76 protein-coding genes and 1 pseudogene are annotated in these 83464 nt (G+C 60.2%); 39 read left to right on the top strand and 38 right to left on the bottom strand.

What is annotated here, in order from left to right; all coding sequences use genetic code 11:
- Nucleotides 1-200: 200 nt before the first annotated feature.
- Both ACM6IK_RS13185 and ACM6IK_RS13180 read left to right on the top strand, forming a co-directional pair.
- Complete coding sequence (locus tag ACM6IK_RS13185) at nt 201-1127, top strand: LysR substrate-binding domain-containing protein (protein WP_218432135.1); 927 nt, start codon at nt 201-203, stop codon at nt 1125-1127.
- Nucleotides 1128-1184: 57 nt separating this feature from the next.
- The gene (locus ACM6IK_RS13180) at nt 1185-1550 is read left to right on the top strand and encodes a 5-carboxymethyl-2-hydroxymuconate Delta-isomerase (protein WP_414874685.1); all 366 of its coding nucleotides are present in this window, start codon (nt 1185-1187) and stop codon (nt 1548-1550) included.
- Between the two features lie 3 nt (nt 1551-1553).
- Here ACM6IK_RS13180 and ACM6IK_RS13175 read toward each other — a convergent pair whose 3' ends face one another.
- From ACM6IK_RS13175 to ACM6IK_RS13165, 3 genes are all read right to left on the bottom strand, one after another.
- A complete protein-coding gene (locus ACM6IK_RS13175; protein WP_414874684.1) occupies nt 1554-2492 on the bottom strand; it encodes a LysR substrate-binding domain-containing protein in 939 nt (312 codons plus the stop codon).
- 114 nt (nt 2493-2606) lie between these two features.
- Complete coding sequence (locus ACM6IK_RS13170; protein WP_414874683.1) at nt 2607-3524, bottom strand: DMT family transporter; 918 nt, start codon at nt 3522-3524, stop codon at nt 2607-2609.
- A gap of 13 nt (nt 3525-3537) precedes the next feature.
- On the bottom strand, nt 3538-4722 hold the full coding sequence (locus ACM6IK_RS13165; RefSeq protein ID WP_414874682.1) for a cyanate transporter: 1185 nt from the start codon (nt 4720-4722) through the stop codon (nt 3538-3540).
- A gap of 497 nt (nt 4723-5219) precedes the next feature.
- Here ACM6IK_RS13165 and ACM6IK_RS13160 point away from each other — a divergent pair, with 497 nt between their 5' ends.
- From ACM6IK_RS13160 to ACM6IK_RS13135, 6 genes are all read left to right on the top strand, one after another.
- Nucleotides 5220-6602, top strand: a complete 1383-nt coding sequence (locus ACM6IK_RS13160) for a glutamine synthetase family protein (protein ID WP_414874681.1) — start codon at nt 5220-5222, stop codon at nt 6600-6602.
- 190 nt (nt 6603-6792) lie between these two features.
- A complete protein-coding gene (locus ACM6IK_RS13155; protein ID WP_414874680.1) occupies nt 6793-8442 on the top strand; it encodes a phosphoethanolamine transferase in 1650 nt (549 codons plus the stop codon).
- A gap of 73 nt (nt 8443-8515) precedes the next feature.
- The gene (locus ACM6IK_RS13150) at nt 8516-9166 is read left to right on the top strand and encodes a class I SAM-dependent methyltransferase (RefSeq protein ID WP_414874679.1); all 651 of its coding nucleotides are present in this window, start codon (nt 8516-8518) and stop codon (nt 9164-9166) included.
- Between the two features lie 123 nt (nt 9167-9289).
- A complete protein-coding gene (gene rnd / locus ACM6IK_RS13145) occupies nt 9290-10423 on the top strand; it encodes a ribonuclease D (RefSeq protein WP_414874678.1) in 1134 nt (377 codons plus the stop codon).
- Nucleotides 10420-10713 (top strand): YcgL domain-containing protein, encoded by a 294-nt coding sequence (locus ACM6IK_RS13140; protein WP_108218515.1) that lies wholly within the window; start codon nt 10420-10422, stop codon nt 10711-10713. The genes rnd and ACM6IK_RS13140 overlap by 4 nt, the downstream gene beginning before the upstream one ends.
- Before the next feature lie 119 nt (nt 10714-10832).
- Nucleotides 10833-11765: a D-2-hydroxyacid dehydrogenase gene (locus tag ACM6IK_RS13135; protein ID WP_414874677.1), complete on the top strand. Its 933-nt coding sequence runs from the start codon at nt 10833-10835 to the stop codon at nt 11763-11765.
- Nucleotides 11766-11888: 123 nt separating this feature from the next.
- Here the strand turns inward: ACM6IK_RS13135 and ACM6IK_RS13130 are convergent, their stop codons facing one another.
- Nucleotides 11889-12482 (bottom strand): nitroreductase family protein, encoded by a 594-nt coding sequence (locus ACM6IK_RS13130; RefSeq protein WP_007984791.1) that lies wholly within the window; start codon nt 12480-12482, stop codon nt 11889-11891.
- 164 nt (nt 12483-12646) lie between these two features.
- Between ACM6IK_RS13130 and ACM6IK_RS13125 the strand changes: the two genes are divergently transcribed.
- Together ACM6IK_RS13125 and ACM6IK_RS13120 are read left to right on the top strand one after the other, a co-directional pair.
- The gene (locus tag ACM6IK_RS13125) at nt 12647-13096 is read left to right on the top strand and encodes a YcgN family cysteine cluster protein (RefSeq protein ID WP_008015986.1); all 450 of its coding nucleotides are present in this window, start codon (nt 12647-12649) and stop codon (nt 13094-13096) included.
- A 35-nt stretch (nt 13097-13131) separates the two neighbouring features.
- Nucleotides 13132-14361 (top strand): hypothetical protein, encoded by a 1230-nt coding sequence (locus tag ACM6IK_RS13120; RefSeq protein WP_414874676.1) that lies wholly within the window; start codon nt 13132-13134, stop codon nt 14359-14361.
- Between the two features lie 112 nt (nt 14362-14473).
- Here the strand turns inward: ACM6IK_RS13120 and ACM6IK_RS13115 are convergent, their stop codons facing one another.
- From ACM6IK_RS13115 to ACM6IK_RS13100, 4 genes are all read right to left on the bottom strand, one after another.
- Nucleotides 14474-14851, bottom strand: coding sequence for a DUF2892 domain-containing protein (locus tag ACM6IK_RS13115; protein ID WP_414874675.1), 378 nt, complete (start codon nt 14849-14851; stop codon nt 14474-14476).
- Nucleotides 14852-14931: 80 nt separating this feature from the next.
- Nucleotides 14932-15402, bottom strand: coding sequence for an RNA methyltransferase (locus ACM6IK_RS13110; RefSeq protein ID WP_007993783.1), 471 nt, complete (start codon nt 15400-15402; stop codon nt 14932-14934).
- A 197-nt stretch (nt 15403-15599) separates the two neighbouring features.
- The gene (locus tag ACM6IK_RS13105; protein WP_007898702.1) at nt 15600-15971 is read right to left on the bottom strand and encodes a YajD family HNH nuclease; all 372 of its coding nucleotides are present in this window, start codon (nt 15969-15971) and stop codon (nt 15600-15602) included.
- 49 nt (nt 15972-16020) lie between these two features.
- Complete coding sequence (locus ACM6IK_RS13100; protein WP_414874674.1) at nt 16021-16707, bottom strand: spermidine synthase; 687 nt, start codon at nt 16705-16707, stop codon at nt 16021-16023.
- A 95-nt stretch (nt 16708-16802) separates the two neighbouring features.
- Between ACM6IK_RS13100 and ACM6IK_RS13095 the strand changes: the two genes are divergently transcribed.
- Entirely contained in the window at nt 16803-17093 is a 291-nt protein-coding gene (locus ACM6IK_RS13095; protein ID WP_115948110.1) for a hypothetical protein, read from the top strand.
- On the opposite strand, the gene ACM6IK_RS13090 is transcribed toward ACM6IK_RS13095, so the two are convergent.
- Together ACM6IK_RS13090 and ACM6IK_RS13085 are read right to left on the bottom strand one after the other, a co-directional pair.
- Nucleotides 17090-17563 carry a cyclic nucleotide-binding domain-containing protein gene (locus tag ACM6IK_RS13090; protein ID WP_414874673.1) on the bottom strand — a complete coding sequence of 158 codons (474 nt, stop codon included), beginning with the start codon at nt 17561-17563 and terminating at the stop codon, nt 17090-17092. The genes ACM6IK_RS13095 and ACM6IK_RS13090 overlap by 4 nt on opposite strands.
- A gap of 212 nt (nt 17564-17775) precedes the next feature.
- On the bottom strand, nt 17776-19830 hold the full coding sequence (locus ACM6IK_RS13085; protein WP_414874672.1) for a S9 family peptidase: 2055 nt from the start codon (nt 19828-19830) through the stop codon (nt 17776-17778).
- 213 nt (nt 19831-20043) lie between these two features.
- Between ACM6IK_RS13085 and ACM6IK_RS13080 the strand changes: the two genes are divergently transcribed.
- The 3 genes from ACM6IK_RS13080 to ACM6IK_RS13070 are packed head-to-tail and all read left to right on the top strand — an operon-like array spanning nt 20044 to nt 21906.
- A complete protein-coding gene (locus ACM6IK_RS13080; RefSeq protein WP_108218525.1) occupies nt 20044-20541 on the top strand; it encodes an MFS transporter in 498 nt (165 codons plus the stop codon).
- A gap of 32 nt (nt 20542-20573) precedes the next feature.
- Nucleotides 20574-21350, top strand: a complete 777-nt coding sequence (locus ACM6IK_RS13075; protein WP_414874671.1) for a class II glutamine amidotransferase — start codon at nt 20574-20576, stop codon at nt 21348-21350.
- 13 nt (nt 21351-21363) lie between these two features.
- Complete coding sequence (locus ACM6IK_RS13070; RefSeq protein ID WP_414874670.1) at nt 21364-21906, top strand: DUF2937 family protein; 543 nt, start codon at nt 21364-21366, stop codon at nt 21904-21906.
- Between the two features lie 44 nt (nt 21907-21950).
- Here the strand turns inward: ACM6IK_RS13070 and ACM6IK_RS13065 are convergent, their stop codons facing one another.
- The 4 genes from ACM6IK_RS13065 to ACM6IK_RS13050 form a co-directional block, all read right to left on the bottom strand.
- Nucleotides 21951-24062, bottom strand: a complete 2112-nt coding sequence (locus ACM6IK_RS13065) for a TonB-dependent receptor (RefSeq protein WP_414874669.1) — start codon at nt 24060-24062, stop codon at nt 21951-21953.
- Nucleotides 24063-24077: 15 nt separating this feature from the next.
- Nucleotides 24078-25289 carry an MFS transporter gene (locus ACM6IK_RS13060; protein WP_414874668.1) on the bottom strand — a complete coding sequence of 404 codons (1212 nt, stop codon included), beginning with the start codon at nt 25287-25289 and terminating at the stop codon, nt 24078-24080.
- Nucleotides 25279-27201: an IucA/IucC family protein gene (locus ACM6IK_RS13055; RefSeq protein ID WP_414874667.1), complete on the bottom strand. Its 1923-nt coding sequence runs from the start codon at nt 27199-27201 to the stop codon at nt 25279-25281. Before ACM6IK_RS13055 ends, ACM6IK_RS13060 begins: the two co-directional genes overlap by 11 nt.
- A gap of 112 nt (nt 27202-27313) precedes the next feature.
- Nucleotides 27314-28243, bottom strand: coding sequence for a LysR family transcriptional regulator (locus ACM6IK_RS13050; protein WP_414874666.1), 930 nt, complete (start codon nt 28241-28243; stop codon nt 27314-27316).
- Nucleotides 28244-28390: 147 nt separating this feature from the next.
- On the opposite strand from ACM6IK_RS13050, the gene ACM6IK_RS13045 reads away from it, so the two are divergent.
- The 4 genes from ACM6IK_RS13045 to ACM6IK_RS13030 all read left to right on the top strand — a co-directional run bounded on the left by ACM6IK_RS13045 (nt 28391) and on the right by ACM6IK_RS13030 (nt 32127).
- Complete coding sequence (locus tag ACM6IK_RS13045; RefSeq protein WP_414874665.1) at nt 28391-29677, top strand: MFS transporter; 1287 nt, start codon at nt 28391-28393, stop codon at nt 29675-29677.
- Nucleotides 29678-29750: 73 nt separating this feature from the next.
- Nucleotides 29751-30503 carry a 5-oxoprolinase subunit PxpA gene (locus ACM6IK_RS13040; RefSeq protein ID WP_414874664.1) on the top strand — a complete coding sequence of 251 codons (753 nt, stop codon included), beginning with the start codon at nt 29751-29753 and terminating at the stop codon, nt 30501-30503.
- On the top strand, nt 30500-31204 hold the full coding sequence (locus ACM6IK_RS13035; RefSeq protein WP_414874663.1) for a 5-oxoprolinase subunit B family protein: 705 nt from the start codon (nt 30500-30502) through the stop codon (nt 31202-31204). Before ACM6IK_RS13040 ends, ACM6IK_RS13035 begins: the two co-directional genes overlap by 4 nt.
- Nucleotides 31201-32127 (top strand): biotin-dependent carboxyltransferase family protein, encoded by a 927-nt coding sequence (locus ACM6IK_RS13030; RefSeq protein WP_414874662.1) that lies wholly within the window; start codon nt 31201-31203, stop codon nt 32125-32127. The genes ACM6IK_RS13035 and ACM6IK_RS13030 overlap by 4 nt, the downstream gene beginning before the upstream one ends.
- A gap of 119 nt (nt 32128-32246) precedes the next feature.
- Here ACM6IK_RS13030 and ACM6IK_RS13025 read toward each other — a convergent pair whose 3' ends face one another.
- Nucleotides 32247-33425 (bottom strand): vWA domain-containing protein, encoded by a 1179-nt coding sequence (locus ACM6IK_RS13025; protein ID WP_223547502.1) that lies wholly within the window; start codon nt 33423-33425, stop codon nt 32247-32249.
- 12 nt (nt 33426-33437) lie between these two features.
- Nucleotides 33438-34283: an AAA family ATPase gene (locus ACM6IK_RS13020; RefSeq protein WP_007984829.1), complete on the bottom strand. Its 846-nt coding sequence runs from the start codon at nt 34281-34283 to the stop codon at nt 33438-33440.
- A gap of 204 nt (nt 34284-34487) precedes the next feature.
- Here ACM6IK_RS13020 and ACM6IK_RS13015 point away from each other — a divergent pair, with 204 nt between their 5' ends.
- The 5 genes and pseudogenes from ACM6IK_RS13015 to ACM6IK_RS12995 all read left to right on the top strand — a co-directional run.
- Nucleotides 34488-34718, top strand: coding sequence for a DUF4160 domain-containing protein (locus ACM6IK_RS13015; RefSeq protein ID WP_414874686.1), 231 nt, complete (start codon nt 34488-34490; stop codon nt 34716-34718).
- Nucleotides 34706-35206 carry a helix-turn-helix domain-containing protein gene (locus ACM6IK_RS13010; protein ID WP_414874661.1) on the top strand — a complete coding sequence of 167 codons (501 nt, stop codon included), beginning with the start codon at nt 34706-34708 and terminating at the stop codon, nt 35204-35206. Before ACM6IK_RS13015 ends, ACM6IK_RS13010 begins: the two co-directional genes overlap by 13 nt.
- 272 nt (nt 35207-35478) lie before the next feature.
- Nucleotides 35479-36453, top strand: a complete 975-nt coding sequence (cysK, locus tag ACM6IK_RS13005) for a cysteine synthase A (RefSeq protein ID WP_414874660.1) — start codon at nt 35479-35481, stop codon at nt 36451-36453.
- 265 nt (nt 36454-36718) lie between these two features.
- Complete coding sequence (locus ACM6IK_RS13000; RefSeq protein ID WP_414874659.1) at nt 36719-37657, top strand: aspartyl/asparaginyl beta-hydroxylase domain-containing protein; 939 nt, start codon at nt 36719-36721, stop codon at nt 37655-37657.
- Between the two features lie 83 nt (nt 37658-37740).
- A pseudogene (locus ACM6IK_RS12995) lies at nt 37741-38089 on the top strand (EamA family transporter); the annotation flags it as partial.
- Between the two features lie 197 nt (nt 38090-38286).
- Here ACM6IK_RS12995 and ACM6IK_RS12990 read toward each other — a convergent pair.
- Nucleotides 38287-39195: a DMT family transporter gene (locus ACM6IK_RS12990; RefSeq protein WP_414874658.1), complete on the bottom strand. Its 909-nt coding sequence runs from the start codon at nt 39193-39195 to the stop codon at nt 38287-38289.
- A 159-nt stretch (nt 39196-39354) separates the two neighbouring features.
- Between ACM6IK_RS12990 and aceK the strand changes: the two genes are divergently transcribed.
- From aceK to ACM6IK_RS12975, 3 genes are all read left to right on the top strand, one after another.
- Entirely contained in the window at nt 39355-41073 is a 1719-nt protein-coding gene (gene aceK / locus ACM6IK_RS12985) for a bifunctional isocitrate dehydrogenase kinase/phosphatase (protein ID WP_414874657.1), read from the top strand.
- Between the two features lie 178 nt (nt 41074-41251).
- Nucleotides 41252-45163, top strand: a complete 3912-nt coding sequence (gene hrpA / locus ACM6IK_RS12980) for an ATP-dependent RNA helicase HrpA (RefSeq protein WP_414874656.1) — start codon at nt 41252-41254, stop codon at nt 45161-45163.
- A 344-nt stretch (nt 45164-45507) separates the two neighbouring features.
- Nucleotides 45508-46629: a beta-ketoacyl-ACP synthase III gene (locus ACM6IK_RS12975; protein ID WP_414874655.1), complete on the top strand. Its 1122-nt coding sequence runs from the start codon at nt 45508-45510 to the stop codon at nt 46627-46629.
- A 151-nt stretch (nt 46630-46780) separates the two neighbouring features.
- Here the strand turns inward: ACM6IK_RS12975 and ACM6IK_RS12970 are convergent, their stop codons facing one another.
- Nucleotides 46781-48112: a putative porin gene (locus ACM6IK_RS12970; protein WP_108218547.1), complete on the bottom strand. Its 1332-nt coding sequence runs from the start codon at nt 48110-48112 to the stop codon at nt 46781-46783.
- Nucleotides 48113-48392: 280 nt separating this feature from the next.
- On the opposite strand from ACM6IK_RS12970, the gene ACM6IK_RS12965 reads away from it, so the two are divergent.
- The gene (locus ACM6IK_RS12965) at nt 48393-49517 is read left to right on the top strand and encodes a GNAT family N-acetyltransferase (RefSeq protein ID WP_414874654.1); all 1125 of its coding nucleotides are present in this window, start codon (nt 48393-48395) and stop codon (nt 49515-49517) included.
- 11 nt (nt 49518-49528) lie between these two features.
- Here the strand turns inward: ACM6IK_RS12965 and aqpZ are convergent, their stop codons facing one another.
- The 5 genes from aqpZ to ACM6IK_RS12940 all read right to left on the bottom strand — a co-directional run bounded on the left by aqpZ (nt 49529) and on the right by ACM6IK_RS12940 (nt 54671).
- Nucleotides 49529-50227 (bottom strand): aquaporin Z, encoded by a 699-nt coding sequence (gene aqpZ, locus ACM6IK_RS12960; RefSeq protein ID WP_414874653.1) that lies wholly within the window; start codon nt 50225-50227, stop codon nt 49529-49531.
- Nucleotides 50228-50442: 215 nt separating this feature from the next.
- Nucleotides 50443-52275 (bottom strand): ABC transporter ATP-binding protein, encoded by a 1833-nt coding sequence (locus tag ACM6IK_RS12955; RefSeq protein WP_414874652.1) that lies wholly within the window; start codon nt 52273-52275, stop codon nt 50443-50445.
- A 93-nt stretch (nt 52276-52368) separates the two neighbouring features.
- The gene (locus ACM6IK_RS12950; RefSeq protein WP_414874651.1) at nt 52369-52926 is read right to left on the bottom strand and encodes a peptidylprolyl isomerase; all 558 of its coding nucleotides are present in this window, start codon (nt 52924-52926) and stop codon (nt 52369-52371) included.
- Between the two features lie 3 nt (nt 52927-52929).
- Complete coding sequence (locus tag ACM6IK_RS12945) at nt 52930-53733, bottom strand: alpha/beta fold hydrolase (RefSeq protein ID WP_414874650.1); 804 nt, start codon at nt 53731-53733, stop codon at nt 52930-52932.
- A gap of 14 nt (nt 53734-53747) precedes the next feature.
- Nucleotides 53748-54671 (bottom strand): LysR family transcriptional regulator, encoded by a 924-nt coding sequence (locus ACM6IK_RS12940; RefSeq protein WP_414874649.1) that lies wholly within the window; start codon nt 54669-54671, stop codon nt 53748-53750.
- 49 nt (nt 54672-54720) lie between these two features.
- Between ACM6IK_RS12940 and ACM6IK_RS12935 the strand changes: the two genes are divergently transcribed.
- The 3 genes from ACM6IK_RS12935 (at nt 54721) to ACM6IK_RS12925 (ending at nt 57115) form a co-directional block, all read left to right on the top strand.
- On the top strand, nt 54721-55035 hold the full coding sequence (locus ACM6IK_RS12935; RefSeq protein ID WP_414874648.1) for a 3-phosphoglycerate kinase: 315 nt from the start codon (nt 54721-54723) through the stop codon (nt 55033-55035).
- Nucleotides 55036-55306: 271 nt separating this feature from the next.
- The gene (locus tag ACM6IK_RS12930; RefSeq protein WP_046043697.1) at nt 55307-55906 is read left to right on the top strand and encodes an FMN-dependent NADH-azoreductase; all 600 of its coding nucleotides are present in this window, start codon (nt 55307-55309) and stop codon (nt 55904-55906) included.
- Nucleotides 55907-56248: 342 nt separating this feature from the next.
- Nucleotides 56249-57115, top strand: coding sequence for a carboxylate/amino acid/amine transporter (locus ACM6IK_RS12925; RefSeq protein WP_414874647.1), 867 nt, complete (start codon nt 56249-56251; stop codon nt 57113-57115).
- Between the two features lie 135 nt (nt 57116-57250).
- On the opposite strand, the gene ACM6IK_RS12920 is transcribed toward ACM6IK_RS12925, so the two are convergent.
- Complete coding sequence (locus tag ACM6IK_RS12920) at nt 57251-58138, bottom strand: LysR substrate-binding domain-containing protein (RefSeq protein ID WP_414874646.1); 888 nt, start codon at nt 58136-58138, stop codon at nt 57251-57253.
- Between the two features lie 158 nt (nt 58139-58296).
- Here ACM6IK_RS12920 and ACM6IK_RS12915 point away from each other — a divergent pair, with 158 nt between their 5' ends.
- On the top strand, nt 58297-58941 hold the full coding sequence (locus ACM6IK_RS12915) for a hydrolase (protein WP_108218556.1): 645 nt from the start codon (nt 58297-58299) through the stop codon (nt 58939-58941).
- A gap of 146 nt (nt 58942-59087) precedes the next feature.
- Here the strand turns inward: ACM6IK_RS12915 and ACM6IK_RS12910 are convergent, their stop codons facing one another.
- On the bottom strand, nt 59088-60386 hold the full coding sequence (locus ACM6IK_RS12910; protein WP_414874645.1) for a mechanosensitive ion channel family protein: 1299 nt from the start codon (nt 60384-60386) through the stop codon (nt 59088-59090).
- A gap of 192 nt (nt 60387-60578) precedes the next feature.
- On the opposite strand from ACM6IK_RS12910, the gene ACM6IK_RS12905 reads away from it, so the two are divergent.
- Nucleotides 60579-61919 carry a DEAD/DEAH box helicase gene (locus tag ACM6IK_RS12905; RefSeq protein WP_108218558.1) on the top strand — a complete coding sequence of 447 codons (1341 nt, stop codon included), beginning with the start codon at nt 60579-60581 and terminating at the stop codon, nt 61917-61919.
- A 160-nt stretch (nt 61920-62079) separates the two neighbouring features.
- Here ACM6IK_RS12905 and ACM6IK_RS12900 read toward each other — a convergent pair whose 3' ends face one another.
- The 3 genes from ACM6IK_RS12900 to ACM6IK_RS12890 form a co-directional block, all read right to left on the bottom strand.
- Nucleotides 62080-62814 (bottom strand): DUF899 domain-containing protein, encoded by a 735-nt coding sequence (locus tag ACM6IK_RS12900; RefSeq protein WP_414874644.1) that lies wholly within the window; start codon nt 62812-62814, stop codon nt 62080-62082.
- Between the two features lie 155 nt (nt 62815-62969).
- Nucleotides 62970-63839: a DUF6279 family lipoprotein gene (locus tag ACM6IK_RS12895; protein WP_414874643.1), complete on the bottom strand. Its 870-nt coding sequence runs from the start codon at nt 63837-63839 to the stop codon at nt 62970-62972.
- A gap of 233 nt (nt 63840-64072) precedes the next feature.
- On the bottom strand, nt 64073-64261 hold the full coding sequence (locus tag ACM6IK_RS12890) for a hypothetical protein (RefSeq protein WP_015096330.1): 189 nt from the start codon (nt 64259-64261) through the stop codon (nt 64073-64075).
- 351 nt (nt 64262-64612) lie between these two features.
- Between ACM6IK_RS12890 and ACM6IK_RS12885 the strand changes: the two genes are divergently transcribed.
- Both ACM6IK_RS12885 and ACM6IK_RS12880 read left to right on the top strand, forming a co-directional pair.
- The gene (locus tag ACM6IK_RS12885) at nt 64613-65449 is read left to right on the top strand and encodes a S1 RNA-binding domain-containing protein (RefSeq protein ID WP_218432361.1); all 837 of its coding nucleotides are present in this window, start codon (nt 64613-64615) and stop codon (nt 65447-65449) included.
- A 37-nt stretch (nt 65450-65486) separates the two neighbouring features.
- The gene (locus ACM6IK_RS12880; protein ID WP_414874642.1) at nt 65487-66419 is read left to right on the top strand and encodes a DMT family transporter; all 933 of its coding nucleotides are present in this window, start codon (nt 65487-65489) and stop codon (nt 66417-66419) included.
- Here the strand turns inward: ACM6IK_RS12880 and ACM6IK_RS12875 are convergent.
- Complete coding sequence (locus ACM6IK_RS12875; protein WP_414874641.1) at nt 66364-67545, bottom strand: MFS transporter; 1182 nt, start codon at nt 67543-67545, stop codon at nt 66364-66366. The two genes, ACM6IK_RS12880 and ACM6IK_RS12875, sit on opposite strands and share 56 nt — an antisense overlap.
- Before the next feature lie 104 nt (nt 67546-67649).
- Here ACM6IK_RS12875 and ptrR point away from each other — a divergent pair, with 104 nt between their 5' ends.
- Both ptrR and ACM6IK_RS12865 read left to right on the top strand, forming a co-directional pair.
- Complete coding sequence (gene ptrR, locus ACM6IK_RS12870) at nt 67650-68543, top strand: putrescine utilization regulator PtrR (RefSeq protein WP_218432364.1); 894 nt, start codon at nt 67650-67652, stop codon at nt 68541-68543.
- Nucleotides 68544-68678: 135 nt separating this feature from the next.
- The gene (locus ACM6IK_RS12865; protein WP_007972508.1) at nt 68679-68807 is read left to right on the top strand and encodes a PA1414 family protein; all 129 of its coding nucleotides are present in this window, start codon (nt 68679-68681) and stop codon (nt 68805-68807) included.
- Nucleotides 68808-68909: 102 nt separating this feature from the next.
- On the opposite strand, the gene ACM6IK_RS12860 is transcribed toward ACM6IK_RS12865, so the two are convergent.
- From ACM6IK_RS12860 to speB, 6 genes are all read right to left on the bottom strand, one after another.
- A complete protein-coding gene (locus tag ACM6IK_RS12860; RefSeq protein WP_108218566.1) occupies nt 68910-69161 on the bottom strand; it encodes a phosphopantetheine-containing protein in 252 nt (83 codons plus the stop codon).
- A gap of 72 nt (nt 69162-69233) precedes the next feature.
- Nucleotides 69234-69959, bottom strand: a complete 726-nt coding sequence (locus ACM6IK_RS12855) for an MBL fold metallo-hydrolase (RefSeq protein WP_414874640.1) — start codon at nt 69957-69959, stop codon at nt 69234-69236.
- A gap of 85 nt (nt 69960-70044) precedes the next feature.
- A complete protein-coding gene (locus tag ACM6IK_RS12850) occupies nt 70045-71424 on the bottom strand; it encodes a sodium:solute symporter (RefSeq protein WP_414874639.1) in 1380 nt (459 codons plus the stop codon).
- Nucleotides 71425-71600: 176 nt separating this feature from the next.
- The gene (locus ACM6IK_RS12845; protein WP_414874638.1) at nt 71601-73112 is read right to left on the bottom strand and encodes a purine-cytosine permease family protein; all 1512 of its coding nucleotides are present in this window, start codon (nt 73110-73112) and stop codon (nt 71601-71603) included.
- Between the two features lie 55 nt (nt 73113-73167).
- Complete coding sequence (locus ACM6IK_RS12840) at nt 73168-73590, bottom strand: YybH family protein (protein WP_414874637.1); 423 nt, start codon at nt 73588-73590, stop codon at nt 73168-73170.
- A gap of 9 nt (nt 73591-73599) precedes the next feature.
- Complete coding sequence (gene speB, locus ACM6IK_RS12835; protein WP_414874636.1) at nt 73600-74550, bottom strand: agmatinase; 951 nt, start codon at nt 74548-74550, stop codon at nt 73600-73602.
- Between the two features lie 350 nt (nt 74551-74900).
- Here speB and ACM6IK_RS12830 point away from each other — a divergent pair, with 350 nt between their 5' ends.
- Nucleotides 74901-75794: a LysR family transcriptional regulator gene (locus tag ACM6IK_RS12830; RefSeq protein WP_007972518.1), complete on the top strand. Its 894-nt coding sequence runs from the start codon at nt 74901-74903 to the stop codon at nt 75792-75794.
- 4 nt (nt 75795-75798) lie between these two features.
- A complete protein-coding gene (locus ACM6IK_RS12825) occupies nt 75799-76395 on the top strand; it encodes a tRNA-uridine aminocarboxypropyltransferase (RefSeq protein ID WP_414874635.1) in 597 nt (198 codons plus the stop codon).
- Nucleotides 76396-76544: 149 nt separating this feature from the next.
- Here ACM6IK_RS12825 and ACM6IK_RS12820 read toward each other — a convergent pair whose 3' ends face one another.
- The 3 genes from ACM6IK_RS12820 to ACM6IK_RS12810 form a co-directional block, all read right to left on the bottom strand.
- Nucleotides 76545-77900, bottom strand: coding sequence for an HlyD family type I secretion periplasmic adaptor subunit (locus ACM6IK_RS12820; RefSeq protein ID WP_414874634.1), 1356 nt, complete (start codon nt 77898-77900; stop codon nt 76545-76547).
- Nucleotides 77901-77909: 9 nt separating this feature from the next.
- Entirely contained in the window at nt 77910-80069 is a 2160-nt protein-coding gene (locus tag ACM6IK_RS12815) for a type I secretion system permease/ATPase (protein ID WP_414874633.1), read from the bottom strand.
- A 137-nt stretch (nt 80070-80206) separates the two neighbouring features.
- Nucleotides 80207-81571: a TolC family outer membrane protein gene (locus ACM6IK_RS12810; RefSeq protein ID WP_414874632.1), complete on the bottom strand. Its 1365-nt coding sequence runs from the start codon at nt 81569-81571 to the stop codon at nt 80207-80209.
- A 588-nt stretch (nt 81572-82159) separates the two neighbouring features.
- Between ACM6IK_RS12810 and ACM6IK_RS12805 the strand changes: the two genes are divergently transcribed.
- The coding region (locus ACM6IK_RS12805; protein ID WP_414874631.1) for a retention module-containing protein at nt 82160-83464 on the top strand (1305 nt) is incomplete at its 3' end.

Below are 83464 nucleotides of genomic sequence, written 5' to 3'. Positions count from 1 at the left end.
TGGCCGCCGTACACCTCAAACGCTGTTCCCTGTGGGTGCGAGCTCGCTCCTACTGCCCCAACCGCTCCAGCGTGTGCGTCAACGGCTCCAGCGACACACAGATAAACCCATCCGCGTCAGGCTGTTGGACCTGAGTCGGATAGACGGCAGTCGCACCAGCTACCTAAACTGTCAGCAGACTTGGGGATCAGGGGTAGTGGATGAATCGCAATGAACTACGCAAGGCGGATATCAACCTGATGGTGGTATTCGAAACGCTGATGCTCGAGCGCAATGTCACTCGGGTGGCGGAGAAGCTGTTTCTCGGTCAGCCGACCATCAGTTCGGCGCTCAACCGCTTGCGTGCAATGTTCAATGATCCGCTGTTCATACGCGTCGGCCATCGCATGGAACCGACAGCGCGGGCAGAGGAGATCATCAAGCATCTGTCGCCGGCGCTGGACTCCTTGTCCGTGGCCTTGAGCCTGACCCATGATTTCGATCCGGCCAGCAGTACGATGACGTTCCGCATCGGTCTGTCCGACGATGTCGAGTTTGGTCTGTTGCCGCCATTGCTGCGAGTCTTGCGCCAGGAAGCGCCCAACGTGGTGTTTGTGGTGCAGCATGTCGATTACTGGCGGATCCCCGACTTGCTGGCGTCTGGTGATATCACGGTAGGTATCAGCCAGACCCGTGGCTTGCCGGCCAATGCCAAGCGCAAGTTGCTGCGGCACATCCAGCCCAGCATATTGCGCGCCGATGCCTCCGACACACCGCTGACCCTCGATGAATATTGCGCGCGACCACACGTGCTGGTGTCCCATACCGCCAACGTCAGTGGCTATGCCGACGAGTGGCTGGCAGATATCGGTCGCACTCGCCAGGTAGTGCTCTCGGTACCGCAATACAGTGCGTTGCCAGCCTTGCTCGCCGGGACGGACCTGATTGCCAGCCTGCCGGACTACACCGCCGAGGCGATGGCTGCATCGGGAATGCTGTTCAAGGAACCCTTTCCGTTCAAGACACCGACCCTGGACCTGTCCATGGTCTGGCTCAGTCATGTCGACACCGACCCCGCCGAGCGTTGGTTACGTTCGCGCCTGGAGGCGTTCATGAGTGAGCGTGCAGTTTTGCCGCTGCCCGAATGAACAGGGCGACGCTGTGTTATATGTACGACCTGCCCCCCTACCTACAGGATCTGACTCATGCCTCACCTGCACATGGAATACACCGCCAACCTGACTGACTTGAATGCCGATGTGGCATTGATGCGGTTGAACAATACGTTGGTGGGTTCCGGTCAATTTTCTGCCGAATTTGACATCAAGAGCCGCGCGGTCATGGTCGAGACATTCAAGGTTGGCACGGCATTGGCTGAGCGGGCATTCGTGCATGTGAAGCTGGCGCTGTTGAGTGGTCGTTCCGCACAGATCAAGAAACAGCTCTCCGAAAGCCTGCTGGAGGTGGTTCAGGGCCTGTGTGAGTGGCCGAGTGGCGTTGAGGTCCAGTTGTGCGTGGAGATTCTCGACATCGATCGCGATTCCTACAGCAAGACCGCCATCAGCAACTGAGTATCAGGCCGTTTCCTGCTCGACGCAGGCCTGGATCACTTGCTCTCGCAGCCAGGTGTTGGCGCTGTCCTGATCAACACCCTGGTTCCACTGCATGTCGAGGGTGAAACCCGGCAAGCCTTCGGGCGCTTCACAGTGATTGAAAGTGTCTGCACCGGCCAGCAGTCGCTGGATGCGCCGGGGCAGGGTCAGGGCATAGTCGGTGCCGGTAATCAGCTTCAGCGCTGCACTGTAGCTGTTGGCGCGTGCGACGATCTGGCGTTGTTGCCCCTGCTGCGCAAGCCAGCCGTCGACCATGTTGGTGGCGGACGTCCAGGGTGTCGGGAACACGTGTCGACGTTCGACATAGGTTTGCAGACTCAGGCGTGGTTCCGCCGGCGTGGCGCGTTTGTCGAAAACACACACCAGATCGTCTTCGAGCAGCGTCCGGGATTTGAAGTCGATGTGACTGCGATGAAAGTGCGGGCCGAAGCACACCGCCAGGTCGAGGCTGCCGTCGCGCAACGCTTCGGCAGGGACATCGGCCTCGAGTTTGAACACATTGACCATCACTGGAAGCTCGGCGAGGTCGAAGCGTTTCAGCAGGCGCGGCAGGATCAACTGTTCGAAATATTCCGGTGCGCAGATGTTGAAGGTCACGGGTTTCAGGCCGGGGTCGAACGTGGGTGGGCCGGCGTGACACAGGTTGATGCTTTCGAGGATTTTCAGCGCGTAAGGGTACATCGCACCGGCCTTGCAGGTGGGCTGCATGCCGCCGGTACGGGTATTGATGAATAGCTCGTCCTCGAAACTGCGGCGCAGTTTTTTCAGGCAGTAACTCACCGTGGACTGGCTGATGCAAAGCGTCTCGGATACGCCGGTGACGCTGTTTTGCTCATACACGGCGACGAACACCATGAGGTCCTGCATGTCGAGTTTTCTGAGCGAATTACTGTTCAGCATCCATTGCGTCTCGCTGCGTCCCTTGCGCTGACCGTGCGCGAAGGTGAGCGAATGATCCTAGCGGAATGAGCGAGCAGGGAGAATGCCTTGCAGGACGTTTCGCCCAAGCCCGTGTCAGCCCTGGGCCATCGCCGACACGGCGCGGCGGCTGGACATCAACAGCGCGAACATGCCGATGCCCACCAGCACCGCGCCGGCCAATTCCAGCGGCAGAGGCATCCGGCGCCCCCATAGCCAGTGATACAGGGTGATGAACAGCGTACTCAGGTAGATGTAGGAAATCACCGAGGACGGCGCGATCACGCCGATGGCCCGATGCAGCAGCCAAAACGTCGCCAGGGTGGCGAATACCGCCAGGTACATCAGCCAATAGAAATCGTTGAGCGTCAGCAATGATGCCGAGCGCCAACCGCCACTGAATCCACAGAACACCAGCAGAAACAGCGCCCCGAACAGCATGTTCCAGAACGTCATGGGCACCGGCCCGCGCCCTTTGAGGCTGTTGGCTTTCAGGCGCTGGCTGAGGGGCGCGTAGAGCGCCATCGCCAGGCAACCGACGCCGTACACGGTCAACGCATACGGCGATGGCAACTCGCCGGGGCCGGTGCCTTTCATGATCAGCAACACTGCCCCGGCGGCGGCGAGCAGCATCGGCACAATCCGTTGTTTCAGGCTGCCGTCAGGTGTCAGCACGGCCTCGAAAACCAGGGTCATCAGCGGCACCAGCGTGAACATCGTCCCGGTGTTGACGGCCGAGGTGTAGCGCAATGCTTCGAACAGCGAACCGAAGTACAGCGCCAGCAGAAGGCCGAGCACCGCGTGAGCGAGCAGCCCGCGAGCGGTCATGGCAGCATCGCCTTTAAACAGCAACAGCGGCAGAAACACCAGGGCGCAAAACAGCAGGCGCAGTCCGGTCAGCAGGATCGGGTCGATGGCCTGGCTGACTTGCGCCGCCGCGGAAAACGACGCGGCGATCAACAAGGCCCAAAGCAGCATGCTGGCGTGAGCAGCGGCGAAACCGATGGTTTTCATGGCAGGCTCCGGATCAATGGATGTGGCGGGTGTAGTGCCTTGGGTTGAAGCGCAAAACCATCAACATCATCAGTGCCATGACCACTGTCAGCGACCACCAGGCCCATTCAAAGCTGCCGAGCCGGTCGCGGATTATCCCCGCCAGCAGCGGCGACAGGCCGGCGATCAAGTAGCCAATGCCTTGAACAAAGGCGGTCAGGCCACCAGCGCGCAAGGGGCTGTCCAGGTGATCCAGCGATACGATCAGGCTCATCGGGAACAGGCCGCCAATGCCCAGCCCCAGCAGGCATGGCCACATCAGGCTCAAATGTTGTGGGCTCAGAATCAATCCGCAGAAACCGGCGATGATCAGTGCAAGCAATACCATCAGCACGACACGGCGGTCGCGGCTGCGATTGGCGATGACGGGCGTCAGCAGGCCCGACAGCACTTCCATGGCGGTCAGAAATCCGAGCAGCAATCCGGCGTGCTGCTCGCTCCAGCCCTTTTCCACGTAGTACGGCGCCAGCCAGGCCAGGACACAGGTGTAGGACGCAGTGCCCAGGCCAAAGAAAATCGCGAGTAACCACGCGCGGGAATTGGCGAAGAACGAACCATTACTGGAGGCCTTTGAATCCCGTGTCGGCATCTCCGCCCGTTGGGTTCCCCAGAGCAGCAATGCCAGCACGGCGAGAACCGCCCAGATCGCCAGGCCCATACGCCAGCTGCCGGTACGTTCCATCACCAGTGGCGCAAAGGAAGCACCCATGGCGGCACCGCCCATGATCGACGTGACGTAGAGGCCCATGCACAGGGCGACATGGTCGCTGAAGCGGGATTTGATCAGCGCTGGCATCAGGGCCTGGATCAGGGCGATCCCGATACCTGCCAGTACCGCGCTGAGAAGCAGCTCCGCGGCCGAATCAAGGAACAACCGCGAAAGCGTGGCCGCACCGATGATCAGCAACGAGAACACCACCGTGCGCTGGTCGCCGAGTCGCTGACTGACGCGCAGGCCGACAAACATCGCCAGCCCCATGGCCATCACCGGCAACATGGTCAGCAGTGAAGCCAGGGTGAAGCTCAATGGGATGTCGTCGCGAATCGCCGAGAGCAGGGGCCCGACAGCGGCCATTGAAGGGCGCAGGTTCGCGGCAATCAGGATAATACTGAACATCAGCCAGACGGCAGGGCGGGAAGTGACTCGGGTGTTTTCCATGAGCGGACCTTGAAGAATATGCAGGCGATTAACGCGCGCTCGACCCGAAGGGCGCAAATCAGAAAGTCCGGGGTGGTATTTAGAAATCAAATACAAGTCGCTCCCACAGGAGGACACCCCTGAACAGTCAAATGTTTAGTCAGGCCTTATCCAAGGTTCTTCAAATCCCGATTTAACGACTCAACCCATCGTGTGACGCTGCGGGTCACCTGTTTTCTGCGGTTCTCTCTATGGACGGTTGGCCAGTCGCAATCCACTTCAAGGCATCCATCGACGCGCGAGCGTCGAGCCTTGGTCGTCGATTCTCGCCCGCCGCCGCGCCAAACCTCTCTGCACTTCCATCTGAACTGGCCTTCTGGGCGCTATGGCATTGCCGCCATGCGCGCCCGCCAGACTCCTGCTTTTTCCGCTGATTGTTCCTGCCTGTTCCGGTTGATACCGGGATTGAAGTTCGGGTGCTTTTGCGTACCCGTCTCACACGGAAAAAGAGAATTCCCATGAGTTGTGCTACGACCTCGTTTGCCACCCGGCTTGAAGCCCTGACCTTTCTGGAGCAGAACCCGGACATTGATATGTTCGAGCTGTTCATCCTCGACAATAACGGTGTGCCGCGCGGCAAACTGCTGCATCGTGACGAGTTGCTGGCGGTGTATGAAAGCGGGCGGCCATTGCCGAGCACCATCCTCGGCCTGACCATCAATGGCGATGACGTGGAGAACTCCGGGCTGGTCTGGGATGTCGGGGATATCGACTGCCGGGCCTACCCGATCAGCGGCAGCCTCACGCGTATGCCGTGGCGTCTGATACCGACCGCGGCCGTGCAGGTCAGCATGCACCCGACGCAAGGCGCGCCCGCCACCACTGCCGATCCCCGTCATTTGCTGGCGAAAGTCATCGAAGGTTTGCAGGCTGACGGTTATTACCCGGTCATGGCGGCGGAACTGGAGTTCTACCTGCTGGATCAGCAACGCGACAGCAATGGCCGGCCGCAACCGGCACGGGATGTCGATGGCGGGCGTCCGCGCGGCACTCAGGTCTATGGTTTGCGCGAGCTTGAGCAGATCGAACCGTTCCTGGCCGATCTCTATAACGCCTGCAAGCTCCAGGGTATTCCGGCGCGCACGGCCATTTCCGAATATGCGCCGGGGCAAGTGGAAATCACCCTCGAACACCGCACCGACGCATTACAGGCAATGGACGAAGCGGTGCGTTACAAGCGTCTGGTCAAGGGGGTGGCGCACAAGCACGGCATGACCGCCTGCTTCATGGCCAAGCCTTTCGATGACCTGGCCGGCACCGGGATGCACATGCACGTGAGCCTGGCCGACAAGGACGGCAACAATCTTTTCGCCAGCCAAGCCCCGGATGGAACGCCACTGCTCAAGCAGGCTGTCGCAGGTATGCTCGATACCTTGCTCGATTCACTGTTGCTGTTCTGCCCCAACGCCAACTCCTACCGTCGATTCCAGGCCAACAGCTATGCGCCTCTGGCGGCCACCTGGGGTGTGGACAATCGCACCGTGAGTTTGCGCGTACCGGGCGGGCCGGCGTATTCCCGGCACATCGAGCATCGAATTTGTGGCGCCGACGCCAACCCCTATCTGGCGGCTGCGGCGATCCTGGCCGGTATTCATCGCGGTATCCGCGAACGACTCGACCCTGGTGCGCCGGTGGAGGGCAATGGCTACGCCCAGGCTGCGAAGCTGTTGCCGACAGACTGGCTGACCACCTTGCGATCGCTGGAAGGTTCGAACTGGGCCAGGGAAGCGTTCGGCGAGGAATTCCTCGGTGTCTACCTGGCGGTGAAACGCGCCGAATATCGCCAATTCATGGGGGAGGTCGGTGAGCAGGACTGGCGCTGGTATTTGCATCAGGCTTGAGTCGATGCTGAACTGGAGCTGAATCCTTCTCAAATAGTCTGAAAGTCTCAGGCTGGTTTTATAAGCCAACTAATTGTTGGCTTCTTTTTCACAAAAAATTGATGGTTCGCTACCTAAAATTATAGCTGTCTCGGTCAATGAAATTTTCACATTTACCGAAGGCACTTATTTACAGGACCCGCCGAACCTCATGCTGAAGATTAAAGCCGTGCGCCCCGAATGGGTGACACTGATTGCCAGTGCATTTTTGTTAGTTGGCTTCAATTTTGTACTCTGGCAACACCTGTTCGAAATCACCGCATCCGATGGCAAAGGCATCGTCATGCGTGTGGCCTTTGGGATGATGATCTTCGCGGCCTTCAACATTGTGCTGACCCTGCTGGCGTTCCGGCCGGTGCTCAAGCCGGTCCTGACCCTGCTGTTCATGATCAGCGCAGGCGTGGCGTATTTCATGAGCCAGTATGGCGTTCTGATCGACACCGGCATGTTGCGTAACTTCGCTGAAACCAATGCCACGGAAGTGCGCGATTTACTGTCGCTCAAGTTGTTTGTTTATATTGTGCTGCTCGGCGTTTTACCGACTTGGCTGTTGTGGAAAACGCCGATTGATTATCGTCGTTGGCACCGTGAGCTACTGAGTAAAGTCCTGGTGGTTTTTTCCTCGGCAGCGGTCATTGGTGGTGTTGCACTGGTTAACTATCAAGGCCTGTCCTCGCTGTTTCGCAATCACCACGAGTTGCGCCTGATGGTGGTGCCAAGCAACTACATTGGTGCCTCGGCTGGTTTCTTGCGCGAGAAAGTAGCGACCGCACGGCAACCCTTTGTCAAAATCGGTGAAGATGCCCAGCGCAATCCGGCCTGGCAAACTCACGGACGCAAATCCCTGACGGTTCTTGTCGTGGGTGAAAGTGCCCGGGCAGAGAACTTCGGCATCCTTGGCTACAGCCGCGACACCACGCCGAAACTGAGTAAGGAAGATGGCCTGATCGCCTTCACCGATGTGCATTCCTGCGGGACTGAAACCGCCGTATCGGTGCCTTGCATGTTTTCCAATATGGGGCGCAAGGACTACAACGCCAGCAAGGCAAAGAACGAAGAAGGCCTGCTGGATGTGCTCAAGCATGCGGGTATCGACGTGATCTGGCGTGACAACCAGTCAGGCTGCAAAGGTACGTGCGATCGCGTCACTGTTGAAGACGTCAGCAATCTGAAAGATCCGGCGCTGTGCGCCAACAGTGAATGCCGTGACGAAATCCTGCTGCGGGGACTGCAACATTTCATCGATACCCTGGACAAGGACACGGTATTGGTATTGCACCAGATGGGCAGCCACGGTCCGGAGTACTTCAAGCGTTATCCGAAAGAGTTCGAGCGCTTCACCCCGGTTTGCGAGAGTAATGCCCTGAACAATTGCAGTCGCGAAAGTATCGTCAACGGCTACGACAACACCTTGGTATATACCGACCATGTACTGTCGACCTTGATCGATCTTTTGCGCAGTAACCAGGACAAAGTGGATACCGCAATGCTGTATCTGTCGGACCACGGCGAGTCCCTGGGTGAATACAACTTGTTCCTCCACGGCACGCCTTACATGCTGGCACCGGAGGAGCAAAAGCATGTAGCCATGTTTGCGTGGTTCTCCGACAGCTATGAAAAGTCGTTTGCGCTAGATACCCGTTGCCTGCAACAGAGTCGTGAAAAGCCCCTGAGCCAGGACAACCTGTTCCATTCGATGCTTGGCCTGCTGGAAGTCAACAGCAAGGTCTACAACCAGGATCTGGACATGTTTGCCGGATGTCGTGGTCCAGTGGTCGACGGTGTGTTGGCCAAAGATTGAGTGCTCCGGTTTTTGTTTCACGCGGCGGCCGCCGACTTGCGGCCTGTAGAACTTTCATCAAGAGCCATTGCACATGTCCGCTCAGCCTCCATCCGCCATCGAGCTTGAGATTGCCCGGCGCTATAACCAGGAGCACGCGCGCGTCTGCCTTCAGCCGCAAGCGTCGGGCCTGGCAGGGCGTCTGGCGCTCTGGCGTGAGGAGCGACTGGTGCGCAATGCGCTCAAGGTCGCCGGCGAGCCGGGCCTGATCCTTGATGTGGCCTGCGGTGTGGGGCGTTTTTGGTCGGTGCTGGCCGAGCATGCGAATCGGGTGATTCTCGCGACGGATCCGTCTCAAGACATCCTTGATCACGCCCGCACCCATCACCCTCAGAGTCTATTGAAGCGGGTCAAGACCTTTCAAAGTTCCGCGTTCTCGATTGGCTTGTCCGAGAACGCGGTTGACTGCATTTTTTGCATGCAACTGTTTCAGTACCTTACTAACCCGGAACATCGCTTGGCGATGCTCGGCGAGTTTTACCGGGTCAGTCGCGATACGGTGATTGTCGCGGTGCGCCTCGACGGTCGTTTCAGGGGCGCGCGTTCAGGCGTGGAAGGGTTGTTGCCGAGCAAAACCGAGGTGGAAAGCGAGTTCAGGCAGGCGGGATTCCGCTTGCTCAGCCATCAGGACTTCTTGCCGGGTTGCGCGCGGATGCGGATCTACGTGCTGGGTAAGACCAGCTAGCCCGATGTTGTAGGACTATTCTGTATGTCACGCAGTAATTTTCGCTAACGCTCTTGTTCAGTGGATGCGCGGAAATCGCCGGGGGCGATATATACTGCGCGCCATTCTTCAAGGGAGAGCCGTGTGGCCATCGATATTCACTGGATTCGCGACAACGATAGCCTCGCACGATTGTGTGCCGAGTGGCAGCAGTTGCCCTTCGTTGCCCTCGACACCGAATTCATGCGGGTCGATACCTTCTACCCAATCGCCGGCCTGCTGCAGATCGGTGATGGCGTTCGCGCCTATCTGATCGACCCGCTGACCATCGACAACTGGCAACCATTGGCCGCGTTGCTGGAAAACCCGGCGGTGGTCAAAGTTGTCCACGCGTGCAGCGAAGACCTCGAAGTCCTGCTGCGCCTGACCGGCAGCCTGCCGACTCCACTGTTCGATACCCAACTGGCTGCCGCTTACCTGAACCTCGGTTTTTCCATGGGCTATTCGCGGCTGGTGCAGGAAGTGCTCGGCATTGACCTGCCCAAGGGTGAAACCCGTTCCGACTGGCTGCAACGTCCGCTTTCCGAAACCCAGATCAGCTATGCCGCCGAAGATGCCGTGCATTTGGCTGAAGTCTTCGTAAAGCTGCGTCCAAAGCTGTCAGACGACAAATACGCCTGGGTCCTGGAAGACGGCGCCGAACTGGTGGCCAACCTGCGCCGCGAGATCGATCCGTACGAGGTCTATCGCGATGCCAAGCTGGCCTGGAAGCTGTCTCGCGCCCAACTCGCTGTTTTGCGTGAGCTCTGCGCCTGGCGCGAAAAGGAAGCCCGTGCCCGTGACCTGCCGCGCAACCGGATTATCCGCGAGCATTCGTTGTGGCCGCTGGCGCGCACGCAACCGGACAACCTCGGTGCCCTGGCGAAAATCGAAGACATGCACCCGCGTACCGTGCGTCAGGACGGTGAGTTTCTGCTTGATCTGATCAAGCGCTCTGGCAGTGTGTCGCCTGATCAATGGCCGCCAGCCGTGCCGGAGCCATTGCCGGTGGACGCTGCCGTGCTACTCAAACAGATGAAAGCCATCGGCCAGGCCGAAGCCGAGCGCCTGAACATTGCGCCGGAACTGATGCTGCGCAAGAAAACCCTGGAAGCGCTGCTCAAGAGCGGCTTTCCCAATGGTCCCTACCAATTGCCTGATTCGCTGCGTGGCTGGCGCCGCGAGTTGATGGGCCAGGCACTGCTCGACAGCCTGGCCACCGCCGGAGAACAGCCTTGAAACGTATTTGCTCCATCTACCGCAGCTCGAAGAGAAACGAAATGTACCTGTATGTGCTCAAGAGCGATGCTCTGGAGCGCGTGCCGGATCCCCTGATGGCCGCTTTCGGCAAGGCCATCCACGCGTTCGACCTGGTGCTGAGTCCCGAACGCAAGCTGTCGCGCGAGGACATCACGGTCGTGCTGGAAAACCTCGATAAACAGGGTTATCACCTGCAAATGCCGCCAGCCGAAGACGAGTACATCGAGCACCTGCCGGAAGAATTGTTGCGTCGCAACGATCCGATGTGAACGGCAGACAGGCTCTGTTCAGAGTGGTTATGAAACACTGATTGATTTTTGCGATGGCAGCATCGACGGAGCACGGCTCTGTCGGCGGCCGTCTGCACCGTTTTTGAAAGGTTTGAAGCATGCGCGTCCTGATTGCTGAACACGACCACCCCGTGTACGCCCAACTGTTGCGCGAGGCGGCACCGGACCTGGAGGTGCTGACCAGCGGCGATTCCGCCGAACTGGCCAGCCAGGCCGCCGATTGCCCGGTGTGGCTCGGCCAGCCAGATTTGCTGGCGACCCTGTTACGCCAGGGTCATCAGCCGCAATGGCTGCAATCGACCTGGGCCGGCATCACGCCGCTGCTGGCCGATGGCTTGCCGCGTCACTATCGGCTGACGCGTGCCGTCGGCATTTTCGGCCAGGTCATGGCCGAGTACGTGCTCACGTATATGCTCGGTCACGAACGTGAAGTGCTGGCGCGACTGGTCAGCCAGGTCGAGCGCAAATGGGACAGTCGCCATGGCCAGAGCCTGGCGGGGCGTAAGGTGCTGATCGTCGGCACGGGCGATATCGGTCAAAGTGTCGCGCAGTTCCTCGTGCCGTTCGGCGTCGAGTTGTATGGCGTTGCCAGCAGCGCACGGGAACAGGCCCCGTTTATCGAAGTCGGTTCACTGGCGGATTTGCCGCGGCTGGTCGGTGAAGTCGATTACGTGGTCAATCTGCTGCCGAACACGCCGGACACCCACGATATCTACGACGCGGTGCTGTTCAAGCAGTTCAAGCCGACCGGGTTGTTCATCAACGCCGGGCGCGGTGTGGCAGTGGTCGATGCGGATCTGGTGGCTGCCTTGAAGGAAGGGCATCTGGCGGGTGCGGTGATCGACGTGTGCCGTCAGGAGCCGTTACCCCAGCGTCATCCATTCTGGACAGCCTGGGGCCTGCTGCTGACCGGCCACAGCTCGGCACCGACTTCGCCGTCGATGATGGTGAAGCTGTTTGTCGAAAACCTGCGGGCGTATCAGGCGGGAGAGGCGTTGCGCGGGGAAGTGGATTTCAATCGCGGGTATTGAAAACACCCTCAAAAACTGTGGGAGCGAGCTTGCTCGCGATGAGGCCGGCATATTCAACATCAATGTTGACTGTCCTACCGCTATCGCGAGCAAGCTCGCTCCCACAGGGATTTTCAGTATGGATTAGAGGGTGAAGTCACCTTCAGCCGCCAACTCGCTCAATGGGCGACGCGGGCTGGGCTCTTCACGGGCTTGCAGGTAGTCCGCCAGGCTTGCCTTGTCCCCCAGCTTGCCCACCGCGACGGCGGCGTGCAGGGCGTAGCCTTCAGGAATGTTCAGTTCCTTGCGGGTCAGTTCCTGGTCGAAACCGGCCATGCCATGGGTGTGCCAGCCGCTCAGGCTCGCTTGCAAGGCCAGGTGACCCCAGGCGGAACCGGTGTCGAAGGTGTGCCACAGGGCCGGGGTTTCTTCGGTGGCGCCAGGCACGGCGAAGGTGGTTTTCGAGATCACGATCACCAGGGCCGAAGCATGTTGAGCCCAGCTGCGGTTGAATTCGTTCAGCAGGCCCAGGTAGCGCTCCCAGTTCGGCGTGTCGCGACGTGCGTATAGAAAGCGCCAGGGTTGCGAGTTGTAGGCCGAAGGTGCCCAGCGGGCGGCTTCGAAGAAGCTCAGCAGGGTTTCCTCTGGAATCGTTTCGCCAGTGAACGCGCGGGGCGACCAGCGATCGGTGAACTGAGGGTGAATGGCGTAATCGGCAACGCGTGGGTTGGCACTCATCGAGAGATTCCTTGCTACGTTTGAAAGTGGGAGCGACGCAAAACCCTACTTGGCAGCGCAAAAACTGACAAGCCCGATCTACCGACAGTCGCCAATGCTTGGCCCGCGGGCTTTCGGGCACTAGACTGGCGGCCTTTTCATCACCTGATGTCGATGCTCGAACCATGGCCGCCAAAGTAGAACCGTTCTGGATACGCAAAACTCTCGATCAACTCGATCAGGAGGAATGGGAGTCGCTGTGCGACGGCTGTGGATTGTGCTGCCTGCAAAAGCTTGAAGATGAAGACGACAACAGCGTCTATTACACGCGCATCGCCTGCAAATTGCTGGACCTGAAAACCTGCCAGTGCACGGACTATCCCAACCGTCGTGACTCCGTGCCGGACTGTATCCAGCTCACGCCGGGCAAGGCCGACGAATTCAAATGGCTGCCGCCGACCTGCGGCTATCGCCTGGTCAGCGAAGGCAAGGACCTGCCGTTGTGGCATCACCTGGTGTGCGGTGATCGCGATGCTGTGCATCACGAGCGGATTTCCCAGTCCGGGCGCATGCTCGCCGAAGGCAGCGTGCCGGAAGATGATTGGGAAGATCACCTGATTTTCCGCGCAGGCTGATTGCCCAAGGTTCAACGTTTCACGAAGGAGTGTGTATGGCTGTGGGATGGCGGCAGGCGTGGGTCGTTGGGCTACTGGTCGTGAATTCGCCCGCATGGGCAGCGAACAAGGTCAATCTGGATTATCACGTGCGCCTGTTACCCCAGAGCGATCAGGCCGAAGTACGCTTGACGCTCGCCCAGGGTTCGGCGGTACGCAGCCTGGATTTCGACCTCGGCGACGGCAGCCACTACAGCGATTTCAAGGCCGACGGCCAATGGCAACTGACCCCTGGCAAAGCGGCGCGCGGCATCTGGCGTCCGACTGCCGACAAGGCCAGCCTGACTTACCGTGTGAATATCAACCACGGGCGCAAGAGCGGCAGCTTCGACACACGCATGACACCAGAATGGGCGTTGATGCGCGGCGACGATCTGGTGCCGGCTGCCAGACTCGATCAACAGGACGGCATCGAACTGGTTTCGCGCCTTGAATTCGAGCTGCCCGGTGGCTGGAAAAGCGTTGAAACCGCTTGGCCACGAATCGGCCCGAATAAATTCCGTATCGACAACCCTTCCCGATTGTTCGACCGACCCACGGGCTGGATGCTCGCCGGCCAGCTCGGTAGCCGCCGTACTCGTCTGGGCGAGACTGAAGTGACCGTCGCCTCGCCGCTGGGGCAGGGTATGCACCGCATGGATGTGCTGACCCTGCTGACCTTCGTCTGGCCACAAGTGCAGGCGCTGTATCCGCGACACCCTGGCAAACTGCTGATCGTCGGGGCCAATGATCCCATGTGGCGCGGCAGCCGGTCGGCGCACGAGTCGATCTATCTCAACAGTCACCTGCCGTTGGTCAGCGAAAGCGGCACCAGTGCCCTGGTTCGTGAGTTGGCCCAGGTGTTCGGGCGGATCAACGGTACCCAGCGCAGTGACTGGATTCGCGAAGGTTTTGCCGAGTATTACGCCATCGAACTGGTGCGCCGGGCCGGCGGCATGAGCGATGAACGCTACGAGAGCCTGCACGGCAGGCTGGTCAAGAGCAGCCAGAAAGTCACCACGCTGCGCGGTGAAAAGATCACAGCGGTTCAGGTGGCCAGGGCGGTGGTGTTGCTGCAGGAACTGGATCGCGAGATTCGCCTGAAAACCCACAACAAGCGTTCGCTGGACGACGTGTTGCGCGGGGCGATGCGGCTGGGGGATATCGATACCCAGGCGTTTGTTCAGCTCAGTGAGAGCGTGATCGGTGGTTCTTCAAAGGTACTGAGTACCGAGTTGATTCAGTGAGTCCGTCATCGCGAGCAAGCTCGCTCCCACAGGGGATTTGTGTACGACACAGATCAAATGTGGGAGCGAGCTTGCTCGCGATAGGGCCATCAGCCACGCCGGATGATCCTGATCAACCCCCGGCTTTCGGCGACTTCAACGAATCATTGCCGGTAACGGTCGCAGTTTTGGTCGCCGCTTCGGCATTGGCCTTCAGCGTCTTCAACTCTTCACCCGCGCGCTGGATTTTCGCCCGCACGTTGTTCATGTCCTGACGGCCTTTCTCCAGCAGGCTTTTCGCCGAGCTGTGGCCGGTGATACCGCGCGCCAGGGCCACGCCGCCGATGGCCACCTGGATCAGGCCAAAGATCCCGCCACGACGCAGGCCCTTGCCCACCATCACCACGCCGCCGGCCAGGGAGCCGATGCGTTCCCAGCCCTGCACGTTGTGCTCGGAGGGGCTCTGGAACGGGGTGGATTCGATACGCTCGACGCGTTTGGGTTCGCTCATGGTCTGTCTCCAGGCTTGGGTGATCGATAGTCAAGCTGACCGCCAGGGCAGGCAGCTCGTTCAATCGGATGTGCGGCGATTCAGCGGAATTTTGGCCCGGAGCGGGTATTGAGCCCCTTGGACATGCGGTCGTAGAGCACGACGTTGACCGTGGCGGCCAGGTTCATGCAACCGGTGGTCGGAATATAGACCACGTCTTCGCACCAGTCGCGAATCTCTTTATCCAGCGATCCGTCTTCTGGGCCAAAGATATAGAGCGCGCGATCCGGGTGGGTGTATTCCGGCAGCGGACGGGCGCCCTCGACCAGTTCCACGGCGACGGGCACACAGTTGAGCGGCAGGATCTTCTTCAGGTCGTCGATGCCGATCAGCGGGATGTCGTAGTGCACGCGCTTGGTATCGGTGACGAAGTCGGCGGCGCGCTCATAGCGCTTGCCGGTGTAGAACACCGACGCCACGCCATAACAGCCAGCGGCGCGCATCACCGAACCGACGTTCTCCGGTGATTTGGGGTTATACAAACCAATGCAGCTGTACCGTTTGTCTGCCACGAGCGGGGTGCCTTTCGGAAAAAAGCACGATTATACGGGGATTGGGCGGCAGCGGGCAGTTTGGAGATTGGCGGTGGCAGGGCTATTGCTATCGCGAGCAAGCTCGCTCCCACAGTTGACTGAGGTGTCCTGACGGACGCAGAACAATGTGGGAGCGAGCTTGCTCGCGATGAGGCCAGATCAGGCGCTGAAAATCTTCAGTCTTCTTTCTTCATCAACCCCGCCAACGCCGCAAATGGATTATGCGTGGCCTTGGCGATTTTTGGCGTGCTCAGCGAGCCTTCGTCGAAATACTGCTGGTCGGTATAACGCGAGTGTTCGTTATCGTGGCAGTACAGGCACAACAACTCCCAGTTCGAGCCGTCCTGCGGGTTGTTGTCGTGGTTGTGGTCGCGGTGGTGCACGGTCAGTTCGCTCAGGCGCTTGCCGGAGAACTCACGGGCGCAGCGGCCGCAGACGTGTGGATACATCTTCAGGGCCTTGTCGCGGTAGCCCATTTCCTTGTCGCGCTGGTTGTCGGCGAGGATGCGATCCAGCTTCGAAGTGTTGGTTGGGGTGGACGAACTCATGGGTTCACCTTTGTAAAATGACTAATGACGGTATTAAGCGAAGTTTAGCCTAGCCCTTGAGCTTCTCGGCAATCCAGATGGTGTGGCGGGTGCCCTTGTTGCCGTGGGCGAAGACCTGCACTTCCTCGGCCTTGAAACCGGCTTTCTTCAGTTTGTCGGAAAATTGCCGGTCAGCGCTGGCCGACCAGACCGCCAGTATACCTTTGGGTCTCAGGGCCTTGGCGCAGGCGCTCAGGCCGCCGGCAGAGTACAACCAGCTGTTGGCTTTCTGAGTCAGGCCTTCGGGGCCGTTGTCGACGTCGAGCATAATGGCATCGAAGCCCTGGGGCTCGGCCTGCAGGACTTTGGCCACGTCTTCCATGCGAATCACGGTCCGCGGGTCTTGAAGCGGGTTTCCGGCTTTCTCGCCGAGTGGCCCGCGATTCCATTCCACAACACCAGGCACCAATTCAGCGACCACCACTTCGGCGGTCTTGCCCAGGTGCTTGAGCGCCGAAGCGAGGGTGAAACCCATGCCCAGGCCGCCGATGAGCACCCGTGAATTCGGTCGACCGGCGACCTTGCGACACGGGATTTCGGCCAGGGCATCTTCGGAGCCGTGCATGCGCGTATTCATCAATTGCCCGCCATCGCCCCCCTGGATCTTGATGACGAAATCCTCGCCGTATTCGAACAGGCACAGGGCGCCGCCGTTTTCAGGAATGGCGGTGGTGTCCAGCAGAACGAAACGTTTCATGGGGCTCACTTGAAGAAAATTGGCAGAACACGGGAGGGCAAACAGACGCAGTTGGGAGTAGCCTGTTTATGACGACAAGGTCAACGGAGCCATTGATGAAGCGCACCATTCTAACGGTCATTGCCCTGGCCGCGCTCTCGATAACTGCAGTGCAGGCTCAACAGCTGCAATCGATTCCCGTCAGCCCCGCGCCCATACCCGGTTCGCCCGGCACCGCGACGCCCACGCCGTACCCGCAAATCAGCCCGGCGCCTTTGCCTAGAGTCGGCCCCGGCAGTAGTGGTCCGCCGTTGGTGCCGATTGAAATGCCGAGCCCGCCGACCAAAGACCAGCCGATACCGGGCCTTGCGCCCAATCCACCGAAACCCAAGTCGCCGGGTGGCTAGACCTGCTGCGAAAGCAGTTGACCGTCGGCCATGCGCAGGCGTCTGGACAGGGATACGGCGAGGGCACGGATGATCTTGGCGGCGATTTTCGGTGCGTCGTTGAGCATTTTTTCCAGCGAGTCCTTGCCCAGGTTGAGCAACTGGCAGTTGCTTGCGGCCACACAACTGGCCGAGCGCCGTTCGCCGTCGAGCACGGCCATTTCGCCGAACGAGCGGCCGCTGCGCAACGTGGCGATGGTGACGCGTTGCCCGTCGGCGGTGGTTTTCTGCACTGCCACCTGACCGGTGTGGATGATGCACATGAAGCTGCCGGCATCACCCTCCTGGAAGATTTCCTCGCCCTGGGCAATGGTGCTGATACTGAAGTAGCCCGAAGCCGCGACGAAGTCCGCCGGCAGCAGTTGATTGAACAGGCCGCAATCCATCAGCCAGTCGCGAATTTCGTTGTTCAGAAAGGTTGGTTCAGACATGTCGTCACGGTCTTTTTTGTGTGTTGCTGACTCGAGTTTGAATTCACCGAAAATCCCTTGTGGGAGCGAGCTTGCTCGCGATGGCGGTGGCACATTCAACATCAATATCGAATGTGCCGGCCTCATCGCGAGCAAGCTCGCTCCCACAGGGGATACGGGTTGTATCGGCCTGCGGTGTCCGGAATCAAGACCGGTTCATCGGCCCAGGTTCCTCAGGCAATGCCCAGAACCTTGAACAAAAATGCATATTCGAGTGCTACGTCACGCAATCCCTGATATCGACCGCTCATCCCGCCATGCCCGGCACCCAGTTCCGTCTTGAGCAGCAGGGGATTGCTGTCGGTCTTGGTCGCGCGCAATTTCGCCACCCACTTGGCGGCTTCCCAATACTGCACACGGCTGTCGTTGTAACCGGCGATCACCAGGGTCGCCGGATAAGCTTGCGCGGTGACGTTTTCGTACGGGGCGTAGGCTTTGATCCGGTCATGGACGTCCGGTTCTTCAGGGTTGCCCCACTCGTCGTATTCCGTGACGGTCAATGGCAGGTCAGGGTCGAGCATGGTGTTGAGTACGTCGACGAACGGTACCTCGGCGATGGCGGCGCCAAACAGCTCCGGCCGTTGATTGAGCACCGCGCCGATCAGCAGGCCACCGGCGCTGCCACCACTGATCGCCAACTGCGGTGCAGTGGTGAAGCCCTGGGCGATCAGGTGTTCGGCGCAGGCGATAAAGTCGCTGAAGGTGTTGTGCTTGTGCTCCTGTTTGCCGGCGCGATACCAGGCTTCCCCCAGTTCGCCACCGCCACGCACGTGGGCAATGGCAAAGGCCATGCCGCGATCCAGCAGGCTCAGGCGCGCATGGGAAAACCACGGGTCGAGGCTTTCGCCGTAGGCACCATAGCCGTAGAGGTACAGCGGCACGGGTTTGCCCAGGTCTGCGCGCTTGATCACCAGGCTGATAGGCACTTGCGTACCGTCCGGTGCAGTGGCCCACAGGCGTTGGCTGATATAAGTGTCGGCATCGAACGGGCCGAGTACCGGGGTTTCCTTGAGGACTTTTTGCTCGCCGGTCGCCAGGTCCAGTTGGCGGATTTGTGCCGGACGGTTCAACGCTTCGTAGCGCAGGCGAATCCGCTCGCTTTCGAATTCCAGGCTGTTCTGCACGTGCAGGCTATAGGCCGCATCCGGCAGTTGCACTCGATAAGGCGCCAGGCCCTGTGGGTGAACCTCGATGACCGGCAAGCCGCCGACCCGCAGGCTGAGGGTCATGGCCCCGGTGTTCAGGCTGATGCCGTCGATCATCACCGTGTCGCTGTGGGGGATCAGGTTTTGCCAGTCGGCTTCGGTCGGCGCGGCGCCGGTATCGGTGGCTGTGTACAGGGCGAAATTGATGCCGTCACGGTTGCTGCGAATGAACCAGGTCCATTGCCCGTCGAGTACGCCGTGGTCGACGTCGTACTCATGATCTTCGACCCGTGGCGCGATGCAGGTGAAGGATTGCTGCGGCTGGTTGGCATCGAGGGCCCAGACTTCGCTGGTGGTCTTGCTGCCCACCGACAGCAGCAATTGCTGCTCGGAGCTTGAACGGTAGCAATGCATGAAGAAGCGACCGTCCGGCTCATGGAACACCTCTTGCGCCGCCGTGCCGTCCAGGCGATAGCGATACAGCTTGTGCGGGCGATGGGTGTCGTCCAGCTCACCAAAAAACAGCGTCAGGCTGTCGTTGGCCCAGGTCATGCTGCCGTCGCAGTCCTGGAATTCCAGTTCACTGACACGGCCGTCGGACAGTTCCTTCACGAACAGCGTGTAAATCTCGTCGCCGCTGGAGTCGATGCTGTAGGCCAGACGCTGATGGTCCGGGCTGATGCTGAATGCACCCAGGGAAAAGAAGCCGCCATTGGCCAGCTCGTTGGGGTCCAGCAGCAGTTGTTCGCGGCTTTCGTCGAGGGTCAGGCTGTCGTCGGCCGGACGCGGGCAGCGGTAGTGCCGGGCATACTCGTCGCCCGCCATGGTGCGGGTGTAGTACAGATAGGGTCCCCACGGCGAGGGCAGGGACAAATCGGTCTCGAGAATCCGCCCTTTGATCTCCTCGAACAGGGTTTCACGCAGCCCGGCCTGGTCGGCGGTTTGCGCTTGCTGGTAGCTGTTTTCGGCTTTCAGGTAGTCGAGCACTGCGTCGGTGTCGCGCTCCTGCAGCCAGGCATACGGGTCGGAGCCTTCAGCCTTGTGGGCAATTGGAGCGTCGTGAATGTTGGCGGATAGGGGCATGGGAAACTCTCAAACTCGTTACGAAATAGGCTTGGAACCTGTGGGAGCGAGCTTGCTCGCGATGAGGCCGGTACACCCAACATCAATGTTGACAGGCAGTCCGCCATCGCGAGCAAGCTCGCTCCCACAGGTCCTGTGTCTTGACCTACTGCCATTGGGCAAGCCTGACGGGCGAAAAGCCGTTATCATAAGCGCCTCTTTGCCTGCCTTGCCATGGACACCATGACCGAGAACGACTATCTGATCGCTTGGGGCCTCTACGCCTTTGCCGCTTTGGGCTGCCTGTTGGTGTGGATGCGCTTGACCCGCTGGATGTGGCGCTGGCTGCGTGAGCCGCTGCGGCTGGCGATGGCCGTGCTGCTGTTCAGCCCGACCATCATCGACCCGGTCAAGGACAAAGTCGCGCCGGCCGTCGCCATTACCGCCCTCGACCTGCTGTTCAAGGTCGGCAACAACGCTTGGCGGGCGATTTCCGATCTGTTCATGTACGGCATGATCGCGTTCGGCCTCTATCTGGTGCTGGTGGCGATCCGTTTCCCTATCGAGCGCGCCTCGAACGCCCGCAAGGAGCGTGAGGCTGCCACCAAAGCTGCCGTCCGCGCTGACGAGCCTGAGGACGATCAACCGTTTGGCGGTGCTGGCGATGATCGTTACGGTCGTCCTCCCGTGCCGAGCAGTCCTCAGCGGATGCGAGTCGAACCCCGTCTGTAACCTTGCCCCTGCGATTGAGTGAGAGTCCGAGCATGTGTGAGTTATTGGGCATGAGCGCCAATGTCCCGACCGATATCGTGTTCAGCTTTACCGGGCTGATGCAGCGCGGCGGTCGCACCGGCCCACACCGCGATGGCTGGGGCATTGCCTTCTATGAAGGCCGTGGGCTGCGACTGTTCCAGGACCCGGCGGCAAGCTGCGAGTCGGAAGTCGCGAACCTGGTGCAGCGCTATCCGATCAAGAGCGAAGTGGTGATCGGGCACATCCGCCAGGCCAACGTCGGCAAAGTCTGCCTGTCCAACACGCATCCGTTCGTCCGTGAGCTGTGGGGGCGCAACTGGTGTTTCGCCCATAACGGCCAGTTGGCGGATTTCCAGCCTGCGGCCAGTTTCTATCGCCCCGTGGGTGATACCGATAGCGAAGCGGCCTTCTGCGATTTGCTCAACCGTGTGCGTGCGGCGTTCCCCGAACCGGTCGCGGTCGAAGCGTTGTTGCCGGACCTGGTGGCCGCGTGCGCCGAATACCGCAGCAAAGGCGTATTCAACTGCCTGCTCAGCGACGGCGACTGGTTGTTCTGCTATTGCTCGACCAAACTGGCGCAAATCACCCGGCGCGCACCGTTTGGCCCGGCACGCTTGAAAGATGTCGACGTGATCGTCGACTTTCAGGCCGAAACCACGCCAAACGATGTGGTCACCGTCATCGCCACCGAACCCCTGACCGAAAACGAAACCTGGACCCGTTACGAACCGGGTCAATGGAGTCTGTGGCGGCGCGGCGAATGCGTCAGCCAGGGCAAGACCGAATAAGGATTCAATCCCCATGTTGCTCAGTTATCTACGGCTGGTGTTGTTTGCGGCCGGCTTGTTGATCGGTGTCCAGGTGCCGGGGTTCATCAGCGATTACGCCAAGCGGGTCGAAGCCCATCTGATCGAGGCGCAAGCCGGGTTGAGCGGGTTCCAGAACACTGCCAATCAGTTTTTCAAGGGTGACATGCAGGCTCTGGTCGCGCATTACCGCGCCAGCGAAGATCCGATCTTCCGCAGCGATGCCGACAGCCTGAGCAACCTGCTGACCCGCCAACTGGCGCTGGACAAGCAGTTCCAGGCGATGCAGGGGCCGTGGTACATCCGCTTCCTGCAAGTGGCGCTGGCTGCCGATCCGGACATCCGCAAGGAAACCTGGAATGGCTACAGCTACCAGATCCTGTTGACGCCCGAAGCGATGAGCTGGGGCATGAGCGGCGCATTGTTGCTGTCGTTCGGGATCGAGTGCCTGTTCCGGTTGATCGATTGGGTGGTGTTGGGCGGCAAGCGTCTGCGCCAGAGCCGGCCGATCGAAGAGCGGGATTTGCGCGGCTTGTAACACTGTCGAACATCAAGGAGCCGGCTAGCCGGCTCCTTGCTTGATTACCAATCTATCGAATAGGTCATGCTCAGGGTACGGCCTTCGGCGTTGGGGAATGGCGCTCTGGCGTTGGCCTGGGCGAACAGGTTGACGTACGTGCGGTTGGTCAGGTTGTACACCCCGCCTTCCAGTCGACCGACCGGCAAGTATACGGAGCCAAGCAGGTCCACCAGCGTATAGCCATCGATGTCGCGCCCGTTGTTGTCTTTGGCGGCAGCGTCGTAACTGGACAGGTGCATGCCTTGCAGGCGCAGGGTGTAGTCGTCTTCGGCATAGCCGACGAACAGCGTGGTTTTGGCCGGTGAAATGCGTGTCGCCGGCAGATCGATCCATTTCCCGTTCTGCTGGGTCTCGCCTTTGGCCCAGGCATAGGTGCCACCCACCGACCAGTGATCGGTCGCGAGGTAGGTCAGGCTGTTTTCGATGCCGCGAACCCGCTCCTTCTGGTTGATCAGACGCAAGACACGCTCATTGGCATCGTAGAACTGAGTCACGTCCGAGGTGTTTTCATAGACGGTGACGTCGGCCTGCCACCGGTCCCAGTTACCGCGCCAGCCCAGCTCGTAGCTGTCGACCTTGATGGCCTGGGCGTTGAGGCTCTGGATGTCGAAGGTGCTGTTCACGTCACGCAAGAAGCGCTGGATGTCCGGCAGCGAAAACCCCTGGCTGTAATTGGCGAAGACGTCCTGATGTTCACTCAGGTGATAGACCGCGCCCAGGTTATAGAGCGTCGCGTCGTATTTGAGGGTGTCACCGGGCAGGATGGCGCGTACGCCGGTCTGGACGATCTGACCGTAAGCGATGCTGTCGGAGACCTCGCTTTCGATCCATTCGCGGCGCACACCGCCACGCAAGGTCCAGTCTCCGATGTCCCAGGACATCTGCCCGAACAGCGCCTTGGTGGTGGTTTCGATATCCGGGCCCAACTCGTAAGTGGTGCCGGTCTTGGTGTAGGTCAGCCCATTGAGGGTGTATTGGTCACCGCGCTGACGGGAGCGTTCGTGATCATAGTCGGCGCCCCAGACCAGGTTGCCAGTGGCGCTGCCAATGGCCGGCAACGGCGTGTCGATGGCCGCACGCAGGCCGTAGACATCCTGCACGCTGTTGTTGTCGGAGATCCCGGCCTTGCCCCGCGACAGGTCCGGGAAGAACAGCGCGTCGGCCCGGCGCCAGTAGCTTTCCAGTTGCAGGCCCTGGCCGTAGAAGTCGTTGTCGGTGTAGTTGAGGTTGGCCGCCTGGTTATGGGTGTAGGGCTGGTCGTCGAGTTTCAGTCCTTTGACCGCCACGGCCTCTTGCTGGTTTTTCGGGTCTTTTGTGTAGCCAGTGTCCTGCTGGTCCTTGTAGTCCTGCAGTGACAGGCTGAGTTTTTTATCGGCATCCAGTTCGTAACCGAACCGACCTTGCAGGTCATAGGTGTCGGTGTCCATGTTGCTGCCCTGGGATGTGTCCTGAGGGATGCGATTGCCGTTGCCGTCGTACTGATCGTTGCGCTGGGTCAGGTCGGCGGACACGTACCAGTCCAGGGCATCCTTGCGCCCGGTCGCACTCTGAAAGGCCTCGTAGGCGAAACCCTTGCTGTTGAGGTTGTTGCCGGTGGTCAGGCCCAGTTTGCTGCTGTAGGCAAGGTCCTGACCCTGGTTGCGCTTGGTGATGATATTGATGATGCCGCCCGAAGCACCGGCACCATAAATGCTGCTGGCGCCGGAAACCACCTCAATGCGTTCGATACTGGCCGGCGCGATGCTGTTGAGCTGGCGGAAGTTGTCACGCGTGGCGTTCTGCGACACGCCGTCGATCAACACCAGCATGTTGCGCCCGCGCAGGGTCTGGCCGAAGTTGCTCATCCCGCCACTGGACGGCGCCAGGCCGGGAACCAGTTGCCCCAGGATGTCGGAGACTCGGCGCCCGGCGCCACTCTGTTGGCTGATCTGTTGTTCGTCGATCACCTGGACCGAGCCTGGAATCGAGGCAATGGTCGCTTCGCTGCGCGTCGCGGAAACGACGGTGGCTTGCATGTTCAATGTGCCGGGTTGCTGGTCGGTGTCCTCCGCCCAGGTTTGGGCGCTGAAGGAGCCGAGCAGCGGAATCATCAAGGAAAGTTTGGTTCGGGTCATGAGTTGGTCTTTTTTTTAGTCGTGATAAGTGTGGGTAGACAAGATTGCGGGGGCCGGTGTGGAGGTGAATGAGCGCACCCAGCGGATCCCGATGGCGGCCAGTGCGTAGGTCAACGCCACCAGCCAGAAACTGTGGGCCAGCCCGACCAGCCCCATGCCGATCCCGCCGAGGACGGCACCGAGCAGAGCGCCAGCCTTGGCCGCGCTGTTGCCCAGGCCGAGGGCAAAACCCTGTTGGCTTGACGACACGGTGTTGGCGATCAGTGCATAGGCGACGGGGAGCAGCGCGCCTTGCCAGATGCCCCAGACCAACCGGCTGACGAGAAAACCCAGCCATTCGCTGGCCAGTGCCGTGGCCGCGAGCGTCAGGGCGCAGAGCCAGGCAACGCCTTCGATGACGCGCAGGGTGTAAGCCGGCTGCCAGCGGTCGAACAGACGCCCCCACAGGGGAGCGGAGATGGCCAGGGTCGCGGCGCTCGCCGCGTAAGTCGCACCGATCAGCCAGCCCGGCGCATGCAGAATGTCGGCGACATACAGCGCGTAGAAGGGTTGCGGCATCATCTTCGCGGCTTGAATCAACACGATCACCAACAGGATTCCACCGAGCCAGCCTTTAGGCAGGGCCACCGGTGCAACCGGTTTTTTCGTCGAGGCTCGCGCCTTGTCGGCCGGCAGGAAAAAACTCCCCAGTGCACACAGCAGGCAAATCGCCGTCGCGCCCTGACAGAGCAGGGCAAACCCCGAGATGTCCATCAGCCAGCCGCCCAGTACCGGGCCGATCAACGAGCCGACGGCGGTCGCCGATTGCAGACGGGCCAGGGTGTGACCGCGACGGGAGCTGTCGCAGCAGGCCAGGGCATAGGCTTGCGCGGCGGCGATAAACCCGGCCAATGCGCCCTGCATCACGCGAATGCCCACCAGCAGCCACGGATCGAGGGTAATCGCCGCCAGTCCCTGGCACAGCGCTAGTGCCAGTAACGCCCGAACGATCATCGGCTTGTGCCCGGTGCGATCACCCAGCCGTCCCCACGCCGGCGTCAGCAGCATGGCCGCCAGCATCGGGCCGGCATAGACCAGCGCCGATAGCAGCGCGGTGTAGCCGGCGCCCTCTGGCCCAAGCAGATGCTGGATCTGCAAGGGCCAGAACGGGCCGCTCATTTCCATGGCACCCATGGAGACAAGCTGGATGACGATCAGCAGTCGCAACGCACGACCATCAGCGAGCATCGGCGTTGGTTCGCAGCGGATTACTCAGGCGTCCGACGATGTCGGCGTGGCTGTCGTGCAAGCGCATGCGCATGAACGATTTGGCCGGCCAATCCTGCTCCAGCAGGGCCTGACGCTCGCTTTCCCAACGTGCCGGTTCGACGTGCTCGCGCACGCTCTCGAAGCACTGTTCAACGTGCGTGGCCAAGCGCTCCCAAAGGCTGTTTTCCGGCACATTCCAGTGGCGGGCGCAGAGCAACGTCAACTCACCGAGGTGGCACATGAACGTGGTGTGCAGGAGCTTGTCGCGAACAAAACCGGCGTCGTCGTACAGGGTCATTTTCGGATCGTGCAGCTGGATATCCAGCCCCTTGGCGTGCAGGGTTTTGCGATCGATGCGAATGTCGCCGAAGTCACGCAGCAGCAACCGATTCAACTGCCCGTCAGCGCCCATCACCATGAAGCTGTTTTGCTGGTGCGCTTCGAACGCCACGCCATACATCAGGTAGATGCCCAGCAGGCTCGGGACGGCAATCGACAGGTAGTCATCGAAAAACGCCAGCATGGCCTCGCTGTCGTCACGGTCCTGAGCCAGTTGCACCCAGTCACGCAGCAACGGTTGTTCGAATTCATTGACGGCGAACAGGCTGCCGACCGGCACGGCCAGTTCGCCTTCTTGCAGCAGGGTCAGCGGGTTGTCGCGGTACAGCACGGCGGCATGCCGGGACCGTTCGTCATTGGCCGGTTGTGGCGCGTAGTGCACGCCGATGCGTTCCGGCACGATGTTCAGCAGGCGCTGAATCTGCGGTTCATGATCGAGAATCTGCAGTATCAATTGGCTGATGCGCGGTCCCATCCGGGCCGAGCGCGGCGACACGGTGCGCTGCACGCTGGTCAGGCGCAGGGCCACCGGCAACTTGACCATCGGCGCAACGCGGCTGGCCTCTGGTACGACCGTGCGGAAGGACATGGTCGGGTGACCGGTGAAGGCAACGATGTCGGTGATGATCAGCAGGTTGTCGGCGATCTCGTTGGCGAACGAATTGGGCAGCTCTTCATTGACTTGCCATGGGTGCGACGGCAGCGGGAGGTAGTCCGTTGCCTCCAGGCCCCGTTGCTGCAAATGCTGCTGCAATTGTTCGGCGGCCTGCGGGAAGTGGCCCTGCCACCAGTCCCAGTAATCGGCAGTGCCGGCCAGTGATTCGACGTGGGCGTACTGACGGTGCAGGGCGCACAACACAATCGGAAAACTCGCTTCGAATTCCGGCGAGAAAGCGATGACCTGCGCAGCGCTCAAGCCCAGTTTGGTCTTGTAGTTCGGATGCCAGGGGTGGCCGAGCGTACCCCACTGTTCGAGCAATGACGTCGGGTTCTGGTGGTCGGGGCTGGCTTTGAGCCAGGCGAACAGATTGTCATTGTGCTCGGTGTCGATCTGCTCTCTCAGGCGCTCGGTCCATCCATGGTGGAACGCCAGGCACAGGGTGTCGTTGCTGTAGCTATCGTCCAGCTCGCGGGCCAGACGTTCCAGTACCTGCGGGGAGGCGGGCGGGTTGAGCTGAGTGCTGAGGTGGGCGAGCAGTTCGCTGGGCAACTGGATTTTGTGCGGCAGGCTGTCGGGGGTGTGCAGGACGATGCTGCCACGCACGTCCCAGCTGTTCATTCTTCCGCCCGTCAGGTGGTCGAAGCAAAGCTGCGCACCGTCGCCAAGCGGCAGCCAGCAACGGCCGTTGTCGTCGTACTTGCAGGCGTCGGGGTTGATCAGACCTTCACGAAACAGCGCCTGGATCAGGCGTTGGAAGCAGCGCTGGGCGGCGGGCTCCAGGGCATTGCTCAAATGGTCGAGGGTGATGCGGTGGGACTGGAAGGCCGGAGTGCCGAGGGCTTCGCTCCAGTTTGAGAGCAATTGCTGCTGTTTTTGCGTGTAGGCGCGCATCGAGTCCGACTCCTTCTGGACAGTGGTTTAGCTGAATGCGCGCAGAGAATACATTTTTCAAATATTAATGCAAATGATAGTGATTGCTACTTGTAGTATGAAAAACTCCTTTTCATAGGCCGGCCAGGGGTTTGCTCAAGACCATGTAGCGCTCTCCCACCTTCCGCGCATACTCCTCCAACACCTGCTGACACAACGCCACAATCTCCTCGACCCACTCAACGCCCACCCGCCACGACACCACCACCTGCAAGTCGGGTGGTCGCTGATCGATGTCCAGCAAGGTCAATTCACCACGCGCCAGTTCCTCGGCCACCAGCACCGGCGGCAACGCGCCAACGCCAAAACCGTCGCGCAGCAGCCGGGTAATCGCCGACACCGAGTTCACGCAGTTCAACCGTGGCGTCATCACGCCATTGGCCTGCATCAGGGCGAGCACTTCCTGATGCGGGTGGGAGTTTTTCGAGTAGGTGATGATCCGCTCATTCGCCAGATCGGCGACGCCTGAATACTCCCGGTTGTACAGGGAATTGCTGGCCACAATCCAGCCCATGGGGTGGCTGGCCAGTTCCAGGCTGCGCACGCTTTCCTGGCGCAGCAGGTCGGTTTGCAGGATCACATCGAGAAAGCCTTTTTGCAGCTGATCGCAGAGGTTGAGCGAGGTATCGGCCACCAGCTCGATTTCCACCAGCGGGTAGTGATCGGTCATCTGCGCCACCAACGGGCTGAGCCAGGTATGGATCACCGTGTCCATCACGCCGATGCGTACCCGTCCGGCCTTGCTCGAACGGGTCTCGATCGACTGCTTGAGTGCCTGCATGGTGTCCAGCATCTGCTCGGCGTAATCGAGCACTTTGAGGCCTTCCGGGGTCAGGCTCACGCCGCGCGAATCCCGTAGAAACAGCTTTACCCCGAGCTCGCCTTCAAGCACCGCAATTCGGCTGGAGATCGAGGCCTGGGTGGTGAAGAGCTTGTCGGCGGTCAGGCGAAAACTCTTGAGTCGGGCGACCCAGACGAAGGTCTCGAGAAACTTCAGGTTCATGGGATAAAGATTTCTTATGGCTAAGGCGGGTTTTTATTAGTTGGACGCAGCAGGGGCGCGCGTCCAAGAATCGACGCATCCGGTTCCCCACGATAGGCGTCGTCGGGGCTCAGAACAATACCAATAAAATCAGCGCGGAGATTTGCCATGAGTGCGCCCGACACCCCCTTCATCCCGAAAGCCTCGGCCCGCCCGGGACCTTTCGACTGGTATCGCAACATCAATCAGCAGGAACGCCGCACCTTCTGGAGCTGCAAGATCGGTTATGGCCTGGACGGCATGGACACCCAGATGCTCAGCTTCGTGGTGCCGACCCTGATTGCGATGTGGGGCATCACCACCGGCCAGGCCGGGCTGATTCATACCAGCACCCTGATCGCTTCGGCCATCGGTGGCTGGGTGGCTGGGATTCTCTCCGATCGCATTGGTCGTGTGCGCACCCTGCAACTGACCGTACTGTGGTTTGCCTTCTTTACCTTCCTCTGCGGCTTTGCCCAGAGCTATGAGCAACTGCTGATTGCACGGACCCTGATGGGCTTCGGTTTCGGCGGTGAGTGGACGGCCGGCGCGGTGCTGATCGGCGAAGTGATCCGTGCTCAGGACCGCGGCAAGGCAGTGGGCATGGTGCAGTCCGGCTGGGCGCTGGGTTGGGGGCTGACGGCGATTCTGTATGCGCTGCTGTTCTCGGTGTTGCCTCCGGAAGACGCCTGGCGTGCGCTGTTCATTCTCGGGATCGTGCCGGCGATCTTCGTGATTTTCGTCCGCCGTCTGGTCAAGGACCCGGAAATCTATCGTGAAGCCAAAGCGAAACAGGAGCCGGGCACCCCGTCGAAGTTCTACGAGATCTTCGCCCCCGGCATGCTCTTCACCACGATTCGCGCTTCGTTGCTGACCACCGGTGCGCTGGGCGGTTATTACGCGATCACGTCCTGGCTACCGACTTTTCTGAAGAACGAACGCGGTTTGAGCGTACTCAATACCAGCGGTTATCTGGCGATGGTGATCATCGGTTCCTACGTGGGTTATGTCATCAGCGCCTATTTGACCGACATCCTCGGCCGCAAAAAGAACTTCATCCTGTTCGCCGTGGGCTCGTTCACCATTGTGTTGCTGTACACCCAACTGCCGGTCAGCAACGGCGTGATGCTGTGGCTGGGCTTTCCGCTGGGCTTCTTCGCCTCGGGGATCTTCAGCGGCATGGGCGCATTCCTGACCGAGTTGTTCCCTACACGCATTCGCGGTTCGGGCCAGGGGTTTTGCTACAACATCGGCCGGGCGCTGGCGGCGTTGTTCCCGCTGCTGATCGGCCTGCTCAGCCAGACTGTGCCGCTGAGTGTGGGCATCGGTGCCTTTGCGGCGGTTTCCTACGGCGTGGTGATCCTCGCGGCCCTGAGCCTGCCGGAAACCCGTGGCAAACAACTCGACGCCCGGTAACTGATAACCTGCGGGCTTGTCTTACAGATATGTCCCGCAGCTAAAAAGAATAAAGCCTACAGGAGTGTTCAGCGTGAGCCGCCTGCTATTGAACTGCGACATCGGCGAGAGTTTCGGCAACTGGACCATGGGTCTGGACGCAGAAATCATGCCCTTTATCGATTGCGCCAACATCGCCTGCGGTTTTCACGCCGGCGACCCGAGCGTCATGCGCAAGACCGTCAGCCTGGCCCTCAGCCACGGTGTGCAAGTTGGCGCGCATCCGGCCTATCAGGATCTGGTGGGATTCGGCCGTCGCTCCATGGCGTATGCCACCCAGGAGCTTCAAGACATTCTGCATTACCAGATCGGCGCCCTCGACGGCATCTGCCGGGCCCAGGGCGGGCGGGTCAGTTACGTCAAACCCCATGGCGCGATGTACAACGACATGATGGCCAACCCGGCGCAGTTGCGCGCCGTGCTGCAAGCGGTGGCGTCCTATGACCGCAACCTGCCGCTGATGTTGATGGCTACCCGCGACAACAGCGCCGCCCAACAACTGGGTGATGAATACGGCGTGACGCTGTGGTTCGAGGCCTTCGCCGACCGCGCCTACGACAGTGCCGGCAGGCTGGTGTCGCGACAACTGCCGGGAGCGGTGCATCACGACCCGCAGACAATTATCGAGCAAGCGCTGACCATTGCCCGTGGCGATTCGCTCACCGCCAGTGACGGCAGCGCCCTGCATTTGCAGGCCAATACCCTCTGCGTGCACGGCGACAACGCCAGTTCGGTCGCTGCCGTGCAACGCATCCGTGAAGCCTTGAACCGGCAGAGCGCGTCATGAAGCTGCGGGTGGAAGTGGTAGCGCTGGATTGCCTGATGGTGCGCCTGTTCGATGAAATTGCCGAAACCAACATGCCGTGGATGCTGGCGGCCAGTGAAAGCCTGCGGGCGGCGTTCGCCGGGTATCTGATCGATCTGGTGCCGTCCTACACCACCTTGATGGTGCATTACGACTTGACCGCGCTGAGTCCCGCCCAGGCCCGGGAGTTGGTTGCCCAGACGCTGATCGATCTGTCGCCCAATGCACGTACGCGCGGTACCTGCCATGTGTTGCCGGTGTGGTACGACTTGAGCGTCGGACCGGAGCTGAACCTTTTGTCGCAGCGCAGCGGGTTGGCGGTGGAGGAGGTGATCCGTCGTCACAGCGAACGTGAATATCAGGTGTTCGCCTTGGGCTTTGCGCCGGGCTTCGCCTTCATGGGGCTGGTGGAAGAGGTACTTGCCGCGCCGCGTCTGAGCACGCCACGCAAGAAAGTCGCGGCCGGCAGTGTCGGCATCGCCGAACGGCAGACGGCGGCTTACCCGGTGGTGTCGCCGGGCGGCTGGAACCTGATTGGCCGCACGCCGGCCAAATTGTTCGATCGCAACCGTGACGGCTACAGCCTGATGCAACCCGGTGACACCGTACGGTTCGAAGCGATCGGCCATGCCGAGTTCATTAACCTGGGCGGTGACGACACGCCACTGGAGGCCCGGGCATGAGCCGTCTGACGATTGAAGCGAGTACGCCGCTATGCCTGTTGCAGGATGCCGGTCGTTTCGGCGTGCGGCATCTGGGCGTGACCCAGGGCGGAGCGGCCGATTGGCGTTCGATGTGCTGGGCCAACTGGCTGCTGGGTAACGAACTGGATGCGCCGGTGATTGAAATCACCCTCGGCGGATTCACCGTGGTGGCCGAGGAGGAATGCGTGCTGGCCTTGGCCGGAGCGGATCTGGGCGCGCTCGTGGACGGCGAGGCACAGGCACCGTGGCGCAGTTTCAGGCTGCACAAAGGTCAGCGTTTGCAATTCACTCGGCCGTTGCTCGGCGCCCGGGCCTATCTGGCGGCGCCGGGTGGGTTTGATGCACCGAAAGTGCTGGGCAGCAGCGCGACGGTGGTCCGTGAGGAACTTGGCGGCCTGGACGGAATGGGCCATGCGCTGGGTAAGGGCGCGTCATTGAGCTATTCGGGCAACTCGGTGATGTTGCTGCGCGAAATGACCGCAGACCAGCGGCCGGACTTGAACCTTGATGCTCCGTTGGACCTGGTCCTCGGTGCACAGATCGGTGAGTTCAGCGGGCAGAGCCTGTTCGATGCGTTCAATAGCGTGTGGAGCCTCGACAGCCGCGCCGACCGCATGGGCATTCGCCTGTTGGGTACGGCGCTGCAGTACCAGGGCAAACCGATGATTTCCGAAGGCATTCCGTTGGGGGCCGTGCAGGTGCCGCCGGACGGGCAGCCGATCGTGTTGCTCAATGATCGGCAGACCATTGGTGGTTACCCGCGTCTGGGAGCGTTGACGCCGCTGGCGCTGGCGCGGCTGGCGCAGTGTTTGCCGGGGAGGCAGGTGAGGTTGCGGCCAGTGGTGCAGGAAGTGGCGCATCGCGAACAGGTCGAATATCTGCAGCGTTTCAGTAACCCCTGAAAGCATCGCGAGCAAGCTCGCTCCCACAATGGATCTGTGTCGTTCACAAGTTTCATGAACAACACTGACCCCTGTGGGAGCGAGCTTGCTCGCGATGGCGTCAGACCAGGCAACAAAGATTACTTGGAAAGAAACCGCATCCCTTCCTCCAACCCGCGAAGAGTCAACGGATACATCTGGTCCTCAATCAAATCCCGCACGATATTGGTCGATGAGGTATAGCCCCAGGTGTCCTTCGGGTACGGGTTGATCCAGATGAGCTTCTTGTACTTCTCCTTGAACCGCTGCATCCACACGTAACCGGCTTCTTCGTTCCAGTGCTCGACGCTGCCGCCCGGCTGAGTGATTTCGTAGGGTGCCATGGCGGCGTCGCCGATGAAGATCACTTTGTAGTCGGCGCCGTACTTGTGCAGCAGGTCCATGGTCGAAGTACGCTCGGAGGTGCGGCGCATGTTGTTCTTCCACACCGATTCATAAATGAAGTTGTGGAAATAGAAGTACTCCAGATGCTTGAACTCGGTCTTGCAGGCCGAGAACAGCTCCTCGCAAATCTTCACGTGGGCGTCCATCGAGCCGCCGATGTCAAACAGCAGTAACAGCTTGACGGTGTTGCGCCGCTCCGGCCGCATCTGGATGTTCAGCAAGCCGGCATCCCTGGCGGTGTGATCGATGGTGCCATCGATGTCCAGCTCTTCCGCCGCCCCCTGACGGGCGAACTTGCGCAGGCGGCGCAGGGCGACCTTGATGTTGCGCGTACCCAGCTCGACCGAGTCGTCGAGGTTCTTGTATTCGCGCTGGTCCCAGACCTTGGCCGCCTTGCCCTGGCGCTTGCCGGCATCGCCGACCCGAATGCCTTCCGGGTTGAAACCGCCAGAACCGAACGGGCTGGTGCCACCGGTGCCGATCCACTTGTTGCCGCCGGCGTGGCGTTCCTTCTGTTCCTCGAGGCGTTTCTTGAACTCTTCGATCAGCTTGTCGAGGCCACCGAGGGACTGGATCGCCGCTCGCTCTTCGTCGGTCAGCGAGCGTTCGAACTCCTTGCGCAGCCAGTCTTCGGGGATCAATGCCTGAAGATGATCGTCGAGCTTTTCCAGGCCATTGAAGTAGGCACCGAACGCCCGGTCGAATTTGTCGAAATGCTTTTCATCCTTCACCAGGATCGCCCTGGACAGGTAATAGAATTCGTCCATGTCGGCGAAGGTCACGCGCTGTTTCAGCGCGTTGATCAGGTCCAGCAGTTCACGCACCGAGACCGGCACCTTGGCTGCGCGCATTTCATTGAACAGGTTGAGCAACATGGCATCAGCCTCTTAGCGGGTGCCGCGACGGCTCATGAACGCCAGACGCTCCAGCAATTGCACGTCCTGTTCGTTCTTGACCAGCGCACCGGCCAGCGGCGGGATGGCCTTGGTCGGATCGCGCTCGCGCAGCACCGCTTCGCCGATGTTGTCGGCCATCAGCAGCTTGAGCCAGTCCACCAGTTCTGAGGTCGAAGGCTTCTTCTTCAGGCCCGGCACCTTGCGCACGTCGAAGAACACGTCCAGCGCTTCGCTGACCAGGTCTTTCTTGATGTCCGGGTAGTGCACGTCGACGATCCGCTGCATGGTCACGCGGTCGGGGAAGGCGATGTAGTGGAAGAAGCAGCGACGCAGGAAGGCGTCCGGCAGCTCTTTCTCGTTGTTGGAGGTAATGATGATGATCGGGCGCTTCTTGGCCTTGATGGTCTCGTCGATCTCGTAAACGTAGAACTCCATCTTGTCGAGTTCTTGCAGCAGGTCGTTGGGGAACTCGATGTCGGCCTTGTCGATTTCATCGATCAGCAGGATGACCCGCTCTTCGGATTCGAAGGCTTCCCAGAGCTTGCCCTTTTTCAGGTAGTTGCGAACGTCGTGGACCTTTTCCGTGCCGAGCTGCGAATCGCGCAGGCGGCTGACCGCGTCGTATTCATAGAGGCCCTGGTGAGCCTTGGTGGTGGATTTGATGTGCCAGGTGATCAGCTTGGCGCCAAAGGATTCGGCCAGTTGCTCGGCGAGCATGGTCTTGCCGGTGCCCGGTTCGCCCTTGACCAGCAACGGCCGTTCCAGGGTGATGGCGGCATTGACGGCCAGCTTCAGGTCATCGGTGGCGACGTAGGCCTGGGTGCCTTCGAACTTCATCTGCTAATCCTCGAACGGTAACGCCGACCTGTACGAGGCAGGGCGGGGGGCAATAAAAGAGTCAGCCTCGACTATAACGCGGTGCCCGGTCGACTGTGAACGCAGACGGCTTATTCAGTCTCTGAATGGGGCGTCACATCTTGACTCAGTCTCGGCTGCTGGCCAGTATTGAGCTATCGCCATATTGGCGATAGCTTGCCGGGCATGTCTACTAAATACCGATTTCGCGACACATACCGCATTCAATTGCGCGAGAAGGATCATCCGCCGCCTCATGTCCACCTGACCGGTGGCGGCCTGGACGTCATGCTCAGCCTGGAAACCGTTGAGGTGATGGTAGGCAGGGCTCCGCCCCTGCTCATCAGGGAAGCACTGGATTGGGTCAGGGCCCATCAGGCGCAACTGCTCGAGGACTGGAAACGATGTTACCCATGAAACGACCACGACTGCTGGCCGTACAGGCACTACCGGAGTACCGCCTGGCATTGACCTTTATTGACGGCCAGCAAATGACTCTCGACCTGAGCCGGGATTTGCTGGCCTTTTCAGGCTTGCAACCGTTGCAGGGACGCGCTTTCGATGGCGCGGCTCTGGGGGATGATGGCTGGTGCGTCGAATGGTCTGAGCAAGACATCCAGATTGGTGCAGACACGTTGTACCTGGATGCGATCGCACAAAATGCCTGCGACGAAAATACCCGGATCTTCATCGACTGGCGCGCTCGCACCGGGCTGTCGCTCACACAGGCAGCCGAGGCGCTGGGGGTCAGTACCCGCAGCATCAGTCGTTATAGTCGTGGCCGGGAAACGGTGCCCCGGTCTTTGGCATTGGCCTGCCTGGGCTGGGACTACTTGCAGTTGCAAGCGAACGCTCCACGGGCAGCCGAAGAAACAGGCCGCTACACCATCACTCGTAAAACTTGATCGGCTTGCGGCTCGGGGTCCTCGTAGCGGGCATTGAATGCCTGGTAGTTGCGCACCAGGCAGGGCAAGGCGATGTGTAGCGTTTTCAGGGGCACAATCAGGCCGATGAGGGGCCGCAGGGGCCAACTGTATCGACGTATCATGGTGGCAAATCTCTGACGATCCAATGCCATTGACTGCACTGATAAGCGGACGTTCGGCCCGACTGGACGCCTGCGGGCAAGAGGCTTACCTTGATGCCCTATTTCAATGCTGTCGTTAAGGACCCAGCCATGAGCCGCATTTTCGTTGACAACGCCCACTCCATCGGCAACACGCCGCTGGTGCAGATCAATCGCATTGCGCCGCGTGGTGTGACCATCCTGGCCAAGATCGAAGGGCGCAACCCGGGTTACTCGGTCAAGTGCCGGATCGGCGCGAACATGATCTGGGATGCCGAGAGCAGCGGAAAGCTCAAGCCGGGCATGACCATCGTCGAACCCACCTCCGGCAATACCGGCATCGGCCTGGCCTTCGTGGCCGCCGCCCGTGGCTACAAACTGATGCTGACCATGCCGGCGTCCATGAGTATCGAACGCCGCAAGGTGCTCAAGGCACTGGGTGCCGAACTGGTGTTGACCGAGCCGGCCAAAGGCATGAAGGGCGCCATCGAGAAAGCCGGTGAAATTGTTGCCAGCGACCCGTCGAAGTACTTCATGCCAGCGCAATTCGACAACCCGGCCAACCCGGCCATCCACGAAAAAACCACCGGCCCGGAAATCTGGAACGATACCGACGGCGCGGTCGATGTGCTGGTGGCAGGCGTCGGAACCGGTGGAACCATCACCGGAGTTTCACGGTATATCAAGAACACCCAGGGCAAGCCGATACTCTCGGTGGCGGTGGAACCGGCGGCATCACCGGTGATCACTCAGGCCCTGGCTGGTGAAGAGATCAAGCCGAGCCCGCACAAGATCCAGGGCATCGGTGCCGGTTTTGTGCCGAAGAACCTCGATTTGTCGATCGTCGATCGGGTGGAGTTGGTCAGTGACGAAGAGTCCAAGGCCATGGCCTTGCGCTTGATGCAGGAAGAGGGAATCTTGTGCGGGATTTCCTGCGGTGCCGCCATGGCAGTGGCCGTTCGGCTGGCCGAGACCCCGGAAATGCAGGGCAAGACCATCGTCGTCATCTTGCCGGATTCCGGTGAACGTTATCTGTCGAGCATGCTGTTCAGTGACCTTTTTACCGAACAGGAGAATCAGCAGTAAGCGCCAAGCGTTGGCGGAGCGTGGCTGGCGGTGATGGTTGAGGCGTTATCACGGGCTGCGATCTATTGAACGGGTCCGGTTGATGATGGATTTACATCAGCCAATGTTCAGGCATCTCATGCTAAGAAATGCTTTGTTGCACATTCATTAATGATGAATGTTGAAAAGTGCAGGTTTTTCGCCGGATCGGTAGTGTTTATCATGCCAGCAGCCACGTCGGGCAAAGGACGTGGCGCAGTGTCGCTTATCTTCAAAGGAGTTGTTGATGACCTTATCGTTTGCCGCAAAGGCCTCGTTGTTGTTGCTGTTTCTCGGCAGCACCCTCTATGTGCATTTGCGTGGCAAGGCGCGTCTGCCGGTGTTGCGCCAGTTCGTTAACCATTCGGCACTGTTCGCACCCTATAACGCCTTGATGTACCTGTTTTCCGGTGTGCCCTCGAAACCGTATCTGGATCGCAGCAAGTTCCCGGAACTGGATGTGCTCAGGGACAACTGGGAAGTGATTCGCGATGAAGCGATGCACTTGTTCGACGAGGGCTATATCCGTGCGGCCGCAAAGAACAACGATGCCGGTTTTGGCTCGTTCTTCAAGAAGGGCTGGAAGCGTTTCTACCTCAAGTGGTATGACAAACCGCTGCCTTCTGCCGAAACCTTGTGTCCGAGAACCGTGGAACTGGTCAGCAGCATTCCCAACGTCAAGGGCGCCATGTTTGCGCTGCTGCCGGGCGGCAGCCACCTCAACCCGCATCGCGATCCGTTTGCCGGTTCCCTGCGTTATCACCTGGGGCTGTCGACACCGAACTCCGACGATTGCCGCATCTTTGTCGACGGTCAGGTTTACGCCTGGCGCGATGGGGAAGACGTGATGTTCGACGAAACCTACGTGCACTGGGTCAAGAATGAAACGCAAAAGACCCGCGTCATCCTGTTCTGCGATATCGAGCGCCCACTGAGCAACCGCCTCATGACCCGCATCAATCGCAGTATCAGCGCATGGCTGGGGCGCGCCACCGCCCCTCAGAATCTGGACGACGAACGTGTGGGCGGGATCAACAAGGTCTACGCCTGGAGCAAGAACTCCAGCGATAAATTCAGTGGAGTGGTCAAACAATGGAAGCGGCGTAATCCCAAGGCCTACCGCGTGATGCGCCCGGTTTTGGCGGTGGTGGTGCTGACGTTGTTGGGGTATTGGTTGTTTGGGTGAGATCCGCTCTCGGATATAAAAAAACCGCTCGTTGTGAGCGGTTTTTTTATGGTTCTTCACGGAATTCCGAGCTCCCTCCAACCGCGTTATGCGGCCTGGTGTTGCTGGTGCCGTTGCTCAAGCTGAAGTTGCCCAGGGGCGGCAAACCGATGCTGTATGCGATGGCCATTAGGGGATTATCAGGTTTTTTGTCTGTTGGCCCTCGACCTTGAAGTCACGCCCGGGGTGATGGCGACCATCATGGGCGTGCAGCCGATCCTCACCGTGGTGCTGGTGCTGGTGCTGGTGCTGGTGGAGCGTCAGCGTTCCTGGAGCCGCATGTTCGGACTGGCCCTGGGGCTGACCGGGTTGATCATGGTAGTTTATCAGGGCATCGGCCTGGCCGGGATGCTCTTCGGATTGCTGGCGCTGGCAAGCATGACGTTCGGTTCCGATGTCAATATAGTTTGCTTCGATGAGCAAGGTTTCATCCTGCCGGAGCTATGGATGGGGCTGGTGGTGTCTGAGCCGACGCCATCGCGAGCAAGCTCGCTCCCACAGGTTTAGCGCCGAACACAGAAATTGTGTCCGACACTCATCACTGTGGGAGCGAGCTTGCTCGCGATGGCAATATCAGCAGCTCTACAGCTCTACCGGTCAGCCACCAAACCCGTTTTCACAGCAGCCGGCTTCAACACCAGCCACAACGCCAGCGCAATCAACAACCCGCCATACAGATGCGCCATCGATAAGGGTTCATCGAGAAACATCGCACCCCATAACACCCCGAACGGCGGGATCATGAAGGTCACGGTCGACGACTTTACCGGGCCGATCGAACTGAGCAACCGGAAGTAGATGATGTAGGCAAACGCGGTACACGCCAGCCCCAACCCCAACAGTGACAACCAGACCTTCCAGCCGCCCCAGCTTTCCGGTGGCTGGCTGATCACGCTGTAGCCGAACAACGGCAATATGAACAGGGTCGCTCCCAGCATGCTGCCCAACGCCGACAGTCGACTGTCGAGCCCACCGGCCTGATCGAGCCAGCGCCGGGCGAGAAACCCGGCGAAGCCATAACAGGTGGTGGCGAGCAGGCAGGCGAGGGCGCCCATCAGCAGTTGCATGTCGAACGCCACGGGACCGGCGCGGGTCAGGACGCCGACGCCAAGCAGTCCGAGGAATACTCCGCCGAGCTTGGCGGCGCTGAGTCTTTCATGGAAGAACAAGCCGCCGATCAGCACACCCATCAACGGCGTGGTGGCGTTGAAAATCGCCGAGTAACCGGCCGGCAGCACTTGCGCCGCGACCGAGTAGAGCGTCGCCGGGATGCCGGAGTTGATCACCCCGAGCAGCATCACGGTCTTGAGTTTGCCTTTGAAATCCCAGCTGATGCGCATCAGGCCAAGAATCACCAACAGTCCGACCGCGGCAATCGACACACGGAAAAACGCCGTGGGAAGGGTGCCAATCACCGGAGCGATGATGCGCATGAACAGAAAACTCGCACCCCAAATGGCCGCCAGTGACAGTAAACGGAAAATATCGACGGGATTCACAGCGCGGTCCTTCCTTGATGGAGGGGCGAAAGTGTTGCTGAGCGTGTGGTCGATGGCAACCGAAAACCGGACATTCAATTCGCCCGGAAAATTACGCTTCTCCTGCACCCGCTTCACTGGCTAAGCTCAAGCCTCCCGAATTCCCGCAGAGGTCTCACCATGCCGCAGCAATGGCCAGCCGCCGACATCGCCCGTTTGATCCTCGATGGCTTTGACGATTACCGCGAGCATTTCCGGCAGATCACCGATGGCGCCCGGGCCCGCTTCGAACAGGCGAGGTGGCAAGAGACGCAATCGGCGTCGGCGGCGCGGATCAATCTGTACGAAGAAAAAGTCGGTGAAACCGTGGCGCGACTGCGCACCGCGTTTGACCCAGGCACCCTGGACGTCAGCTGCTGGCCGCTGGTCAAAAGCGCCTACATCAGCCTGATCGACCTGCGCTTCGATGATGAACTGTCCGAGACCTGGTACAACTCGATCTTCTGCGGGCTGTTCAGCCATGACCTGATCAGCGATGGCTGCATGTTCATCCACACCACCCGGCCGAGCCTGCGCCGTGCCCGGGCCGCGCAAACCCGCACCTACAAGCCGCAAGGACAATTGTCGGCCATGCTCGCCAGCATCTTCGCCGACTACCGCTTCAGTGAGGATTACGCCGACCTGCCCGGTGACCTGAAGCGTCTCGAAGCGCAGTTGCGCGAGAACCTGCCGGATTGGGTGTGCAAGGACCCGGAGCTGAGCGTCGAGCTGTTTTCCTCGGTGCTGTACCGCAATAAAGGCGCGTACCTGGTGGGGCGCATCTACACCGCCGACGAGCAGTGGCCGCTGGCGATTCCATTGCTGCACCTTGAAGGGCGCGGCATCCAGATCGATGCGCTGATCACCGACGAAGCAGACGTGTCGATCATTTTCTCGTTCACCCGCTCGTATTTCATGGTGGATGTGCCGGTGCCGGCGGAGTTCATTGGCTTCTTGCGGCGTATCCTGCCGGGCAAGCACATTGCCGAGCTGTACACTTCGATTGGCTTCTACAAGCACGGCAAGTCGGAGTTCTACCGGGCGCTGATCAATCACCTGGCCAACACCGACGACCAGTTCATCATGGCCCCCGGTGTGCGCGGCATGGTCATGAGCGTGTTCACCCTGCCGGGTTTCAACACCGTGTTCAAAATCATCAAGGACCGTTTCTCGCCGTCGAAAAACGTCGACCGCGCCACGGTGATCGAAAAGTACCGCCTGGTGAAAAGTGTCGACCGGGTCGGGCGCATGGCCGATACCCAGGAATTCGCCGACTTCCGTTTCCCGCTGAGCAAGTTCGATCCGGCGTGCCTGGAGGAACTGCTGGAAGTCGCGCCGTCGACGGTGTCGGTGGAAGGCGACACCGTGCTGATCCGTCACTGTTGGACCGAGCGCCGCATGACCCCGCTGAACCTCTACCTGGAAAACGCCAACGAGGCGCAGGTGCGCGAGGCCCTGGAGGACTACGGGCTGGCGATCAAGCAGCTGGCGGCGGCCAACATCTTTCCCGGCGACATGCTGCTGAAGAACTTCGGCGTCACCCGTCACGGTCGTGTGGTGTTCTACGACTATGACGAGATCTGCTTCCTGACCGAGGCCAACTTCCGCCACATCCCGGCACCGCGCACCCCCGAAGACGAAATGGCCTCTGAACCGTGGTACTCGATCGGGCCGCTGGACGTGTTCCCGGAAGAGTTTCCGCCCTTCCTGTTTGCCGATTTCGGGCAACGCAAGTTGTTCGATCAGTTGCATGGCGAGTTGTACAACGCCGATTACTGGAAGAGCCTGCAAGAGGCGATTCGGGCAGGGAAGGTGATCGATGTGTTTCCGTATCGGCGCAAAGGTTTGGACAACGAGTAGTTCTCACCGACGCCATCGCGAGCAAGCTCGCTCCCACATTTGACTGCGGTGTGCCCCGATTTTGTGGTCGCTATAGATCCCATGTGGGAGCGAGCTTGCTCGCGATCGGCCGCGCAGCGGTCGTAAAATCTGCGACAATCGGCACCTTGCGCCACTAGACGACTGAATTGCGTACCCGATGACCGACGAATCGCCCTCCATCGATAAACTGCTGAAAAACCTTGATCACGCCATGCTCGCCGACCGCCACCGGCTGCGGCGGCAGTTGCTTGAGCTGCGCAAGAAACCCGACGAGGCCAGGCTGGGCCAGTGGGTGACGCGGATGCAGGCGTCCTGCGATCAGGTGCTGGCCCGCCGCGCCAGCCTGCCGGTGATTCGTTACGACGACAGCCTGCCGATCGCCGCCAAGCGCGACGAAATCAAGAAGGCGCTGGAAAAGCATCAGGTGTTGATCATCGCGGGTGAGACCGGCTCGGGTAAAACCACCCAGTTGCCGAAGATCTGCCTGGAAATCGGTCGCGGTCAGCATGGTTTGATCGGCCATACCCAACCACGCCGGATCGCGGCGCGCAGCGTGGCCAGCCGAGTCGCCGAAGAGTTGGGCACGCCGCTGGGCGCACTGGTCGGCTATCAGGTGCGCTTCGAGGATCAGAGCGATTCCAACACCCTGATCAAGTTGATGACCGACGGCATCCTGCTGGCCGAAACCCAGAACGACCGGTATCTGGAACGCTACGACACGATCATCGTCGACGAAGCCCACGAACGCAGCCTCAATATCGACTTTCTGCTCGGCTACTTGAAAACCCTGCTGCCGCGTCGTCCCGACCTGAAAGTCATCATTACTTCGGCGACTATCGACCTCGAACGTTTCTCCAAACACTTCGATGACGCGCCCATTGTCGAAGTCTCCGGCCGTACCTTCCCGGTGGACACCTGGTATCGCCCGCTGACGCTGGAGCAGGACGAAGAGGGCAACCGCGTCGAGGACGACCTGACGGTGGATCAGGCGATCCTCGCCACCCTCGACGAAATTGCCGCCTTTGAGCGCAGCGAACGCCGCAGTCCCGGTGACGTGCTGGTGTTCCTGCCGGGTGAGCGCGAGATTCGCGACGCCGCCGACATGCTGCGCAAGGCTCAGCTCAAACACACTGAAATCCTGCCGTTGTACGCGCGATTGTCGCCGGCCGAGCAGCAGCGGATTTTCCAGTCGCACCCGGGCCGTCGCGTGGTGCTGGCGACCAACGTCGCGGAAACTTCGCTGACGGTGCCGGGCATTCGTTACGTGATCGACAGCGGCACCGCGCGCATCAGCCGTTACAGCTACCGCGCCAAGGTCCAGCGCCTGCCGATTGAAGCCATTTCCCAGGCCAGCGCCAATCAGCGTAAAGGTCGTTGCGGGCGGGTCGAACCGGGCATTTGCGTGCGCCTGTACAGCGAGGAGGATTTTCTCGGTCGCCCGGAATTTACCGATCCGGAAATCCTGCGCACCAACCTCGCGGCGGTCATCTTGCAGATGCTGCATCTGCGCCTTGGCGAGGTCAGCGCATTCCCGTTCATCGAGCCGCCGGATGGCAAGGCCATCAGCGACGGTTACAACCTGCTGCAAGAGCTCTCGGCGGTGGATCGCAACAGTCAATTGACCCCGCTCGGTCGTCAATTGGCGCGCTTGCCGGTGGACCCGCGCATGGGCCGCATGTTGCTGGAAGCGGCGAAACTCGGCAGCTTGCAGGAAGTGCTGATCGTGGCCAGTGCCATGTCGATCCAGGACCCGCGCGAGCGCCCGCCGGAGCGTCAGCAAGCGGCGGATCAGGCTCACGCGCAATGGAAAGACACCGACTCGGATTTCGCCGGATTGGTCAATCTGTGGCGCGGTTTCGAAGAGCAGCGCCTGGCGCTGACTGCCAGTCCGTTGCGCAACTGGTGCCGCAAGAACTTCCTGAATTACCTGCGCCTGCGCGAATGGCGCGACTCTCATCGTCAGCTGAGCCTGATCTGCCGCGACATGCAGCTGAGCCTCAACAAAGAGCCGGCGGACTACCCGAAACTGCACAAAGCGGTGCTGGTGGGGTTGCTGAGCCAGATCGGCCAGAAAACCGAAGAGGGCGATTACCTCGGCGCGCGTCAGCGGCGGTTCTGGATTCATCCGTCGTCGGGTATCGGTAAAAAGCGTCCGCAGTGGCTGATGACCGCCGAACTGGTGGAAACCACCAAGCTCTATGCGCGCATGGTGGCGAAGATCGATGCCGACTGGATCGAGCCGCTGGCCGGGCACCTGATCAAGAAAAGCCACTTCGAACCCCATTGGGAGAAGAAGCGCGGCCAGGTCGTGGCGTTCGAACAGATCACCCTGTTCGGGTTGATCGTGGTCGGGCGTCGGCCGGTGCATTACGGCCCGGTGGACCCGGTGGTATCCCGTGAATTGTTCATCCGCGAAGCACTGGTGCGTGGCGAAATCCAGTCGAAGGCCAAGTGCCTGACGGCCAACGAGCAGTTGCTGGAGCAACTCGACGAACTGGAAGCCAAGGCCCGTCGCCGCGACATCCTCGCCGACGAAGAAACCTTGTACGCCTTCTATGACGCGCGATTGCCGGCGGAGATCCATCAGACGGCGACCTTCGACAGTTGGTATCGGATCAACAGCCAGAAAGACCCGCAGCTGCTGATCATGCGCGAAGAAGACGTGCTGGCCCGCGAAGCCAGTGAAGTCACCGCCCAGCATTACCCGGATACGCTGCATCTCGGCGATCTGGAGTTGGCCCTCAGTTACCACTTCGAGCCCAACCATCCACGGGACGGTGTGACCCTGCGCGTGCCGGCGCCGCTGTTGCCGATGCTGCCATCGGAACGCCTGGAATGGCTGGTGCCCGGTGTCATCGAAGCCAAGTGCATTGCCCTGGTACGCAACCTGCCCAAGGCCCTGCGCAAGAATTTCGTACCCGTGCCGGACTTCGTCAAAGCGGCCTTGCAACGCATGACATTTGCCGAGGGCTCACTGCCTCAGGCCCTGGGTCGCGAGCTGCTGCGCATGACCGGCGCGCGGGTCAGCGACGAAGCCTGGAGCGAGGCGGCGCAGCAAGTCGAGAGCCATCTGCGGATGAACCTGGAAATCGTCGACGCCCAGGGCAAGTTCCTCGGTGAAGGTCGCGATCTGGCCGAACTGACGGCGCGTTTCGCCGAGGCCAGCCAGGCGGCATTGGCGGTGCCGCAAACCGCAAAGAGCCAGCAGCCGGTGGAGCCGAAAGTATTCGCCGCCGTGGCCGAGAAAACCCAGCAGAAGATCGCCGGGCTGTCGATGACGGTGTATCCGGCGCTGGTGGAGGAGAGCGGTACGGTCAAGGAAGGGCGTTTTTCGACGCCGGCCGAGGCCGAGTTCCAGCATCGCCGTGCCCTGCAACGCCTGCTGATGCAGCAGCTGGCCGAGTCGGCAAAATTCCTGCGCGGCAAATTGCCGGGGCTGACCGAACTGGGCCTGCTGTACCGCGACATGGGGCGCGTCGATGCGCTGGTGGAGGACATTCTGCTGGCCAGCCTCGACAGCTGCATTCTTGAAGGCGAAGACCCGCTGCCACGCGATGGCGCTGGATTGGCGTCGCTGGCCGAGCGCAAACGTGGCGCCTGGACCGAGCACGCCGAACGTGTGGCGAAGCTGACCCTGGAAATCCTCAAGCTCTGGCACGGCTTGCAAAAGCGCTTCAAGGGCAAGATCGATCTGGCGCAAGCCGTGGCCCTGAACGATATCAAGCAACAGCTCAGCCACTTGGTCTATCCGGGGTTTGTCCGGGAAACACCGATGCAGTGGCTCAAGGAGTTGCCGCGTTACCTCAAGGCGATCGAGCAGCGCTTCGAAAAAATCGGCGCCCAGGTGCAGCGCGACCGGGTCTGGAGTGGCGAATTGAGCGGCCTGTGGACGCAATACCAGACCCGCGCCAACAAACACGCCCAGGAAGGCAAGCGGGATCCGCAGCTGGAGCTGTATCGCTGGTGGCTGGAGGAGTACCGGGTATCGCTGTTTGCCCAGCAACTGGGGACCAAGGTGCCGATTTCCGACAAGCGCTTGAGCAAGCAATGGAGCCAGGTCGAACCGTAAACCCTGGGCTGCGCAATACCTGTGGGAGCGAGCTTGCTCGCGATGGCGGCCTGACATGCAATATAGATGTTGAATGTGATGGCCCCATCGCGAGCAAGCTCGCTCCCACAGGTTGCTGTGGTGTCTGATATAGGTGCGTTATCCAGCAAAAAGGGGCCAAAACCCTAGGTTTATGGCAAACTTCGCGCCTATAAACGCCAGCCCCGCGGTTTTGAGCCTTCACGGTCTCGGGCAGGTCGGAATAAAGCGATGCCAGGTTTGCGTCCCCCGGATGAGAATAGACCCTTTGTGTATTGGTACGTCGGTGCCAATGCTTTCTGCCTGAACAGATTAGAGACACGACCATGCATAACGTCGTCATCAGCGGCACCGGCCTGTACACCCCGGCCAACAGCATTTCCAACGAAGAGCTGGTGCAGTCTTTCAATGCTTACGTCGCGCAATTCAACGCCGACAACGCCGATGCCATTGCGCGCGGTGAAGTGGAGGCATTGACCGAATCCAGCGCTGCGTTCATCGAAAAAGCCTCCGGCATCAAGAGCCGCTTTGTCATGGACAAGGACGGCATCCTCGACCCGCAACGCATGGCCCCGCGCCTGCCGGAGCGTTCCAACGACGAGTGGTCGGTGCTTTGCCAGATGGCCATCGGTGCCGCCGAACAAGCCTTGCAGCGTGCCGGCAAGACCGCAGCGGACATCGACGGCGTGATCGTCGCCTGCTCCAACCTGCAACGTGCGTACCCGGCCATTGCCATCGAAGTCCAGGAAGCGCTGGGCATCCAGGGTTTCGGTTTCGACATGAACGTGGCGTGTTCCTCGGCGACCTTCGGTATCCAGACCGCCGCCAACAGCGTGCAACTGGGCCAGGCCCGGGCGGTCCTGATGGTCAACCCGGAAGTCTGCACCGGCCACCTGAACTTCCGCGACCGTGACAGCCACTTCATCTTCGGCGATGCCGCCACGGCGGTGATCATCGAGCGTGCTGACCTGGCGACGTCCAAGTACCAGTTCGACATCGTCAGCACCAAGCTGCTGACCAAGTTCTCCAACAACATCCGCAACAACTTCGGCTTCCTCAACCGCGCGGCGGAAGAGGGCGTCGGTGCCAGGGACAAACTGTTCGTGCAGGAAGGCCGCAAGGTGTTCCGTGACGTTTGCCCGATGGTGGCCGAGCTGGTCGCAACGCATCTCGAAGAGAACCAGCTCAACGTCAGCGACGTGAAGCGCTTCTGGCTGCACCAGGCCAACCTCAGCATGAACCACCTGATCGTCAAGAAACTGCTGGGCCGCGACGCCACCGAACAGGAAGCGCCGGTAATTCTCGACACCTACGCCAACACCAGCTCCGCCGGTTCCGTGATTGCGTTCCACAAGAACCAGGACGATCTGGCCGCCGGTTCGCTGGCCGTGCTCAGCTCGTTCGGCGCCGGTTATTCGATTGGTAGCGTGTTGCTGCGCAAGTTGTAGGATGTAGGAGCAAGCTCGCTCCTACAGGGAAGGGTTAGCCAAAACAAACAGTCTGGCGTTGATGCATCGGAGGATGATGGGGATCGACACACCAACGCCAAACTGTAAAAGCGGCCCGGGCTTCCTTGCCTGGGTCGTGTAGCGGGGTGAATCAGAACTTGGCTTCGGCATCCAGTTGCAGGGTGTTGATGTCCGAATCTTTCTTGTTGATGTTGGCGTTGGTCTGGTCCGAGGTCGCCATGAAGTAGGTCGCGCCCAGGGCGAAATTCTTGTCCAGATCGTAGCTCACTTTCAGCTTGCTGCCGCGCGAACCGGTGAAACCGTTGGCGAAGTCGGAATCGGTGAAGGCGCCAACCACAGCGTTACGCTGCACGTCGCGGTAGTTGTAGTCCACGTTGAAGCCGTAGAGCCTGGACTTCACACCGGCCAGCCAGCCAGTGTCCTGGTCGTTGCTGGCATCGGTGTTGTTGACGTACTGACCATAGATCGACAGCGGAACCGGCAGGTTGCTGAAGTCCAGCTGACCAAAGCCTTCGTACAATTTGAAGGTTTCGCCCGGGCTGTTGCCGTTGACGGCCAGGGCGCATGGCGTGGTAACGGTGCCGGAGGTAGGGCAGGCACTGCTGCTGTCGTTGTCGTAGGAGTAGATGCTGCCGCCCAACGTCATTTTCATGCTGTCGGTGATGGCGAAGCGACCACCCAATTGACCCGCGTACAGACGCAGGTCGTGCTTGAACTGCACGCCTTCGCCGTCGACGTTGTCCTTGAGGGTGTAGTGACCGGCGCTACCGAACAGCTCGGTGCTGCCGCTCAGCGGGTACTTGTAGGTGACGGCCAGGCCTTCCGGGTTGATGTCGCTATCCCAGATGATGTCGCCCATGCTCACCCATTGTTGCGGCATCTTGCCGCCAACCAGGTGCAGGTTCTTGATCGCGTCCGGGTGGTAGTCGATGTAACCCTGGTCCAGCCAGATCTGCTTCTTGTCGAAGTAGTTGTTCAGGTCCTGGTTGGTCGAGCGAGCGTCGTCGTTGCTGCCGGTGGCGATACGGATACCGGTGTCGACCTGCGGGTTGATTTCGCTGTAGGCACCCAGGCGGGCACGAATGCGCTGACGGTCCTGGTCCTTGTTGTTTGGCACGCCATCGTTGTGCACGGTTTCTTCACGGAAGCGTACGTCACCCTTGAACTGGGTCTTGGCGGCCCATGCCAGCTTCTGGTCAAAGGTGCTGAGTGCGTCGGTTTTCTTCGCGGTGGCCGCGATTTGCTCGTTAGTCTCTTGCTGAGCCTGACGGGCGATCTGCTGGTCTTTCTGATCCCTGGCCAGCTCGGCTTGCAGTTCGCTGTACTGCGCGTTGGTGATCGAGCCGTTAGCCTTGAGCATGTCGAGCAGTTTGGCGTCGACTGCAGCACTGGCCGGAACGCTCATGGCCAGCAACAGGCCACCACACAAGGCCGCCGCAGTTTTCGTGGAAGCAAGACGCATATCAATCTCCGAAGATGAGAGGGGATGACAGAGCCATCCGGGACACAACCGACCGTTAGGGGCGGAAAACAGTGACCGGGTATAACCCGGCGCTCTAAAAACAGGCGCCAGTATCGCGATGGTTTATGACAGAGCAGTGGCACTGTGATGTCATGTCGATGACTATACAAAGTCGCCGTGAACTATTGAGTTAGAGCACTGTCGTCGGTTTGCTCGTGTGCAATGCAGAGCGATAGGCGATACTCGCGGGGCTTTCACGCCATGAAGAGTGAGGATGGTGATGCCGTTGCAACGCCTGCAAAAACTGTCAGAAATCGCCCCGCAGACCTGGGACACCCTGGTGCCCGAGACTCAGCCTTTTCTGCGTCACGCCTTTTTGAGCGCACTGGAAGACAGTGGCAGCGTCGGACCCCATACCGGCTGGCAGTCCGAGCATTTGTTGCATGTTGAAGGTGAGCGCTTGATCGCCGCGCTACCCGGTTATCGCAAGTGGCATTCCTACGGCGAATACGTGTTCGATCACGCCTGGGCCGATGCCTGTGAACGCGCCGGCATCGATTACTACCCCAAGCTGTTGAGCGCGGTGCCGTTCAGTCCGGTCAGCGGGCCGCGGCTGTTGGCGGCCACGGTCGAAGACGGTTTTGAGTTATTGAAAAGCCTGCCGGGTTACCTTGAACTCGAAGGGCTCTCCAGCGCCCACATCAACTTCACCGATCCGTTCACCGACGCGGCACTGAGCGAGCAACCGGGCTGGCTGCAGCGCGTTGGCTGTCAATACCACTGGCAGAATCGCGGCTACCGGGATTTCCAGGACTTCCTCGACGTGCTCAGTTCGCGCAAGCGCAAACAGATGCGCAAGGAGCGCGAGCAGGTGGCCGGGCAGGGCTTCGAATTTGAGTGGCTTGAAGGGCGGGAGCTGAGTCAGGCGCAATGGGATTTCGTCTATGCCTGCTACGCCAATACCTATGCGGTGCGCCGACAAGCGCCATATTTGACGCGGGAGTTTTTCAGCCTGTTGGCCGAACGCATGCCTGAGTCGATTCGTGTGGTGCTGGCCAAACAAGGTTCACGGCCAGTGGCGATGGCGTTCAGTCTGGTGGGGGGTGACAGCTTTTATGGCCGTTACTGGGGATGCCTGGCGGAGTTCGATCGCCTGCATTTCGAGACCTGTTTCTACCAGGGCATGGACTATGCCATCGCCAACGGTTTCCAGCGTTTCGATGCCGGGGCCCAGGGCGAGCACAAACTGATTCGTGGATTCGAGCCAGTCATTACCCACTCCTGGCACTACTTGCGGCATCCGGGATTGAAAGCGGCGGTGAAAGATTTTCTGGAGCAGGAGCGGCTGGGCGTGTTGGCTTATGCTGAGGATGCGAAGTCAGCCTTGCCTTATCGACAAGGCTGATCTTCAGCGTTTCAGCTTTCTTCTTTGCCCAGCCAGCGATACAGCACGCCGCCGACCACCGCGCCGAGCAGCGGTGCGACCCAGAACATCCACAATTGTTGAATCGCCCAGCCACCAACGATCAGCGCCGGGCCGGTGCTGCGCGCCGGGTTGACCGAGGTGTTGGTGACCGGGATCGAGATCAGGTGGATGAGCGTCAACCCCAGGCCGATGGCAATCGGTGCCAGTCCTGCCGGTGCACGTTTGTCGGTGGCACCGAGGATGATCAGGATGAACATCGCCGTCATCACCAGTTCACAGACAAACCCTGCCGCCATCGAATAGCCGCCAGGCGAGTGTTCGCCATAGCCGTTGGACGCCAGGCCTCCCGCCAGTTCGAAACCGGGTTTGCCGCTGGCAATGAAGTACAGCAGGGCGGCTGCAATCACGCCGCCAATGACCTGGGCAACGATGTAGGCCGGCAATTCCTTGGCCGCAAAGCGCCCACCCACCACCAGGCCGAGGGACACCGCAGGATTGAGATGACAGCCGGAAATATGGCCGATGGCGAAAGCCATGGTCAGCACGGTCAGGCCAAATGCGAAGGACACCCCGAGCAGGCCGATCCCGACTTCCGGAAAAGCCGCTGCCAACACCGCGCTGCCGCAACCACCCAACACCAGCCAGAACGTACCTACCAACTCAGTCGCCGAACGTTTTAACAGAGACATAAGAGAGTGTCCTTTCGAGATTATGCTGCCTTTAGCATCCAGCCGATGGACTGCAGAACCACCTCCAGAACGTTGAAGTCAGTACAGCACGGTTTTTTCAGAATTCCAGCAGGCATAAAAAACCGCCAGGCCCCGTTGTTGGCGGGGTCTGGCGGTTTTCTAAAATCTTTCGGCTTCACTGGGCCCCCTGTGGGATTGGTGTGTTGTTCAGGGGATCAATCGATCCCGACAAACCCACCGGTCTGGTGTTGCCATAACCGCGCATACAAACCGCCATGGGCGAGCAGCTCCGCATGGCTGCCGGTTTCGGCGATCTTGCCGTTTTCCAGCACCACCAGCCGGTCCATCCGGGCGATGGTCGAGAGCCGGTGAGCGATGGCGATCACGGTTTTGCCCTGCATCAGGGTTTCGAGGCTTTCCTGGATCGCCGCTTCGACTTCCGAATCCAGTGCCGAGGTGGCCTCGTCCATGATCAGGATCGGCGCGTCCTTGAGCAGCACACGGGCAATGGCGATGCGCTGGCGCTGGCCGCCGGAGAGTTTCACCCCGCGCTCACCGACGTGGGCATCGAAACCGGTGCGGCCTTCGGCGTCCGACAGTGAAGGAATGAAGCCGTCAGCCCGGGCCTTGTGCACCGCTTCCCAGAGTTGGGCGTCGGTGGCGTCGGGCTTGCCATACAGCAGGTTGTCGCGGATCGAACGGTGCAGCAGCGAGGTGTCCTGGGTGATCATGCCGATGCGTTCGCGCAGGCTTTCCTGGCTGACGTCGGCGATGTTCTGGCCGTCGATCAGGATGCGTCCGCCTTCGACGTCGTACAGGCGCAGCAGCAGGTTCACCAGGGTCGATTTGCCGGCACCGGACGGGCCGATCAGGCCGATTTTCTCACCGGCCTTGATGGTCAGGTTGAGGTCGCCGATGATCCCGCTCCGCTTGCCATAGTGGAAGTCCACCTGTTCGAAGCGCACTTCGCCACGGGCCACCGCCAGGGGTTTGGCCTGGTCGCGGTCGGTAACGGAGACCGGTTGCGAAATGGTCTGCAGACCGTCCTGCACCATGCCGATGTTTTCGAAAATGCCGGTGACCACCCACATGATCCAGCCGGACATGTTGACGATGCGGATCACCAGGCCGGTGGCCAGGGCGATGGCACCCACGCTGATCAATGACTGGGTCCACAACCACAGGGCCAGGCCGGTGGTGCAGACGATCAGCAAGCCGTTCATGCTGGTGATGGCCACGTCCATACTGGTGACCACGCGACCGGCCAGTTGCGCCTTCTCGGTCTGTTCCTTGATGGCTTCGCGGGCGTATTGCTGTTCGAAGTTGGTGTGGGCGAACAGCTTCAGGGTGGTGATATTGGTGTAGCCGTCGACAATCCGCCCCATGAGTTTGGAACGCGCATCGGAGGCCATCACCGAGCGATCCTTCACCCTTGGCACGAAGTAACAGAGGGCACTGATGAATGCGACGATCCAGGTCAGCAGCGGTAGCATCAGGCGCCAGTCCGCTTCGGCGAACAGCACCAGGGAGCTGATGGCGTAAATCAGCACATGCCACAGGGCATCCACGGCCTGCACGGCGGAATCGCGCAGTGAGTTGCCGGTTTGCATGATGCGTTGGGCGATGCGCCCGGCGAAGTCGTTCTGGAAGAAATTCAGGCTTTGCTTGAGCACGTAGCTGTGGTTCTGCCAGCGGATCATGCTGGTCATGCTGGGGCTCAGGGTCTGGTGCACCAGCAGGTCATGCAGGCCGACAAAGATCGGGCGCAGCACCAGCGCAACCACCACCATCCAGGTCAGTTCGAGGGCGTGTTCCTGGAACAAATTGATGTTCGGCGTGCCTTGGGCCAGGTCGATGATGCGGCTCAGGTAGCTGAACAATGCCACTTCGATCAAGGCACCCATCAGGCCGACGATCAGCAGGGCGGCGAAGCTCGGCCAGACCTGCTTGAGGTAATAAGTGTAGAAAGGGAAAACCCGGTCCGGCGGAGACGCCGTCGGTGCTTCACGGAAAACATCGATCAGTTTTTCAAAACGGCGATAAAGCATGTTTTTTTCGCCCGCGAACGGGCTCTCCTTTAAACGGTTTGAGCGTTGCCGGCAAAGCCGGCAACCGCTCGGACATCCTTGTCCAGCTTAGTCTCAGTCGATGCGCTTGGCCGACTTGATGAACACCGGATCGGCCGGTACGTCCTTCATGCCGCCACGAACGGTGGTTGGCGAATTGACGATGATATCGACCACGTCCATGCCTTTGACCACTTTGCCGAACACCGCGTAGCCGTCGCCCTGGTCAAGGAAGTCGTTGTCCTTGACGTTGATGAAGAACTGGCTGGTGGCCGAGTCAGGCACCGAGGTACGGGCCATGGACAAGGTGCCACGCACGTTGACCAGGCCGTTCTTGTGCTCGTTCTTGATCGGGTCCTTGGTATCTTTTTGCTGCATGGCCTGGGTGAAGCCGCCGCCCTGGACCATGAAACCCGGAATCACCCGGTGGAAAATCGTGTTGTTGTAGAAGCCGCTGTCGACGTACTCAAGGAAGTTCCTGGTACTGATCGGGGCCTTGACCGGGTCCAGTTCGATTTCGATCTGGCCGTTGGTGGTGTCCAGCAGTACGTGCGGGGCCTTTTCCGGCGTCGCGGCCATCAGGTTGGCGGCAAACAGGACGGAGCCTGCGGCGAGGGCGATTTTTTTCAGCATGGGTCAGTGATCCTGAGTGGTGGTGTCGACTGCGGTCAGAAATTCCAGCAGTGTCTGGTTGAAGTGTTCCGGCTGGTCCAGCGGCGTGGCGTGGCGGGAATCGGCGATCACCACCAGCCGCGCGTCGGGCAGCAGTTTGACGTAGTTTTCCTTCAGCGCCACCGGTGTGTAGTCACGGTCGGCACTGACGATGAGGGTTGGACAGGTGACCTTCGAAAGTCGTTCCTGAACCCCCCAGCCGACAATGGCATTGAAGCTGGCGAGATAAGCATGTTTATCGTTTTTTGCCCAGCGTTCGGCCATCTTTTGTCGCAAGTCGGCCTGCTCGGGCTTGGGGAACAATTTGCCGCCCAGCGCCTTGCCGATGGTGCCCAGGCTAAGGGCGCGTATCAGGCTCCAGCGCTTGAACCACTGCCAGTAGTCATCGCGGCTGCGCAGTTTGACCTCGGGGGCGCTGTTGACGATGCACAGGCTCTTGAGCAGTTGCGGCTGATCCACGCCCAGCTGGAAGCCGATCATACCGCCCATCGACAGGCCGACATAATGTGCCGGGCCGAGATTGAGGTGCTCGATCAGTGCAATCAGGTCTGCGCTGAATCCGGCAATGCTGTAGCGCTCCCGGGGTTTGTCGGAGCGACCGTGACCGCGCACATCCGGGACGATCACCCGGTAGCGGGTGGCCAGTGCCGGGATCTGTTTTTCCCAGTCCAGCGTGCTGGAGCCCAGACCGTGGACCAGCAGCAGCGGCGTGCCGTGGCCATATTCCTCATAGTGCAGGTTGCAACCTTCGTGTTCGAAATAGGCCATGCATACACTCCGTGTCAGGCTTGTTCGGGGGCGGCGAACGGTGCGTCCAGTGGTGCGGTATCAAACGTGCGCAGCAGCTCGATGAGAATCTGCGTGGCCGGCCCGAGCGGTTTGTCCTTGTTCGAATACAGGTAAAAGCTCGGGTTGCGGCTACCGCCCTGATCCAACGGTAGCAGCTTGAGCGTACCTTCCTTGAGTTCCCGTTCGATCATGTGCCGGGGCAGCCACGCAAACCCCAGACCGCTGCTGACGAAGGTTGCGGCGGTGGCCAGGCTGCCGACGGTCCAGCGCTGTTCGGCACCGAGCCAGCCGACGTCCCGTGGTTGCTGGCGGCCCGAGTCGCGGATCACCACTTGCATCTGGCTTTCCAGGTCCTGGAAGCTCAGTTCACGCTTGAGGAGGTGCAGGGAATGCTCCGGGTGGGCGACGGCGACGAACTCGACGTCACTCAATTCTGCGCCCAGGTAACCGGGAATGCTGAACCCGGTGATGGCCAGGTCGGCCACACCTTCGAGCAGGACTTCTTCCACGCCCGACAGCACTTCCTCACGCAGGCGCACCCGGCAGCCACGGCTTTGCGGCATGAACGCGGTCAAGGCGCGGACCAGGCGGGCGCTTGGGTAAGCGGCATCGACCACCAGACGCACTTCGGCTTCCCAGCCCTGCTCCATGTGATGGGCCAGGTCTTCCAGCTGACTGGCCTGTTTCACCAATTGCCGGGAGCGGCGCAACAGCACGCCGCCGGCTTCGGTCAGCACGGCTTTGCGCCCGTCGATGCGCAGCAACGGCACGCCGAGCTGATCCTGCATACGGGCCACGGTGTAGCTGACCGACGATTGTGAGCGATGCAGTGCCTCGGCGGCCTGGGCGAAACCACCGTGATCGACCACGGCTTGCAGCGTTCGCCATTGATCAAGGGTCACGCGGGGCGCTTTCATGTGGAGCTCCTCTTGTCCTAAGCTGGCAGCCCTTACTGGAGGCTGCTGAATGAAAAAATTCTGTTGTGTGCTGCTGGCGCTGCTGCCGCTGACGGCGATGGCTTACCCGATTGATGTACAGAAGAACCTCAACGGAATGAAGATCGACTACGAAACCTTCGATACCGATAGCGATATCGGCTCCATCCGGGTCGCCAACTACGGCGACGTCGATGCGAGCTGCAAGGCGGTTTTCAGCAATGGCCCTGAAGCTCCGCGCACCCGCAAGATCGACGTACCGGCCGGCAAACACAAAAACGCCACGGCCAAATTCAGCCGCAACATCATCAAATTGCGCATCGGGCTGACCTGTACCCCGAAATGACTTCAAACTCCTGTGGGAGCGGGCCTGTGGCGAAGCAGCCCCAAAATCTCTGGTGCACCGAAGATCTTGTGAGTGCTGCGTACTCAAACGGGGCGATGCGGCGTTCCGACAAGCCCCCTCACCACAGGACTCGCTCCTACAGGCGGCATGGTTTGCTTATAAACGAATTTATCGATGGGTTGTAGCAGTTATTTGCGCTTTTTCATCGATATGACTCTGTTTAACCTTCACTCCATCGACCTACAGCATTCTCAGATGGAGGCTACATCCCATGTCCCGCGTTCTGATCATCGAAAGCAGTGCCCGTCAGCAAGACTCGGTTTCCCGTCAACTGACCCAGACCTTCATCAGCCAGTGGAAAGCCGCTCACCCGAATGACCAGATCACCGTCCGCGACCTGGCCGTGAAGCCGGTGCCGCACCTGGACATCAACCTGCTGGGTGGCTGGATGAAACCCGCCGAGCAGCGCAGCGACATCGAACAGGCGTCTCTGGAACGCTCCAACCAGTTGACCGACGAATTGCTCGCCGCCGATGTACTGGTGATGGCCGCACCGATGTACAACTTCGCCATCCCCAGCACCCTGAAAGCCTGGCTCGACCATGTGCTGCGGGCCGGCGTGACCTTCAAGTACACCGAAACCGGCCCGCAAGGCCTGCTCAGCGGCAAGCGAGCCTATGTGTTGACGGCCCGCGGCGGCATCTACGCCGGCAGCACCGCCGATCACCAGGAACCCTACCTGCGTCAGGTCATGGGCTTCATCGGCATCCACGACGTGACGTTCATCCACGCCGAAGGCATGAACCTGGGCGGTGACTTCCAGGAGAAAGGCCTGAACCAGGCGAACGCCAAGCTCTCGCAAGTGGCCTGACCGGTTAATCGCCAGATAATCGCTGGATGGTCTAGTGACCTGGCGCAACCCTTCAAGCCTGTACGCGCATCGAACCTCCCTTCGCACTTGTTGCCCCTGAGTGCTCTTGCCCGATTGAACGCTTTAGCGAGATCGGGCTTTTTTTTGCCTGTGATCTGACAAACACCTAAAAACCTGTGGGAGCGAGCTTGCTCGCGATGACGGAGTATCAGTCGACAATGATGTTGACTGATCCTCCGCTATCGCGAGCAAGCTCGCTCCCACAAGGAATTTGTATTATCTGGGTGTTCGCGATCAGCAGCAAAACCCGCTATCGTCGCCGCCATTCGAAATGAGGCGAGCATGGGCTATCTACTTTTTGTCACGCTGATCCAGGCGTTTTCCTTCAGTTTGATCGGCGAGTACCTGGCCGGTCATGTCGACAGTTACTTCGCAGTGCTGGTACGCGTACTGCTGGCGGGGCTGGTGTTCATCCCGCTGACCCGCTGGCGCTCGGTTGAGCCGGCATTCATGCGCGGCATGCTGCTGATCGGCGCGTTGCAGTTTGGCGTGACCTACGTCTGCCTGTACCTGAGCTTTCGTGTACTGACGGTGCCGGAAGTGTTGTTGTTCACCATCCTCACGCCGCTGCACGTGACCCTGATCGAAGATGCACTGAACCGTCGCTTCAATCCCTGGGCCCTGGTCGCGGCGCTGGTGGCGGTGGCGGGGGCTGCGGTGATTCGCTTTGACCGGATCAACCCGGACTTCCTCATGGGTTTCCTGTTGCTGCAACTGGCCAACTTCACCTACGCCGCTGGCCAGGTGCTGTACAAACACCTGGTCGCACGCCACCCGAGCGACCTGCCACATTACCGTCGCTTCGGCTACTTCTACCTCGGCGCGCTGGCGGTGGTGTTGCCGGCGTTTCTACTATTCGGCAAACAGAACTTCCTGCCCGAAGCGCCGTTGCAATGGGGTGTGCTGCTGTTCCTCGGCCTGGTCTCGACCGCTTTGGGGCTCTACTGGTGGAACAAGGGTGCGTGCATGGTCAATGGCGGGACGCTGGCGGTGATGAACAACCTGCATGTGCCGGTGGGGTTGCTGATCAATCTGCTGATCTGGAACCAGCATGAAGAACTGGGGCGGTTGTTTCTCGGCGGTTCGGTGATTTTGATGGCGGTGTGGATCAGTCGGTTGGGCGCACGCAAACCTCTGGCCGTTCACTGAACCCTGGATAACCCGATATCCCTGTAGGAGCGAGCCTGCTCGCGATTGCGGTGGATCAGGCAACATCATCGTCGACTGACACTCCGCCATCGCGAGCAGGCTCGCTCCTACAAGGGATTGTGTGATCTGCGAAAATCATTTCGGCGCCAGTTGCCCCACCAGAAACTCGATAAACGCCCGGGTCTTCTGCGGCACCCGCCGCGCCGACGAATACACCGCGTTGATGGTGATCGCCGGGGCTTGCCATTCGCACAGCACCGGCACCAGCCGCCCGGCCACCAGCGCATCCTCGACGATGAAGTCGGGCAGCAGGGCGATGCCCATGCCGGCTTCGGCCGCCTGGGCGAGCAAGTCGCCATTATTGGCGTGCAATGGACCGGTGACGTTCACCCGCTGGGTTTCCTTGCCATTGCACAGTTGCAGGCTGACACCGCTTTGCAGATACCCGTAGTTCAGGCATTGGTGGGCGCGCAGATCCTGCGGAGTCTGCGGAACGCCCGCGCGGTCGAGATAAGCCGGGGACGCCACCATGATGCGCGGTGCGGGCGCCAGTTGCCGGGCGATCATCGTCGAGTCGGGCATGCTGGCGATGCGGATGGTCACGTCAAACCCGCCCCGCACGGGATCGACCTGCTGGTCGCTGAGCACCAGTTGCAGCTCAATGTTCGGGTGCTGTTCATGAAACAGCGGAATCAACGGCCCCAGCCGCCGAAGACCGAACGACATCGGCGCATTGACCCGCAACACACCGCGTAACTCGCCGATGCCGTCACGGGCGCGTTGCTCGGCCTCGTCCAGTGCTGCCAACACCTCTCGTGCTGCATCGAAATACTCGGCCCCGGCCTCGGTCAGGTGCAGGCTGCGGGTGGTGCGTTGCAGCAATTGCACGCCGATGGCTTCTTCCAGTGCCTGAATCTGTTTACTGACTTTCGAGCGCGGCACGTCCATGGCCCGGGCGGCTGCGGCGAAGCCGTTCTCGCCGACCGTGACGACGAAGGCGCGCATGCATTCGATGCGATCCATATTGTCCCTAATTTAGAATCAATGATTCTCTATTTTAGGTAATTGTCCCTTTTATCGCCAGCCCCTAAAGTGACATCCAAGCCGACGACAACGCCGCTGAAGGCAGCGTCGACTAACCCCTTACCCATTCGAAGTATCGACATCAAAAGGAACGCGCCATGTCTATTCGTGAACTGCTCAACCCAACCAACTCCGCCCTGATCCTGATCGACCACCAGCCGCAAATGGCATTCGGCGTTCAGTCCATCGATCGTCAGACCCTGAAGAACAACACCGTTGGCCTGGCCAAGGCGGCGAAGATCTTCAACGTACCGACCATCTACACCTCGGTCGAAACCGAAAGCTTCAGCGGCTACATCTGGCCCGAATTGCTGGCCGTGCACCCGGAGCAAAAACCGATCGAGCGCACCTCGATGAACTCCTGGGAAGACAAGGCACTGGTAGACGCGGTGAAAGCCACCGGGCGCAAAAAGCTGATCATCGCCGCGCTGTGGACCGAGGTCTGCCTGACTTTCCCGGCACTGGAAGCCCTGGCTGAAGGCTACGAGGTGTACATCGTCACCGACGCCTCCGGCGGCACCAGCAAGGAAGCCCACGACATGTCGGTGCAACGGATGATTCAGGCCGGCGCGGTACCGGTGACCTGGCAGCAAGTGTTGCTCGAATACCAGCGTGACTGGGCGCACAAGGATACCTACGAGGCGGTGATGGAACTGGTGCTGGAACACAGCGGCGCGTACGGCATGGGCGTGGACTACGCCTACACCATGGTGCACAAGGCACCGCAGCGGCAGGTCAAGTAACTCGCAAATTCTGAAAACGATGTAACCCTTGTGGGAGCGGGCTTGCTCCGGGCGGCGTTCCGACGATTGCGGACTGTCAGACGACACCTATGTTGACTGGCACGACCTCATCGCGAGCAAGCTCGCTCCCACAGGTTTTGACGGTGTTACACCCTGCGTTTTTCGGCTTCGGGAAGATGGCTCGCGCCCAGCACCGCCGGCAATATCCCCGCACGCAAATCCGATCCGCTCGGCTGCTGGTAAAGACTCAACCCAAACTCCGGCAGCACCGCCAGCAGGTAGTCGAAAATATCCCCCTGGATTCGCTCGTAATCGGCCCACGCCGTAGTGCGGGTGAAACAGTAGATTTCCAGCGGAATACCCTGGGCCGTTGTCTGCATCTGACGCACCATGCAGGTCATGTTCGGCTGGATCTCCGTGTGACTCTTCAGGTAAGCCAGCGCATAGGCGCGCAAAGTGCCGATATTGGTCATCCGCCGGCGGTTGGCGGACATGGCCGCGACGTTGCCCTGGGCTTCGTTCCAGGCCTTGAGTTCGGCCTGTTTGCGGGTCATGTAATCGGTGAGCAAGTGCACCTGGGACAGCTTCTGCTCTTCGTCGTCACGCAGAAAGCGTACGCCGCTGGCGTCGATGAACAGGCTGCGTTTGATCCGGCGACCACCGGAAGCCTGCATACCGCGCCAGTTCTTGAATGACTCGGACATCAGGCGCCAGGTCGGGATCGAGACGATGGTCTTGTCGAAGTTCTGCACTTTGACTGTGTGCAGCGTGATGTCCACCACATCGCCGTCGGCGCCGACCTGGGGCATCTCGATCCAGTCGCCGACCCGCAGCATGTCGTTGCTGGTCAACTGCACGCTGGCGACGAACGACAACAAGGTGTCCTTGTAGACCAGCAGAATCACCGCCGACATGGCACCCAGCCCCGAGAGCAGCAACAGCGGCGAGCGGTCGATCAGCGTGGCGACGATGATGATCGCGCCAAACACGTACAACACCATTTTCGCCAGTTGCACATAGCCTTTGATCGAACGGGTGCGGGCATGCTCGGTGCGGGCGTAGATGTCCAGCAGGGCATTGAGCAGGGCGCTGACCGACAGCAGCAGAAACAGCAAGGTGAAGGACAGCGCGACGTTGCCGAGGAAATTCAGACTGGCCTTGCTCAGGTCCGGCACCAGGTTGAGACCGAACTGGATCACCAGCGAAGGCGTGATTTGCGCCAGGCGATGGAACACCTTGTTCTGCAGGAAATCATTGATCCAGTGCAAGGTCGGCTGGCGGCCGAGCATTTTCGTCGCGTGCAGAATGAGGTAGCGCGCCACCCGTCCGAGGAACAGGGCAATCACCAACAGCAGCAACAGCGACAGGCTGGAGTGCACGAGCGGGTGCTGGTCGAGGGCACCCCAAAGGTCCAGGACGTTGGTCCAGAGCTGTTTGATATCCATGGTCGAAAACGATTCTTCTGTAAGGCGCGAGAGGGGATTAGAGCATTTAAGACGCTTTGTATTACGTTTCGGGAAAAACCAGGCAACAAAAAACCAACTGTTTAACGCCATTTGTATAAAGAAACTCGGCCTGAGCGCTCGAAACCGTTACCCTATGCAGCTGTTTTTTTGCATTTCTTCGAGGTAGCACCCGTGTTTTCCCAATTCGCCCTGCACGAACGCCTGCTCAAAGCCGTGGCCGAGCTGAAATTTGTCGAGCCAACGCCTGTGCAAGCAGCGGCCATCCCGCTGGCGCTCCAAGGGCGTGACCTGCGGGTGACGGCGCAAACCGGTAGCGGCAAAACCGCTGCATTCGTTTTGCCCATCCTCAACCGTCTGATCGGCCCGGCGAAAATCCGCGTCAGCATCAAGACCCTGATCCTGTTGCCGACCCGCGAACTGGCCCAGCAGACCCTGAAAGAAGTTGAACGCTTCTCGCAGTTCACCTTCATCAAGTCCGGCCTGATCACTGGCGGCGAAGACTTCAAGGTCCAGGCCGCCATGCTGCGCAAGGTGCCGGACATCCTGATCGGTACGCCGGGCCGGATGATCGAGCAACTGAACGCCGGCAACCTCGACCTGAAAGAAGTTGAAGTACTGGTGCTCGACGAAGCCGACCGCATGCTCGACATGGGCTTCGCCGAGGACGTGCAGCGTCTGGTGGAAGAGTGCACCAACCGTCAGCAGACCATGCTGTTCTCCGCTACGACCGGTGGTTCGGGTCTGCGCGAGATGATCGCCAAGGTCCTGAACAACCCTGAGCACTTGCAGCTCAATGCGGTCAGCCAGCTGAACGACACCACCCGCCAGCAAATCATTACCGCTGACCACAATCAGCACAAAGAACAGATCGTCAACTGGCTGCTGGCCAACGAGACCTACCAGAAGGCTATCGTCTTCACCAACACCCGGGCCATGGCCGACCGCATCTACGGCCGTCTGGTGGCGCAGGAATACAAAGCGTTCGTGCTGCACGGCGAGAAAGACCAGAAGGATCGCAAACTGGCGATCGACCGCCTGAAGCAGGGCGGCGTGAAAATCCTCGTGGCCACCGACGTCGCTGCCCGCGGTCTGGACGTGGACGGTCTGGACCTGGTGATCAACTTCGACATGCCGCGCAGCGGCGACGAATACGTGCACCGCATCGGTCGTACCGGCCGTGCCGGCAACGATGGCCTGGCCATTTCGCTGATCTGCCACGGCGACTGGAACCTGATGTCGAGCATCGAGCGCTACCTCAAGCAGAGCTTCGAGCGCCGCACCATCAAGGAAGTCAAAGGCACCTACGGCGGACCGAAAAAGGTCAAGGCCTCGGGCAAGGCCGTCGGCGTGAAGAAGAAAAAGACCGACGCCAAGGGCGACAAGAAGAAAACCGCCGCCAAAACCCCGACCAAGCGCAAGAGCGCCAACCGGCCGAAGAGCGACTCGCTGGTCAGCAAGGACGGCATGGCCCCGCTCAAGCGCCGCAAGCCGGAAGCGCCGGCGGCTGAGTAAGCCGTTGTCGTGACTCAAAAAAAACCGGACTGATGCCCGGTTTTTTTATGTGCGCCCAGCCCGCTCCCACAGGGGCCTGGTGTGAACACATATCTTGTGTACGACACAAAACTTGTGGGAGCGTGGCTTGCCCGCGAAGGTCGCGCCTCGGTGCCTGGGGCTAACCCCCATGACAGCAGCTCGACTGCTCCTGTTCCTCATATTTGTCGTGATGCCGCACCCACTCCATGATCTCCTCTTCGTTACGGCCCTTGGGCGTCAGGTCAAGGTAGTTGTAGGCGCCGACCAGCATGTCCAGACCTCGGGCGTAGGTGGAGTAGGTATGGAAAATTTCCCCGGCGTCATTGCGATAAAACACGCTGAGGCCGGGGAGTTCTTCCTCGGAACCGTCGGTTTTTTCGTAGTTGTACGTAGCGGTTCCGGCGACGACGTCTTCGGCTCGGGCACTGACGCCGAAGTCGTAGTTGAAGTCAGAACCTGCTGACGACACCCAGTCGAACTTCCAGCCCATGCGCCGCTTGAACGCCTGGAATTCAGCGAAGGGTGCGTGGGAAACTGCTACCACGGCCACGTCATGGTGGGCCAGGTGCTGGTTGGCGCCGTCGATGTGATCGCAGAGGAACGAGCAGCCAGAGCAACCTTCGTCCCAGCCTTTGCCAAACATGAAGTGGTAGATGACCAATTGACTGCGTCCGCCAAACAGGTCCGCCAGTTTCAGTTCGCCGTTGGGCCCCTGGAAGCGGTAGTCCTTGTCGATTCTCACCCAGGGCAGGGCGCGGCGTTCGGCGCTGAGTCTGTCCCGTTCCTTGGTAAAGGCTTTTTCGTGGGCAAGGTGCTGTTTGCGTGCGACGAGCCATTCTTCCCGCGACACGACGGGGTGATTTTGAAGGTTCATGATGTTTTCTCCTGCGTGGGGCGGGGAGGTGACTTACACAACCTGGTCGTTTGGCTTGCATGGAATTCGACATACCGCCGGTCAGTCGTCAGCAGAAGCCCGGCTGAAGGCATCACCTCAACCATAGGATCGCCCACAGGGGAATTGTGTGGGGCTTAACTTTGTTTCAGCGTTTTTAAACACTTCAAGTCACTGAAATCCTTCCTTACTCGCTCGATTTTTTTCAGCAAACGCTCACGCTGGTTCGGCGTGCTTTCGGCCATCAGATCCACGAACAGCGAGCGCACCTGGGCTTCGGTGTTGGCGAAGGCTTGACGATAGGCGGGCGTCCACAAACTCTCGCGATTGACCAGAAGTGTCTCGATCCGTTGTGGGAATTGTGGACTCTGGCGTTGCGCAACGGCTGCGCTGAACTGCTTCTGCCAATGGATACGGTTGGCAATCCACTGGGTGTTCTGGTCGCCCAAGGCGTTGGACCAGGTGGCGACTCGCTGTCGCTGCGAAATGCTCAAAGGCCCGAGCCAGTCGTTCAGGCGCTTTTCCATGCGTTCGCCACGCTCCTCGATCTGCTGGGAGAGGGAGGGCTTGAGGTATTCCTCCTGGCGTTTGCGCTGGTCCTTGGCGAAGGCATCGTTCATTTCGCTAACTTGCTTGTCATCCAGCCCTTGCAGCAACTCGACGGCCGACGGGGTTATTTCCCGAGCGGTCTCGGCGATCGCCTGTTCGGCTTCGCGGGCGCGGGCCTGTAAGGCGGCATCGGTGACCTGGTTGGTGGCGATCATGGTTTGCAGGCGGTCCAGCCAGTCGAGGTAGCCGGGCAATTGGGTGGTGCAGTGCCAGCTCAGGTGTTCCTTCAGGCGTTCGTTCAGCCAGCTTTTTTGCTCGCCGTTCATGTCCAGGTAGTCGCTGAGCGTCCACGGAATGATCACATCGAGGTTGCGGTAGGCCAGGCCCACGCGGCTGCACGCACCGAGGGTGAGGACGATGGTCAGTACTATGGCGATGTGATTGAACCAGCGGGACATGGGCGAATCCTTGCGAAAGCCAGCCTTCGGGGGCTGATACTCATGTGAGCCCAGATTGAGCCCGGCAGTTCAGCCTGGCAACTGCTGCCGCGCAGGGGAGCAATCGCTGTAGATCAGGTCGAGGTCGATGATTTTCGCAGGATTTGATTTGGAGTGTCGCAGGGGAGAAGCGAGGGTTCCAGTCCAAGCGCTTCGAAGCTCAAAGCGCTTTGGGACCAGGTGACGCGAGGGAGTTACTTTTTGCCCAGGGTGATCTGCTTGGACGGGCCGAATGTCTGGCCGCTGACGCCTTTGGCAATTTGCTGGATTTCACCGCCGGACTTGAGGAACGCAGCGATCTGGCTGTTGATCGATTCGCTGGTTTCGACGGCTGGAGCTGGCTTTGCTTTGCTGGTGGATGCTTTTACACGCATGGCGGCCATTAACCTGTAGAAAATTAACTTGGCCAGGCATCGTACAGGAATTACCTGATAATTGCTTGGCAAATATCCCCTCGCCATAATTGTGAAGTCGGGGTAATCAGGCATCGGCCAGTATTCGAAATAGGCGTCTAAGCCGCTGTTTTAACTAAGAACATTGCCTGGAAAAATACCGCGTTACGCTGGCCTGAGCATGGCGTAAATACCCGGATCGGTCTGACGAGCGGCCAGGTGCTCGATGCGAACCCCGGAAAATCAAGGTCTTCAGAGGAATTTCTCATACCACCGGGCCGGGTGCCGAACGCGGCGCCTAAAAACGGGTAGAATGCCGCCCACGCAATGAGGGTATTGGACATGGCTTTAGTCGGGCGTTACAACAGTTTGCAAGTGGTTAAACACACTAACTTCGGTTTATATCTGGACGGTGGTGCGGATGGCGAAATCCTTCTGCCTAATCGTTATATTCCAAAAGATATTCCTAGCGAAGATGAAGACTGGCTCAACGTTTTTATTTATCTGGACAGCGATGACAAACTCATCGCAACTACTGAAAAACCGAAAGTTCAAGTCGGTGAATTCGCCAGTTTGAAAGTTGTTGAAGTCAACAGCATCGGCGTATTCCTGGACTGGGGGTTGCCGAAAGACCTGTTGCTGCCGTTCTCCGAAGAGAAGCGTCAGATGACGGCGGGCGAGTATGTGGTAGTGCACGTCTACCTCGACAAGCACACCCGCCGCATCACCGCGACCGCGCGCCTGGATCGCTACCTGGACAAGACCCCGGCCAATTACACCGCGGGTCAGGAAGTGGATCTGCTGGTGGCCGAAGCGACGGACATGGGTTTCAAGGCCATCATCAACAACAAGCATTGGGGCCTGATCCACAAGAACGAAATCTTCAAGTTCATGCGCGCCGGTAAAGAAGAGAAGGGCTTCATCAAGGAAGTTCGCGCCGACGGCAAGATCAGCCTGAGCCTGCAGCCGGTCGGCCAGGAAGCGGCCACCAGCCTGAACTCGAAGATCCTCGCCAGGTTGCGTGAAAACAACGGCAGCCTGGCGGTCAGCGACAAGAGCGATCCGGCGTTGATCAGCAGCCTTTTTGGTGTCAGCAAGGGCAACTTCAAGAAGGCCATTGGTGCGTTGTACAAGAATGGCCAGATTGTCATTCATGCCGATCGCATTGAGCTCAGTTGATTCCACTTGCCATGGATTGTGTCTTTGAGGTGTTCCGGTGAGCGCCACCCGGCGCAGCGCCGACGGGTTTGCCCTGCAAGTGATGGTCGGGTTGTGCCTGGTCTGGGGCGTTCAACAAGTGATGATCAAGTGGGCGGCGGCCGATATCGCGCCGGTGATGCAGGCGGCCGGACGTTCCGGCATGTCGGCGTTACTGGTCGGGCTGCTGATTTGCTGGAAGGGCGGCTGGAACCAGGTGGGTACGACATGGCGCGGCGGTCTGTTGGCCGGTGCCTTGTTCGGCCTGGAGTTCTTCTTCATTTCCGAAGGCCTGCAATTGACCACGGCGGCGCACATGTCGGTGTTCCTCTACACCGCGCCGATCTTCACCGCATTGGGCGTGCACTGGTTGCTGCCCAGTGAGCGTTTGAGGCCCTTGCAATGGCTGGGGATTGTCCTGGCCTTTATCGGAATTGCCATCGCCTTTGCCGGCGGGTTGTCCTGGGACAACCTTGATTACCGCATGTTGATGGGCGATGCCCTGGGTGTGCTGGCGGGTGCCGCCTGGGGTGCGACCACAGTGGTGGTGCGGGCCTCGCGCCTGTCGGAAGCGCCGGTGACCCTGACGTTGTTCTATCAGTTGATTGTCGGCTTCTTCGGCTTGTTGTTGATTGCGCTGCTCAGCGGCCAGATCACCCATGTCAGCCTGACCAGCGTGGCGGTCGCCAGTGTGCTGTTTCAGGGCGTGGTCGTGTCGTTCTTCAGTTACCTGATCTGGTTCTGGCTGCTGCGCCGTTACCTGGCAGCCAACATCGCGGTGTTTTCGTTCATGACGCCATTGTTCGGCGTCACGTTCGGAGTGGTGCTGCTCGGCGAGGAACTGAGCCTGAACTTTGTCATCGGTGCAGTGCTGGTGTTGGCGGGCATCACTTTTGTCAGCGCTGAGCAGTGGCTGCGCCGTCGTTTGCGCAAAGCCCTCGGTCAGCACTGACCGGCGCGAGCAACAGACCGCCGGCGATCAACAGACCGCAGCCGGCGACCGCCAGTGCCGGCTGCAAACCGCCACTGAAATGATTGCTCAGCGCCGCCAGCAATGGCCCGCTCAGTTGGCCCACGGCGAAGCAGGCCGTCAGCAGGCCGGCATTGCGCTGGGTAGCGTGGGGCGCCAGTTCCCGGGAGCGTTGCATCACCAGTTGCATGCAAGCCAGGAATGGCGTGCCGCACAGGATCACACCCAACACCAGACCTGGCCCGTTACCCAGCAGGCAGGCGAACACGCCAGCGGCTTGCAGCCATAACGTCGCCATCAACCAGTGGCGCGTTGCTCCCGGCCTTTGGCGACGCAGACTCACCAGCACCACTCCCGTGGCAGCCGCCAGACCAAAGCACGGCCAGAACAGGTCGGCCTGCCATTGGCCATGGAATTGCGCGTTGGCCATCTGCGACAGAAAGGTCGCGGGGATGATGTAGCCCAATCCGTACAAGCCATAGATCCAGCCCAGACGACCGATGCCTTGGGTGTGCGATGGGTTGGCGCTGGGCGCAGCAGTCGCGGTTGCGCCCGGTTGTGGCAGCAATGGCAGGATCCCCAGCAGCATCGCCAGCCCTGTGGCGGCATACACCAGCCACAAGGTAGCGGAAGTCTGGCCCAGCAGATTCGAGCCCAAGGCCAGTAAACCTGTCAGAAAAATTCCCAAACCCGGTCCGGCGAAGACCAGGGCGCCTAATCGTGGGCGACCGGCTTCTGCCGCGAGCGGCTGGCTCAGGGCGGTGATCATCACCAGCACCCAGGCGCTGGCCACACCGGTGCCGAAGCGCAGCAGCAAGTGCGACCAGAAACCATTGGCCCAGAACGACGCCAGGGTCAGCAGTACGCAGAGCCACAATCCGCCGAGCAAGCGCCGGCGCACTTGCGCGGGACGCAGGGAGAACATGGCGTCCACCGCGCCGATGAAATAACCGAGGTAATTGGCGGCGGCAATCAGTCCGGCGGCGGTCAGGTCGATCTGACCTTCGCTGAGCAGGTGCGGCAGTTGCGGTGTCAGGGCAAAACGGCCAATGCCCATGGCCATCATCAGGGCAACGAAACTGGCGGATAAGCGAATCAAGGGAGACATGGTCTGGATTCCGTTCAGAAGATCTATGACCGTCAGGCTAGGACTGATTGACTTTCTTTAAAAATGAATAATAGTGAGCAACTTGTTCTTTTTTGGAGAATGTCGTGGAGTTCAGCCAATTGCGCATCTTCCAGGCGGTGGCGCAAGAAGGGTCCATAACCCGAGCCGCCGAACGGCTGCATCGAGTGCCGTCGAACCTGTCGACCCGGCTCAAACAGCTGGAGGAGCAACTGGGTGTCGAACTGTTCCTGCGCGAGCGTCAGCGCTTGCAGTTATCGCCTGCGGGAAAAGTCCTGCTGGACTACACCGCGAGGCTGTTTGCCTTACGCGACGAAGCCAGCGCGGCTGTGCAGGGCGGACAGCCGGCGGGAGACTTCGTACTCGGCACCATGTACAGCACGGCGGCGATTCATCTTCCGCGGCTATTGGCGCGCTACCACCGCTTGTATCCGGCCGTGAACCTGCAAGTGCAATCCGGACCCAGCGGTGAATTGCTCGAAGGCCTGCTCACCGGCCGACTCGATGCGGCGCTGGTGGATGGCCCCATGGAACTGGCCGGGCTCGACGGGGTGCCCCTGTGCGACGAGCGCCTGGTGCTGATCAGCGAGGCCGATCATCCACCCGTGCGCAGCGCGCTGGATGTGCAAGGTCGTTCGGTGTTCACCTTTCGCCAGGGCTGCTCCTACCGCATGCGCCTGGAGGCCTGGTTCGCCCATGACCACGCGGCCATGGGCCGGGCGATGGAGATCGAGTCCTATCCGGGGATGCTGGCGTGTGTGATTGCCGGTTCCGGTGTGGCACTGATGTCGCAGGCGATGCTCGCCAGCCTGCCGGGCCGTGAGAGTGTGGCAGTGCATCCGCTGGCCGAGCCGTTCGCCAGCGCTACCACCTGGCTGATGTGGCGCAAGGGCATGGTCGGGGCCAACCTGAATGCCTGGATCGAGCAGCAGCAGGTGGTTTTTCCGCCGGCACCGGTGCAGGCGCAGGAAATTGCCTGAACACAGGCTGATTGTGATGGATTCAGTAACAGATCGTTGCGACTTTGCGCGAGCATTGCGTAGGACTTCGGACTATTATCTGTGCGAAGGGGCTACAGAATTTTGGCCGCTCGGCACTACCCTGAAGGGGGCATCATGAAAGAGAAAATTCAAAACTGGCTGCATGACCTGGGCGTGGCTCTCGGTTTGATCGAGCCGCCTCTGCAACCTGTGCCTGTTCGTACTGACGACGAACAGCGCCGACGCCAGCAGCGTCGCCGGTAATGGCTGATGCTATCTGACTGATGAGGGGCTTTTTGTGGCGAGGGGGTGCGGCGGTCCGACAAGCCCCCTCGCCACAGAACAGCATGCTTGCCATTTACCGTTTCAATACCGCCCAATCTCCAGCAAAAACCGGCTCAAATCATTCGCCGTCCTGGCGGTCTTGAGCATCCGGTCTTCCCTGGCGGTCAACGCCGTCACACCCAATTCATCTTCCAGATGGAAGATCAACTCTTCGATATCTTCTTTATCCAATCCCAATTGCGCCAGGCTGACGTTGTCGTCGAAGTCATCCCGGCCTTCCAGCAGGCGGCTGATGTAGCGGTGCACGACAGCACGAACGGCAGCTTTTTTCATGAGCGTTCTTCGAGGAGGAGGCGGTTTTATTCTCTGTGCCGGAGCAGTTCCTGCCGTTGAGTACAGCAGGCTTTAGCCGTGTGAGCGCTGCCATTGGTCAATCATGTTGCGCAAATGTTCCCCGGAAAAACTGTCGAAATGCCCGCCATGCACCGTACGGATCGGCAGCGCGTACAAGCGTTGCAGGCTGCGGGCGTAATCATCGAGGTTGGAATGGTAGGCGTCTTCGACCAGCGGGCCGTCGTAGATGATGTCGCCGCTGAACAAAGTCTCGGTGGCGGCTTCGTACAGGCAGATGCCACCCGGCGAGTGTCCCGGTGTGTGCACGACCTGCAACACCCTATTGCCCAGGTCCAGCACATCTCCATCTTCGATAAACCCTGTGGCCGGTGCCGCTTTGACCCGGTATTCGGCGTAGCACAGCGGGCAATCGGGGTGGGCTTCGAACATGTCGTCGCCGACAAAGGCTTTGCTCAGGTCGTTGTCGCCATCCGGCGCGGCCAGAATGTCCGCCTCGGCCGGATGTACCAGGCGCTCGGTGAATTCGTGATGGCCGGCGATGTGATCGAAATGGCAGTGGCTGGCCACCGCCACCAGCGGTCGCTCGGTGATCCACGGCAGTTGCTCGCGCAGGCTGACCAGGCCCGAGCCGCTGTCCAGCAGCAGGTCTTTGTCACGACCCTGGATGTGCCAGAGGTTGCAGCGGTAGAAGGGGCGGATGTACGGCTCGTGAATCAGGCGGATGCCGTCACTGAGCGGTTTCACTTCGAACCACTGGTCGCGAGAAACAATCTTCATAAAATGTTTTCTCCAGACGAAAAAAAACGAGTATGGCAACCGACGCCACACTCGTCGAAGAAAAAGTCATTCCATTGTTTTCAGTCTACGCAGCGCTGGCTACAGTCACCGGGCGACGGGACAGCAGGCTGACCAGCACGAAGCTCACCAGGCCAACGCCGAGGCTGTAGTAGATCGGGGTATTGGCGTCCAGACCGTCCTTGAACATGAACAGCAGCGCAGTGGCGAAGCCCATACCCATGCTGGCGATGGCGCCGGCGGTGGTGGCGCGTTTCCAGAAGATGGCGCCCATCAGCGGGATCAACATGCCGCCTACCAGCAGGTTGTAGGCCAGGGTCAGGGCGCTGATCACGTCGTTCACGATCAGGGCGATGCCCAGCACCACGATACCGGTCAACAGGGTGAACAGGCGGTTGATCGCCAGGCTCGACTGTTTGCCGCCACGCAGTTTCGGCAGCAGGTCTTCGGTCAGGGTGGTGGCAGCGGCCAGCAGGCCGGCGCTGGCGGTGGACATCATGGCGGCCAGTGCGGCAGCGATCACCAGGCCACGGATACCGTCCGGCAGGGACAGTTTGACGATGGCGGCGAAGGCGTTGTTGACGTTGTCCAGATCCGGGATCAGTACGTGTGCAGCCATGCCGATCAGGGCGCAGGCCAGGCCATAGAGGATGCAATAGATCCCGGCAGCGGTACCGGCAACCTGAGCCACTTTGGCTGTCTTGACGGTGAACACCCGTTGCCAGATGTCCTGACCGATCAGGATGCCGAAGAAGTAGATCATGAAGTAGGTGATGATGGTGTCCCAGCCGATGGTGGTGAAGCTGAAGCTCGCCGCCGGCAGTTTCAACACCAACTCATCCCAGCCGCCAACGCGGTACAGGCAGATTGGCAACAGGATGAACATCAGGCCTACGGTCTTGATCACGAACTGGACGATGTCGGTCAGGGTCAGCGACCACATGCCGCCGATGGCGGAGTAGATCACCACCACGCCGCCACCGAGCAGTACCGAGATCCAGAACGGCAGGCCGAACAGCACTTGCAGCACGGTGCCGATCGCCAGGATCGAAGTCACGCCGATCATCAGCGCGTAGGCCAGCATGATCACCGCGCTCGCGGAGCGGGCCATCGGGTTGTAGCGTTTTTCCAGCACCTGGGTAACGGTGTAGATCTTCAGTTTCAGCAGCGGTTTGGCGAGGAAAAGGTTCAGCGCCACGATCCCGCAACCGAGGGCCGCACACAGCCAGAAACCGGAGATGCCATGCACGTAGCCCAGACGCACGGTGCCCACGGTGGACGCGCCGCCCAGGACGGTGGCAGCCATGGTGCCCATGTACAGGCTTGGGCCGAGGTTGCGACCGGCGACCAAAAAGTCTTCGTTGGTCTTGGCCTTGCGCATGCCGTAGTAGCCGAGTATCAGCATCGCGGCGGCGTAGATGAGTACGACGAATAAATCCAAAGCCATTATGGCGTGTCTCCGATTGTCTTTTTTATGTGAAACAAAAGTGGTTCTGTGGAGCTGCTCTGTGTGGGAGCGAGCTTGCTCGCGATAGCGGTGTGTCGGTCACATTGATGGCGAATGTGCCGCCCTCATCGTCGGAACGCCGCCCGGAGCAAGCTCGCTCCCACAGGGTGTCTGCGTCAGGCTGTCTGACGGAGTACCGGTTTAGCGAGCGAATCCGTGCTCTGGCTGCGAGGGTCGTTCGGACCGAACACTGCGCTCGCTTCCGGGAACAGGCTCAGCAGCGCCAGGTACACCACCGAGGCCAGGCCCAGGGTCACTGGCAGGCTGATGTCGATACCACCGGCCATTTCGCCCAACGGCCCGACAAACTGCCCCGGCAGGTTCACGAAGCACAGGCCGACGGCCGCGCTCGGGATCCAGGCGCCCAGGCCACGCCAGTTCCAGCCGTGGGTGAACCAGTAGCGGCCACCTTTCTCGCCGCGGGTGAACACTTGCAGGTCATCCGGGCAGTAGAAGCCGCGACGCACCAGCAGGCCGATGATCATGATCACCATCCACGGGGTGGTGCAGGTGATGATCAGCACGGCGAAGGTCGACACGCTCTGCACCAGGTTGGCCGCGAAGCGCCCGATGAAGATGAAGGCAATCGACATCACACCGATCAGCAGCGTGGCCTTGACCCGCGACAGTACACGCGGGAACACGCTGGACATGTCCAGGCCGGTGCCGTACAGCGAAGTGGTGCCGGTGGACATGCCACCGATCACCGCGATCAGGCATACCGGCAGGAAGAACCAGCTCGGCGATACTGCCAGCAGGCCGCCGACATAGTTGTTGGCCGCGATGTAGTCCGGCGCCTTGATCGCTACGATGGTGGCGGTGGTCAGGCCGAACAGGAACGGGATAGACGTTGCGATCTGTGAAATCACCACCGCTGCCATGATGCGGCGCTTGGAGGTGTCACGCGGAATGTAGCGCGACCAGTCGCCGAGGAACGCACCGAAGGAAATCGGGTTGCTCATGGCCACCAGCGCAGCACCGATAAAGGCAGCCCAGAAACCGGGTTGGCCCATGTTGACGGTGCCGGCGTAGTTTGCATCGAAGGGACCGGCGAAGGCGAAGACACCCAGCAGGAACAGCAGGCTGGCGCTCCACACCGCGATCTTGTTGACCCACAGCAGAAAACGAAAGCCATAGATGCACACAGTCAGTACCAGAATCGCGAACAGGCCGTAGGCCAGGCCCAGGGTCAGGTCGGTCTCCGGCAGGCCGATCAGGCGTTTGGCGCCACCGATCAGCGCATCGCCCGAACTCCATACCGAGAGCGAGAAGAAGGCGATGGCGGTCAACAGTGACAGGAACGAACCGACGATCCGCCCGTGCACGCCGAAGTGCGCACCGGAAGATACGGCGTTGTTCGTGCCATTGATCGGGCCGAACAGGCCCATGGGTGCGAGGATCAGCGAACCCAGCAATACGCCCAGCACAATCGCCCAGACGCCCGCCTGGAAAGACAGGCCGAACAGTACGGGGAAGCTGCCGAGGACGGCGGTGGCGAAGGTGTTGGAGCCACCGAAGATCATCCGGAACAAGTCCGTCGGACCTGCGGTGCGTTCGTTGTCCGGGATCTGTTCGACCCCGTGGGTTTCAATTTGCGTAAGGCTTTGGTCGTTGTTGTTGTTATTCATGATCAGCTCCGATCATAAAGGCGCGCTCATCGTGCGTGAGCGTCACCTGTGTTGGCTAAGGGGGTGGCAGCCCTTCCGGCATCGCGGACAAATGTTCGTGGCAGGCCAGCCATAGGCCTTGTTGTTCTTGGCCAGACGCTTGTTTCTTGAAAACAATCGTCTCGCGCTCCTGGCTAAAGTGCTGCTCCCCTTGCATGCGCAGCTCGGTGGCTACGTCATGGATGAAAATCGCCACGTCACCCTGCAGGCTGACGAAAGCGTTGCTCGAGGTGCATGAGAGCACCTCGAAGCCATCCTCGGCGCGCCAGCCGTCCCACATCGCCTGATAGGCGTCGCGTGACAGCAGGGGCTGTTCGAGGGTGTAGAAGACGAAGCTGGCATCGGCACTGAACGCACCGAAGTAGGCTTCGCGATCGTTACGGGCAAAAGCGGACACCAGATCGGCGGCGGCTTTCAGCACCTGATCACGTTCGTTCATGACCGATCCTCAGCGATGGACTACACCAGGCAGTACGCAGAGCATTTCGTACAGCAGGTTGGCGGCCAGCAGTGAGGTGTTACCGGTGGTGTCGTAAGCGGGCGAGACTTCTACCAGATCGCAACCGACCAGGTCGAGGCCTTGGCAGCCACGGACGATCTCGATCGCCTGAATGGTCGTCAGGCCACCGATTTCCGGGGTGCCGGTGCCAGGAGCCCATGCCGGGTCGATGCCGTCGATGTCGAAGCTGAGGTAGACAGGACCGCCGCCGACTTTCTCGCGGACTTCAGCCATCAAGGGCTCCAGCGATTTGTGCCAGCACTCTTCGGCCTGAACCACACGGAAGCCCTGGTTGCGGCTCCAGTTGAAGTCGTCAGCGGTGTAGCCCTGGGCGCGCAGGCCAATCTGTACGACACGGTCCGGATCCAGCAGGCCTTCTTCAACGGCGCGACGGAAGGTGGTGCCGTGGGCGATTTTCTCGCCGAACATGTGATCGTTCACATCGGCGTGAGCGTCGATGTGCACCAGGCCGACCTTGCCGTGCTTCTTATGGATGGCACGCAGGATCGGCAGGGTGATGGTGTGGTCGCCGCCCAGGGTCAGGGGGATCACATCGTGTTCGAGGATGTTGTCGTAGGCTTCTTCGATGATCCGTACGGCATCCAGCAAGTTGAAGGTGTTGATTGCGATGTCGCCAATGTCGGCAACCGACAGCGAGTCGAATGGTGCAGCACCGGTGGCCATGTTGTACGGGCGGATCATGACCGATTCAGCGCGGATTTCGCGAGGCCCGAAACGGGTGCCAGGGCGCAGCGAGGTACCGATGTCCAGTGGCACACCTACGAAGGCAGCGTCCAGGCCGGCAGCGGTATTCAAATGGGGGAGTCGCATCATGGTGGCGATGCCGCCGAAGCGCGGCATTTCGTTGCCGCCCAGTGGCTGGTGAAGAATCTTGTCCACGGGTAGGGCCTCATCGTCGTTGTTTTAATTATTCAGGTAAGCCGTAAACGGGAATACGGGCGAACCCTGTGGTGCCGATTCTGCGAAATGTAGTGGCCGGGAAGAATCGCTACGGGCAAATACTTAGTTCAGATTTTTCTAAACTAATGGCGGAGGCGGGGATAGACTTGTTGCCTCACGTTTCAATGTGATGAGTTGTGCAATACCTGTGGGAGCGAGCTTGCTCGCGATGAGGGAGTGTCAGTCAACATCAAGATTGACTGACCCACCGCTATCGCGAGCAAGCTCGCTCCCACAATGATCTTCATTACCTTCAGCAGTGTGCGTTACCCCGAGATCGGAGCATTTCCATGGCCAACGCTTTACCCGACCTGAAACTGTTGCGCATCTTCGTCAGCGTGGTGCGCCATCAGGGCTTCGCCAACGCCCAGCAGGAGCTCAATCTCTCGACGTCGGCCATCAGCACCTACATGAGCCAGCTCGAAGCGGCCCTTGGCCTGGTGCTGTGCCATCGTGGTCGTGGCGGTTTCAGCCTGACCAGCAAGGGCGAGCTGTTCCATCAGGAAACCCTGCGCCTGTTGGGCGAGCTCGAAGGCTTCGAGCAGTACGCCGCCGCCCTCAAGGGTGAGTTGCGCGGTACCTTGAATCTCGGGGTAATCGACTCCACGGTCAGCGACAAGGCCCTGCCGTTCGCCGAAGCCATCGGCGCCTACAGCCAGGAACACCCGGCCGTGCATTTGCATCTTTCGGTCATGAGTCCCTATGAACTGCAACTCGGCGTGCAGGACAACCGTCTCGACCTGGCCATCGGCGCGTTTTCCACGCGCATGAGCGGCCTGGTGTACATGCCGCTGTACCGTGAACAACACTGGTTGTATTGCAGCACGCGGCATCCACTGTTCAACGAGCGGCGCATTCCCGAGCAAGTCATCACCCAGCAGCGCATGGTTGGCCGTGGCTACTGGAGCCAGGCTGAACTGGCGCGTCACGGCTTCAAACACAGTGCCGCGACCGTGGAAAGTATGGAAGCCCAGTTGATTCTGGTGCTGTCCGGCGCCTACATCGGTTACCTGCCGGAGCACTACGCCCAGGCCTGGGCCGACAAGGGTGACTTGCGGGTGTTGCTGCCGGCGACCTTTGGTTATCAGGCGCCGTTCTCGATGATCGTTCGTCGGGGGCGTAGCCGCGAGCCGCTGATCCAGACGTTCCGCGATTTGCTTAAAGCCCAACTGAATCAGGCCTGAGAAGATGTCCAGAATCCAGTGCCCGCGCTGCCTGCGCCCGCAAAGCCACTGCCTGTGCCCATTGATCCCGAGCCTCGACAGCCGCACCCGGGTGTTGCTGTTGCAGCATCCGAGCGAAGTGAGCCATGCGCTGAATACGGCGCGGCTGGCGGCGTTGGGCTTGAACAATGCCGAGTTGATCGTGGGGGAGGTGTTCGAGGATTTGCCGACGCTGTTGAGTCAGCCGGGGTATCGGGCGCGGTTGCTGTTTCCCGGCGAAGATGCCCAGCCGATGCAGGCCTGTGCCGCGACAGACGAACCGCTGTTGCTGGTGGTCCCGGACGGCACCTGGCGCAAGGCGCGCAAGATGTTGCACCTCAACCCGCTGCTGGCGGCGTTGCCGAGGGTGACGCTGGCCGAAGGCGGTGTGTCCCGTTATCGGCTGCGCAAGGCGCCGGGGCCGGGAGCGTTGTCGACGGTGGAGGCGATTGTGCAAGCGCTTGAAACCCTTGAAGCGCCGACTTCGTTTGCGCCGCTGTTGAAACCGTTCGAAGCGTTGATCGAGGGGCAGATTGCGGCGATGGGGGAGGAGGTTTTTCAGCGTAACCATGGTGCGAAATAGTTGTTGTTTATACGGGCCCCATCGCGAGCAGGCTCGCTCCCACATTGGTTCTTCGGTGAACACAATTTTTGAAACCACCGAAAATCCCCTGTGGGAGCGAGCCTGCTCGCGATAGCGGTGGAACAATCACAATGGATCTTGAATGGTTACTACCTTTCCCGCATCGCCTCGGTCCGCGCTTTCAACACCGGTTTAAGCAAGTAATCCAGCACCGTTTTCTCCCCGGTAATGATGTCCACCGTCGCCACCATCCCCGGGATGATCAGCAGCGGTTTCACATCCCCGCCCAAATGGTTTTTGTCGGTACGCACCTGAATCAGATAGAAACTGTTGCCCTTGTCATCGGTGATGGTGTCGGCGCCGATCAACTCCAGTTTGGCGCTCAGGCCGCCGTAAATGGTGTAGTCGTAGGCACTGAACTTGACCATGGCTTTCTGGCCCGGATGCAGGAATGCAACGTCCTGTGGCCGCACCTTGGCTTCGATCAGCAGGTTGTCTTCCAGCGGCACGATTTCCACCATGTCGCTGCCGGGCTGGACCACGCCGCCGATGGTGTTGACCTTCAACACCTTGATGATGCCGTGAACCGGGGAGACCACGGTGGTACGGGTCACGCGGTCGTCGATGGCGATGCTCGATGCGGTGATTTTCGACAGGTCGGTGCGTTTCTCGTTCAGCTCTTTGGCGGCCTCCGAGCGGAAGGTTTGCTCTGACTCGTCGATCTTGCTTTTGATCTCGTTGATCGCCGATTCCGCGCGGGGAATGGCCAGGGTGGTGGCATTCAGCGAGCCGCGAATCTCCACCGCGCTGCGTTTGAGGCGCAGGATTTCCACCGGTGACACCGCACCGGTGCCCACCAGCGGTGTGGACATGTTCATTTCCTGTTGCAGCAGCGCCAGGCTGGAGCTGAACTGCCCCTGCTTCGAGCGGAATTCCGCCAATTCCTGGGTTTTTTGCCGAAGTTGCTCGGTCAGGGTGCGCTGCTCGCTGGCCAGTCGGCGTTGCCGCTGCTCGTACAGCGAGCGCTCGTCTTCGGCCACTTGCGGAGCCTTGGCGATCACTTCTTCTGACAATTTGAATGGCCGGCCTTCGGCTTCGGCCGAAAGCCGTTCGACTTGTGCGGTCAAGGCATAGCGATCGGCTTCGCTTTCGCCCTTGTTCGACAGATAGCGGGTGTCATCCAGGCGCAGCAGGGTGTCGCCCTTGTTCACCATTTGTCCTTCACGGACGAAAATTTCAGTGACGATGCCGCCCTCCAGGTTTTGGATCACCTGGACTTTGCTCGACGGAATCGCCTTGCCTTCGCCCATGGTCACTTCCTGCAACACGGCGAATTTGGCCCAGACCACTGCGCTGATCACCAGCGCGGCGGCCAGCCACACGGTGATTCGCGACCCGCGCGGCGAATCCTGCAACGACGCACCGGCGGTTTCCGGCATGAACTCGGTTTCGGCACTTTTGTTGAAACTGTCGAAGTAGCCACGGGATCCCTGATCGGCAGACATGAGCGACTCCTAGACGGCCGCAGAGCCGACACGGCCCTTGCGCAGTGCATCGATGACCGCTTCTTTCGGACCGTCGGCGACGATCCGTCCGCTGTCCAGCACCACCAACCGGTCCACCAGGCTCAGCATCGAGGTGCGGTGGGTCACCAGCAGGATGGTTTTGCCCTGGACCCAGTCGTGGAGTTTTTGCCGCAGGACGTCTTCGCTGCTGTTGTCCATGGCGCTGGTAGGCTCGTCGAGCAGCATGATCGGCGGGTCGAGCAACATCGCCCGGGCCATCAATACCGCCTGGCGCTGGCCGCCGGACAGCAGTTGCCCACGTTCGCCCACGGGCCGGTCGAAGCCTTGCGGATGTTGCCGGGCCAGCTCGGTGACCCCGGTCATTTCCGCCACTTCAAGCATGCGTGAGTCACTGATGTAGCGCGCGCCGAGGGTCAGGTTGTCGCGCAGGCTGCCGGCCAGCAGCGGCAGGTCGTGGGCGACGTAACCGATTTGATGGCGCAGGTCGGCGACGTCCAGTTGCCGCAGATCCAGGCCATCGAGCAGCAACTGGCCTTCATCCGGTTCATAGAAGCCCATCACCAGTCGCGCCAGGGTGCTTTTGCCTGAGCCGCTGCGGCCGATGATGCCGATGCGCTCGCCGGGTTTCACACTGAAACTGACATTGGCCAGGGCGGGAGAGCTCTGGCCGTTGTAGTGGAAGGTTACGCCGACAACATCCAGCGCGCCTTGCAGTTGGGTGCGCTCCAGCGGCCGTTGTTTGGCGTCGCGTTCCTGGGGCAGGCTCATTAGCGCGTCGGTGCTTTTCATGGTCAGTTGCGCTTGCTGGTAGCGGGTGATCAGGCCGGCGATCTGCCCCAGGGGCGCCAGCACCCGACTGCCGAGCATGTAGCTGGCCACCAGGGCACCGACGCTGAGGTTGCCGGCAATGATGCTGTAGACCCCGGCGACGATGGTCGCCATGCCGGACAGTTGCTGGATGAACAGCGTGCCGTTGGTGGCCAGGGCCGAGAGGTTGCGCGCGTGGCTGTCGAGGCGGGTGAGGGCGCCGTGGGTGCTTTCCCATTTGTGCTGGCGTTCGCTTTCGGCGCTGCAGGCCTTGAGGGTTTCCAGGCCGCTGAGGGTTTCGATCAACAGTGCCTGGCGTTCGGCGCCGAGGCTGAGGCTTTTCTGTACGGTGTCGCGCAGGCGCACCTGGATCACCATGGCGAAGATGATAGTGATGGGAAACGCCAGTATCGGGATCACCACCAGCCAGCCACCGAGCAGGCCGATCACCAGCAGCATCAGCAGGCAGAAGGGCAGGTCGATCAGGCTGGTGAGGGTCACAGCGGTGAGAAATTCGCGCAGTCCCTGGAAGTCATGAATGCTTTGGGCGAAGCCACCGATGGTCGCCGGCCGCGCTTTCATCGCCATGCCGGTGATGCGCTCGAACAGGGTGGCCGACAGGATCACGTCGGTTTTCTTGCCGGCAGAATCCAGCAAGTGCGCGCGCACGACCCGCAGTACCAGTTCGAACGCGGTGCCGATCAGCAGACCGATCGTCAGCACCCACAAGGTCGAAGTGGCCTGGTTCGGCACTACGCGGTCGTAGGTCTGCATCACGAACAGCGGCACCATCAATCCCAGCAGGTTGATCAGGAAGCTCGCCAGGATCGCATCGCTGTACAACCATTTCGACAGCTTCAGCGTATCGCGAAACCAGGCCTGCACCCGTGGCACCAACGGCGAGCGCAGGTCTTCGAGTTCGTGGCGTGGCCGGGCAAACAATGCCTGGCCACTGTAGTGTTCGGCCAGTTCCTCAAGGCTGAGCCATTGTTCGCCGCCGTCGGCTTCGCTGGGCAGGATCAGCACCTTGCCGTCCTCGCCATAACGGCGCAGGACGGCCGTGCGGCCGTTGTCGAGCAATAGCAGCACGGGCAGATTGAGCGGGGAGATGTCTTTGAGGTCACGGCGCAGCAAGCGCGCCTGTAAACCGGCCCGGGCCGCTGCACGGGGCAGCAGGTCCAGGCTCAGGCGTTGGTGTGCCATGGGCAGCCCGGCACTCAGGCTGGCGCGACTGACCGTCGCGCCGTGGAGTTTGCAGAGGATCAGTAGACCGTCCAGAAGCGGGTCGTCGAAGCTCAGGCGTGGATCGACACCGGTGTTGCCGGGTTCCATGCTGGTCATTGAACGCTCCCGTTGCTCTACGGCAATTGACAGATATCTGCATATCTCACTGTAGGAGCTGCCGCAGGCTGCGATCTTTTGATATTGATTGCTCAAAAGCAAAGTCAAAAGATCGCAGCCTGCGGCAGCTCCTACAGTTATTTCATTTCAGGCAGACGAGCTTCGTTTTTCACTTCGGTCTGGGCGATCGCGTCGGCGGGCAGTACGACCCGTTGTTTGCTCAACAACTGGCCCATGTTCGCCAGGACTCGGTACATCGAAAACTCTTCGGTGTAGCGCACTTCGGTGTAGCGACGGTTGGCATTGTAGAGTTCGTTTTCACTGTCGAGCAGGTCCAGCAGGGTCCGTTGACCGAGGCCGAACTGATCCTGGTAGGCGATGCGTACGCGTTTGCTGGTGTCGGCGTATTCACGGGCGGTCGGGGTTTGTTTCTTGGCATTGACCATGGCGTTCCAGGCCAGGTGAATGTTCTCGTTGAGCTGGCGCAGGGCGTTGTTACGGATGTCCATGGCCTGGTTGATCTTGTGCGAGTCGGAGGCCAGGCGCGCCTTGTCACTGCCGCCGCGGAACAGGTTGTAGTTCATGATCACGCCGACCCGCCATTCATTGTCGTGGCCTTCATCTCCCTGCACGTTGTTGTTCGCGCCCACGGCAGCCTCGGCGTCGAGGCGTGGGTAGAATGGCGACTTGGCGACTTCGTACTGGCTTTCGGCCGATTGCACGTCGGCCTGTGCGGATTTCAGGTAAGGGTTGTTTTCCACCATGCTCTGCTGGGCTTCGGGCAGTGACGTGGGGACTTCGCCGCGAATCGACGGCGGGGTTTCGAGTTCATCGGGCATGCGCCCCACAACGGCGTAGAAGTTCGACTCGGCGTCAGCCAGATCGACTTCGGCGGTGTCGAGGTTGTTTTCTGCCAGTGCCCGGCGAGCCGCGGACTGGTCGGCATCGGCATTGCTGCCTACGCCGCGCTGGGTGCGCAGGCCGATCTGGTCATTGACCCGCAAGTGCGCTTGCAGGTTGTTCTTGGCCAGTGTCACCAGTTCGCGACGCTTGAGCACGTCGAGGTAAACCTCAGTGGTGCGCAAGGCCAGATCCTGAGCCGTCCCCTGAGCGTAATAGGCCCGTGAGTTGACTACGCCCTTGGTGCGATCGACTTCATTGGCAGTGTTGAACCCGTCGAAGAGCATTTGCCGCAGGCGCAATTCCGACTGGGTGTAGTTCAAGGTTTCAGTGTTGTGCCCGCTGGGGGTGAGCGCCCGGGTATTGGTGTTATCGCTGTACGCGCGCCCGTAGGCAGCGTTCAAATCAACCGATGGATAAAAGCCCCCTTTGGCGACCTTCACGTCCTCATCCGCCGACAGACGGCTGTCTACCCGTGATGCCAGCTCCGGGTGGGTCGCGATGGTGCTCTGGATCGCATCGGTCAGCGTCATGGCCTGAACCTGGGACGAGCAGGCCATAGCCCAGAGAACCGCGCTGCAGAGGGGGGTTAATAGGCGCATGTTGCATCTCCCTGATTCCTGATGGTGCTTATCATTCGCCAATTATTTGACGACATTTATAGTTAAGGTTGTTTCACATCTTTAACAAAAGAGCTAAGAACATTCTGGAGCGTAGCTAAGAAATTTTTTTCATAACGGTTATGCAAAAAAAAACTTATGCGCCCTGCAAAATCCAGCACATTGTTCAATTCGAAAGCCCTTGTTTTATGAGCTCTTGGGCGCTCTGCAGGGTTTAAGGAAAGTTCCAATCCACTTATCGACATAGAGCGGAGAAGTGCTGGAGGGGAGGGAGGCGAGCGATCTGGTGGCGACGGTTTTTTGTCACTCGAGTGATTCAAGATCGTTACGCATTGCTCACAGGCAACGTTGTTGCGCACAGGGATCCGATGCCGTTGATTGCAGAGGGTTTTCCCCAAAATCGTAAACAGCGCCGTGAGCGACTGGCTGGGCGAGATCGTTGCCGGGGCCACGGCTTACTCACGTAAACCGGTACCTGAAACACGATCCGCCAGACAACCCGCTTGAGCCGTGAGCACGTTCTTCGCACAAACAAGCTGCCGACAGCGGTTGGCAGCGGAGGAAGTGCACATGGCTACGCTCATCGGTATTGTCAGTAAGGTCATCGGTCAGGTGTTCGCAGTTGCGAGCGACGGCACCCGGCGTGCGTTGGTCGAAGGGGACCGGTTGTTCGCCGGCGACCAACTGAGCACCGGCGCCGAAGGCGCGGTGGCGGTGCATCTGCAAAATGGCCAGGAACTGACCCTCGGGCGCGGCAGTAGCATGCAGATGACCCCGCAGCTGCTCGCCAATCAGATTCCCCATGTGGAGTCGTCCGAGGCGGTGACGCCGAGCCAAGCGCAGCTGACGGATGTCGAACAACTGCAAAAAGCCATTGCGGTCGGCGACGACCCGACCCAGACCGCTGAAGCCACCGCTGCCGGGCCTGCCACGACGACCGGTGTACCAGGCGGCCTCCAGGGCAGTGGTCATGGTTTCGTTCTGCTCGAAGAAGTGGGCGGGCGAGTCGATCCGATCATCGGCTTCCCCACTGCCGGTTTCAATGGCATTCCTGAACTTCCCGAAGAACGCCTGAACGCCAATCCGGATAATAATGTTGTAGCGGACGATGCTCCTGTGGTGCCGCCGGTGGTTGCGCAGGTGCCGAATAATCCGGTCACCTTCGACGGCCTGTCGGAGCAGAACGGCGAGCGGACCGTCAATGAAGCCAACCTGGCCGACGGTTCGGCGAGGAACGCAGACTCGCTGACGCGAAGCGGCACCTTCACCATCAACGCGCCAGACGGGCTGAGCAGCCTCAGCATCGGTGGGATCAACTTGATCAGCGGCGGCGTGGCGGCAGGTTTCCCGCAGTCGATCACCTCCCCGCTGGGCGGCACACTGACCGTCACCAGTTACAACCCGGCCACGGGCGTGGTCAGTTACAGCTACACCCTCAACCGTGCCGAAACCCACGCAAGCGGCGAGGGTGCCAATAGTCTTGCCGAACACGTCACCGTGGTGGCCAGCAACAGCAATGGCGACAGCATTACCGGTACGCTGAATATCAGCATCATCGACGACGTGCCCAAAGCAGTCGATGACAATAATGGCACCGCCTCGGAAACCCTGCTGACCCTCAACGGCAACGTGCTGAGCAACGACGTGCAAGGCGCCGACCGCGTGACGCTCGGTGAAAGCGCCGGGCCGATCACCCCCGGCACCTTCACCGGCACCTACGGCACCCTGGTGCTGAATGCCAACGGCAGTTACACCTATACCCTCAACACCAGCGATGCCGACTTCAAAGCCCTGCACGGCGGTGGCGACGGCACCGAAACCTTCACCTATACGCTGACGGACGCCGATGGCGACAGCAGCACCGCGAACCTGGTT

This window comes from Pseudomonas sp. IT-196MI5, assembly GCF_949767415.1.
Taxonomy (GTDB): Bacteria; Pseudomonadota; Gammaproteobacteria; order Pseudomonadales; family Pseudomonadaceae; genus Aquipseudomonas.
The sequence above is the reverse complement of the archived record's forward strand: the minus strand, read 5'-3'. Positions and strand labels throughout refer to the sequence as shown.

Coding starts and splice junctions, on each gene's coding strand:
- ACM6IK_RS13185 (WP_218432135.1), top strand. CDS start 201: ATGAATCGCAATGAACTACGCAAGGCGGATATCAACCTGATGGTGGTA.
- ACM6IK_RS13180 (WP_414874685.1), top strand. CDS start 1,185: ATGCCTCACCTGCACATGGAATACACCGCCAACCTGACTGACTTGAAT.
- ACM6IK_RS13175 (WP_414874684.1), bottom strand. CDS start 2,492: ATGCTGAACAGTAATTCGCTCAGAAAACTCGACATGCAGGACCTCATG.
- ACM6IK_RS13170 (WP_414874683.1), bottom strand. CDS start 3,524: ATGAAAACCATCGGTTTCGCCGCTGCTCACGCCAGCATGCTGCTTTGG.
- ACM6IK_RS13165 (WP_414874682.1), bottom strand. CDS start 4,722: ATGGAAAACACCCGAGTCACTTCCCGCCCTGCCGTCTGGCTGATGTTC.
- ACM6IK_RS13160 (WP_414874681.1), top strand. CDS start 5,220: ATGAGTTGTGCTACGACCTCGTTTGCCACCCGGCTTGAAGCCCTGACC.
- ACM6IK_RS13155 (WP_414874680.1), top strand. CDS start 6,793: ATGCTGAAGATTAAAGCCGTGCGCCCCGAATGGGTGACACTGATTGCC.
- ACM6IK_RS13150 (WP_414874679.1), top strand. CDS start 8,516: ATGTCCGCTCAGCCTCCATCCGCCATCGAGCTTGAGATTGCCCGGCGC.
- ACM6IK_RS13135 (WP_414874677.1), top strand. CDS start 10,833: ATGCGCGTCCTGATTGCTGAACACGACCACCCCGTGTACGCCCAACTG.
- ACM6IK_RS13130 (WP_007984791.1), bottom strand. CDS start 12,482: ATGAGTGCCAACCCACGCGTTGCCGATTACGCCATTCACCCTCAGTTC.
- ACM6IK_RS13125 (WP_008015986.1), top strand. CDS start 12,647: ATGGCCGCCAAAGTAGAACCGTTCTGGATACGCAAAACTCTCGATCAA.
- ACM6IK_RS13120 (WP_414874676.1), top strand. CDS start 13,132: ATGGCTGTGGGATGGCGGCAGGCGTGGGTCGTTGGGCTACTGGTCGTG.
- ACM6IK_RS13115 (WP_414874675.1), bottom strand. CDS start 14,851: ATGAGCGAACCCAAACGCGTCGAGCGTATCGAATCCACCCCGTTCCAG.
- ACM6IK_RS13105 (WP_007898702.1), bottom strand. CDS start 15,971: ATGAGTTCGTCCACCCCAACCAACACTTCGAAGCTGGATCGCATCCTC.
- ACM6IK_RS13100 (WP_414874674.1), bottom strand. CDS start 16,707: ATGAAACGTTTCGTTCTGCTGGACACCACCGCCATTCCTGAAAACGGC.
- ACM6IK_RS13095 (WP_115948110.1), top strand. CDS start 16,803: ATGAAGCGCACCATTCTAACGGTCATTGCCCTGGCCGCGCTCTCGATA.
- ACM6IK_RS13090 (WP_414874673.1), bottom strand. CDS start 17,563: ATGTCTGAACCAACCTTTCTGAACAACGAAATTCGCGACTGGCTGATG.
- ACM6IK_RS13085 (WP_414874672.1), bottom strand. CDS start 19,830: ATGCCCCTATCCGCCAACATTCACGACGCTCCAATTGCCCACAAGGCT.
- ACM6IK_RS13080 (WP_108218525.1), top strand. CDS start 20,044: ATGGACACCATGACCGAGAACGACTATCTGATCGCTTGGGGCCTCTAC.
- ACM6IK_RS13075 (WP_414874671.1), top strand. CDS start 20,574: ATGTGTGAGTTATTGGGCATGAGCGCCAATGTCCCGACCGATATCGTG.
- ACM6IK_RS13070 (WP_414874670.1), top strand. CDS start 21,364: ATGTTGCTCAGTTATCTACGGCTGGTGTTGTTTGCGGCCGGCTTGTTG.
- ACM6IK_RS13065 (WP_414874669.1), bottom strand. CDS start 24,062: ATGACCCGAACCAAACTTTCCTTGATGATTCCGCTGCTCGGCTCCTTC.
- ACM6IK_RS13060 (WP_414874668.1), bottom strand. CDS start 25,289: ATGCTCGCTGATGGTCGTGCGTTGCGACTGCTGATCGTCATCCAGCTT.
- ACM6IK_RS13055 (WP_414874667.1), bottom strand. CDS start 27,201: ATGCGCGCCTACACGCAAAAACAGCAGCAATTGCTCTCAAACTGGAGC.
- ACM6IK_RS13050 (WP_414874666.1), bottom strand. CDS start 28,243: ATGAACCTGAAGTTTCTCGAGACCTTCGTCTGGGTCGCCCGACTCAAG.
- ACM6IK_RS13045 (WP_414874665.1), top strand. CDS start 28,391: ATGAGTGCGCCCGACACCCCCTTCATCCCGAAAGCCTCGGCCCGCCCG.
- ACM6IK_RS13035 (WP_414874663.1), top strand. CDS start 30,500: ATGAAGCTGCGGGTGGAAGTGGTAGCGCTGGATTGCCTGATGGTGCGC.
- ACM6IK_RS13030 (WP_414874662.1), top strand. CDS start 31,201: ATGAGCCGTCTGACGATTGAAGCGAGTACGCCGCTATGCCTGTTGCAG.
- ACM6IK_RS13025 (WP_223547502.1), bottom strand. CDS start 33,425: ATGTTGCTCAACCTGTTCAATGAAATGCGCGCAGCCAAGGTGCCGGTC.
- ACM6IK_RS13020 (WP_007984829.1), bottom strand. CDS start 34,283: ATGAAGTTCGAAGGCACCCAGGCCTACGTCGCCACCGATGACCTGAAG.
- ACM6IK_RS13015 (WP_414874686.1), top strand. CDS start 34,488: ATGTCTACTAAATACCGATTTCGCGACACATACCGCATTCAATTGCGC.
- ACM6IK_RS13010 (WP_414874661.1), top strand. CDS start 34,706: ATGTTACCCATGAAACGACCACGACTGCTGGCCGTACAGGCACTACCG.
- cysK (WP_414874660.1), top strand. CDS start 35,479: ATGAGCCGCATTTTCGTTGACAACGCCCACTCCATCGGCAACACGCCG.
- ACM6IK_RS13000 (WP_414874659.1), top strand. CDS start 36,719: ATGACCTTATCGTTTGCCGCAAAGGCCTCGTTGTTGTTGCTGTTTCTC.
- aceK (WP_414874657.1), top strand. CDS start 39,355: ATGCCGCAGCAATGGCCAGCCGCCGACATCGCCCGTTTGATCCTCGAT.
- hrpA (WP_414874656.1), top strand. CDS start 41,252: ATGACCGACGAATCGCCCTCCATCGATAAACTGCTGAAAAACCTTGAT.
- ACM6IK_RS12975 (WP_414874655.1), top strand. CDS start 45,508: ATGCATAACGTCGTCATCAGCGGCACCGGCCTGTACACCCCGGCCAAC.
- ACM6IK_RS12970 (WP_108218547.1), bottom strand. CDS start 48,112: ATGCGTCTTGCTTCCACGAAAACTGCGGCGGCCTTGTGTGGTGGCCTG.
- ACM6IK_RS12965 (WP_414874654.1), top strand. CDS start 48,393: ATGCCGTTGCAACGCCTGCAAAAACTGTCAGAAATCGCCCCGCAGACC.
- aqpZ (WP_414874653.1), bottom strand. CDS start 50,227: ATGTCTCTGTTAAAACGTTCGGCGACTGAGTTGGTAGGTACGTTCTGG.
- ACM6IK_RS12955 (WP_414874652.1), bottom strand. CDS start 52,275: ATGCTTTATCGCCGTTTTGAAAAACTGATCGATGTTTTCCGTGAAGCA.
- ACM6IK_RS12950 (WP_414874651.1), bottom strand. CDS start 52,926: ATGCTGAAAAAAATCGCCCTCGCCGCAGGCTCCGTCCTGTTTGCCGCC.
- ACM6IK_RS12945 (WP_414874650.1), bottom strand. CDS start 53,733: ATGGCCTATTTCGAACACGAAGGTTGCAACCTGCACTATGAGGAATAT.
- ACM6IK_RS12940 (WP_414874649.1), bottom strand. CDS start 54,671: ATGAAAGCGCCCCGCGTGACCCTTGATCAATGGCGAACGCTGCAAGCC.
- ACM6IK_RS12935 (WP_414874648.1), top strand. CDS start 54,721: ATGAAAAAATTCTGTTGTGTGCTGCTGGCGCTGCTGCCGCTGACGGCG.
- ACM6IK_RS12930 (WP_046043697.1), top strand. CDS start 55,307: ATGTCCCGCGTTCTGATCATCGAAAGCAGTGCCCGTCAGCAAGACTCG.
- ACM6IK_RS12925 (WP_414874647.1), top strand. CDS start 56,249: ATGGGCTATCTACTTTTTGTCACGCTGATCCAGGCGTTTTCCTTCAGT.
- ACM6IK_RS12920 (WP_414874646.1), bottom strand. CDS start 58,138: ATGGATCGCATCGAATGCATGCGCGCCTTCGTCGTCACGGTCGGCGAG.
- ACM6IK_RS12915 (WP_108218556.1), top strand. CDS start 58,297: ATGTCTATTCGTGAACTGCTCAACCCAACCAACTCCGCCCTGATCCTG.
- ACM6IK_RS12910 (WP_414874645.1), bottom strand. CDS start 60,386: ATGGATATCAAACAGCTCTGGACCAACGTCCTGGACCTTTGGGGTGCC.
- ACM6IK_RS12900 (WP_414874644.1), bottom strand. CDS start 62,814: ATGAACCTTCAAAATCACCCCGTCGTGTCGCGGGAAGAATGGCTCGTC.
- ACM6IK_RS12895 (WP_414874643.1), bottom strand. CDS start 63,839: ATGTCCCGCTGGTTCAATCACATCGCCATAGTACTGACCATCGTCCTC.
- ACM6IK_RS12890 (WP_015096330.1), bottom strand. CDS start 64,261: ATGGCCGCCATGCGTGTAAAAGCATCCACCAGCAAAGCAAAGCCAGCT.
- ACM6IK_RS12885 (WP_218432361.1), top strand. CDS start 64,613: ATGGCTTTAGTCGGGCGTTACAACAGTTTGCAAGTGGTTAAACACACT.
- ACM6IK_RS12875 (WP_414874641.1), bottom strand. CDS start 67,545: ATGTCTCCCTTGATTCGCTTATCCGCCAGTTTCGTTGCCCTGATGATG.
- ACM6IK_RS12865 (WP_007972508.1), top strand. CDS start 68,679: ATGAAAGAGAAAATTCAAAACTGGCTGCATGACCTGGGCGTGGCTCTC.
- ACM6IK_RS12860 (WP_108218566.1), bottom strand. CDS start 69,161: ATGAAAAAAGCTGCCGTTCGTGCTGTCGTGCACCGCTACATCAGCCGC.
- ACM6IK_RS12855 (WP_414874640.1), bottom strand. CDS start 69,959: ATGAAGATTGTTTCTCGCGACCAGTGGTTCGAAGTGAAACCGCTCAGT.
- ACM6IK_RS12850 (WP_414874639.1), bottom strand. CDS start 71,424: ATGGCTTTGGATTTATTCGTCGTACTCATCTACGCCGCCGCGATGCTG.
- ACM6IK_RS12845 (WP_414874638.1), bottom strand. CDS start 73,112: ATGAATAACAACAACAACGACCAAAGCCTTACGCAAATTGAAACCCAC.
- ACM6IK_RS12840 (WP_414874637.1), bottom strand. CDS start 73,590: ATGAACGAACGTGATCAGGTGCTGAAAGCCGCCGCCGATCTGGTGTCC.
- ACM6IK_RS12830 (WP_007972518.1), top strand. CDS start 74,901: ATGGCCAACGCTTTACCCGACCTGAAACTGTTGCGCATCTTCGTCAGC.
- ACM6IK_RS12825 (WP_414874635.1), top strand. CDS start 75,799: ATGTCCAGAATCCAGTGCCCGCGCTGCCTGCGCCCGCAAAGCCACTGC.
- ACM6IK_RS12820 (WP_414874634.1), bottom strand. CDS start 77,900: ATGTCTGCCGATCAGGGATCCCGTGGCTACTTCGACAGTTTCAACAAA.
- ACM6IK_RS12815 (WP_414874633.1), bottom strand. CDS start 80,069: ATGACCAGCATGGAACCCGGCAACACCGGTGTCGATCCACGCCTGAGC.
- ACM6IK_RS12810 (WP_414874632.1), bottom strand. CDS start 81,571: ATGCGCCTATTAACCCCCCTCTGCAGCGCGGTTCTCTGGGCTATGGCC.